This is a genomic window from Mycobacterium sp. NGS66, from assembly GCF_059812225.1.
On the sequence record NZ_JCALCG010000002.1, the window covers coordinates 286134 to 400371 of the forward strand.

A 114238-nucleotide genomic window follows, 5' to 3' on the forward strand; every position below is an offset into this window, starting at 1 on the left:
TCGACCAAGTCATCGCCGTGCACCTGAAAGGGACGTGGAACGGCACTCGGCTGGCCGCGGCCGTCATGCGCGAACAGAAGCGTGGCGCGATCGTGAACATGTCGTCGGTATCGGGCAAGGTCGGCATGGTCGGCCAGACCAACTATTCGGCCGCCAAAGCCGGCATCGTCGGGATGACCAAGGCGGCCGCCAAAGAGCTTGCATACCTGGGCGTACGGGTGAATGCCATTGCGCCCGGCCTCATCCGTTCGGCGATGACCGAAGCGATGCCGCAACGGATTTGGGACTCCAAGGTCGCCGAGGTACCGATGGGCCGTGCCGGTGAGCCCAGCGAAGTCGCAAGCGTCGCTTTGTTTTTGGCGTCCGACCTGTCGTCCTACATGACTGGCACCGTGATGGACGTCACCGGCGGCAGGCACATATGACAGGTAGCGCGAGCAGACGCAAAAGCACCCAATTCGCGCCGATTTGGGGTGCTTTTGCGTCTGCTCGCCAATCAAAACAGGAGCCGACATGCGTGAAGCTGTGATATGTGAGCCGGTGCGAACACCGATCGGACGCTACGGCGGAATGTTCAAGTCGCAGAGCGCCGTCGACCTCGGTGTCGCCGTCTTGCGCGGGCTCTTAGAGCGAACCGGCCTGGCGCCCGACGCGGTGCACGACGTGATTCTCGGCCACTGCTATCCGAGCAGTGAGGCACCGGCGATCGGTCGCGTGGTCGCGCTGGACGCCGGAATGCCGGTGACGGTTCCGGGAATGCAGGTCGACCGCCGGTGCGGGTCGGGTCTGCAGGCGGTGATCCAAGCCTGCCTGCAGGTGGGCAACGGTGATCAGGACCTGGTCATCGCCGGCGGGTGCGAAAGCATGAGCAACGTCGCATTCTATTCCACCGACATGCGTTGGGGCGGTGCACGTTCCGGTGTCCGCGTGCATGACGGGCTGGCGCGCGGGCGAGTCACGGCCGGCGGTCGCAACTACCCCGTGCCCGGCGGAATGCTGGAAACGGCCGAGAACTTGCGGCGCAAATACGGTATTTCACGACAAGAGCAAGACGAACTTGCGGTCCGCTCGCATCAGCGCGCGGTCGCAGCCCAAAAAGACGGCATCCTGGCCCAGGAAATCATTCCGGTCACCGTGCCTACCAAGCAGGGCGAGGAGTTGGTCGACACCGACGAACATCCGCGTGCCGACACCTCGGTGGAGTCGCTGAGCAAGCTCAAACCCGTTCTGTTGGACCAAGATCCGGAAGCGACGGTCACCGCGGGCAATGCCAGCGGGCAGAACGACGCGGCGTCGATGTGCGTGGTGACCACGCCGGAAAAGGCCGGCGAATACGGGCTGCGGCCGCTGGTCCGGCTGGTGTCCTGGGGTTCGGCGGGTGTGGCGCCCAACATCATGGGCATCGGCCCCGTGCCCGCCACCGAGGCTGCGCTGGCCAAGGCGGGATTGCGGCTCAACGACATTGACCTCATCGAGCTCAACGAAGCCTTCGCCGCTCAAGCGCTCGCGGTGATGCGGGTATGGAATTTCGGCGCCGCCGACCACGAACGGACCAACGTGCACGGCTCGGGAATCTCCCTCGGGCATCCGGTGGGTGCGACCGGCGGCAGAATGCTGGCGACGTTGGCGCGTGAGCTCGATCGCCGCCAGGCCCGATACGGGTTGGAAACCATGTGCATCGGCGGCGGTCAGGGTCTCGCCGCGATCTTCGAACGGGTTTCATAGCGATGTACGCGCTGGCGGGCGTCACCGTCGTCGAGGTATCCAGCTTCGTCGCCGCACCCCTGTGCGGCATGACGCTGAGCCAACTCGGCGCAGAGGTGATCCGCATCGACCCGATCGGGGGCGCCTCCGATGTGCAGCGATGGCCGTTGTCGGCAAACGGCACATCGATCTACTGGACCGGCCTGAACAAGGGGAAGCGTTCAGCCACCATCAATCTGCGCGCGCCGGAGGGGCAAGAGCTGGTGCAGCGGCTGATCCTCGAGGGCGACGGCATCGTCGTCACCAATGCCGTCCTGCCGTGGCTGAGCCATGATCTGTTGACCGCCAAGCGATCCGACGTCATCCATGTCCAGTTGCTGGGTCGCGGCGATGGTTCTACCGGCGTGGACTACACCGTCAACGCTGGCATCGGCTATCCGTTGGTCACCGGTCCGGCCACGCACGCCGGTCCGATCAACCATGTCTTGCCGGCGTGGGACGTGTGCTGCGGCTTGTATGCGGCACTGGCCGTGGTCGCCGCCGTCCACCGCCGCGCCCAGACCGGGACCGGTGCCCGCATCAGCCTGGCTCTGGAGGACGTGGCGCTGGCCACGGCGGGAAACCTGGGTCTGCTGACCGAACCTCAAGTGAACGGCACCCAACGCGAACGGCTGGGTAATTCCATCTACGGCCAGTACGGCCAGGACTTCACCAGTCGGGACGGAGTCGCGTTCATGGTTGTCACGTTGACCCGCAGGCACTTTCAAGACCTGGTCGACACGACGGGGACCGGGGAGGCGGTGTCGGCCCTTGCCGCAGCGCTCGGTGCAGACTTCGGTGCCGAAGGTGAGCGCTATCGCTACCGCGACGTGCTCTCCGCGTTATTCGCGACCTGGTTCGCCGAACACACGGCGCAGGAGATCAGCGCGACGTTGTCGAAGACCACGGTGCTTTTCGAGCGGTATCGCACTTTCGCTCAGGTTGTGCAAGACCCGCGGGTCACCGACAACCCACTTTTCTCCCGGCTGGACCAACCCGGCATTGGCGAGTATCTGGCGCCGGGGATGCCGATCGCGTTCGACGGTGTTCACGCCGCCGGTTCGCCCGCACCGGCGTTGGGACAGGACACCGCCGAGGTGCTGACCGAACGCCTGGGGTTGACGGCGGCGGACATTGCGCGCTTGACGAGCGCGGAAACGATCGCCCGCTGAGCCGGAGGAGGGACAGCACATGACCAGACTTGCCCAGACACTCGGCCTGACCGACTTTCAGACCGAGATCATCACCACGGTAAGGCAATTCGTCGACAAGGAGATCATTCCCAACGCGCCGGAACTCGAGCGGAACGACGCCTACCCGCAGGACATCGTGGACCAGATGCGCGAAATGGGCCTGTTCGGGCTGATGATCCCACCAGAGTACGGCGGTCTGGGGGAGTCGCTTTTGACCTATGCGCTGTGCGTCGAAGAGTTGGCGCGCGGGTGGATGAGCATCTCGGGGGTGATCAACACCCATTTCATCGTGGCCTACATGCTGCGTCAGCACGGCACCGACGAGCAGAAGCAGCGCCTGCTGCCGCGGATGTCGACCGGCGAATGCCGCGGGGCATTTTCCATGTCCGAGCCGGAGTTGGGTTCGGACGTCGCAGCGATCCGGACCCGGGCGCAACGGAATCCCGACGGCACGTACACCATCGACGGCCAGAAGATGTGGCTGACCAACGGCGGTAGTTCGACGTTGGTGGCCGTGCTGGTGCGCACCGACGAAGGAGCAGACAAACCGCACCGCAACCTCACCGCATTCCTCGTCGAAAAGCCAACGGGCTTTGGAGAAGTGGCGCCGGGTCTGCTGATCCCCGGCAAGATCGACAAGCTGGGCTACAAGGGGATCGACACCACCGAGCTCATCTTCGATGGCTACCAGGCCAGCGCCGAAGACATCCTGGGTGGCGTTCCGGGTCGGGGCTTTTTCCAGATGATGGACGGCATCGAGGTTGGGCGGGTCAACGTATCGGCCCGCGCCTGTGGTATCGGCATTCGCGCTTTCGAGCTCGCGGTGCGCTACGCCCAGCAGCGGCACACTTTCGGCAAGCCGATCGCCGAGCATCAGGCCATCGCATTCCAGCTGGCCGAAATGGCCACCAAAGTCGAAGCGGCGCATCTGATGATGGTGAACGCGGCGCGGCTGAAGGACTCCGGCGAACGCAATGATTTGGCGGCCGGCATGGCGAAATACCTTGCCAGCGAATACTGTTCCGAAGTCACCCAGCAGAGCTTCCGCATTCACGGAGGCTATGGCTACTCCAAGGAGTACGAGATCGAGCGGCTGATGCGCGACGCGCCTTTCCTGCTCATCGGCGAGGGAACCAGCGAGATCCAGAAGTCCATCATCAGCAAGCGGCTGCTCGCCGAGTATCGGGTGTGACGCGATGACTGTTCCGGATTTCGCTGCGCGGCCCCAACTCTCGGAGGACGTGGCACGGTTTGTCCGCAACCGAGTCTTCGACGGCACCTATGCCGCAGGTCAATACATCCGATTGGACCAACTGGCCGCGGAGCTCGGCATCAGCGTCACACCGGTACGCGAAGCATTGTTCGCGCTGCGGGCCGAAGGCTTGATCGACCAGCAGCCGCACCGGGGCTTTGTCGTATTGCCGGTCACCCAGCAAGATCTCGCCGACGTGGCCAACGTGCAGGCTCATGTCGGCGGCGAGCTCGCCGCGCGGGCCGCCGTCAACATCACCGACCAACAACTGCGCGACCTCAAACAGATCCAGGCACAGCTGGAGGACGCCTATGCCGGCGAGGACGACGAGCGGACGGTTCGGCTCAACCACGAGTTTCACCGGGCTATCAACGTCGCCGCAGATTCGCCCAAACTTGCCCAGCTGATGTCCCAAATCACCCGCTACGCACCCGAATCCGTTTTCCCGGCGATCGAGGGCTGGCCTGACCAGTCAATCAAGGACCATCGGCGGGTGTTGGCCGCGCTGGAAAAACACGACGGCAAGCTGGCGCGGGCCGCGATGTCGGAACATCTTGCCGCCGGAGCGGTTCCGCTGATCGATCACCTCACTGCGCGCGGCGTGGTTTCCGAGTCGAGTAGGGGCACGAACGCCGACGTTTCCAGATAGCCGATCACCGACGCTGGTCGCCGACAAGGTCGCTGACCGTGCCGCCGGCGGCCAACGGGCGGCCTGCGGGCCGTTTGCGTGTTCGTGCGCGCTGGATACGGCCTTCCACACGGAGCTGCTCCAGCTTCGTAGGCCGTTGTACCGGCACAATGCGCGCGATCGGACGTCCATGATCGGTCACCGTCAACGTCCGCCCTTCACGCACCTCCGCCAGGTGACGGCTCAACTGGTCCCGCAGCTCCCGAACGCCCACCTCCATACCGCACTCCGCACCTTGATGGCTGTTTACTTCAGCGAAATTATAGTCACATATGCGTGAAGTCGTGAGGGCCCTCGCTGTGCTAGAGGGCGCCTCGCGGCATAACCCACTGGTGCTGGAAAACCAATACCGTTGCCGCGATGTCGAAGTCAGCATCGTAGTGAACGACGGTGAGGTTGTGCGCTGCGGCAAGGGCCGCAGTAAGCAGGTCGGTGATGCCAACCGACGGGTGCATCCCGATTCGAGCGAGGTCGCGCTGAGCGCCAAGTGCAGTGTGCCAGTGCTCGTCTTCGGTAGGAAGGTATTCGTAGGTATCGCGACGAACAGCCCAGCGTTGTTCGTATTCGACTGGTGTGCGAGCACTGTAGAGCGCCTCGGCATCCAGTCCTGCGGTGGTGCCGACCAGGCCAGCTGCAATGAGCGGCGCGATTCGTTGGGAGACTCCCGGATGCTGCATCCTCGCCGCGGCGCTAGTGTCGACAAGGTAGCTGGCAACTAGCGCCATACACGCTTGCGTTGCTCGGGGTCAGCCAATTCTGCCAACCCGCCCGACCGCAGCCAGTCGATCTCGCGTGCTCGCGCGGCCATAACAGCCGCCTGTTGGAGGGCGGCTCGAACGGTATCCGAAACCCCTGTCGTGTTGAGTTCGCGTTGGGCGGCCGCGAGGAGTTCGTCATCAATGTCAATGAGGCGCTTGGTCATGCCGGTCCCGTCCTATATATATGAGTAGCCATCACAGTATATACGCAAATGTGTTGCCAGGTGTCAACAGCATTCACCCTGTTCAGACGCCAGGAACGGCCGTCTCGTTCCCGATTTCGGTGTGCAAGGAATGAATTCTGTCGTCAGATGTCCAGAGGTCGATATTCGTCTGCCAGCATGTCGCGCAGACGATGAACGTCGACCTTGCCGGTGGCCCCGCGCGGAACGTCGGCGTCGGATTTCAGCAGCAACCAGATTGTCGGAACCTTGAAGGCGCTCAGCAACTTACGGGCGGCAGCACGCAACTGCTCAGCGGTTAACTCGCCGCTGCACACAATCGCCGCACCCACCTGCTCGCCCTTAACGCCGGGCACGTTGGTGACGAAGGCGTTGTCGACGCCGTCGATGGCACGTAATGCCCGTTCGACCTCGGCAGGGTAGACGGTGGCGCCGCTGACCTTGAACATATCGTCGGATCTGCCGTGGTAGAACAGGAATCCGTGCTCGTCGAGGTGGCCGAGGTCGCCGGTGGGGTAGAAGCCGTCGGCGGTGAAGACGTCCTCCCGGCTGCGACGGCAGATGCCGCGTAAGGTGTGCGGTCCCCGAATCTGGATCATGCCAACGGCTTCCGCCGGCACCGGTTCACCATCGTCATCGACAATGCGAACTTCCATGCCGGGGAAAGGTTTACCGCAGCTGCCCCAGGCCGTACGCGGCATGTCGGTGTCGGCGGGGTAGCCGCAGTACGGCCCAAACGCCTCGGTCATCCCAAACAGGTTGGCACGCGCCCCGGGTTGTGAGCGCAGCTCGGGAGGTAGCAGAGCCTCCAGGCTGCCCGGCCGCAGCGATGAGAGATCAGCGCCATCCGCGTATCGCGCAAGGGTTTCGGCCTGGTCGGGCCAGCCGCGAAAGAGCGTGACCCGCTCGGTTTCCAGCAGGCGCAGGGTCGTTTCAGGTCGCGGGATCTCCTCGGTCACCAAGGTGGCGCCCGCCAGCAGCGTGGACAATATTCCGCTGCCGAAGCCGCCGACCCAGAAGAACGGCATCGGCAGGTAGAGCCGAGTATCCGCGGTGATGCAGCGCGCCGCGAGGCCCGATTGCACGGCGCCCAAAGCGTTGCCGTGCGAATGCCAGACCCCTTTGGGCGACCCGCTGCTGCCCGACGTGAACATGATGGCCAGTGGATCGGCACGGGTTACCGCCTGGCTCATGGCGTCGACGATCCCACGAGCGCGCTCGCCCGCGCTGAACCGCGCAACCTGGTCGAGTGACCAAATTTGGCGTAGTGCAGGCAGTTCGGTGCCGTCGAACGGCGCGACGTCGTCCAGATAGCGGTGTCCACGAAACTCTTCGACGCTCACCAAGAACTGCACCGCAGCCGTGCGCAGCTGCGCGATCAGTTCGCCGGTGCGCAGCAGGGTACTCAGCGGAACCAAGACGGCACCGATGCGCGTCAGCGCGATCGCGATCTGCACCCACCGAGAGTTGTTGGGCATGATCAACCCGACCCGGGTACCCTTGCTCACCCCGGATTCTATAAACCCCGCCGCCAAATCTGCTGTGGTCGAGTCGAGTTGGGTGTAGCTGACCCGGCGGCCGGGATCGATGACCATCGGCTTGGAGCCCTGACGGGCGGCTTGCTGTCGCACCAATCCATCGATGGTGTCAAGCATCGAAGAGCTTCTTCAGTTGCCGAGTGTCCACCTTTCCGCTGGGTAACAGCGGGACCTGCGCGCGCGGCACGGCTAGGTAGCGCCGCGGGATCTTGTAGGCCGACAACTCCGCCTTCAGCTGCGCACGCAACACCGCTTCGTCGAAAGTGTCAGCCGCATCGGGCATGACGACCACCGCCGCCACCAGCTCTCCTCGCTCGGCGTCGGGAATGCCCACGACATGCGCCGCCAGCCCGAATTTGGCGATGGCTTGCTCGACCTCGGCCGGCGAGACATTGGCGCCGGCGGTTTTGATCATCGTGCTGAGCCGGCCGGCGAAGTGCATGAACCCGTCGGCGTCGGTGCGCACCAGATCCCCGGTGTGGAACCAGCCGTCGGCGTCGAAACATTCTTCGCGGCTGCGCTTGTAATAACCCTGCATCACGTAGGGGCCGCGGATGCATAGTTCGCCCACTTCGCCGACACCACAAACGCGGCCGGTGTCGGGCTCGACGATCATGGTTTCAAATCCGGGCCCGGGCTTGCCGAATGATCCTCGCCGCTCTTCGGGTTGGTCGGATTCGTCGCCGCTGATCAGTACGACGCTGCCGGCTTCGGTCATCCCCAGCATGTTGTGCCTCAATTCGGCGTCGACCGGCCGAACGTCGGGTGCCATGATCGGGTAGAGGTTCCCCCGCCGCATGGACGACAGATCTCGAGCGGGAAAGCTAGGATGGGCGGCCAGGTGCGCTACGGCAGTTGCGAAACCATTTGTGATAGTCGGCTTTTCGTGCTCGAGCAGATCGAGAGTCGCGGCGGGATCGGCGGCGTTGGAGCAGACCAATGTCGACCCGGCCACCACGGTGGCCAGCAGGCCGAACGCGAATCCGCCGATCCAGAAGAACGGCGAATTGCAGAACAGCTTGTCCGCTGCCGTCAGGCCGCGGATCTCGTTGAGGTTCTTCTGGTGATCCAACAGGGCGGCGTGCGTGTGTACTACGCCCTTGGGAGCACTGGTAGTCCCCGAGGTGTAAATGATGGTCAGCACGTCTGAGCCGTCGACATCGTCTTCCAGCGCCAAAAGCGTCGTGTCGACAGTATCGGCGAGCTGGTAGACCCGCTCGAAGTCTCGGCCGACGGCAACATGACGCAGTTGTGGGACGGTGGCGACGAACAACGCTCGGTCGCAATCGAAGTCGGACTCGGATACCCCCTCGCGAAGCCGCTGCACGTAGTCGTGAGAGCGAAAAGCGGCGGCGGACAACAGGATTCTGACATCGCTGTCGACCAACTGCTCTTTGAGCTCGCGAGCCGTCGCGAACGTGGAGAACGGGACCACCACCGCGCCGATGCGTGCCGCCGCCAGCATCGCTACCACAAAGTCGACGCCGTTCGGGTACAGCAATCCGACATGGGTGCCCTTGCCGGCGCCGAGGGCGATCAGCCCCCGGGCTAGCCGCGCCGACTGATGATCGGCCTGGGCGTAGGTGATGCGCTCGTCGTCGCAAACCAGCAGTGCATGCTCTGGCCGGGCGGCGGCCTGGCGTCGCAAGGTCTTCGCGACCGTGGGGGAATCACCGGCCATGATCGCTGTGGGCGGCGGTATCGCTGAAATAACTGCGGACCGCGGCTAGATCGGCCTTGCCGGACGGCGTCCGCGGAATAGCACCGACGATGGCGATGTCGGTGGGAATCTCGTAGCGGGCCAGGCGTTTTCGCAGGAATTCGACCAGCTCGTCGGGTGAGACCGGCTCGCGCAACTCCACCATGGCGACCGGGGTCTGGCCGAGTCGGTCATCGGGTCGCGCGACGACGGCCGCGCCCGCCACCGCGGGATGGCTTTCCAGCGCCGCGCGCACCTCGTCGGGCATGACCTTGAATCCGCCGCGGACGATGGCTTGGTCGGCACGTCCGACGATCCAGACAAAACCGTCGTCGTCGATGCGCGCCAGGTCGGTGGTCCGGATCCACGGCGCTGCCGGGCCAAGTTGGCCCGGCTTGACCTCCAGCAGACCCACCTGTTCCGAGCCGAGCGGTGTGCCACGGTCGTCGACGACCCGCAGCGCTGAGCCCGGATTGGCCCGTCCCACACTGCCCCGCTTGGCTCGCCAGTGCTGTTGGTAGTCGGCCAACGTCCAACCCGCGACGCCGCCCCCGAATTCGGTTGCGGCATAGGACGTCAGGACGGGGATGCCGTACTTCTCGGTGAAGGCGTCCGCGTCGTCGGCCGCCAGTGGAGCGGTGCCGCAGGTCACGGCGCGGATGCTGGCCAGGTCGGCGCGCGGCAGATCGGAGTGCAACACGGTCCGCAATGCGGCCGGTACCAGAGATACCGTGCGGGGACGGTGTTTTCGCACCGCGGCGGCCCAGGTGTCGAGGTCGAACCGGTCCAGCAGCACAAAGGGCCTCGCCTGCGCCACGCATTGCAGCACGCGGAACACGCCGCCGATATGCACCAGCGGGGAGTTGACGATCGCCACCCCGCGCCGTAACTCGTTGGGTAAGTCCGCACGGTGCGGCTCGGGTCCAAGCACGCTATGCGCCAGCATGTCGTAGCTGAGGTCGACGCGTTTGGGCGGGCCGGTCGTCCCGCTGGTCAGCATTCGCACGGCCACGTCCGGCCGGGCAACGGGCCGAGTGCCGGGGCTTGGCGCTGGTGTGGCGGCGGATGCATCGAGAAGAGCCGGAATCGGGACTGTCGTGGTGTCGGGCGACGCCGTGACGAACGTCGCCAAATCGTCGGGCTCGCCGGCGATGAGCGGCAAGCGCAGTGCGGCGATGTCGGCTCGGGTCCGTTCGACGCCCCGAGATGGGTTGACAGTGACCACGGTTCCGCCGGCCAACAGCACGCCGAGGAATGCGGCGACGTGGCCAGGCCGGTTGCGCAGCAGCATCCCGACCTGCGGGTGAGCCCGATACCCAGTGGTCAAGGCTGCGATGTGCCGTGCCAGGTCACCGACCTGTCGCCATGAGATCCATTGGCCGTCATACTCGATCGCGTTTTCATCCGGCTGTAGGTCCAGCACGTGCGCGATGCGTCGACTGAGCGGGTGATCGGCCGTCACCGGATCTTCGGCTCCGCCCGGACCGCGTCGTCGGTGGAATCCAATTCTGACTTGCCCAGCGGGTTACCCAGCCGGGTGTAGATCAGTCCCTGTTCCATGGCGGCGCGGTAAGGCTTGTCCAACGACTCCCAGATGGCCTTCACCGTACCCTGAGTTGCCGAGGGCGGCTTGGCGGCGATTGTCGCCGCGATCTCGTGAGCGCGCGCCCACAGCTGGTCCGGGGCCACCACCTCGGAAACCAGCCCGATCTGCAACGCGGTGTCGGCGCTGACGCGTTCGTCGTTACCCATCAACGCTATTCGCAGCGTCTCGCCCAGGCCGATGCGGCGCATCAGCCCCACCGGCTCCAGCGCGCAGACCAGACCGGCGGAGACATGCGAGTCGAAAAACGTTGCGTCCGTCGAGCAGATGACCACGTCTGATTCGTTGACGAAATAGAACGCGCCGGCCGTGCAGATGCCTTGAATCGCGCACACCACCGGCTTCCACATCTTCTGCCACTTGGGGCTGAGTGCCTCGCCGGGATCTTCGTGGTTCCACACATTTTCGGGTTGACCGTACGGCGTCTTGATGTCCAATCCGGCGCTGAAAGCCCGGTTGCCGGCGGCCCGCAGCACCACGGCGTGCACCGACTCGTCGCGTTTGACCACTCGCCAGGCCTGCGCCATCTCCTCGCACATGGCGCGGTTGAACGTATTGAGTTGCTCGGGCCGATTGAGCGTAATGGTCGCGACGTGGTCGGTGCTGTCGACGTCGAGCAGAATGGTTTCGAATCCGCTGCCGCTCATCATCTGCACCGCCAGTTCGGCTTCCGTTTTTCGACGAAGGCGCGGGGTCCTTCCTGCGCGTCTTCCGTTCGCAGCACGCGTTCGCGGAATGTCTCGGCGAGTATCTCGGCCTCGTGCAGCGGCACGTTCAGGCCCTTCAGTATGGCTAGCCGTGTTCCCCGAACTGCCAGTGGCGCATTGGAGTTGACGATCCCGGCTATCTCGCGAGCCCGGTCCAGCAGGCGGTCGGGCTCGACGATCTCGCTGATCAACCCGAGCTCGTAGGCGCGTTGTGCGCTCATCCGCTCATGTTTGCCCATCAGGGCCATCCGCAGGGCGATCGAACGGGGCAGCACGCGGGAGACCCGGACCAACTCTCGTCCGGCCACCAGGCCGATGCTCACGTGTGGATCGAAGAACGTCGCCTGCTCAGACGCGATGACGATGTCTGAGGTGGTGACCCAATCCATGCCGGCACCGCAGCACAATCCGTTGACCGCGGTCAGCACCGGCTTGGCCATGGTGCGGAACGGCGGGGTGCCTTCTTGCGGAGCCTCCCACTGCTCGTAGGTGGACAGGTACGGCCGTTCGTAAATCACCTTGCCGTCTTCGGGAATGGCTTTGACGTCCGCTCCGGTGCAGAACGCGCGGCCGGTGCCGGTGACAATGAGCAGCCAGACCTTGTCGTCGTTCTCGGCCTCGTCGTAGGCGGCTCGCAGTTCGCTGATCATGTGCGGGCTCAGCGCGTTCAGGGCGTCCGGACGGTTCAGCGTGATGATGGCGGTGCGCCCGTCGATTTCGTACTTGATCGTTTCGAAGTCAGCAGGCATGGTCATCGACCCTCGAATTTCGGCGCGCGGCGCTGCTTGAAGGCAGCTAGGCCCTCTTTGAAATCGCTTGTCCGACAGGCCAGTTCCAAGCCGTAAAGCTCCTGGGTCATGGCCTGGGCCAAGGTCGCGTGCTGACTGAACCCAAGCGCCTGCTTGGCCAGCCCGATCGCCACCGTCGGGCCCGAGGCCAGGCGGCCCAGCAGGTGCTCGACCGCGTTGTCGAGTTCTGAGGCGCGCACAGTCTGATGAATAAGTCCCCATTTGGCCGCATCCGATGCATTGACTTTCTCACCCAGCAGCAGCATGCGCCTGGCCCGCGCCACACCGATCAGCCGGGGCAGCAGCCAGCTGGCGCCCGAATCGGGGCTGAACCCGCGCTCCACGAAGGGCTCCCAGAACACGGCGTCGTCGGCGGCGACGGTAAAGTCGGCGGCCAATGCGAGATTGCAGCCGATGCCGACGGCTCGCCCTTGCACGGCGCAGACCACCGGCAGCTGGATACTTTGCACAAGTTCGATCACCCGGTGGGCGGCGTGCGGTATCCGCCGGACGAGGTCGCCGGTGCGAGGACGTTGACCACCGCTGTTGGCGGCCAACCAGTCGGCGCCGGCGCAGAAGTCCTCCCCGGCACCGCGGATGCAAATCGCGCGCAATCCGTCGTCGGCGGCGGCATCGGTAAATATGCGAACGAGCGTCTCGATCATCGCGCGCGTCAACGAATTACGCCGTGTCGGCCGATCGAGCGTGATCTGCAAGACCGAACCGTCCCGGCATGCACTCACCGACCCGTCGGCATCGGCCGCGTCGGCCTCGTGACTCACGGTCGAATCCGGCCTTTCCTCGCCGATACGGTTACCCATACAGTAGGCAATACGATTGCTACTCTGTACAAGCTAGCAAGGATACGCTGGCGACGGAACAACCGGGGGAAACCTGCCGAAAGAAGGCGCATGCATGGGCGAAGCCGTACCGGTACCTTCAGGCGACCCCAGATTCGGTGAGGCGCCGCTTGCCCAAACCGTGGCCGCTGCCGCCGCCATGCGCCGGCTCGGGTCGCTGCTGCTTTCGCTGGAACACGACCACCCGACCGTGGACACGATGATCGCGAAGTTCGCCGAGTGGGAAAGCGAGCTGGCCGCGGTGGCCTCACCGGACAGCGCGCCCCGAATCGGTGATCTGCCCGACGATTCCCGACGAATCTACCTCAACCATGCCACCGACATCGGTGCCTACAATCCGTGCTTTCCCGAGTACCGGTTCGAGCGGCTCGATGCCGAGAAAGCCGACGGCCGGGTCATGTTCCCGCTCATCTACGAAGGGCCGCCGGGGCTGGTGCACGGCGGGTTCCTCGGCGTGTTCTTCGACTGCGTGATACAGCACCACAGCTGCGTCACGGGTTTGTCCGGCAAAACTCGTTCACTGGTTGTGACATTTCGCCGCCCCACCCCGCTACTGACCGAGCTGCGTTTCGACATCGCGCGGACGCCGAACGACCGCGGCATCACCTCGACAGCGCGATTGTTGCTCGACGGCGAGGTGCTGTGCACGGGCGAGGTCAGCACCGTGGCTTCACCACCGGAGAAGTTGTCGGCGTTCAAGTTCGCCAGGCGGCGAAAGGAGTCCAGCACATGACCATTCCCGGTGCCTCGGATGATCGGGTGCTGTTCAGCGTCGATCCCGGCAAGCGCATCGCCACGATCACGCTTAACAACGCCAAGCAACGTAACTCCTATGACGCGGCAATGCGCGACGAGGTCGCCCGCTGCCTGGATCGGGTTGCCGACGACGACGACCTCACCGTGGTCCTGCTGCGCGGAGCCGATGGCGTCTTCTCCACCGGCGCCGACATGAACAACGCCTACGGCTGGTACGGCGCGTCGCCCGCCGAGGCCGAAGCCGGCGACCGAAAGCACCGCCCCAGTCAGCGGCGGCGACTTACAGTGGACCGCAAGACATTTGGCTTCTACCACAACTTCATGGGTTTCCCCAAGGTGACCGTGGGGGAGATCGCCGGATACGCCCTCGGCGGCGGATTCGAGATGGCCCTGATGACGGACATCTCGGTCATTGCCCGCGACACCAAAATCGGCATGCCGGCAACCCGGTTCCTCGGACCCGCCCTCGGCAGCTTGCACATGTTCTTTCACCGACTCGGCCCGGTCCTGGCGCGGCGTTTGCTGCTGACCGGCGACGTGATCGAGGCAGGCGAAATCGAGCACCTTGGCATCTTCACCGACACCTGCGATCCGGGCTCGGTTGCGGCGCGCGCCCGGTATTGGGCCGAGAAGGCGGCGAAGATGCCCGCCGACGGAGTCGTCATCGCCAAGGAAGCATTCCGGCTCGTCGAACAGATGCAGGCATACGCGGGTGAGGAAGTCGCCAGCTACCTGTTCCACGCGTTCGGCACCAACCTGCAGTTCGCGCCGGGCGAGTTCAACTTCGTCAAAACCCGTGCCCAGCATGGAACGAAGGAAGCATTTCGGTTGCGGGACGAGCACTTCCACGTTCCGGAGCCGGATTAGGAAGCGATCGTCGGGTGTGAATCGTGGACTTTGGGTGGGTAACCTGGGCGGAAATTCGCGCCGATTCGCCGCAGTGGGCTCACAGCGAAAGCCATGGCTTCACAGCGAAAGCCATGGCTTCACAGGGCCGGAGGATCACCGTCCGGCTTTGGCTCGCGTCCGGGCAGCCGGCGATTTCGTCGCCTTGCGTTGCCGCGATGGCGCCGATTTGGTTGTCTTCGAGGACTTCTGGGACTCTTCGATCAACCGGCCGGCGTGGTCGAGTATGCACTCCAGGCCGTATTCAAAGTTGGTTTCGTCGGGCGCCCCGATGCGGTGACCCTTTCCGGTCACTCGAGCGATGAGCGGGGTCGTTTGTGGGTCGAGGGCCACCGCGTCGTCGATCGAGCGTGGCCCGCTGTCTGGCGTCTGGTTCTTTTCCTGCAGTCGCTGCAATACCACCGATCCGCGGACATGCAGCGAAACCGCGGAGTAGGTGTCGAAGGCGTCCTCGGGCGACAGGCCCGCTTCGACCAGGTTGGCGATCGCGCGCTCCATCTCCTGAGCGCCCAGCCGCGCCGCTTTGGGGCTGAGAGCGGCGCGAATCAAAATCAGATCGCACAGGATCGGATTGCCCATGAACGTCTTGCGCATCAAGCGCGCATGGTTGCGCAACGTCTCCCGCCAGTCGCTGGCTTCGACGTAAGGGGTGGCGAATACATACTTGCTCAGGGCGCGGTCGGTCATCGCGTTGAGCAGATCGTCCTTCTTGCGGAAGTACCAGTAGATGCTGGTGACGCCGACGCCGAGGTGTTTGCCGAGTAGTGGCATGCTCAGATTGTCGATCGAGACCTGTTCTGCGAGTTCGAATGCGCCGCTGATGATGTCATCGGGATTGATGGAGCCGCGTTCACGTCGCTGCCGCTTGTCTGCGGTTGCCTGCCTTGCCACTACGGGCACCTCCAATAAAATCTGTGCTGCGGGGCGGTCCGCGGCTTTGCCGCAGGCAGCGGTTCGAGCGGTTGTCCGTCTGCTACTGTAATACCTATCGTAGGCTTTTTGGTAAATACAGCTGGGCAGGCGAGAATGTCCGGGCTGGCGCCGTCGGGTGAGGCATGGATCTAGGGCTGGCAAATGCCACAGCGGTGGTGGTCGGTGGCAGCAGTGGTATGGGTTTGGCGACCGCCCGTTGCCTCGCTGAGGAAGGTGCGCGGGTAGCGGTGGTCGGCCGCTCAAAGTCCAAGCTCGACAGCGCAGTTAACGAACTGACGGATCGCGGCAGCCCCGATGCGCTGGGGGTGGCTGCCGACATCCGCGATGCCGGGCAGGTCGATAAGGCGTTCACCGAGCTGGGTGAGCGATGGGGCGGCGAACTCAACGTGCTCGTCAATACCGTCGGGCCGGGCGCGCCGGGCAGCTTCGAGAATCTCACCGACGACCAATGGCGCGAGGCCATCGAAGACGGCGTGCTGGGCATGGTGCGCTGCGTCCGCACGGCACTTCCCATGCTGCGCAAGGCGCAATGGGCACGGATCGTCAACTTCTCGGCGCACTCCACGCAACGACAAAGCGTCATGCTGCCCGCCTACACGGCGGCCAAATCCATGCTGACCAGCGTCTCGAAGAACCTATCCCTGTTGCTGGCCAAGGACGAGATCCTGGTCAACGTGGTCTCGCCGGGCAGCATCGCGTCGGAGTCTCTGGTCAACTGGGCCACATCCGTTGGCGTCGACGGGAACGACCTCTACGCCTTGATGGACGCCATCGGCAAGCACTTCGGTCATCCGGCGCAGATGCCGCGAGCCGGCCTGCCGGAGGAAATCGGCCCGGTCGCAGCGTTTCTCGCGTCGCGCCGCAACTCCTACATGACCGGGGCGAATATCAACGTCGACGGCGGTTCGGACTTCACCTGACGCGAGAACCGTTGGCTGGCAAAGGGAATGGATGATGGCGAAAGCCAGTGAAGCGCGTGGTTGGGCACCGGGGGCGCTGCGGGGAATCGGCGACTCGCTGTACACGCCGTTCCGCGGTGACGACGGCGACGACGTCGACTGGGACGCCTACGCGACGCTGGTGCGCTACTGTGTCCGCGACCTCGGACATCCGATGCTGTGGTGCACCAGCGGTATCGCCGAGTTCTGGTCGCTGACCCTGGAGGAGCGAAAGCGCTTGCTGGAGGTGGCAATCGAGGAAGCGCGCAGCGTGAACCCCAACGTCGTCATCCAGGCATGTACCGCGGCCATGACGGCCAAGGACTGCGTGGACTTGACCTTGCACGCCCAGGACGCGGGCGCCGATATCGCCTACATCCAAACGCCGATGATGGAGGTGCACGGCGGCGAAGGTGTATTGAGGTTTTTCAAGTATGTCGCGGCGCGCACGGACATCGCTTTGGGCATGTTCAATTCGCCGTCCTCGGGTTACGTCTTGACGGCGGCGGAGAGCGCGCGGATCTACCAGGAAGTGCCTGCGGTGTGTGCAACCAAGGAGGGCGCCTTCCGTCCGGAAAACAGCCGGCGGCTACACCAGCTGGCGCCAGGTCTGGTGGTGTGGGAATGCGATCGGACGGTGTACCGTGCCGGGTGGCTGCGCGCCGGGATCGTCTGCCCGGCCCAGTTGGGCACCGCGGGATACCTTTTCGAGACGCCGCAGCGCCGATTGTTCTCCGAGTACTGGGACTTGGTGCTGAGCGACAAATTGCTCGAGGCGATGGACTACGGGCGTGACTCGGGGTTGGACCAGTTCGACCTCGACGTCGGATCGTGGTGGACCTGCTACCCGGGACGACCGGATTACTTCACGCACTGGGGCGGTGCGTTCAAGTATGCGGCCTCGTTGCTGGGTCTGCCGATCGGTGAGTATCCGCATTCGCGGCCGCCGCAAGCGGAGTTGCCGGACAAGGCCAAGGTGCAGATCGAGCGCGCCTATCGTCGTCTCGGTCTGATTGACGCCTAGTCGCCGTCCGGCGCCGCAAATTCGTCGATTTGCCCTGCTCCGCGGGGCGCAGCGGCGGTTGTGGAATGCTGTACCGATAGGTATACAGTATGCGTACAAAGTTAGGCGAACCCGGTAGTCGTGCTCGAGGAGGTAGCGCCGCAGATGTCCGGCAACCAACACTCCTCCGAAGATGCGGTGCTCTACGAAGCCACGTCGACCGGTATCGCCATCCTCACGCTCAACCGTCCCGAGCGTCTCAATGCCTGGGGGCCTGACCTTGCCGCCGGGTTCTACGCCGGTATAGACCGCGCCGAACACGACCCGGCGGTCCGGGTGATCGTGCTGACCGGGCGGGGCAAGGGGTTCTGCGCCGGCGCCTATCTCGGCCCGCCGAATTCCGCGCCCGAAGTCGGCGAGAAGCTGGACAACGCGAAGCGGACCGACCTGGCCGATTTGGTCGGCGAACGCCCGCCCTACTTCGTCACCACGTTGCGCAAGCCCGTCATCGCGGCCATCAACGGAGCCTGTGTGGGCATCGGTCTTACCCAGGCGCTGATGTGCGATGTCCGGTTCGCCGCCGCCGGAGCCAAGTTCGCCGCCGTGTTCGCGCGCCGTGGCCTGATCGCCGAGTTCGGCATCTCGTGGATCCTGCCCCGCCTGACCAGCTGCGGCGTCGCGCTCGACCTGCTGCTGAGTGGCCGCACCTTTCTGGCCGAGGAGGCCGCCGAGCTCGGCCTGGTCAAGGAAGTCGTCGCACCTGAGGACCTGATGAACCGGGTGCTGGAGTACGCCGAGGATATCGCGGCGAACTGTTCGCCCGCTTCGATGGCGGTGATCAAACAGCAGGTATACGGCGATACCAATCGCGATGTGGCAGAGGCGACTTCGCGTGCCGAGGTGTTGCTGCACGAGGCCATGCCGCGGCCGGACGTCATCGAGGGAATCACCAGCTTCCTGCAGAAGCGACCGCCGCAATTCCCGTCGCTCGCCCCGTCGGACGCGTAGCGGGCATCAGAAAGGACGATCATGAGGAACTTGAGCTACCGGGCGATCGACGTCGACAACCACTACTACGAACCGCTCGACGCGTTCACTCGTCATCTGGACAAGAAATATCGCAGGCGCGGCGTCCAGATGTTCAGCGACGGCAAGCACACCCAGGCGGTCATCGGTGACCGCGTCAACCGGTTCATTCCCAATCCGACTTTTGACCCGATCATCGTTCCGGGCTGCCTGGACTCGTTGTTCCGCGGCGAGATTCCCGAAGGCGTCGATCCGGCATCCCTGATGCAGGTCGAAAAGCTGGAAATGCGACCGGAATACCAGAACCGGGACGCCCGGGTCGCGGTGATCGAAAGTCAGGGCCTCGAGACGGGCATCATGTTCCCGACCTTCGGTTGCGGGGTGGAGGAGGCGCTCAAGGATGACGTGGAGGCCACCATGGCATCGCTACACGCCTTCAACTTGTGGCTCGACGAAGACTGGGGTTTCGACCGTGACGACCACCGCATTCTGACGGCGCCGATGATCTCCCTTGCCGACCCCGAAAAGGCGGTCGAGGAAATCGATTTCGTGCTGGACCGCGGGGCGCGGCTGGTCCATGTGCGTCCCGCTCCGGTGCCCGGTTCCCCGAAGAACCGCTCGCTGGGCCATCGGTCGCACGATCCGGTGTGGGCTCGGCTCGCCGAGGCCAACGTCCCGGTGGCATTTCATCTGGGCGACAGTGGATATCTGAAGATCGCCGGCATGTGGGGCGGCAAGGACACGTTCGAGGCCTTCGCGGCGCCCGACCCGCTGGACAAGATCGTGGTCGACGACCGTGCCATCCACGACACCATGGCTTCACTGATCGTGCACGGGGTTTTCCATCGCCATCCCAAGCTTCGGGTGGCCAGCATCGAGAACGGCTCGGAATGGGTGGCCCGACTCATCAAACGGTTGAAGAAGACGGCCAATCAGCAGCCGCGCTGGTTCCCCGACGACCCGGTCGAGACATTACGCAACCACGTTTGGGTGTCGCCGTATTACGAAGAGGACTTGATGGCCCTCAGTGAGCGAATAGGCGTCGACCGCATCCTGTTCGGCTCCGACTGGCCGCACGGTGAAGGCCTGGAGTCGCCGTTGTCGTTCACCGACGAATTGCGGGACTTCAGCGACGCCGATGTCCGGAAGATCATGCGCGACAACGCATTGGACTTCCTGGGTGTGACGGTGGACGCGGCCGTCTAGGGCAGCGTAGCTCGATGAGTGAATGGACCGTCGGGGCAGTGCTCGACGCCATCGCCGACGTCGTCCCCGACCGGATGATGACGGTATGCGGAAACCGGCGGAGCACCTTCGCCGACTCCGCGGCGCGAACCAACCGGCTGGCGAACTTCCTGAATTCCAAGGGCTTTGGCGTCCATCGCCCGCGGGAGGCGCTGCAACGCTGGGAGTGCGGTCAGGACCGGGTGGCACTCATCATGTACAACGACCTGTACCCCGACATGGTGATCGGGTGTCTCAAGGCACGCACCGTGCCGGTCAACATCAACCACCACTACGCGGCGCGCGAGATCAGCGACCTACTCGACTATGTCGGGCCACGCGGCATCATTTATCACCGTTCCCTCGGGGCCCGGTTCGCCGACGTGCTGCCGCCCGACGGTACCGAGCTACTGGTGTCGATCGACGACGGCAGCACGGCCGCAGAACTACCGGGCGCAGTCCCGTTGGAGGCCGTCTTGGCGGACGCAAGTGCGGACCGCACCTCGGCAGGTTCACCGGACGACTTGATCATGATGTGTACCGGCGGAACGACGGGCCGTCCCAAGGGAGTCCTGTGGCGGCAGAGCGACATGTACGTGGCGTCGATGGTGGGGGCCGATCACCAGAGCGTCACCGAGATCCACGACAAGGTTCGCCACGGCGGCCCCGCCTGGTTCGCTGTTTCCCCACTGATGCATGCGGCGGGTATGTGGACCGCGTTCGCGGCGCTGTGCGCGGGCCTGCCGGTCGTGTTGTACGACGACCGCAAGAAGCTCGACGTACGGTCGGTATGGGCAACCGCCGAGCGCGAGAAGGTGGGCATGATGACGATGGTCGGCGACGCGTATGCCGGGCCGTTGGTCGCCGAACTGCGGGCACGTTCGTACGACTTGTCCGCGCTGAACGCGATCGGGACCGGCGGAGCTGCCACCAACGCGAAATACAAACGGGCGCTGATGGAATGCCTGCCGCACATCACGATCATCGAAGGGTACGGCTCGTCAGAGACCGGCAACATGGCATTCGGCCATAGCCGTAGCGGACACGCCAGCGAAACCCTCGAACCCAGGGCCGGCGTACGGGTAGTCTCCGCCGACCGCACCCGGTTCCTGCGTCCGGGCGAGCGGGAGATCGGCTGGACCGCCAGAGTGGGCAGGATCCCGCTCGGATACTTCAACGATCCGCAGGCCACCCGGCGAACGTTCCCGGAGATCGACGGCCAGCGGGTGGTGATACCCGGCGACCGCGCTTCGATCGAAGCGGACGGCACCATCCGGCTGTACGGACGCGACTCGCTGGTGGTCAACACCGGCGGCGAAAAGGTGTTCGTCGAAGAGGTCGAGGAAGTGCTGCGCGCGCACCCGAGTGTCGCCGACGCCTTGGTGATCGGGCGCCCGAGCGAACGATGGGGCCAGGAGGTGGTGGCGCTCGTCGCGGCGCAACCAGGATCCGACATCACCGCCGACGAACAGACCCTGTACAACTTGTGCGCCGCCCAACTGGCGCATTTCAAGGCGCCCAAGGCGTTCATCTTCGTCGAGCAGATTCAGCGTCTGGGCAACGGCAAACCGAACTACCGGTGGGCAAGAGAGCAAGTGACACAACATGTTCCGGCCACAGTGCCGGGATTCGATCCGGAAGGAAGTCATGACCGACAAAGCGATTGACTGCCTGGTCAACGTGCACTTCGGCGAAACCGAAGCCCAGCCCGGCTGGATGCTGAAGGTGCGCGACGACTACTTCAAGGGCCCGGAGTCGATGTTCGCGCCGGTCGATTTGTCAGAGTTGCTCGAAGAGATGGACGCGCAGGGTGTGCAGAAGGCGATCCTGATGGACTCGTTGGCGAACCCGTCCACCACTGCACGCAAGTTCGTCGATGCCAAGCCGGACCGGTTCGCCTTGGCGATGGGCGGGTTCAACCTGTTGCGCCCGGTGCGGCCGCTGCGCGAGCTGAGCGCTGTCGTGCATGACCTGCCGGTGGCGTATGCCGCAGTGGGACCGAGCTTTTGGGGTGACGGTCAGTATCCGCCCAGCGACGCCGTCTATTACCCGCTCTACGCCAAGTGCGCCGAATTGGATCTGCCGCTGTGCGTCAACACCGGTATCCCCGGTCCGCCGATCCCGGGTGAGGTGCAGCACCCCATGCATCTCGACAGGGTGTGTGTGCGCTTTCCCGAGTTGCGGCTGTGCATGATCCACGGGGCCGACCCGTGGTGGGATGTCGCGATCCGGTTGCTGCTGAAGTATGCCAACCTGCGCTTGATGACGTCAGCGTGGTCGCCCAAGCGGCTCCCGGAAAGCCTGCTGCACTATATGCGCACGCGCGGCCCGGGCAAGGTGATCTTCGCGTCGGACTGGCCGGTATTGCGGATGCACCGGGTGCTACCCGAAGCACGCGCGCTGGATCTGCCCGCCGAGGTCCTCGAGAACTATCTCTACAACAACGCCCAGGAATTCTTCTTCGGACAGGAGCAATGACATGGACCGCTTCGAGCTGCGCAGGCAGGACTACAGCCTGTCCGAACATCACCTCGATCTGCAGGCCGCTTACCGGCAGTTCTTCAAGACGCACTGCCCGATCGAAACCGTCCGCGCCGCAGAGCCTTCCGGCTTCGACAAGAACCTGTGGGAGCGGTTGTGCGCGATGGGCGCCTCGACGATGGCGCTCCCGGAGTCCTGCGGCGGCGACGGCGCGACCCTGGTCGACCTCACCTTGGTGGCCGAAGAGATCGGGCGTGTGCTGGCGCCCGTCCCGTGGATCGACCATGTCTGCGCCGCACGACTTTTGGCGCGCCTTTCGGCGCTGGGCGCCGACACCGCCGGGGTGGCTGAGGGAGAGCGACTCGCCGCACTCGATGTCCGAATCGACAGTGTGCAGGGACCGAGGCTGATCCCGACGGGCTCGGTTGCCGATCACATCCTGATCCGGGATGGCGATACGATTGTGCGCCTGAGCTTCGGCACTCGGCCCGCGAAGGTGGACAATATCGGTCGGCTACCGATGGCGTGGGTGGATCCCGCCGCCGCCGACAGCCGTAGCGTGGTCGCCCAGGGAGCCGACGCGCTGGCGAGTTATCAACGGGCACTGGATGAGTGGCGGCTGCTGACCGCGGCGGCCCTGGTCGGCCTGGTCGAGGAGACGATGACAATCGCGGCGGAGTTCGCCAAGACCCGCTACACCCTGGGCGTGCCGATCTCCACGCTGCAGGCCATTTCGCATCCCCTGGCGAACATGGCCATCACCGTCCAAGGTGGACGCAACCTGGCGCGTCGGGCCGCCTGGTTTTTGGACAACGAGCCCGACGAACGGCCCGAGCTGGCGCCATCGGCGTTTGTGTTCATGGCCGAGGAGGCCGCCAGGGCGGCGACGATGGCGGTGCACATCCAAGGCGGCCTTGGGGTTTCCTCGGAAGCCGCCGCGACGGCGTATCTGGTGCGAGCCAGGGGCTGGCCTTTGGCGGGCGGCGATCCGGCCGCGACTGCTCAGCGGATCGCCGAAATTGTGGCCGGCCGGGAGCGCCAGGCCGCGCAGGTTTAGGGGGCGGATCATGGATTTTTCTCGCGTCCAGCTGTCCGACGAGGACCGCGCGTTCTACGACGAGGCGCGAAACTTTTTGGCGACACACATGACCGAGGAGGTTAGGCGTCGCGACCGGGAGACGGGCGACAACTTCGACGAGGGCCTGCACTTGGCGTTCGGCGCCGCGGGCTATCTCGCCGGCGAATGGAAGCCGGCGGCTGAAGGCGGCTTCAGCCGGGTACAGCGGCGGATCTGGGAGCTGGAGAAGCGTCGGGCACACGTGCCGTGGGTGACCTGGGGCACCACCGCCATGGTGGCCCGCTCGGTGGTCAAGTTCGGCTCGCCAGAACTGCAGGAAGAGGTGATGCCGGGGGTCTTCAGCGGCCACATCAGGCTCTGCCTCGGTTACACCGAGCCCGAAGGCGGCTCCGACGTGGCGACCTGCAAGACCCGCGCGGTCCGCGACGGTCAGGGGTGGATAATCAATGGCTCCAAGATGTTTACCACCGGCGCGCATAACTGCCAGTACGTTTTCCTGATCACCAATACCGCGCCCGAGGCGCCAAAGCACAAGAGCCTGACCATGTTTCTGGTTCCGCTGGACTCGCCGGGTATCGAAATCCAGGGCATCCGCACGGTAGACGGCGACCGCACGAACATCGTCTACTACAGCGACGTCCGCGTCGACGACAAGTACCGGCTGGGCGAGGTGAACGCGGGCTGGACAGTGCTACGCGAACCACTCAACACCGAGCACGGCGCCGTCGCGGCGTCACCGGATGGCTTGCAGGACAACTCGATCATGATGCACCAGGCGGGTTCGATGTCGACGGCGGTGGACAAGGCGGCGGCACAAGTGACGCGGTCGGATGCCGAGGGCCGTCGCCTGCTGGACGACCAGTCGGTGGGATACCGACTCGGCCGCAGCGTCGCGCGCATGGAGGCGGCGTTGTCGGCGCCCAACATTTTCGGCCGGGTGGCGATCGCCCAGACGATGCGCGACATATCGCCGGACCTGATGGACTTGCTGGGGGCCGCGTCGGCTCTTCCCTACGGTACCGATGGGGCCGCCGACGACGGCAGCGCCGAATACGTCTATCGCTTCGCGCCGTTGGTGGGCATCTACGGCGGAACGCTGGAGGTGTTCCGCAACATGATCGCCCAGTATGTGCTGGGACTGGGCAAGCCCGCGTACGCAGCGCCGGTCAAGTAGCGCGAGCAGACGCAAAATCCCGTCATTTCAAGCATTTTCGGGTGATTTTGCGTCTGCTCGGCGTGGCTAGGTCGTCAGGATCGTCGCGGCGGCGGTGCCCGGCGCGCCGTAAACCTGAGCGAATCCGGCATGCGGATTCCCGGGGACCTGACGTTCACCGGCCTGACCGCGTAACTGGCGCACCAACTCGTGCACCTGGCGCAGCCCGGACGCACCAATCGGTTCGCCGTTGGCGATCAACCCGCCGTCGGTGTTGACCGGCATCGCTCCGGTGATCTCGGTCGCACCGTCGGCCAACAGCTTCTCCTGCTCGCCGTCGGCGCAAAAGCCGGCCTCGGCCATGTGGATCAGCTCCGCCCCGGCGTCGGTGTCCTGTAGCTGAATGACGTCAATGTCTTGCGGTGTGAGACCGGCCTTTTCGAACGCGGCCCTGGCGGCATAGACGGTTGGCGACACGTCCTCCTCGACCGGTGCATAGGTGGTGTTCACCTCGTAGGCGCCGAAGCGGCGGGTCCGGACCTCGACCGCGCGGACGTAGACGGGCTTGTCCGTGAAGCGATGGGCGATGTCGGCGCGGCACATGATGGCCGCGGCGGCTCCTTCGTCCGGAGCGCAGAACATGTACTGGGTCAGCGGATAGTTCAGCACCGGCGAATTGAGGATGGCCTCTTCGGATATCGGCTTACGGCGAAAAGCATTGGGGTTCAACGCTCCATTGCGGAAGTTCTTGGCCGCGACCTTGGCCAACGTGGCGACGGGGACGCCATGGTCGTGCAGGTAGCGGTTGGCCTTCATCCCGAAGAACTTGGTGGTGAGGTATTGCCCGTTCTCGGCGTACCACCTCGGCATCCCGACCAGCGCCGGGTCTTCCGTGAAGGCTCCGCGCGGGTGTTTGTCCATTCCCACGGCAATGCCGATGTCATAGTCTCCCAACCGGATACTGTCGGCACACACCTTCGTCGCGCTGGCCGCCGTCGCGCACGCATTGAACACATCGGTGAACGGGATGCCCGTCAGCCCCACCATGCCGACGATCGCATCCGGGTTCGCCACCGTCCAGCTGCCGCCGACGGCGAACTGGATGTCCCTCCACTGTAGGCCGGCGTCAGACAGTGCGAGCCGGATGGCGTCGGTGGCCATCTCCATCGCTGACTTTCCCTCAAAGCGGCCGAAGGCATGCAGGCCCACGCCGACGATGGCAACGTCATTCATGAGCGCCGCTCCTCCACATCGCTCTCTTGCTCTGCATCGTCGCCGGCGCGGTTCACGATATGGCTCCCGATTCCTTCAGTTCGGCGATGCGATCCCAATCCATGCCGAGCTCCATCAGGACGGTTTCGGTGTGCTCAGCCGCCTGCGGTGCCCGGCTGGTCTGAAGCGGCTCGTGGTTGAACTGTACGGGTCCGCGCACGACGCGGAACGGTGCTCCGCCCGAGGCGAGTTCGACTTCGGCGATCATGTCATTGGCGATGGCTTGTTCGTCGTCGGCGAGGTCCAGCAGGCTCTGGAATGGTGCCCATTGGCCTTTCATCGACTTCAAGTGCTTCTGCCAGTAGTCAAAAGGCTTGCTGGCGAACGCTTTAGCGATCAACTCGGCGGCCGCTTCGGCGTTTTGCAACAACGGCAGCACCTCGGCGAAGCGCGGATCGTCAGCCGCCTCAGGGATGCCGAGGTGCTCGAAGGTGTCGCGGATGCAGCCGGTCGGGCTGATGATGCACAGGTTGATGGTGCCGCCATCGGAGGTTTGGTAGTTACCCATGAAGGGGTTGACAGACGCATCGACGGAGCCCGGCATGCCGACCCGCATGACTTCGCCACACTCCATGCCCTGCGTCACGCTGGCACCCGCCGCCCACCAGGCCGTGCTCAGCAGTGACACGTCCACCTCGAGGGCTTCGCCGGTCCGCTCGCGATGCAGCAGTGCCGCCGCGATGCCGCCGGCGATGTTCATCCCGCCCATGGAGTCGCCGAAGGCGGGGATGCCTTGTGTCAGTGCGCCGCCCAGCTCCTCGGGCGTCAGCGCGTAACCTATGCCGCTGCGCGTCCAGAACGCCGTGCCGTCGTAGCCACCGACATCGCGTTCGATGCCCTTGTCGCCGTACGCCGTACCTCGGGCATAGACGATGTCGGGGTTGACCGACCGGATGTCTTCGACGTCGAACTTGTGCTTCTGGCGCTGCGCGGGCAGGTAGTTCGTCAGGAACACGTCGGAGGTCTCGGCCAGTCCATAGAGCACTTCCTGGCCCCTTGGGTTGGACACGTCGATGCCGACGCTGCGCTTGCCCCGGTTGGGATGCTCCATCAGGGGATGCCGGTCCGGGTCGACACGGATGCCGCCCATGTTCAGGAATCCGCGTTGGGTGTCACCGCGCTGCGGGTGCTCGACTTTGATGACGTCTGCACCCCAATCGGCCAGGATGGCGCCCGCAGCCGGAACGAACGTGAACTGTGCAACCTCGAGAACCCGAAATCCCGCCATTACCTTGATCATTGCGATCGGACCATCATCACGCCGCAGACCCCGACGGCAGGGAAGGGGTCTGTCACGGGCGTCTGCAGGTCTTCCGAGCGGAACATACTGTCCATCCGCAAGATCGTACTGTAAATCTTACAGTTGACAATATGGCCGATGCTGGCGGTGCACGCCGCCGGCGGCAAACGTGGCCGGGGTAGCTAGCCGCTGACCGCCTGCTCGCGTGCCCACCGGTAGTCGGCCTTGCCTGACGGGCTGCGTTCGATGACCGTCCGGAACACGATCGCTTTGGGAAGCTTGTAGCGGGCCAACGACTTTGCCGCGTGCGCGACCAGCTCGTCGGCGTCGACGCGGGCACCTTCGACGAGCGCGACGACGGCGACGACCTCCTGCCCCCAACGTTCGCTGGGCCGGCCCGCGACCACCACGTCGGCCACCGCGGGATGCGACGCGATCGCCGTCTCGACCTCCTCGGCGAAGATCTTCTCGCCACCGGAGTTGATGGTCACCGAGTCGCGGCCGAGTAACTCGATGTGGCCGTCGGCAAGATGGCGTGCCCGGTCGCCGGGAATCGCGTACCGCACGCCGTCGATCGTCGGGAACGTCTTGGCCGTTTTGGCCGCATCGCCCTTGTAGCCGAGCGGGACGTAGCCGCGTTGGGCCAGCCAGCCGATGCCGTCGTGGCCCGGCGGCAAAATCGCCGACAGGTCCTCGGAGGCCACAAAGGTGTCCGGGCCGGCGTTGAAGGTGCCGGTGGACACCGCTCCCGACATGGACATGTGGTGCATCTGCGCCCCGGTCTCCGACGACCCGACCCCGTCGACGACGACAGCGTTCGGCAGTGTCTCGATCAAGCGCTGTTTGACGTACGGAGTCAACAGGGCACCGCCGTTGGCGACCACGGCCAACGACGATACGTCGGCGACGCCCTTCTCGATCGCGGTGACCAACGGTCGCGCAATCGCGTCACCGACCACCGTCACCACTGACACCCGCTCCCGCTCGATGGTGCGAACCACCTCGTCGGCGTCCAAATGATCCACGACAGAAGGAAAGACGACCGATTGCCCGGTCGTGAGTGCCATCATCACACTCCACTGCGCCGCGCCGTGGATCAGCGGTGGCAAGATCATCAGCTTGGTGCCCCCGCCCTCAGCGCTCCCAGGCAGCGCGGCCACGATCTCGTCGACGGAGCCGAATGGCTGGCCCGTCATGAGGTTTCGCCCGCCGAAGGACGTCATGAAGATGTCGTGCTGCCGCCACAGCACGCCCTTCGGCATGCCCGTCGTACCACCGGTGTACAGGACGTACAAATCGTCGGGCGAGTGCTGCACGGGTGGCGGTGCCGGCGAACTGGATGCCAGGGCTTTCTCGTAATCCACTGCGCCGTATATCAAATCGTGGCCGGAGTCGTCGGCGATCTGTATCAGAACCCGAAGCTGGGGAAGGTCGGGCAGGACTTCGGCTACCCGCGGCGCGAATGCCGCATGATAGATCAGCGCGGTGGCCCCGGAATCGGCCAGCAGATACTGCAATTCGTTCTTGACGTAGCGGTAGTTGACGTTGAAGGGCGCCACTCGGGCTTGAAAACTGCCGAGTAAGCCCTCCACGAATTCGTTTCCGTTGTAGGCATAAAGACCGATCAGATCCTGACCCACCTCATGGCCGGCCAGCGCAGCGCGTTCTCGATGGCAGCCCAGGCCCCGCGAGTGCAGGTATGCGGCAAGACGGTTCGACCTTTCCAGGATCTGCGCGTAGCTGAAGCGCCGGTCCCCCTGGATGACCAGTTCGCGGTCCGGTATCGCGGCCGCGATGGCAGCTGCGACGGCGGGAACGGTGAATTCACTCACGGGATCTCTTTCTGTCGAGCAGACACAAAATCGCACCTCGACGGGTCGTGCGGTGCAACTCTATGCATGTTCGCCACACTACGGTTGGTGGGGTAGCAGCTGGATCATCAGCCCGTTGGCCTCGGTGAGCAGTGTGCCGCCGGCCGATGTCATGGTCGCGTCGATGAAGATCTTCCTGCCGTCGACCTCGGTGATGCGCCCGTTGGCGGTCAGCGGCTGATCAATGGGCGTGATGCTGCGGTAATCGACATGCAGGAAACCGGTGCGGGTCGGCGGGCAACCCGCGGTCGAGACCACCATGCCAAAAAGCCAGTCATAGAACAGCGGGATCATGCCGCCGTGTACCGCGTTATTTCCGCCCACGTGGGATCGGGTGAAGTGGCCCTGCATGGTCACGCCGTCCGTGCCGGATCGGGTGACGGTCCAGGGTGGCAGCAGCGGATGGCCCAATCCGGGCAGCTCGAGGACCCGACCGGCCGGCGCGTGGGCTTCAGAAACCTGATGGCCGTCCAGCCTCGCGCAGGCATCCTCGACGTGCCGGGCCGCCGCGGCCCACATCGCGCTGCCCGGATTCGTCGACACGGTCAGATCCTGCAGGCGGCGCATGGCCGCAACGAACCGGCCCAGTTCAGGGGGAGCTTGCTCGACGGGTTCGACGTGTGGAAATCCGCCCTGGGTTTGCGGCGCTGTGTCGGTCATGAGGCCTGCCAAGCCTGAAGCAGGTCGTCGGTGGTGGTGATGGTGGCCAGCAGCGACAGCGTATTGGCGATCACCGCGGCACCGTATTCGGCCGGTACGCCGGCGACGGCGTCCCGCGGCACGACCACCCGGTACGCGGCGTTGACGGCGTCCATCACGACGTTGGGAATCGCGATATTGAGCGAAACACCCACCACGACAACGGTGGACACTCCAAGATTCCGCAGCACCGCATCCAGGTCGGTACCACCCATCGGTCCCACCCCATGGCAGCGGCTGAGGACCAGATCGGTTGGTGCAGGCCCTAATTCGGGCAGCAATGCCGCTCCGATAGAGCCTGGGGCGATGTCGACGGCATCTCCGATCGCGAAAATCTTGGCATTGTGGTTCGACCCCAGCCCATCGGGGCGGCGCTGGACCAAGCAGTGCACAATGCGCACCCCTGCCGACCGTGCCACCGGCAGCAGTCGCACGATGTTGGGCAGGGCGACGCGGCGTGCTTCCTCGGCCAGCAGCGCCAGCCCGGCATGCGGTCCGATGACGGCACCCTGGCATTCCTGGGTGACGATCGCGGTATGCGTGGGCGCCACGAGTTCGCCAAGTTGCGCGCTCATAATGTGGCGGCGGCGGGCGGTACATCGTAGAACTGCGTCGCCCACTTACGCAGGGCCATATACCCTTTCGCGTCGACCCTGGACAGCGGCGGACGTTCCACGTACCTCTGGTAGCGCCAGATTTGCAGGTCATCGAACACGGTGGACAGAAACTGCTTTTCGATCAACTCGCGCAGCTTTCCGTCGGGCACGTCGGCAGTGTCGCCCGGCATCCGCGGCCACCAGATCGAGTAGAACAGGTCCGAGCACTCGTCATCGACGGGTGTGCAGGTGAAAATCAGCCGATGATTCTGGGCGCCCTCGAAAACGCTGATCGCTCCGCCCAGACCGAACAGGTGGCTGTGGAACCGCAACGCGAGATCGTCGGGGTTGTCGCTATGTGCATCGGGCCAGCCCGCGACGAATTGCCATTCGTGGTCGGCGATCTTCCAGTCCAGTACCCTGGGCGTCACCGTGGCGTGATGTACGTATTCGAAATGCGCGCTGTCGGGAGCGTTTTCGGCGACGATCTGTGGATGCACCGGTTCGTGCTCCGCCCGCCGGGAGAATTCCGGGTACGCCCGGTAGTAGGCCGTCGGATCGGTTTCGAACTGCGGGAACTTGCGGAAGATGTCTGGCATATCCCACTGCGGTTCTTTGCCGTGGGGATGGTGCCACACGAATACGCAGTCGTATTGCTCTCGGACCGGAAACACCCGTAGCGTCAGCGCACGGTTGGGCCGGTCCGGCTGATAGGGGATGTAGCGGTTGGTGCCGTCCGGGCCCCAGCGCCACCCGTGGAAGGGGCATTGGACACAGTCGCCGACGACTTTGCCGCCGTGGCCGATGTGCGCGCCCAGGTGTTTGCAGTGTGCTTCCAGTACATGCAGCTCACCGGATTCGTCGCGGTAGGCGACCAGATCTTCGCCGAAGTAGTGCAGCGGCCGGACCTCGCCGACCGGAAATTCGGGTGACCACCCGACCATGAACCACCCGGTGACCTTCCAGGTGAACGGGACTTTCACCGCTCCGCCTCCGTCGTCAGGCTGATACTAAATCCGTTACAGTATAGATTTCAGCTGGGCGTCCACCCTACCGCAAGGAGTTCATGACCATGTCATGGGTGAACAGGGCTCCGGATATCGCGCGTGACCTGGGCCGCGAGATGGTTCGCGTGGTGCCGCGCACGCTCGCCGGTCTCACCGAATCGACCGGGTGGGTTCCGGCGTCGCCGCGCGGGATTCGTCAGTTCGGCGAAGTCATGCTGGATGAGCTTGTGCTGAGCGGCTTTTCGGTGCTGGGCGGACGTCCGGCGGGGTTGCGGCGGCTGAGTGAGTGCGAGGCGGCGGCAGAGCAGCTTTCGGCGCTGGGCATCGACGACGCACATCGCGAGCCGGCACCGCTTCGGGTGCGCTCAGTACATGGGCGCCGCGTTCCGGGTCTGGGTCCCGGGCTGGCATATGAACGGATGACCTTCGAGCATGACCCGGCATTGCCCGAGACGCTGGAAGCCTTCGGCGGACCGGCGCGGGCGGTGGTGCATCTGTGCCGGCATCTGGACGGTCCGCGGCCCTGGCTGATCTGGGTGCACGGCGCCGGTCAGGGCGGTCCCGAAGACCTGCTGCTCAGTCGAATCGGGCGCATACATCACGGCCTGGGGTTCAACGTCGCGTTGCCGATCCAGCCCGGCCACGGTAGCCGCCGTGGCCAGTGGCCGCGGTATCCGGACACCGACCCGCTGGGCAATGTCGCGGGCATGATGCGGGCGGTGTCCGAGGTTCGTGCCGTCGTGCAATGGGTACGGCCGCAGGCGACTGCGTTGGTGATAGCCGGCGTTTCGATGGGCACCCCGGTGGCAGCGCTGGTGTCGCACTTGGAGCGCGAGGTGGACGCCCTCGCACTGTACACGCCGATCCTCGGGCTGAACGCCATGATCGCGCGCCACCTGGGTCGCTGGGGGACATCTCGCGACGGGTACCGGCAGCTCCTCGAGTCCTCCGTGGTCCGGCAACTGACATCGGTGATAGATCCGCTGCGGGTGGACCCGGCGCCGCCGCCGCACAACCGGCTGATCGTCGGAGCCTGGCATGACCGAATGGCGATGCGCGAGCCGGCGATCGCGCTGCACGAACGCATCGGCGGCGAGCTGTACTGGTATGACGGTGGCCATGTCGGTCATGTGTTCTCCCGACGCGTACTGAAGGTCACCGTGCGGTTCTTGCGGCGGGTAGCCCGCGAGGTGCAGGTCCCATGACGGCGACCTGGACGGCGCGCGAGGTGGTCGAACTCTACAACCTGGTGGTCTGGAACGAACGCAACCTGGATCTGGCGCGGGAGTTGTTCGCCGACAACGTCATTCGGCACGAGGTCGGCGAGGCGCACACTTTGACCCAGGCCCAGGCGGTGCAACGGGTCGCGGACGTGTGGGACCTCTTCGATTCGCTGCATTTCGAGCTGAACATCGTGGTTGCGGGTGACGACGGCGAGCACGTCGCCATCGTCTACGACTCCACGATGACCGCCCCCGACGGCACGAAGACCAACGTCGCCAGCATCGAGGTGTTCCGCGTCGTGGACGGCAAGATCACCGAGGTCTGGAACTGCGGCTACCAGCAAGGAGTGTGGAATTGAGCGAGCGCACGCTCGACGAGTTGGGCTACTACCTGTTGGCCGGCGCGGGCGGCGAGGGACCCGCGACATTGATGGACGAGGCTCGTCGTGGCGAGGAGTTGGGCTTCGGCACCGCGTTCATCTCCGAACGGTGGAATGTCAAGGAAGCGTCCTCTCTGGTGGGTGCTGCCTGTGCGGTCACCAGTCGCATGCAAATCGCCACTGCCGCAACCAATCACAAGACCCGTCACCCGCTGATCACCGCGTCCTGGGCGACCACCATGCACCGGCTCTCCGGCGGCCGGTTCACGTTGGGCATCGGCCGCGGCATCGCAGCGGTGTACGGGGCGTTCGGCATACCGGCGGTGACGACCGCCCAGATGGAGGATTGGGCCCAAGTCATGCGCCGGCTGTGGCACGGCGAGGTGATCTTCAATCACGACGGCCCGATGGGCAAATACCCGGTGCTGTTTCTGGATCGCGATTTCAACGAGGACATTCGTCTGGCACTGGTCGCGTTCGGGCCCAACACGCTTAAGCTTGGTGGCCGAGTTTTCGACGACGTGGTACTGCACACCTACTTCACGCCAGACACGTTGCGGCGCTGCGTCGAAACCGTCAAGGCCGCCGCGGAGAATGCCGGCCGCGACCCGGACAGCGTGCGGGTGTGGTCGTGCTTCGCCACCGTCGGCGACCATCTTCCAGAGGAGCTGCGGCTGAAGAAGACGGTCGCGCGGCTGGCCACCTATCTGCAGGGCTACGGCGACCTGATGGTGCAGACCAATGGCTGGGATCCCGCTGTGCTGCAACAGTTTCGGGAGGACCCGGTGGTGACGTCGATCCCCGGTGGGATCGATCACAAGGCCACGCCCGAGCAGATCGAGCACATCGCGACGTTGATTCCCGACGAGTGGCTGGAGCCGTCGGCGACGGGGTCGGCCCAGCAGTGCGTGGACCGGATCCGGCGTGAGTTCGACTACGGCGCCGACGCGGTGATCATGCACGGCGCGACACCCGACGAGCTCGAGCCGATCGTTGCCGCGTACCGGGCCGCGCCCTAGCGCGAGGGTGCGCAAATGCACGCCAAAAGGCCGATTTTCCGTACATTTGCGCGCACTCGCGGAGCAGGGAACAACAAGGAGAGATAGGAGCTGTGATGTCGCAGTATTTGAAGGACAAGGTCATTATCGTGACCGGCGCAGCCAGCGGCTTCGGCAAACTGATTTCGGAAAAGTGTGCGGCCGGCGGGGCAAAGGTGGTCGGCGTGGACGTCCACGCCGAGGGCCTGAACCAAGTCTTCGAGGGCATCCGGGCCGCTGGTTCGGAAGGCACCGCATATGCCGCCGACGTCACGGACATGGCTCAGCTCAAAGGGGCCGCCCAGCACGCGGTGGACAGTTACGGCGCAATCGACGTGATGGTGAACAACGCCGGCGTCATGCCGCTGGCGTTTTTCGCGGATCACGAACGCGCCTGGGAAAAATGGCACAAGGCGATCGACATCAACATCAAAGGCGTAGTGAACGGCATCTCGGCCGTTTACGACACGATGATTCAGCAGGGCCGCGGTCAGGTCGTCAACATTTCGTCCATCTATGGCAACGCCGGAACCGAAGGCTCCGGCGTCTACAGCGCCACCAAGGCGGCCGTCGACGTGCTCTCGGATTCGTTGCGGATCGAGGCGCAGGGCAAGATCAAGGTGACCACGATCAAGCCGACCGGTGTGCTCGGGACCAATCTGGCCAGCGGAGTCGTCAACGAAGCGGCGGCCATCGGCATCGTCGGGCAAAAAGCCGCCCAGTTCTTCGAGAACGTCGGCAACTTGCAGAAGGGGGCCCTTCGACCCGAGCAGATGGACGTCGACTCGGTGCGGTACTGGCTGATCACGCCCGACGACCTGGCCAACGCCGTGGTACACGTCATCAACCAGCCCTGGGGGATCAACATCAGCGACCTGACGGTCCGCGCGAGCGGCGAGGATTACGTCTACTGACCGGTGGCGCGAGCGTGCGCAGATTGCCGGCTTACCTCGGCGTGTCGCGTACAACCACGCACGTTCGCCGGCAAGAGGTCACGGCATGATGACGGTGCGCATCACCGGTTCGGCGGCGGCTTGCCGGCTGGACAGTCCACGGTCCAGGGCGGCCAGCAGGGCGTCGCGGGTTTCCCGAGGGTCGATGAGTTCGTCGAAACCGAGATGCTCGGCCGATCGGTAGGACGCCTGCAGTTCGGCGTTGCGCAGCTTGACGGATAGATCCTCACCGGCGTGCGACGCGCGCGTCAGCGCCGCGGCACTCATGGCTCCCATGGTGGCACCAGGATACGCGAAAGTTGCTGACTGGTGGTCGAATCCGAGCAGCGACATGACCATCGAGCCAAAGCCATAGGCCTTGCGCAACGTCAGGTGCAGCTTGATGGTGGTGGCTGCCGTTTGCGCGGCGAACATCCGGGCGCCGCTGCGCAATACGCCTTCCCGCTCGGAGCGGCTACCGGGCAGCATTCCCGGGTTGTCGGCAAGGAAGACGATCGGAAGGTGAAACGAGTCGGCCACCATGATGAAATGCGCTGCCTTGTCGGCGGCGTCGGCGTCGATGGACCCGGCCAGCACTTGCGGCTGATTAGCCACCACCGCAACCGGATGCCCGCCGAGATGTGCCAGCGCACAGATGATTGCCTTGCCGAATCGCGGCTGCACCTCAAACCAGTCCGGATCGTCGAACACCACGTCGAGCACCCGGCGCATGTCGTAGACCCGCCGATTGTCGCGCGAGACGATCTCCAGCAACTCCGGCGTCGGGCGCGGGCCGGCCGAGTCGGTCCGTGACGGCGGGTACGACCACGCGCTGGGCGGAAAGTACGACAGGTAACGCCGAATGTCGTCGAGCACGGCCTCGTCGTCGTCGGCGAAATTGTGGATCACCCCACTGGGCATCGACACGTCCGGCCCGCCGAGATCCTCTTTCGAAATCTCCTCGCCGGTGGACTCTTTCACCACGGGCGGCCCGGCAGTGAAGATGGCGCCCTGGCTGCTCATGATCCGGAAGTCGCATACCGGGGCCACCAGGGCACCGTGTCCGGCCGATGGTCCCAGCACCGCGGCGACCGTTGGCACCCGGCCCGAGCACTGCGTCTGGGCGAGCAGGTCGGTGGGGGTGCGCCCGTAGTGCCCGCCGGTCGGGCGAAACCCGGCGCCGTCGAGCAGCATGACCAGCGGGATCCGGTCGCGCACCGCGAGCTCGGCCAGGCGGTAGCGCTTGGAGTTCCCACCTGGCCCGATGCTGCCGGCCAGGGTGGTGAAGTCCTCGGCGCCCACCATGACCGGTACGCCGTTGATACGGCCGGATCCGGTGACGATCGCGTCGGCTGCGATATCGCCACCGACGAGCGTGCCGAGTTCACGGAATGTGCCTGGATCAAGCAGTCGTTCGATGCGGGCCCGGGCGTCGAGTTTGCCCTTGCCGCGGTGCTTCTCAAGCCTTTCCGGGCCGCCCATCCCGCGTGCCTGCTGACGGCGGCGGGCGAGGTCGGCCAGCGTCTCCTCCCAGTCCGGGGGTTTGGCCATTGGTTCGGTCCTCACTGGCGCCGTTCTTGCATACTGAATTGCTTACTGTAGCGCCCGCGACAGGTTCGTCGACCACCGGCGCGGACGTTGACCCTACCGAATCGCTTACTGTAACTTTTACCCCATGGTGCATGGGTGCGTAGTGCTGCGCAGGCGCGCCCCCAGATGAGCACCATGTCCGGCCTCAAGATCGACGGGAACATCCCTACCACGCTGGCCCGGGTCACCGAAGCGGCCAAAGCCATGGAAGAACACGGCTACGATGGCGGCTGGACCGCCGAAACCAGTCACGACCCATTCATGCCGTTGCTGCTGGCCGCCGAGCACACGTCGCGATTGGAGCTCGGCACCAACATCGCGGTGGCGTTCGCGCGTAATCCGATGATCGTCGCCAACATCGGCTGGGACCTGCAGGAGTACTCCCAGGGCCGCTTCATCCTGGGCCTGGGAACGCAGATCCAGCCCCATATCGAGAAGCGATTCAGCATGCCGTGGAGCCATCCCGTGCGCCGGATGCGTGAATTCGTCGCTGCGCTGCAGGCGATCTGGTCCGCCTGGCGCGACGGAACCAAGCTGAGGTTCGAGGGCGAGTTCTATACCCACAAGATCATGACGCCGATGTTCACCCCGGAGCCGCAGCCCCATCCGCCCCCGAAGGTGTTCGTCGCCGCGGTCGGTACGGCGATGACCGAGATGTGCGGCGAAGTCGCCGACGGTCACCTCGGCCACCCGATGATCTCGAAGCGGTACCTCGATGAGGTGACCGTGCCGGCGCTGGAACGCGGCCTGGCACGCTCGGGCCGCAGTCGCAACGACTTCGAAATCTCCTGCGAGGTGATGGTGGCCACCGGTGACAACGATGCCGGGCTGGCTTCCGCCATCGCGGCCACCCGCAAGCAGATTGCCTTCTACGGATCGACACCCGCTTATCGGCGGGTGCTCGAGCTGCATGGGTGGGGCGACCTGCAAGACGAATTGCACCGGCTCTCGCTGCAAGGTGAGTGGGACGCCATGGGCGTCCTGATCGACGATGACGTGCTGGACGCGTTCGCCGTGGTAGGCCCGGTCGACACCGTTGCCGCCGGCCTGCGAAGCCGTTGCATCGGTGTGGCCGACCGGGTGCAGCCCATCTTCTATGGCGCGTCGCAGGACTGTATTACCGCTGTGTTGAAGGAGTTTCGCCAGTGAGCGCACCGACGGTGGACGAAACCGCCAAGTTGTTGGCCGATCCGTTGACCTACACCGACGAGTCCCGGTTGCATGCGGCGCTGACTCATCTGCGCGCCAACGCTCCGGTGTCCTGGGTCGACGTGCCGAACTACCGTCCGTTCTGGGCGATCACCAAACACTCCGACATCATGGATATCGAACGCAACAACGTGCTGTTCACCAACTGGCCGCGCCCGGTGCTGACCACAGCCGAGGGCGACGACCAGGCGGCCGCCATCGGGGTACGCACGCTGATCCACCTCGACGACCCACAGCATCGGGTGGTCCGCGCGATTGGCGCCGACTGGTTTCGCCCCAAGGCGATGCGGGCGCTGAAGGTCCGCGTCGACGAACTCGCGAAGATCTACGTCGACAAGATGATGGAAGCCGGCCCCGAATGTGACTTCGCCCAGCAGGTGGCGGTGAATTACCCGCTATACGTGATCCTTTCATTGCTGGGCCTGCCGGAGGACGACTTCCCGCGCATGCTCAAGCTGACGCAGGAGTTGTTCGGCAGCGACGACAGCGAATTCAAACGCGGCGCCACGACGGAAGAACAGCTGCCGGCGTTGCTCGACATGTTCCAGTACTTCAACGCGGTGACCGAATCGCGGCGCGAGCATCCGACCGAGGACCTCGCCTCGGCGATCGCCAACGCGCGGGTGGACGGGGAGCCGCTGTCTGACATCGACACCGTGTCCTACTACCTGATCGTGGCCACCGCCGGCCACGACACCACCAGCGCCACCATCTCCGGTGGACTGCATGCGCTCATCGAGAACCCCGACCAGATGACCCGGCTGCGCGACGATCTGGGCCTCATGCCGCAGGCCACCGAGGAGATGATTCGCTGGGTCACCCCGGTCAAGCAGTTCATGCGCACTGCGGCCGAGGACACCGCGGTGCGCGGAATACCCATCGCCGCAGGCCAATCCGTCCTGCTGTCGTATGTCTCCGCCAACCGCGACGAAGACATCTTCGACGACCCGTTCCGCTTCGACGTCGGGCGCGACCCCAACAAGCATCTGGCGTTCGGCTATGGGGTGCACTTCTGCATGGGCGCCGCCCTGGCCCGCATGGAGGTGAACAGCTTTTTCTCCGAGCTGCTTCCCCGGCTGAAATCGGTTGAGTTGACCGGTGATCCGCAATTCGTCGCGACCACCTTCGTCGGCGGACTCAAACACCTGCCGGTCCGCTACTCGTTCGCGTGAGGACACCGACATGACGGCTAAGACGATTGTCATCACCGGCGCCAGCGACGGCATCGGCGCCGCTGCCGCCAGGCGGTTACACCAGCGCGGCGACAACGTCGTGGTGATCGGCCGGTCGGAAAGTAAGACCGCCGCGGTGGCCGCCGAATTGGACGCCGATTGTTTCGTGGTGGATTTCGCGGATCTGTCCCAGGTGCGGGCGGTGGCACAGAAGCTGGCGTCGCAATATCCGCGCATCGACGTGTTGCTCAACAACGCCGGCGGCATGAGCACCAAGATCCACCTGACGCCCGACGGGTACGAACATACCTACCAGGTCAATTACCTGGCGCCGTTTCTGCTCACCACGCAGTTGTTGGATCTGCTCCTCGAGTCGCGGGCCACCGTCGTCAACACGACCAGCTCGTCGCACCTGCTGGTTTTCCGGGCCCGCGTCCGCGACCTGGAGAACATGGCACGGCGCCGGCCCAGTACCGCCTACGCACTGTCGAAACTGGCTATCGTCTTGTTCACCAAGGAGTTACACCGCCGGTACGGGGATAGGATTTCGGCTGCGACCGTTCATCCCGGCTATGTGGACTCGAACTTCGGCCCGGCCTCGGGATCGCGGTTTCTCGCGTTCATGAGGAAATACACACCGGTGGACCGGTATACCGCAAGCTCTGACGAAGGTGCCGAGCAGCTGGTCTGGCTGGCTTCGAGTAAGCCCGGCGTGGACTGGACACCGGGCGAATACTATTCGCGGCACAAGATCGCCAGGGCCAACCGTCTGGCCAAGAATTCCAGGCTGGCCGCCGAATTGTGGGAGAGCACCCTGGCCAGGGTCGCCCCCTGACCGCATGACATTTCGCCGAATGTGTTCTGAGGGCGAGAATCTGGCGATTTTTCCGCCCTGAAGGCACGCTCGGCGCGGCGACGGCGTGTCAGGCGATCCCGTAATCGATGACGCCCCTAATGATCTCGCCGTTCAACAGATCGGCATAGGCATCGTTGATGTCGTCGAGGCGGTAGCGCCGGGTGATCATCTCGTCGAGCTGAAGTTGTCCGGACTCGTACAGCCTGGCCAGCCGGGCGATGTCGGCCTTGGCGTTGCAGGAGCCAAAGATGGTGCCGGCCAACGTCTTGTTCATCAGGATGAAGTCCTGCAGGTCGATATTGACCGAACGGGTCAGTTGCGACGTCATGCCGGTCAGCACACAGGTGCCGCCCTTGCGGGTGAGCTGCAACGCGTCTCGAACATCGTCGGCGGTGATCAGGGAAGGCGACACCACCACCGCGTCGGCCATCACGCCGTAGGTGAGGCCGCGAACCAGGTCAAGTGCCTCGGAAATTGAAGCTGCGCTGTGCGTCGCGCCGAAGAGGCGTGCCGATTTCTGCTTGAACTCCACCGGATCGACGGCAATGATCTGCGCAGCGCCGTTGATCCGGGCGCCCTGGATGGCGCCGGTCCCGATTCCGCCGGCACCGACGACCACCACGACGTCGCCGCCGCGCACGCCGGCCCGGTTCGCGGCGGATCCGTATCCGGTGGGTATGGCGCAAGACAGCAACGCACCGGGCACCAAGGGTAACTCTCGGTCAATCTTCACCAGCGAATTCGCCGACACCACAGTGTATTCGGCGAAGGCCCCGACTTTGGCCAGATGGCCCAGCGGCCGGCCATCAGCGGTGTGATGACGGAAAGTTCCGTCGGTGGGCATGCCCGGGACCATGGTGCCCATGCCCTGGTCGCACAGGTACTCCATGCCCGTGGCGCACCATCGGCACTGCCCGCACACGGCGACGAACGTCATCACCACATGGTCGCCGACGGCGAAATCGGTTACGCCCGCACCGATTTCACGCACAATGCCCGAGCCTTCGTGTCCGCCGATCATCGGGAACATGGTCGGTAGCCCCATGGACCGCAGCACCTCGTTGGGCGCCGACATGTCGCCCTTGAGGATGTGGTCGTCGGAGTGGCACAGCCCGGCTGCTGCCAGTTGCACCAGGACTTCGCCCGCACGCGGCGCGTCGAGTTCGAACTCCTCGACCGACCACGGGCCGCCGACGTCGTGCAGGATCGCCGCGCGGCTTCTCATGCCGCCGGACTGAACGTAACGGGAAGCTTGTTGGGCGAACGGAAGGTGAGCCCTACGATCCGGGACTCCACGCCGGTTCCGTCGTCGGCGACGAAAGTCAGATCCTCGACCCGGTCGAAAAGGCTGTTGAGCATCACCCTCGTTTCCAGCCGGGCCAGGTGCATGCCCAGGCACATGTGGATGCCGCCGGCGAAGGCGATGTGGGCCTGCCGCGGGCGGCGGATGTCGAACGTGTTCGGGTCGGTCCAGCGGCTTTCGTCGCGGTTCGCCGACCCCATGCACATATCGATCTGCGCATCGGATGGGATTGTCTTGCCGCCCAATTCGACTTCTCGGGTGGTGGTCCGCATGACCATGGTGAGCGGGGTCTCGAAACGAAGGCCCTCTTCGATGGCCATCGGTATCAGCGACCGGTCTCGGTAGACCATCGCGAGTTGCTCGGGATGGGTCAGCAGGAGGTACAGCAGGTTGCCCGACGAGCGGTAGGTGGTCTCCAGCCCGGCCGGCAACAGCAGCCGCAAGAACGCGATGATGGCCTCGTCGGTCAGCTTCTCGCCGTCGATCTCGGCGGCTACCAGGTCGCCGATGATGTCGTCGGTGAGCTTGCGCCGCCGCTGTTCGACCTGGTTGAGGAAGTAGCCGTGCAACTCGTTCGCCGCAGTCAGCCCGGCCATGATGTCAGTCGGGATGGAGATGAGGTCGAGGGACAGCCGGCGGAACAGGTCGAGATCTTCACGCGGCAACCCGAGCAGGGTGGCGATGATCCGGGTCGGGAACTCGAACGTGACCGCCTTGACCAGATCCGCCTCACCGCGATCTTTGATCTCGTCGACCAGCTGATCGCAGACCGGCCCGATGACCGACGGTTCCCAACGTTCCAGCGCGGTGGCCCGGAACGCCTTGGCGACCAGGTTGCGGTGATCGTGGTGCTCTTTGCCGCCCATCGCCAGGATGGTGTGACCCATCACCAACCCGATGGTCTGGTCGTATTTCGCCGACGTGAACGTCTGGTCGTCACGGAAAGCGTGGAACACCTCGTCGTAGCCGAACAGTGTCCATTCGTCATTCGGCCTGAGTTCCTCGGGCATCTGCTCCTGGTCGGAAAGGCCGCCGTGCCATACCGGGTCGGTCCGGCGCATGTATTCGAAAAAGGGGTAGGGACTGGTTTGGCCGGTGGTGTCGAGGGTGACGGGCGCGCCGTCGGGGTCGGTGCTGAGCGTCATCCAGCGCTCCCTCCTGAGCAACCGTCGAATGTCGCTATCATAGTATAAATAGCAACGAAGCCCAATGGCTTGAGAAGGTTACCGTAACGGGCACAGTATCTTGCTTGGTGGTCCGTCTTTCTAGCGCCTGCCGGACCCGCATCTTCCACAATGTCGAGTCCCGGGTCTACCGTGAAAAGGGTTTCCTGGCTGACCCCGACGAACGCTCCGGAAGACAAGAGAACATGACACAACCGAATTCCACGCGGCCGCAGGGCATTAGCCGCATCGACCCGGCATTGCGCGATGCTGCTACCGGTCTGGGCGTAGTCGAATTCCGCACCGAGACGTTGCCCGCCGAGCGCGAGAAGGCCGACCGGGCCGCCGCCGACCGGGCGGCCGCCGTCGACACCACCGGCGTCGAGGTCGAGTCGCGTTCGATCGCCGGCCCGGATGCAGCGCAGTTGAGCCTGCGGCTCTATCGGGGATGCACCGGGTCAGCGGTGCCGGTTGTGCTGTACGCCCACGGCGGCGGATTCGTCACCGGAAACCTGGACACCGATCATGCGGCCTGCGTAGAACTCGCCCGCGCGGCGCAATGTCTGCTCGTGTCGGTTGACTACCGGCTCGCGCCGGAGAATCCATGTCCCGCCGCGCTCGACGACCTGGAAGCCACACTGCGCTATGTGGTTGAGAACAGCACCGAATTGAACGTGGACGCGGGCCGGGTCGCGGTGATGGGTCGCGATGCCGGTGCCGCGCTCGTCGCGTGCCTGGCCCAACGCATGTTCGACAACGAGGGACCGCCGATCTTGATGCAGATTCTGCACCAGCCGATGCTCGACTCAGACGCGACGCCATCGCGTCGCGAATTCCAGCGCACCCCGGGTCTCAACGGTCCCGCGGTGAGCCGGGCGTGGGGACATTACCTCGGGCATACCACGGCGAGCGGTCATCATGTACCTGCGCATCGGACGAATCTCGAGGGCCTGCCGCCGACCTATATCAGCTGCTCGGAGATCGATCCGTGCCGCGACGAGGCCATCGACTATGCGAATCGGTTGCTGCATGCCTACGTGCACACCGAGTTACACGTTGTCGCAGCGACATTCAACGGCTTCGACTCGGCGGTGCCGGACTGGGTCGTCTCTCAAGAGAACCGGGCCTTGCACGCGCAGAGTCTGCGGCGGGCATTCGCCATGTAGCAAGTCCCAGATTTGCTTGCGCAAAAGCGCGTTTCAGCGGGGACGCCGCTATCAGTGGTTGTGACTGTACGGCTTTGGTTGTGAGTGTACGGCTTTCGTGGTGAAGCTATGGCGGGAATCGTCGCGAATCTCCGCCCAGGCTGCACGCGCAAAGCCCACGATTCACACCCAAAGCCCACACCCGAAGGCCGAGGGTCGGCCACTGATTTTTCGACACGATATCGTCGGCGCTATCACCGCGAACCGCAGTGGTCTCCGTGACGAGATTTGCCGCGGTCCGGACGGCGGCGGCATTATCGACTGAACTCCGGTATCTCTTACTGTATTGCCCATTGCTACCATCGGAGTCGCCCCCAAAACCCCCGAAACCAGGACCGATCAGGCGGATGTTCAGCCAGCCATACCTCGTGTCGCCGTCATGACCGCCGTCGACTCGCCGGAAAAAGCCCTTTTCACCTCCACCACGCAGGCATTTCTGCAAAAGGAAGCGCCGCTTCGCTACGTTCGGGAACTCCATGCCGCCGGGGTGTCCTTCGACCCGGCGTGGTGGCGGCGGGCCGCCGACCTCGGGTGGGCCGGCCTGCTGGTGCCCGAAGAACTTGGTGGCGGCAGTGTCTCGGGCAACGGTTTGGCCGATTTGGCGATGGTCGCCGAAGAGCTCGGCAAGACCGTGGCGCCCGGGCCCCTCTATCCGGTGAGCACCGTGCTTGCGGGCCTGGTCAACTCCGGCGAGTCGCAGGCCCACGCCGGCACCATCGAAGCGCTGATGTCCGGTGAAACGGTGGCGTCGTGGGCCGTTTCGGAACCGGGCCGGGGCTGGGCGCCACACGACCCGTCGGTGACGGCCACGCGAACCGACGCCGGCTACCGCATCAGCGGCGCCAAGGACCGCGTCGAGGCTGCCGCCCAGAGTTCCGTTCTGCTCGTGGTGGCGCGTTGTGATGACGAGGTTCGCCAATTCCTGGTCCCGACAGATGCGCCCGGCGTCCGCATCACGCCCCAACAGTCGATCGACCTGGTCAAGCAATACGCCCGGGTCGACTTCGACGGGGTGCTGGTGGAGCCGTCCGCCGTCGTCGGCGCCGCCACCGAAACCGCGGAGCTGATCGACCGGCAGAGCCGGATTGCCCAGCTACTGCAATGCGCCGAAGTGGTCGGCATCCTGCAAACGGTGTTCGACTTCACCGTCCAGTGGGCGCTGGACCGGTATACCTTCGGCCGCCCACTGGCGTCGTATCAAGCGCTCAAACACGGGTTCGCCGATATGAAGATGTGGCTGGAAGCCTGCCGGGCGACTACGTCGGCGGCGGTCGCCGACGTCGCCGCCGACGCGTCGACGGCGGACTTGTCGGCCAGCATTGCCAAGTCCTACGTCGGGGAGATGGCCGGCCAGATCGTGCAGGGTTGTGTACAGATGCACGGCGGTATCGGGGTCACCTGGGAACATGACCTGCATTTGTATCTGAGGCGAGTTACGTTGTACCGCGCCATGTTTGGCACCCCGGAGGAACACAACCGCCGGGTCTATGCATGGCATGCCGAGCAGGGCCGATGAACACCGAGTCCGTTGCCGAATTCGCCGCCCGCGCCCGCGGGTGGCTGGCTGAGAACATGCCGCGCATCGACCCGAAGTCGCCACCGGCCGCGCCACGCGACGACGAACGCAGCTGGCAACGGGCCAGAGAACTGCAAAAGCGGCTTCACGCAGGTGGTTTCGCGGGTATCTGCTTTCCTCGCGAGTACGGCGGCTTAGGGCTGGACTACGAATACCAGCGAGCGTTCGACGAGGAGTCGCTGTATTACGAGATGCCGCTGATCCTCAACACTCCGACGTTCACCATCTGTTGCGCCACCCTGCTCGACACCGCCAGCGAGGAGCAGAAGAAGCGGCACATCGCCGCTGCCCTGCGGGGCGACGAGATATTGGTGCAGCTGCTGTCCGAACCAAGTGGCGGATCGGATCTGGCCGGGGTGATCACTCGCGCCGAACGACAAGGTGAGCGTTGGGTGCTCAACGGCGCAAAAACGTGGAGCACCAGCGCATTCGCGGCCGACTACGGGTTATGCCTGGCGCGCACCAACTGGGAGGTGCCCAAGCACGACGGCCTGACCATGTTCCTGGTGCCCATCGATCATCCGCGGATCACGTTGCGCCGCATCAAGCAGGTCAACGGATCCACCGAGTTCTGCGAGGAATTCCTCGACGGGGTGGACGTCGGAGACGACGCCGTTGTCGGTGAGGTGAACAAGGGCTGGGCGGTGGCTTCGCGGCAGCTGTACCACGAACGCCGGGCGGTTGGTCAGGGCTCCGAATTCGCAAGCGGCAGTGGCAGCGAAGGCGGACACACCACGCCCGTCGACTACGCCGATCTCGCTCGCAAGGCCGGTCAGGCTGACAGCGATCGGGTGCAGGAGCGCGCCGGCCGGGCCTTGGTGCACCGGGCGGTAGCCGAGCAGCTCAACGATCACGTCTATCGCAGCGTCCGGGACGGTATCCTGCCGCCGGCCGGTGGAACGCTGATCAGACTCTTCCACGCCGAAACCGTGAGCGTGGAGATCGACACCGCATTGTCGATCGCGGGCGCAGCGGGTGTCGTCGGTGAACTAGGCGAAGGTCTGCAGACCGGGTTCAGGTACCTGTCCCGGCAGTCGGTCGCCATCGGCGGCGGCACCACTGAGATGGCCCGCAACGTCATAGGGGAGCGGGTGCTGAACTTTCCGCGGGAATACGTCGCCGACCGCGGGGTGCCCTTCAATCAGGTGCGGCACGGTCAGGTCCGCTGACCCGGAAGCCATGCTCTGAACGGTTGAAGTTCGGGATCGGTAGCAGCGAGGTCGGTGCTAGCGTGCGCCAATGGAACTCGTCAATGCCATGGGAATAGTGCCGCAAGTCGGCCACTTGCTGAACCATCCGTACGTCTACGGCCCCTCCCGGTACAGGTTGATCCCACCAACCCGCAACGGGTCCGGATCGAATTCAATCAGCCAATCATGTAGCGCGACAACGGTACCCGACCGTAATCACGCTGTGGCCGGCTCAGAAACCTTGATCAGCTTCATCAGGTTGCCGCCCATGATCTTTGCGACGTCCGCCTCGTCGAAATCGGACAGCTCGTCGACGAAGGAGATGGGGTCTTTCAAGCCCTCGGGATGCGGCCAGTCGGACCCGAACAGCACCCGGTCGGTGCCAACCATTTTGACGATCTCGGTGAACCGGTCCTCCCAGAACGGAGTGATGTAGATGCAGCGCTTGAAGGCTTCGATGGGGTTCTCGCTGAAGGAATTGGGCATCTTCTTGTAGACGCCCTTGAGGCCCTTGAATAGGTCGGGCACCCAGTCGGCACCGTTTTCGATCGACAGGATCCGCAACTCCGGATTGCGCGAGAGCGCACCGTGACACACCAGCGCACCCATCGCGTCCATGATCGGCCGATGCCCCATCGTCAGGCTCCGGAAGGCGGTCGGCTTGAATGGCAAGAACTCGTCGCCGGGCTCCCACACGTTCGCGAACTCGGAGTAGCCACTGTCCGAGGCGTGCATCGATACCGGTAGCTCGGCTTTGATGCACGCCTGCCAGAACGGGTCGAACTCCTCGAGGCCGAACGACCGGCTGCCGCGGTAGCCGGGCACCGGCGCGGGACGCACGAGCACTGTGCGGGCGCCGCGTTCCAGGCACCATTCGAGTTCTTCGAGCGCGCGCTCCACGATGGGCAAGGTGATGACCGGGGTGGCGAAAATGCGCCCTTCGTAGTTGAACGACCAAGTCTCATACATCCATTGGTTGAGCGCGTGGATGACGTCGTGGGTCATGTCCGGGTCGTCCTTCATCCGCTCTTCGACCAGGCTGGCCAGCGTGGGGAACATCAGCGCATAGTCGATGCCCAGCTCGTCCATGACCTCCAGCCGCGGGCCGGGCTCACGGAACGCGGGGATGGCCTTCATCGGCTCGCCCAGGATTTCGCGGTAGCTCTTGCCCTGTGCGCCATGCCGGAAGTACTCCTCTTGCGCACCTGGCCGGGCGACCACCTCGAACGTCGGGTTGGGGATGTATTCGCTGATGTGGCCGCGAACCACGATCTTGGTCCGCCCGCGCACCTGCACGTAGTCGATCACGTGCTTGCGGTTGTCGGGGAGGAACTTGGTGAGGGCTTCCTGCGGCTCGTACATGTGGTTGTCGGCGTCGAACACCGGAAACGGAAGCTCGCGAGACGGCATGGCGATCTCCTTGGAAAAGTCCTGATTCGTGGTGGGTGGTAATGACGTTACCACTTCTGCGCAACGAGGTGTTATCGCAGGCCTGCTGTCGGCGTCGGCCCGCTGATAATGGCGAAATTCACGGTCGCCGTCGCGGCGAGTTCGTCGTCGCTGTCGCCGTAGATGTCGACCTGCATGACCATCGCCCGTCGGCCGGTTCGCAGCATCCGAGGCACCGCGCGTGCCAAACCCTGCCGGATGGGTCGCAGATAACGGACGAAGAGATCGGCCGTCGTCATGGTGGTGCCCGGCTGCAGATGCTCCAGCCCGAACTGGCCACCTGCCACGTCGACGAGCGTGGCGATCAAGCCGCCCTGCAGCGCACCCGAGGTGTTGGTCACCTTCGGGCTGACCGGCATGGTCATCGCGAACTCGCCTTCGTGGGTGCCGGGCCGCATCCCGATTTGCGCGAACAGTTCACCCAACGACGGCGTAGGCGCGTCCTCTTCGGTGTCGCGGATGCCCAGTGCCCGGCTGCAGAAGTCGTACAGCTGGCCGGCGTCTATCGGGGTTCCGTTCAATTCCGTTCCCAGCCAATGCAATCGCTGTGCGCCCACGATCGTCTGCATGACGATCGCAGCTACTGCCCCGACATCCAGGCCGGGGTTGAACACTCCCTCGGTGATGCCCTGGCCCACGATGTCTCCGATGAGCCGATGCAAGGGGGAGAGCACCCGGGCGTATTCGCGCGGACGGGTCTCGGCCAGGTGCTGGTTGTACAGGCTCAGCGCCCGGTTGAGGCTGTCCTGAGTGCTCGATTCGGGCTGTTGGCTGACGCGGTCGATCACCAGCTTCAGCGCGGACGTGCTGTCCAGTCCGGTGGTCTCGTCGCGCCAGATTTGCACCGAATGTGCGATGGTCCTGTCGAACAAGGCCAACAGCAATTCGTCTTTGCTGGTGAAGTGCTGGTAGAAGGCCCGCAGCGAGGTTTTGGAGCGGGCGACCACCTCCTGCACGGTGAAATCGGTCCGCCCGGTTTCGCCCAGTATCGCCACCGCGGTCTTGATGAATCGATCGCCGCGGGTGACGTCAGCTTCCTCGTTGGGGCCGGTCATGGGCGAACTCCTATCGGCGGCATGCGACAACGCGTTGAGAATGAGGTTACCGCGCCCGGCGCTTCCTGTCCGCGGTGTCGGCAGGGCGGTCGGCGGTGGTCCGATATCTTGGGTCGGTGGATCCGGGCGCCGCGGGCGAGGCAGCAAAGCGGGCGGCGCGGCGATCGCGGCGCTGGCCGCAATGGGTATTGGCGGCGATCACACTCGGGTGCCTGGTCTCGGCTGCCGTGGTATTCGCGACGGGCTGGCGGTGGACAGAACCGCCGCGGTTGGGTGTGTTGGGGGTGCCGCCACCGCCGCGTGCACAGAAAGCTTTCGCGGTCGTCACGCAGTGGTACGACGCGGAGAACGACGGCAATGTGGCGCGCATGCGGGAGTTGGTCTGTGCTCATCCTTCGCCATCGGTGACGGGCTGGATCACGACGATCGCCTACTACGGTCAGGATCAGGGCCTGATCTTTACCGATGCGGTGACCAAATTCCGTGACCAGGGCGCGACGGTGTGGCTGCAGGTGGCGGTGCGGATCCGTCCGGTCGACGATCGCATCAGGCGCGAGGTCGAGGAGGCGCAGACGCATGGCGGGTTCTTCTACGAGGCGCTGACGCTGGCCGAAGAAGGCGGCGCTTTCAAGGTGTGTGATGTCGAGCTGCCGCAGCAGGCCGGTGGCTGATGCCCGAAAGCGGGAACGACGACCGGTCGCTGATCGAGGAAGCCATCAAAGTGCTGTTGGCGTCGGCGCCGGCGGGATGGACCCGGTTGCGCGCCGAGTTCGAGCCATCCGCGCGCCCACCTGCGAGTCACGCCGTGCTCGACTCGGAGGTCTTGCCGGTGCCGCCGGAGGCGCTCGGGCTGGTCGCGGAGTATCAGCGCCGCGCCGCGGCCGCGGGTTCGCCGTGGCAACGGGTCGTCGTCGAGTGCGACCACACCGGAGCTCTGAGCATGCGCACTGACCCGTCGCCGGCGCCGGAGCCCAGTGGCCCGCGCTCCGGTCGAATCTCGCTGTGGCTGTGGGGAATTGCGGCACTCCTGTCGATTGTGGTGCTGGTGGTGGCGGTCGTCGGCCGGGACCGCGGCGACCGGCCGACCTTGCGACCGAGGACTGTCAGCGACTCGATGACGACGGCGCAGGCCCGTGAGGCCGCGGACACCACGGTGCGAGCGTGGGTGCGCGAGCGTAACGCCGGACACCTGGCGAACTTGCAGGCGCTGACGTGCCCGGACAGCGAAGGGACGGTCCGGGCCGAGCTGACCTTGGCCCAGAACCACGAACGGCGCCCGGCAATGCAAGTCGTGTCGACTGGCGCTTTCGGACGCCATGACTCGGTGTGGACGTTGAGCACACACTTCGCAAATGACAAAAGCATGCAGTTCGTAATGGTCGTGCGTAACGGCGAGCTGCTGGTCTGTCAAATCGCCTCGGCGCCGGTACCGTGACTGCATCCGAAAGGAGTTGAACGACGTGTCCGCTTCATTGCAGCCCGTCAGCCGTGCCCAGGCCGTGGCGAATCGCCAGTCCGCGGCGTCGCGCGCCTTCTGGCTTTTTCTGCTCGCGGGGCTGGGTGGGATCACCGCCGCGGTGGGCATTTCGTTCGCGGTCGCAGATGTCACGGCGACACCGGCGTGGATCGCGTCGGTGATCGGTGTGGCATTGGCGTTGACGGGGTTCGCCGGCTGCCGCAGTGTCATGCCGAGGGTGCGTTACCGGATTACGCCGATGCTGTCGAGCTTGCGACTGCTTGCCATACTGGGCTGCGCGGTGCTGGCGATCTGGGGTCTTGGCGCTGCGCAGGTGATTTCGGGACGCGTAGCCAAAAGTGTGATCATCGCCGCGCTACTGGGAGCGGTGATGTTTCACCTGTCGACGTCGACGCTGTTCAACGGCGACTGCAACGGCTTGATGTTCCGAAAGACGTTGGTCCACTGGGATGCGGTGTCCCAAGTGGTGTTCACGCAAGGCGCCAAACTCAAGACCACTGAAATCGGATTGCGTCTACGGCCGGGGGCAAAGGTTAATCCCATGCCGGTCACGCCGGGGCAGGTCCTCGTCGACTTGCCGCTGCGAATTGTGGTGCCGCGCAGCAAGTTCGACATCGAAAGGATGCGGTGGGTGCTCAATCAATCTGGGCGCCAGGATATTACGCTCGTCGAACGCAGCCCTGACGGGGAGCGGGTGCTCGCGGCCGCCAACCAGCCGCGTTCGGGTGGGTGCTGATGGTGTCGGGTTGGTCACCGCAGGACGGGTTTCGTTGGGTCGAGCCGGCGTCGCCGGAATCGCCCCCGAAGCGCTCGCGGCGGCGCTGGTGGATCGGGGTGGCCCTGGTCGTGGCGGTCGTTATGGTGGCCGGAGGCGTGGGCGCCGTCGTGTGGGGGCCTTTGCATCACGACAAGCACGGTCCTGCCGCGCCGACCGCTGCGCCGCCTCCCATCGGGACTCCGAAAGACCTGTTGGTTTCTTTCCCGCTGAATCGTCAGCCGGTGCCGCGGTGGCAATTTACCGGGACAGACATCGGATTGCCCCCGGGCGTCAAGGTCGGTGACCTGTTCGCCGGCAACGGCACTAAGGCCTACTTCCTCGCGCTCGAAGGCTGCGACCGCAGCTGTCTGCACCCAACCGGCTGGGTGTACGGGCTCGATATCAACACTGGTGCGCGGCTTTTCCCGCCCCTGGCCATTCCGGAATTCTTTGGCGGAAGTTCAAATTGTCACTTCAACGGACCAGGAGTGGCCGTTTGCATGACTTGGGTCCGACCCATGGAGGAAGGTCATGTCCCGCCCGCGGGAGCATGGGTGATCGACTTGAACCGCGGCGTCGTGACGTATCACGGGCCTAATACCCTCAACCTCACAGTGAACGGCGGTACCCCACTCGAGACGGTGGGCTACGAATACGGGCCGACGTATTTGGTGGTGAGAGTCCCGGGTGAGGGTCTGTACGGTGTCGGCTCGCACGCCGAGAAGACGTGGTTTCTGCCGGGCAGTGGGGAGATGCATGCTGAGGGTAGGTACAACCCGGAAATCCCATCGCTCACCCTCGCGGTGCAAAGACCGCAATCCGTTGACGACAAACGTGGCGACCGAGTGTTTTCGGTCGTCGACGGCAAAGACGTCACGCCCACCCCGCCCGCGGGCGGTCGATTGGACGGGGTGCAGGTTTACAACGGCGGGTTTGCCTTCCGGTTCGAGGCTGGCAGGGCGATCGGCACCCTGATGTACGACACCACGGGGCGCTTTGTCGCCCGCCAGGAAGCTGGCCATATGGAGCAGAACGCGGCGATGCTGACCCTTGGGGTCGGAGGCGCTATCCAAATTTATGATGCCGCAGGAAAACTCGTCGCCACCATACCGTCAGAGGGTTCGGTCGCCGACGTCGTAACGATTGGCACGAAGCTCTACGTCAAGAAGCCAGGCAGCGGGTACGGGAACGACGAGCAGTGGCAGCAATGGGACCTGATCACTGCTCAGCCCGGGCCCACCTGCACTGTGGAGCTCGGGTCTCCCCACGTCGGCTCAGACGGAACCGTGGTCATCACGGACCGGGAATTTGCGGACGGTTCCCACTTCGTCGCTGTCGACCTCACGACCTGCCAAACTCTATGGGAGGTGCCGACGAAGGTCTTACTTCGTCAGGTCGGTTCCGGGCTGGTCGGAGTCGACCATGAACATCAGACGGTCATGTCTCTGACAGCACCGAAATGAAGCACTCAGCCACGCAAATTCCGTAACCTGGCAACATCTTCGGCGATCAGATCGTCGATCCGGTCGGCCAGGCTTTGCCGGGTCATCGGTGTCAGGTACTCGAACTTCGGCGCATAGATGTAGTCGCCGTCGTCCTTGATCGTCACGCAGGCCACGGTGTTCTTAGTTCGGTCGAATCCCCAGTCGCGTGCCGGCAGATACCGACTTTGCACTCGGGTGTAGCGCGCCACCTGTGACCGTGGTACCGAGAGCGGGCCCCGCCAACCGTCGCGTTGCAGGACCGGTGGCTGGAGGCCGTCGTTAACCCTGGCGGTAGCAGTCTCCCGCACCAAACCAGGAATCACGATCTTTGAGTGCATCCCAGGTTGGCTCAAGGCGAGCGAACCGGCGACCGCAGGACCCAGGTCGAAGGGTGGCACCGCGTATACGTCGACGACATGGTCCGCCGAATCCTGCGCGGCGACAAAGCCCAACTGGCCTTGACGGTGCGCCAACAGACGGCCCCTGGGCGAACCGACGATGGAAACGACACATTCCACGCGAATATCGGCTTCGACGTAGGAGGTGATCCATTGCTTCAAGTCGCGTAGATCGCCTTGGGCAAGCCGTTCGGGAATGGCCTCCACATAGGACGAGTACTCCTGTTGGCTGGGAAAGCGGGAGGGCTTAAGTACGACGAAAGGGTGCGGTAGGAAATCGCGGCCAAGGCTGTCGGTGATTGCCTGGAGATCGATCAGATCAATGCGTCCAACTCGTCTCAGCGCTGCTCGTTTCATTTGAGCGGGCCGGCCGTCAGGACGGTGTGGACGGGGTGGTTTCTTTCGCCTCGGCGCCGATCACGGGGACGACGCCCTCGGTCTCGCCGATCACGTCCTCGCCATGTTTGGCGTGACGTAGCGCCTTGCTCGCCTTGTGCTCTTTGCCTGCGCCTGCGGCACCGCGCTGACCGGCGACGGGCGCGCCGGCACCGGACGCTCCGGCGCCGCCCGCCACGCCAGCCCGGGATGCTTGCGCCGCCGTCACTCCCTTGCTGGCCGGCAGCGACTGCGTGGTGGGCTTGCCGGTCGCCGGCGATCGTGAACCGCCGCCGCCCGCGCCGCCACCTCGCGCCCCCGCTCCCGATGCGCCGGTCGGCCGGCCTTTGGGTCCCAACGCCAGCACCCCTTCAGGCAGACCGCTGGCGCCGTTCCGGGCACCTTTGGGTGTTTGGCCGAGTGCTTTGTTGGCGGCGTTGGCGGCTTGGCCTAACGCATTCTGGCCTTGCTGGGCGGCGTTGTTCGCCGCGTCGCCGGCGCCTTTCGCAGCGTCACTGATCCCCTTGAGCGCGTCGGTCGGCGCGGTCGGGGTGGAGGGTTCGGTAGCCGACGGACCAGCCGAACTCAGTCCGACCGGAGACGGCAGCTGGGGTGCGCCCAGGCCACCCGGCTTGAGGCCTCCGGGAGGGCCTGTACCGGATCCCGGGCCGCCCGCAGCGGGCACTCCTCCGATATGTGGTGGAGCGGCAGACATGTCCGGATGCCGTTGACTGATCCATTCGATAGGAGGGTTATAGAACTGGTGAATTGTCCGCTGTGCTTCGCGATTGTAAAGAGATGCGAGTAGGTCGTTTCTGGCTTCGTCTTCCGGTATGTCCATGTACGCGGCCCTGGCTTTGGCGCCGTTGTCCAACTCCGTCTTGGCCGACATGAACCAATCCTTGGTTTCTTTTATGTCCCGTGAGAACGTGTCGACAAGCGGGTCCATGCGCTCGGCCGCATTGGCCAAGGACTCGAGATAGTGCAACGATTCCCTGGCCTTCTGGAACATTGCCGACGCAGTAGCCCCCGACAACGCCCTCTCGGCCGCGGTGATGGCTTGGTCGAGAGTGCCCTGCGCCTTGCTGAGCTCAGCGCTTATGGCGTGCCAAATGGAGTGGTGTCCGACAGCCACATCGTCGGCAGCGTCCTTCAGACCGTTGTAGCCTTCGAAGAAAGTATTGATGTGCTCGAGTGGCGCGCCCTTGATCGTGTTGCCCGCCGATTTCGTACTGTCCACATTGTTCAGGTCGTTGAAAAGCTTGTTTCCGATAAAAGAGTTGTGCAGATCGGGAAGCTTGTAATTGTCCGGGCCGGGGTCGCCGAGATATTGGTCGTCGTGCACCGTCCATTCCAGGCCGGGTGGATCATCTGACATGCGTCACCGAAACCTTCGCTGGCTGTTTATGGTCGGTGCGCGTCCGCATTGAGAATCGCGTTGTATGCTGCGCTGGAGAAATCTCGCAGCGCGGTGGCGAAGGTGACATACTCGCTCAGCCTCTGCCGAATAGCGTCGCCGGAATCGTTCAACTGCCGGGCGGTGACCTTCGCGGACTGGAAATTGCCCACCACCGCTTCATTGATCTTCACGCCGTGGGCAACGGCAACTTGGGCGTTGACCGCATCGACGAAAGTTCCGATGGCAGCAAGCCATTGGTTCAACGCCGGTCGGTCGACTTGCAGAATGTCCTGTGGCACATCCTGGCTCCACTGCTTCAGCTGCTGCGTCGGATTGCCTAGGGACCCCAACGACGGCGGTTTGTCGACAGACATCGCGATTCCCTCCCGTTCAGGTGTACGTCACCGGCGAATCATCGCTGCTCATGGCCGTAAAAGCTGGTGCAGCCCAGGCCAGGCTGCTGCCGGCCGTGGGTCCTGCTGCCAAGGATAAAGGACGCCCGCCAGCATAATGAGCGCGGTTTTTCGCGATCACTCGCCATTGGCTTGGCCCTCGGCGTCAGATTCAGTGCCTGGCTGCTGCTCGCGCTGACGCGCCTTCTCGCGCAATACGTCTTGGACCGTTTTCTCGCCGGAGCGCAGGTGACGCAGCCGCCCGCTCACGCTCTTGAGTACCACGTTCCAGGCGGCAACCCCGCCGAGCAGGGCGACCACCGGATAGTAGAAGGTCAATCCGGAGCTGAGACTGGCCAGCACAATTGCCGCTACAAAAGGCCCGGCCAGCAGCAGCGGCGGGACGACTTCACCCGCGACGCGCAGCGCATTGTCAAGCCGGGACGGTTGGGCGGGTTGCGGCTCGATCTCCATACCGAACCTGATGAGTCCCGCAACACCGAAGCAGACGACGAGAAGGGCGCCGAGGACGAACAGGGCGATGGTGATGGCGGTGTCGAGACTGCTGCTCATCGGGTCATGCCGGCCAGGCTGAGTTGGTCGAACGCGGCATCGAGATCGGGGTCGGCGAACTGGGTGAATACCGCGGCGACGTCGTCCCGGGTGACGGCGCGGTCGGCCGCCACTGTGAGCAGGTGATGACAGGCTTCGTCGAGACCGGGGCCCACAACGGCGGTCATGGCGTCGACGGTTTCCTGAGGTGTCCAGATCGCCGGCAGCGGCTCGTCGAGTTCGTCGAAGGTGTCGACGGCACCGCGCCACCACCGCCCGTTCGCCCACCAGTAGCAGAAGCTGAGCAGGCCGTTCTGGTTGCGGGTGTTGAGCACCGCATCGTTGACCCACGCCGGCGCGCCGCAGTACAGGTCGGGCAGCGGTTCGTGGTGTTGGTAGGCCGTGACCAGCAGGGGGGAATTCCAATGACCGCCGGAGAGCACGGCTCGGTCGCCGGGCAGGACGTACAGGCTCGACCCGCTGCGGGAATCGGATTCGTACCAGGCTATGCCGGCGGAGATCCGCGGGCCCCATTGCGAGCGCGCCCCGATATAGATCGCAGCCAGTACCGCCCAGCGCGCCCAGGTGTCGGGCAGAGGTTCGATGTCGTCGGTTTCAGTGGGCCGGCGCCCGGCGGCTTGGTCGGCCGCGGCGGCTGCCGCGGCCTGCGTCGGGGAGCGGCCCTGTGCGGCGGGCCCCGCCAGGTAGCCGGCCAGCCAAACCGGCAATTGGGAGCGGGGGTAGGCGGCGACGTCGTCGCGGTAGTTTTGTGCGGGTTGCAGCTGGCCCGCCGGGAAAGGCTGGTCGCCGTAGTCGTAGTCGGCGCGCAGCTGACCCTGATTGGTGACGGTCAGCATCAGTCGCCACCATGGTCCGGCTGACATCTGCGCGCTCATCTCCCGTTGCGCGCGCACCAACTCCATAACCGAGCGGGGTACCACGACCGGCTGCCACCCGCTCTCGGTGGCGAATGCGCAGTCAGCGGTACCGGCACGGACAGTCAGTGCGAAGACCGCGTTGAACTCGTGCCAACCGGGCGGGCCCAACGTCGCGAGTTCTTGCGCGATCGGTTCGAGCATTGCCGAAGCTTGCTCGCCGATCTGCTCGTCGCGCAACGATTTTCGCGGATACGCCGGTTCGGCGTCATCGACGAGCGTGAACGAGGCGGCGACCGGTGGGCGGCCTTTGCCGGCGTCGTCGAAGGCGTCGGCGACTTCGGACATGAACGCACGGGATTCTCCAGCGGCGGCCCGACGGGCCAACGCGCGTTCGTGCTCGGCGAAGCGCTGTCGTGCCAATTGCGGTGGTGTCGACGACGATGCCTGCTCGATACGGCCGCTGTCGCCGACCAGAAACACCGCTCGCCCCACCGGCATATCCAAGAATGCGCCCGGATCGTTGGTGTCGACGGGCACCGGCGCATACACGGCCCATCCCGCCTCAAACCGGTCAGCCACCAAACCGGTTGTCGGATAATCGATTCCGACTTCGTGGATGTACTCGGTTACCAAGGCGACCGCCTGCGCGCGGTTGATCGGCTCCAATCTCATGACGTCCCCGCCGAAACCGCCCGAAGCGCGCCCGCGAGCAGCTGACTGTAAGCAAGCCGACCCAGCAACTGATGGCATGCGTCCGTCTCGGTCTGTAGCCGAATAAGGCTGGTTTTGTTTCCGCGCTCGGACCAGTACACCTCCCAGCTGCCATCGGATGCTTGCTCGATGCACCAGGAGTAATCGGCGTGACCGCCAAGGGTGACCATCTCTGAGGCAATGCCGATCGCTGGCAATAGATTGGCCAATTCTGTCAGGTTCACGCAAACTACTCCCACGTACTAGGCGATGCCTTGGCGAACAATGCGCTCGATATCGTCCACCGGTTTCAGGATCAAATGACTAAAAATAGTAGAATAGGGTTCGCCTAAAATCGCGTTGCCGGCAGCTGACTTGATCTCTGTTTTCCATTCATTGTCAGTCGACGCCAGAGTAACGTCGGCGCTATAACCGCGCTTGTACAGTTCCGGCCCTAATGCTTGTAACCCAATTACCGTTCTTGCAGTGGAGCCCCACCTCCAAATCAGAAATTTCTCCGCCAGCCCGAAATTCGACAACCTCGCCGCGTCGTTGAATCGCCGGCCGCGGTCGTTGACCCTGTCAACCACCCACCAATCGCCTTCCTGCCGTAGGTGATACGCTTCCTCGCTAGATCTGAAAACTGCCCGACAATCCGCGCAGTCGGCCGACACCGATATATCGGGCACGCCGGTAATTTCAGCCCATTCATGCCACGCTGAGGCCAATCGGGTAGCGTCATTCATTCAACACCTACCGGTGTCAAATAGCCCGGCTCAATTAACGCTTCTTCATCTGGGGCGATAAATCTGTATTGTATCTCGGTGCCTGGCTGATGGAACCAGGGCGCGGCACGCGATTGCTCGACACGGTAACCGAGGGCAAGTGTCGTGTGGTCATTCAACGCGTATCGAAAATAGGGGTCCAGCGCGCTGCCCCGAAGACGCGCTCGTCCGGCAAATGGCAGGCGGTCGGCGCCGAGGTGAGCGCCGTCGGGCCAGTCGAACCGGTCGACGGTCCGAGTGAGTGAAATAGCGGCGAGGCCAGGCGTGCTGATCATCGGGTAGCCGCTCTATATCGGTGTGCCACGGTCGGTGCCGGGTTGTAAAAACAGTCGGTCGTCCTGTTCATGCCGGCGACATGATTCCACAAATTCCGTCGCTGAAACCGGGTCGTTCATGAACGCTTCATATTCATTATCCGTAATCCGGTAAGCTTCCACGTAATCGACCATTTGATTACTGACAGGAATAGCCGCAAAATGACAACCTGAGTCGGACTCGACGCCAAGCCAATAGCGATTCTGTTCCGAAAAATACGTGTTGACGAACTTCATGCGTACCCTTCTATTGCCTTGAAACCTTTGTCACAGTATAGTCATCGGGCCGGAGGTTTCCTCCATCAATTACAGCCTCTGGCATGCCTTGAGGAAGAAAGCCTCCCGGCAACCATTTGTCGTTGGCACCAGCCTCATTTCCGGACGGCATACGCAATCCATGGCTTTCAGGCTCGGCAATGTCAACCCGAACGATCTCATACGCCTCGAAGTAGCCCTCGGGCAATCCCAGCGATTGTTCTAGAAGACGCAGGTCCCCGCCGGTCCCAGCGGTCAAGGAATTTAATTCATTCGAAGGGAACACAAAGGTGGTGCCATCCCGCTGCCCGACTCCAAAGGCGCGCAGATTGTCTATGGTCGTGTACCGGGTTGCGCCGTCCTTAAACCTGGCAAGGTGCTGTTCTATGTAGTCGGCGGAAAGGTACTGAGCCGGATCGGGGCGCTGCCCCTTGGGGATGCTGAGGATCGCATCGCGCTGTTCTTTTGTCAAAGGGCTGCCATGTGGTGAATCCATTTGTTCACCCGCGACATCGCCCACCGCCTCGGCTGCGTGCAGTTGCCCGGGACGGCCATCGAGCGGCTCGATGGCGTTGCCGTGCCGATCGAGGTAGCCCACCGCGGTCCTGTCGACCGCGTGCTCGCCCCATGACGGAGGCCAGCCCGAGCGCGCGAAGCGGTCACCGACCCGTTCGTAGAGATACACCGTGCCGCCCTCGTTGACGGCAATGTAGGCATGTCCACCCTGCTCGTGGCCACCCGACCAGCGTGAAGCCAACACCGCGGCCGACCCGTCGCCGTACTGCAACAGCGCATTGTGCACGTCCGAGTAACTCGCGAAATGCGACGTCGAGCCGCACGCTTCGAACAGGTCTCGGGCGGGCACCCCGGCCGGCCCCGGTGCGGTCTGCAACGCGACCTCGCGCCCATATCGGCGAGCCAAGAAGTCAGCGACGTCGTGCGCGCAGTCTCCGACGTGGTCCCCGCTGTCCACGAAATGCCAACGCGGATCCAAGAATCGGCGCCCCGCATCAGCGGGATCGCCGGTGCTGGTTTCCAGCGGGCGGCTCTCCGCCGGTTCGACGGTGCGCGGCCAGCCATGCTCGAAGGGCGCCAATTCGAGCCGGTGTTCTTCGGTGTGCACGCGCTCGAACATGCCGGCGCCGATGCGGCCGAAATTGGCCAGCGACTCGGTGCGGACACCGTCCGGGTGCGCGTCGAACCGGTAATAGGCCGAGTGGGTGCCGGCGGTGCCGTCACGGCCGACCAGATGGTCCATATAGCGCGGGAACTCGGCGGTGATCCGGCGGGCCCCGAACACCCCCATCGCCGGATCCACGCCCAGGCCGCGGCCGAAGAACCGCCCGTTCGACAGCGGCGTGCGCCCCCCAAACATGGTGATGGGGTCGCGGGAGGAGGATGCGACGAAAACCCGGTCCTCGACTCTGAATTCGGATGCGTTACGGATTGGCCCGGCGCCAGGCGAACCGGCCAGCGTGATGCTGCGCGCGGTGGTGGCCAGGCGACCGCCGTGGCCCGCGAAGCCGGTGGTGGTCGAACCGTAGGAATGCCCGAAGATGTCGTTGCCGGCGAAACGGCTGCCGTCACCGGCGAACGCGTCGCGGGCGGCGCAGAAGGCCGCCAAGTCGCCGTGCAGGATGTCGCCACCGGCGCGCGCCAACCGGGTGTGCGCGACGTCCCACAGGCCCTTCAACCCTTGCGGCGCGTCGTAACCTATCCACGCGATCGACGCCACCCGCGCCTCGGGATTTTCCATCCGCACCGACTGCAAATGGTTCATCGCATTCGCGAGGTTAATCGAGAGGCTTTCGATCGTCGTCGAGTAGCCGGGCACATGCCACGACACCGCGTCCGCGGAGAACGGGTCGTGGCCAACGCTGACGACCATCCGGCCGTCCCCGTGAAAGACGTGCGGGTCGAAGGCCAAGACGTGCACCTGGCCGCCGAGACGCGCGACCTCGGCCTTCGCATTGTCAAGTGTCCGTTGCAGATCGGCGTAGCGCCGCAATTCCTTGCGTTCGGCGCGGGTCAGGTGCTCGCCGGAGTCCTTGCGGGACTGCAGCTCGTCGTGCAGCCGGGCCAGTTGGTGCTCGTTGGCTTCGGTCCGGGCCCATGGGGGAATACCCTCCGCGTTGCCGATTTCGCGAGGGTAGGAGTCGATCAGCGCGCGCTGTTCCTCGCCGCTGAGCTCGCGCCACCAAGCGGCGTTGTCCCTGGCCCGTTGCTCTCCGAAGAGCTTGTCCGCCAAGTGATGTCGCACCTCGTCCGGCCGAACCGGCGGAATCCGTTTCCACAACGCCTCGTTCGCGATGCCACGCGCGTGCTCTGTGTCAGGGTTCGAGGCGACCTCACGCCCGCGGTCAGTGGGATCGATCTCGTGGTGCCCTGCTTCGGAGTCCGTGGCATGCGTCGAATGGCGTGGGCCCTCAGGCGGTTCTGCGCTGGCTGCGTCGGGTCGATCTGCGCCAGCTGCCGCAGAGCTTGGTTCAGTTGTGCCAGCTAACGCTCGGTGGTCGCTTCTTCCGGCCAGATCCCGTTGTTCTGCCGGCTGAGCCATTCCGCGTGGGACATCGCCACGCTCGACAGGGCGTCCGCCGGCTCGCTCATCAACGTGAGCTTGTTGATGGTCAGTGGGTGATCTCGTCTGGGCGCGGGTGGATCCGTCAACGAGACCGCCGTCATGCGATAGGCGATGGTCTGGGGATCCTCCCGAGTGCGCCGGATCGTGATCCGCCACTGGTGCGGATAGATCTGGTTTCCCGTCTGCCGCCCCGCGCGTTTGGCCGCCGCGTAATCCTCCGCGATCGTCTGTGGCGCCAGGCTCGAATGCGCCGTCACCACCCCGGTTTCCGAGTCGATCACCAACCTCCCCAGGCCCACCGCCTTGCCCGCCGCGATCTCCTCGGGTGACAGGATCGGCGAACAGACCCAGCCCATCTCGAACGGCATCACCCGATAGTCGGTGCCGGGCGAGATCTGGGCCAGGTACGCCAGCGCTTGTTCCTGCGTGTCCAGTTCCACCATGTTGGCCTCCTTGGGCAGGCGGTCCGAAATGATCGGGCGCAATCGGGGTGAACCACAACGAAGCCGAGCGGTCCGCAAGTCGTGTCGGCGGGTGGTCGGACGTCACCGAATGCTGAGGATCCCACCACACCGGACCCGACGCGTCGCGCGGGTACACGACGACGGTCGCATGCGCGCCGTCCACGACGGGCCTTCCATACCTGTCGAAGATCGGGTTGCCGTTGTGGTCGACAGCGTGCCACTCGTTGATGACCAAGGCCGATGCGCCCGGACCCATCGTTTCGATCTTGTTGTGCAGCGCGTCGAATTGTTCGGGCACGGACAACTTGAGGTCCCCTCGTTGGAGACCCTTGCCCAGCCATGCTTTTGCACGCGCATAGCCGTTGGCTTCGCCGCTACGCAAATCGATGGTGCCGTCAGGCAACTTGTCCAAGAATCGCGGCGCGGAGACGGTCGGGTCGCCGTAGAACGACGCCAACGCCGCCAACGAGCAATCCACACAATTGTTGCCGCGGCCGTCGACGTGCGGTCCGCCGTCGTTGATGAGACTGCCGTAGGGGTGGACGCGGGGGTCGGCCCAGTTGGTGTAACCGCCGGCAGGATCAGCGCAGGCCTGCCGCACCGCGGCCTGATACGCCGGATCCTCAACGGCTCTAAGCTCGTTCGGTCCGTAGATGCGGTGGTTCGCCGGGTTGTCGAAGCCCGTCGGGTCGACGGGGCCGGGGCCGGGCGACGGTGGTGGGTCATCGCCGCCAGGTGGGCCATCAGGTCGCCGGGACGGGTCATTGCGCGGATCGTTTCGTGAATCATGTTGTGCTGCAGCGCGATCCGAGCCGTTGCTTCCTAACGTGTCCCCGACCGGCCGGAACGTGTGACGATCGGCGTCGTAGAACAGGGCGGAGCCGACAACGGGCGGCGGCACTTCGGCGTCGTGGGGCGACGTTGTCTCGCCAAGCCGTTCCGAGTCGGATTGTGCGGCATGGTCTTTACCGTGAGCGGCGGAGGCTTCGGCGTGCCCGGCCGGCTCTCGGCGTTGGTTATCGACCAAACGGTTCTCATGGTCCGCGGGATGCGACTGGGTCGCCGGGTCGGCGGCGCCCCCGCGCCCGGCCCCCGGACGGTGTTCGTCGCGGAGTGGCGGGGCGTCCCGCGGTGGCTGTCCGTTACTGGCCGGCTGTGCGTCGCGTGGTGGTGAGGTGTCCCGCTGCGGCACCGAATCGCGTCGTGGCTGCCCGTCCGGCGCGGGCTGGGCCTCGCGGGACGGCTGCGGATCGCGTGGCGAATCGTGCGGTAGTTGCGCGCCTCGGGATAGCTGGCCGTCGCGTGTGGGAGCCGCAGTGTCACGGACCGGATGAGGTGGGGCCTCGGTGCCCGCCGACGCGTGCGCGGTGTCGGGTGTCGTTCTCGGCGACGACGCAGCGGGCGCGACGGCATCGAAGCTGCGGGCGGCGGGCGCGACGGCATGCGCCGCGGGAGCGTCGGATACGCCGGCCTTTGCGGACGGCTGCGGCGAGCCCGCCGGTGTGGAAGCGGCGGCGCCGTGGCCGCTCGGTGGCGCCGTGGACGACGCTGCCGTCGCGGGCGCATCGGCAACGTTGGGATGAGCGCCGCTCGCCGGCCCGGCATGGGTCCCGACGGGTGCATCGGTACCGGCGAGCGCCGTCGTCGGCGGCATGGGCGCGGCGTCATGTCCCGAGTTGAAGGGCACATCCACCTTGCCGGCATTGCCCGGCGCCGGCGGGGACTCCGGGGAGTGGACGTTGCCGGCCGGGGATGACTCGACCGGTGGCGTCCGGGGCTGCTCGGTCACCGGCAGCGGGTCGACCGTCGGCGAGCCGGTACGGTCGCCCCCCAGCGCAGTCTCAGGCGCGCCCGGCGTATGGACCGTCGGGCTGCGCACCCCGTCCACGGCGCCGAACACCGCGCCGGCGCCTGCGGCGTCCGTGAGATTGACGTGACCGGTCAGGGCCTGTTGGGCGGCCAGGGCTCCGCCGGCGTTGCCGACGAACGAGGCGCCGAAGTTCTTCGCGCGGTTACCCAGCGCAGTACCCGCGTCGAAATCGTGCGCTCCCTTGATGACCGGGCCCATCACGGCGCCAGAAATGGCGCCGGATTCCACATCGCTGCGAAACGAGCTCCAATCGAAGTCGTGGCGATTGCCTTGCAATATCTGCTGGCCCTGAATGCCGGCATTCAGAGCGCCGGACATGGCAGCGTTCACCGCCGCGCCCTCGAGCGCCCGCACCACCAGCGCGGTGATGACGCGTGCTATCGCCTCCGAAGCCACTTTGGCGACCGCGGCGCGGATGATCGCCGATATCGCCGCCTCGGCGGCGGCCACCGCCGCGGCGATTTCTGCCGGAGCCGTCCAGTTGATCCACGAGGTCGCAATCAGCGCGGTCACCGTGGCCGCCAATGCAACCAGGTTCGCGATGAACATTTCCTTGGCGAACTCGATCTCGGTTGCGACCTTGTCGACGGCATCGGCCAATTGGCGCAGCTGCCCGGCGGTTTGGTCGATCGCAGGTACGAACGGTTCGAGCCGCTCATTCACCGCGTTGTGAATGTCGCCTGCGGTGAATCCGGAGAGTGTCGTCTGAGTGGCGGAATTCAACTCGCCTTTCAGCCGCTCCAATTCGTCGGCGTAGTGCCGCCACCGATCCGCCTGCCGCCGGCACGCGGTCTCGTCGCCTTCGGGAAACGGCTCGCCGATCATGTCGCCGACCCACCGCAACCAGCCGGGAAGTTGGATGCCCACTGGTCACGCGCTCCGCTCGAGGCCGGTGGCAGAACGGGCCCGGGCACCCGGCGGCCGGCGTGTCACGGTGACCCGGCTCCGTCGACCGAGGCGATGGCTAGCCAGCGACGCCGCCGTCTTGCGCCACGATGCTGTTTGCCGCATCGGTCAGCGTGGGCGCTACGCTTTGCACCGCTTTCGTCAAGTCGCTCACGTGACCGATGACTTGTTGGCGGTCTGGGTCGAACTTTTCGGCGAAACTCGATCCGATCTTGTCGTGCGACCATGGTGAGTCACCGGCAAGTTCCGCGTTCAAGCTGTTCAGCAAAGAGCCGAGGGAATTGCCGAGTTGGTCGAACTGGCTGATCCCGGCCCGTGCTGCGCCGTCGTCGTATTCGAATTGTCCTGCCATGTTCCTCTCCCTGACCTGCTCGACGACTAGATTCACCCGTTGTCGCGGATCTTCAGATGCCACTCCGCAGGGCCGGCTTCGCGGCGATCATCGCCACTTTGCGCTTCCAATTCCGCTGCGACGGCGCGCCGTTCCCGGGAACCCGGCGGGGACAACGGAACCTCCGGTCGCAGCGGCTCGAGCTCGTCGGCCACCGTCGTCGGCTGAACCCCGAATTGGGCGACTTGCTGCCATAAGCCGGCTTGAAACGCGTCGGTTTTCGCGCGCATCTTCGCCGCTGCCGCCTGCGCCGCTTGCACGACGGCAGCTCCCGCTTCGGCGCAGGTCGTCTCGGAGAACAGCGAATCGTCGAACTCGGCCTGCACCACGACGCCCTGGGCGTTCACCCACACGTGCGCCAGACGGTCGTCCGACCAGGCATCCGCGGTCTCGATCGCCAACCGCTGAGCGGATCGCGCGGTCGCGCCCTGGAAATCCTGCAGGTCCGACAGCAGACGGTCCAGATCGTGCCCGCCGGAGTTCGCGTCCCCGAACAGGCCCCCGAGCCGGCCACTGAAACCGCCCACGACTTCCCCCGTAGCAAGTGTTGTGCCGTTGCAACCGTTGTGACTGTGCCGATAGCTTAAGGTGTCGCCGCTGGGCAAATGCGCACCAGCTTTCCGGCTGCTCAGTTCCGCGAACCGCGGGGCCTTCCACGGCGGCGGGGCCGTACCTGATATCCGCCGCGTTCAGCCAGTGAACGCAAGCGGCGCAACGCGAACTCGCGTGACCGGCCTGACTCGGGGACCACCACCCCGGCCCATAGCCCCTCCACGCCCGGTACTTGATACGCCTCACTCGCGCACAGCCAGCGGCGCGGGCACACCAGACACGCTGCTCTGGCATCGTCGTCGGGTTCGGTGGTCGTCCATCGTTCGGGATCAGCCGTACACGCCGGGACGTACTCGTCCAGGGGTACGGACAAGGGGATTATTGCTGCGGTCATCGCTTCCCTCCCACTTCCTGCGCGTGCGCGCCGCCGATGCGACGACATACTTAGGAATCTAGCACGAGCGCTACGATTAAAGCATAGCTGCTACAAGAACGCCACAACTCAAGGGTCGTGTCTTTCGGTGCACCGGTCCGCCTAGTTGGCGGCGGCGGCCTCAGGGCGAGGTGGCGCTGTCGTCGGCGTTCAGACCAACGGGCTCGGGCGCGACGACGTAGCCTCGCCCTGTTCGCTCACACCCTGATCACTGATAGCGCTGGACACGCATGAGCGATCTGGTCGAAATCGGTGTCCTGCGTCACCACAGGAAGACCGTGCTCGATCGCCGTTGCCGCAATGAGCGCGTCGGTCAGCTTCACCGCCCGATGGACGCCTGCGGCTCGGCAGTCGACGACGAGTCGAGCCCACGAAACCATCACCGCTTCGCTAATCGGGATGGGATCTGCAGCGCGCGCCAGCGCGAGTGTGTCCGCTCGTCGTGATCGCGTCACCGGATCGCCAGCAGTCAGCACACCCAGTTGCAGTTCGCCGATGGTTATGACCGAAAGTGCGACGCGTTCAGGAAGTTTCGCGATTGCGCGGCCAACTTCGCGCGCGATGAACACCGACGTGTCCAGTAGTCCGGCTTCGACCTCGACGTCGGTCACAGATCGTCGAGGGTCTGACCGGCAAGGTCGTTGAGTTCGTCGGTCAGGCGTGCGTCAGCCGAACGTTCGATGAGCTCAGTTCGCAGATGATCGCCCGACAGCCATCGGACGCGACGTCGATGCGGCACGATATCGGCGACCGGCTCGCCGTGCACCGTCAGCGTCACCTGCTCGCCAGCCCTGACCGCGTCAATCACCTGACTCGTGCGATTCCGCAGATCTCGAACACCGACTTCCATGTGCGACACCGTAGCACAAAAGCGCTCTGACAATCGGCGGATCTTCCGCCCTGAGCGGTACGAGAAAAACGTAGCAATGCAAAGGGGCCTCGAAACGGCAAGGCCTTCCGGCCGCTATTGCGACGACGTCCGGTACTCGGGTTCGGCCGCCACCTGCTGCGGTTGGGCCGGCGCTGAGGAGTGGCCGACATTGGGCAAGCCCGGCGACGGCTGATCGCTGCGCTGGCGGGAAGCATGACCGTCGGCCTGTGCTGAGGTCGGGTCGCCGACGAAATCCGCATAGCTGGCGTCCGGCGGTGCCGAGGCCCGCTGCGGTGCCGAGACGTGCTGGACCTGCTGGGCCTGCGCGCTAGCGGCCTGCAGCGCTGTTTCCGGCTCGGTTTGCTGCGCGTACTGACCCCAGTACTGCGCCGCGGACTGCGCATACTGCTCGGCGTAGGCGGCATACCAGGCTTGCAGCCCGTCGGGGGTGCTGGGCTGAGTCAGCAAGGCGCCGACCGCGGCGATCGCCTGTAAGGCGTTGAGCACCACGAGGACCCACAATGCCCAACCGGGCTCGGTCCCGTCGGGAACGCTGATCAGCCTCGACAGCGCATCCAGGAAGCCGACCGCAGCCAGCGCGGCGACGACTTTCGTGGCCGGAGTCTGCCCGCGAAACAACCCGAACGCCGCGACCAGAGCCGCGAGCACGGCAAACCGGACATCCCAGTCGATGCCGCCCGTGTTCGGGATCCCGTAGCTGACCAGGTAGCTGCACAGCCCCAACAGCACGACGACCAACGTCAGGTGACGATCCGACAGTCGCGGACCGCCTTCCGGTTCGACGGGCCACTGCGAGTAGCCGTCGTACGCGCTTGGTTCCGCTGAGTAGTAGGCGCCGAAACCAGACGGATTAGCCATGATCACTCCTTGAAAAGCCGGGTTTACGCTAGCGCACCCGAGCAGGGCAAATGAGCATCGATAGGTCAGTCTTCGGCGGCCAACGACGCTTTGAGGTAGCGCATCTCCTCGTCGGTGGCGACCATGGTGACCACCGACGAGCCGGCCCGGGTGCTGACTTTGACGGTGTCGGTGTCGATGTCGAGCAATTCCAGCGCGACGTCGGCGTTGGCGGTCACGGCCGAATCCGGCGGGACCACCACGATCACGGTCACCCCAACTCGCACCGATTCCTCGGCCACGCCGTCGAACATCTCCACCGAGTAGTTGCGATCGGCTCCCGCCTGCATGGACCCACGGTTGAAATCGGTGACCCAGAGCAGGTCGTGATCGTCGACCTCGTCGACCATGGTGCGCCACTTCGCCGGGCGCCGGCTGTGGACCAGAACGTGCGCGCCCAGCGCCAGTGACCGCAGCACCACTTGCTGCGCCAAGTGCAGCGTCCCGGCGATTTCGACCCGGCGGATCTGCGGGCCGAACAGCGACAGCGCTACCGCGCGACCGTGGTCGTCGGCGCCGATCACCTGCCCGCATCCGGAAGCCGGGATGTGCAGCTGCTGGAAGTCCTTCACCTCGGCGGTGCTCGCCGATGTGCTTGAGTAGGCCCACTTTTCGACCTGGCGCGGCGGAGGAGGCACTGGCAGCGTGGCGGCCAACGCGGAGTACTGGTAGCCGCGCAGATGAGTCAGGCCACGCAGATTGATCCGGGCGCGCCCATGGGTGTCAAACCGAGCCAACCCGCGAATCTGGACCGGACCGCGCGGACGATCGCGACGCAACGTCAGGCACATCGTGGTCGAGTAGCTGGGAATGGTCCACAGCAAGCCGAGTCCGGGGGTGGTGAGCATCCGCGGTTTGATGGCGAAGCTGCGCAACCGGAAGCGCCCCTCCCGGCACGTGCGCCAGGTCTCCTCGACCGTGGCCAGATCCACCCCGTCGGCCAATTGGTTGGTGGCCTGGCCGATTTCACTGGCCGTCAACACCCGGGTACGCAGGCCGCCCTCGGTCAGCCGATTGGCGACCCGGCGCGTGGCGGTGGTGGCCGCACGCAGGATTCCGTCACGGCCCCCGCCGCGCCGGCGCACCGCGGCTGCACACCTGGACGGGTCGAACCGGATGGCGACCCACACGCTGCGTTGGGCGATCGCCGGCAGTGGACCCAGGACCGCGTCGTACACCGCGGCCACCTGGCTGTGACCTTGTGACCGAGCGCCCTGACTGATCACATCGATCGAATCCAGCGTGATGTCGAATTGCTGCAGGCAATCGACCAGGGCCTGCACCGGCACGGTCTCACCGGACACCGTCATGCCGGGCTCCATGATCGTCATCGCCTGCGGATTTTCCTCGATCTTCAGCAGCGACATCAAAGTGCTTCCGTCCCAACGAAAACCGATCAGCGCACCCTCGGCCATCGGCACGTCGAAGGGTTCGGCCGGAGTCTTCTTCTTGGCCCGCTTACGACGCTGCAGCCAAAAACCGGTGCGCAGCGCGATCGACCGGGGCAGCGTCGTGCCGCGGAGGCGAACCACCACGATCAGCGCCACGGCGAGCCCGGCCAGGCTGCCCTGCCAACCAGGGAACTCGAGGAGCGGCGCTGCCACCGTCCCCGCCGCAACGAGCAGCTGCAGCACCAACAGGTCGGCCAGCGGCAGCAGGCGCTGGGCGCCGATATCGATCGTCGACCGAAGGGGGTTCGCCTCCGATGGCGTGCCCCGGCTCGGGGGCGTCGTCGGGCGGCGCGGCACAGAGGGATCTTATCGAGTCCGCAGTACGAAAACTTGCGCGCGTTTAGCCATCGGCGTTGTTATACGCTACCGAAGCTCGGTGCTGGACCGACGCTGATGGGAGTGGGTTATGCCCGCGCAAATCACCACGCGCGCGCAAGTAAATGGCTATCGGTTCTTGATTCGGCGACTGGAGCACGCGCTGATTCGCGCCGACTCCCGGATGATCCACGACCCGATGCGCGGGCAGATCCGGTCGCTGCTGGTAGGTCTGGTGATCGCCGTCTTGGTCACCGGCGCGTGCGGCGTGCTGGCGTTTTTCAAACCGTCGCCCAGCATCGGAAATGCGCAGATCTTGCTCAGCGCCTCCAACGGCGGCCTGTACGTGCGCATCGGCGATCGCGTGCACCCGGTGCTCAATTTGGCGTCTGCCCGGCTGATCACGGGAAAACCCGATACGCCCAAATCGGTTGCCGACAAATGGCTCAACCAGCTGCCCCGCGGCCCGATGGTGGGAATCATAGGGGCGCCCAACAGCATTCGCGGTGGCGCTGACATGCGCACGTCGGCGTGGACCGTGTGCGACACCATCGCGACCCCGGATGTGACCAAGAGCACCGGGACGGCCAGCGTGCAGACCACCGTCATCGCCGGCGATCTCACGTTGGGCGACGACATCCGCGGAGCTGCGCCGGCGCAGATGCTGCTGGTCAAGTCCGGCGACGCGGTCTTTTTGATCTACGACGGCGTCCGTGCCCAGATCGATCCCAACGACTCGGCCGTCGTCAACGCCCTGCATCTACAGAATGCGCAAACCCGCCCGATCTCCGGGTCATTGCTCAACGCGTTTCCGCTGGTGCCGCCGATCAGGTCGGTGGTCATTCCCGGCGCCGGCAGCGTGATCGCGGACAACCCTATTTTCGCGGCCTACCCGGTGGGCTCGATCGTCAAGACCGTCGACTCGCGCGGCGAGCAGCTCTATGTGGTGTTGCCCAACGGGCTGCAGCCGGTCTCGTCCGCGGCCGCCGACATCATTCGCTACAGCAACCCCAATGAGGTTGCCGCACAAGGGGCAAGGGAGGTGCCGCCGGCGTTGGTCAGCCGAGTCCCGATCGTCCACACGCTTCCGGTCGACCACTATCCAAGCGGGACACCGCAAGTCGTCAACGCCGAGCCGGACCGGGTGGTGTGCATGGCCTGGGAACGGGCGAACAGCGCCGCGCAAGCCACCGTCCGGCTGCTTGTGGGCCATCGTCTGCCCATTCCCGACGGCGCCCAGCCGGTCGCCCTGGCCACCGCCGACGGCAACGGGCCGGGCGTCGACGAGGTATACCTCAAGCCGGGCACCGGCGAGTACGTCCAGGCCACCGGCGGCGATGCGGACAGCCGGGCGATGGGCCAACTGTTCTACGTCTCCGATGCCGGTGTGCGCTACCACATCAAGGATTTGCCGACCGCCGCCGCGTTGGGAGTCACCGGGGTGCGCGATCCGCGAGTGGACGGCGACGTTCCGCAATTGGCGCCGTGGCCGGTGGTGTCGCTGCTACCGGCCGGTCCGGAACTGTCCCAAGAAGCGGCGCTGATCGCGCACGACGGGATGGGCGCTGACCCGCGCGGGTCGAAGGTCGAACAACCGAAGTCGTAAGCCCTCAGATGCGCAGTTCCCGAAACATCGCGTACAGCCGCACAATCCAGCAACACAGCGGGAACACCAGCGCGATCGCGATGTACTCCAGGATTTCGACCTGGCGGCGCATCACGGGTGAGAACTCCAGCCTCGGCGCGATCACCCCGCACGCGACGACCAACGCCATCAGCACCACCACGGTCAGCGCCGCGTAGAACTCCCAATTGTCAAGGCCCACCGCCATTTTGACGATCGACAGCAGCGCGATCGCCAATCCGCCGCCGATCAGCGTGGCGGACTGCACCAGATCGTGGTGGGTGCGTCCACGCAGGCACAGGACGGTGGCCACCGCGATCGCGAAAACCGTGCCCTGCCAATAGAACCGGCCGCTGACGTCGACCGCCAGGTAGCAGCCGACGGTCGCGGTGATGGCGGCTGCCATCAGTATCCCGGTCAGGTATTGACTGGCCCGCTGAACGCGGACGATCATACCTTCCTCGGTCGGTATCACCTGCTTGCCGACGGCGTTGACGCCTTCGACGGTGGTTCCGCCCTGGGTTTCGATGTCGTCGAGCGGCTCGCCGGCCGTCGGCACCCGCGGGACCGGCAGCTTGGCCAGCAGGATCGTCACCCGCGGAGACAGGTAGACGACGATCACCGCCACCGTTGCCAGCACCGCGCCCACGGCCCGTGGCGGCGGGTTCCACAGCAGGTCAACCACTGCCGCGGCGGCGCCGATCACAGCCAGTGAGATCACCGCGGTATGGAGCGCCCGGCCGCGTCCGGTGATCAGCAACACCAGCAGCGACGCCAGTCCGGTCAGGCCGAAGGCCATCGGCAGCGATTTCGCACCGAAGGCGTCGGGCACGACATACAGCGAGCCGCTGAACAGCAGCGGAATCCCCACCGCTGCCACCCACTCGGAATGCCGGGCACCCCCCGAGCGGTGGGCGAGCAGGCACGCCGCGAGCACAGCGAAGACCCCGACACCCAGGGCGGTGGCGGGAATGTACGGGTGGGCGGCGTAACGCGGCAGCAAAAACGCGGCGGCGACAGTGGCCGCCAGCCCGACCCCGAAGCAGCTGACCAGCCGAGCGTCGCGGGCAAGCCAGCTGAGGATCGGAGTGCCGGCTTGCTCGGTGCTCTCGACGGCATCGTCCACGTCGTCGAACAGCATCGGGCGGGCGGGCTGGTCGATTTCGCGGATCGTCAGTAGCTCACCGTCGTAGACGTTGGCCTCGCTCAGCGACCGGCTGGGGTCGATCGGGTCGTCACCCAGCCGCGCCAGCGTCCACTTGCCCTCGGTGGTGTCGAACACAAATCTTTCTGGTGCTTCAGGTCCTCGGTCCGGTCCGCCATGTGCCGCCAACTGTTCATTGGCGATGCCGATCACCTCGTCGATGAAGGCGGCAATGCTGGTATTGGCCGGCAGCCCGAAGTCCAGCCGCAGGTCGCCGACCACCAGCGTGACCCGGCTGAGCGTGGGTTCGACCTCCGATTCCGCGTCAAGTTCGGACAGCGACGGCGGTAGAGTCATCGCTCGGCCTCCTGGGGAATTTTGGGTCATCGGTTGGTGACAATACCTAGGGACGTCGTTAAATCTTCTTACGAGTTTCGGGGAATGACCTGTTGAGTACGCAGGGTTTTGTGCGCCGACTGCGGGTGTCACCGCCGCGGATGCCGGGGGGTGAAGTCAACCTGCAGGCGCCGCCGGAGGTGCCGCGGGTGATTCCGGGCAACCTGCTGATGAAGCTGCTGCCGTTCGTGCTGATCGTTGCCATCATCGGCATGATCGCGCTGATGGTGACCGTCGGGGGCCGGGACCTGACCAAGAATCCGATGTTCCTGATCTTCCCGATGATGATGGTCATGTCGATGGCGGGCATGTTCATGGGCGGTGGCGCGCGGTCCGGCAAGGCCGCCGCCGAGCTCAACGAAGAGCGCAAGGACTACTTCTCCTACCTGGCCAACCTGCGCGACGACGCCGACATGACCGGCGAGGGACAGCGCACGGCGCTGGAGTGGAGCCACCCCGATCCGCGGGCCTTGGCCGACGTGGTGGGCAGCCGCCGGATGTGGGAACGCCGACCCAGCGACACCGACTTCTGCCACGTCCGGGTCGGGATCGGAACGCATCGGCTGGCCACCCGGCTGCTGGCCCCCGAGACCGGTCCGCCAGAGGATCTCGAACCGGTGTCTACCGTGGCGCTACGCCGCTTCGTCAAGACCCATTCCGTGGTGCACGCGCTGCCCACGGCGGTGTCGCTGCGGGCATTCCCTGCCGTCAGCTTCGAAGGCGACCGAAAACTGGCGCGGCAGCTGGTGCGGTCGATGGTGCTGGAGCTGTGCGCGTTCCACGGTCCCGACCATGTGCAGGTTGCGGTGGTCACCGCCAATCCGGACGGCGAGAACTGGCGCTGGGTCAAGTGGCTGCCGCACGCCCAACACGCCACGGCCCGCGACGGCATGGGCTCGCTGCGCCTGCTTTTCCCCAGCCTGGAACTGCTGGAGCGGTCGCTCGCTGCCGATCTGGGGGAGCGCGGCCGGTTCAGCCGCAACGCCGAGCCGATCAAGGGCCTCAAACAGCTGGTGGTGATCATCGACGACGGGTACATCAGCGGCACCGAGCGGTTGGTCACCGATGCCGGATTGGACAGCGTCACGCTGCTGGACCTGAACGGCGCCGACGCGGCGGCCAACCGGCGCGGGCTGCAGCTGGTCCTAGAAGGCGGCCCGGACGGCGAGCACGTCGGGGCGCGCACCGCGGTCGGCGTGGAACGATTCGCCACCCCGGACACCATCACCATCGCCGAGGCCGAGGCGACGGCCCGTCGCATCGGCCGCTACCGGCTGGCCAGCGCCGCGCACATCGTCAGCCTGGAGGCCGACTCGCGGGCCACCGACCCGGGGCTGATGACGCTGTTGAAGATTCCCGACGCCGCCGAGATCGTCCCCGAGCAGGTGTGGCGCAAGCGCTCACCGCGGGAACGTCTGCGGGTGCCGATCGGCTACACACCCAACGGCCAGCCGCTCGAGCTGGACATCAAGGAGTCCGCCGAGTCCGGTATGGGTCCGCACGGATTGTGCATCGGCGCCACGGGTTCGGGTAAGTCGGAGTTCCTGCGCACGCTGGTGCTGTCGATGGTCACCTCGCACTCGCCCGATGTGCTGAACCTGGTGCTGGTCGACTTCAAGGGCGGCGCAACGTTTTTGGGGCTCGAAGGGGTGCCGCACATCGCGGCGATCATCACCAACCTCGAAGACGAGCTCATCCTGGTCGACCGCATGCGCGACGCGCTGGCCGGTGAGCTGAACCGTCGTCAGGAGCTGCTGCGCGCGGCCGGCAACTTCCCCAACGTCAACGAGTACGAACGCGCCCGGGCCAACGGCGCGGAGCTGGACCCGCTGCCGGCGCTGTTCATCATCGTCGACGAGTTTTCCGAATTGCTCTCGCAGAAGCCGGATTTCGCGGAGCTGTTCGTGATGATCGGCCGCTTGGGCCGGTCGCTGCACGTGCACCTGCTGCTGGCTTCCCAACGCCTCGAAGAAGGCAAGTTGCGCGGGCTGGACTCGCATCTGTCGTATCGGATCGGCCTGAAGACCTTTTCTGCCGGCGAGTCGCGCAGCGTGCTGGGCGTGCCGGACGCCTACCACCTGCCCAGTGTGCCGGGCTCGGCCTTCCTGAAATGCGATGCGTCCGAACCGGTTAGGTTCAACACGTGCTATGTGTCGGGTGAGTATGTCCCGCCGCGCCGCGCCGCAGACGGTGGACGGGGTAGGCAGCTGGGCGCACTGGCGCCGAAGCTATTCACCGCCACGCCGGTCAAGAAGGATGCGGTGCCGGCTGCCGCCGATATCCAGGCGGACACGCCGGATACGCGGGATTCCAGGACGCCCCCGTCTCCCACCAAGACGACATTGCTCGACGTCGTCGTGTCGCGCTTGCGGGGGCATGGCCGGCCCGCCCACGAGGTGTGGTTGCCGCCGCTGGACGAAAGCCCGGCGATCAATCAGCTACTGCCGAACGCGAATTGGTCGGCACACGAGAACCTCGATGGTCGATTGTGGATGCCCGTTGGGGTGGTGGACCGTCCCTACGATCAGCGCCGCGACGTATTGATGGTCGATCTGTCCGGTGCGCAGGGCAACGTCGCGGTGGTCGGCGGCCCACAGTCGGGTAAGTCGACGGCATTGCGCACGCTGATCATGTCGGCGGCGGCCACGCATACCCCGGAGCAGGTGCAGTTCTTCTGCCTGGACTTCGGCGGCGGCACGCTGTCCAGCCTGGCCAATCTGCCGCACGTCGGCGGAGTGGCCGGGCGGATGGATGCCGACGCGATCCGTCGCACCGTGGCCGAGGTTTCGGGGGTGCTGCGTGCCAGGGAAGTACGGTTCCGCGATCTCGGCATCGAATCGATGCGGGACTTCCGGACGCGCAAGGCGCATTTGGCTACCCTGCCGCCCGAGGTGGCAGCCCAGGACCCGTTGAGCCAGGACAAGTTCGGCGACCTGTTTTTGGTGATCGACGGCTGGGCATCGATCAGAAGCGACTTCGAGATGCTCGAGCCTGCCCTGAATTCGCTTGCCGTCCAGGGTCTTTCGTACGGGATACACCTGGTGATCTCCGCGTCACGGTGGATGGAGATGCGCGCCGCCGTCAAGGACATGCTGGGCACCCGCATCGAATTGAAGTTGGGTGATGCGCTGGACAGCGACGTGGGCCGCCGGTTCAACGAGCTGATTCCCGTCGGCCGCCCGGGGCGGGGCATGAGTCACGAACGGCTGCACATCCTGATCGCACTGCCGCGCCTCGATTCCAGTTCGGGCGTGGAGGATCTGCCCGAGGGCGTGGCGGCCGCGGTCGCTGAGATGCGCGCGCACTACGGCAACCGGCAAGCGCCCCGCGTGCGGATGCTGCCCCACAAGGTGGATCGGACCGCCGTGGTCCGGGCGGCGAAATCGGCGGGGATGCTCGGCAAGTCACGCGTGGCCATCGGCATAAACGAGGCCGAATTGATGCCTGTGGTATTGGATTTCGACGCGCAGGCACATCTGGTGGCCTTCGGTGACGCGGAGTGCGGCAAGACCGGTCTGCTCCGCAACATCGCCACCGGCCTGATGGAGAACACTACGCCCGACCAGTGCAAGATCGTCCTCGTCGACTTCCGTCGCTCGATGCTCGGCGTCGTGGCCAACGACTATCTGGGCGGATATGCCACCGCGTCGCAGTCCTGCGCGGAGCTGATGGCCGCGCTTGCCGCGAACCTCAAGGATCGGCTACCGCCCAGTGACATCACCCAGCAACAGCTCAAGGACCGATCGTGGTGGTCGGGCCCGGACATCTACGTGATGATCGACGACTACGACCTGATCGTGAGCGGCTCGATGAGCAGCCCGTTGAGCCCGCTGGTCGAATATCTGCCGCAGGCCCGCGATATCGGCCTGCGAATCGTTGTCGCCCGCCGCATCGGTGGCGCGGCGCGCGCCATGATGGACCAGTTCATCGGGCGGCTCAAGGACTTGTCGTGCAACGGTTTGGTGATGAGCGGGACGAAAGACGAAGGCGCCCTCTTCGGCTATAAGCCAACCGAAATGCCTCCCGGGCGCGGAATGCTGGTTTCGCGCACCATGAAGAGCGGAGTGATCCAGCTGTCCAGGATGCCGGACCTATGACCGGGGTCAGCGAGCTCAGGCGGCTGAAGGTGGTGTCGGCCGCACCTGAGCATGTTCGAGTGTCGGTCTTCGGTGGACGCACGCAGCTGGACATCGCGCTGCCACTGGATGTCCCGGTCTCTGGTTTCGTCCCGGAACTGGCGCGGCTCGTGCGTTCCCGGGGCAGCGAACGCGACGGCGAAACGACGTCGAAAGACGAGCGCCGCACCTTCTGGGTGCTCAGCCGATTCGACGACGGGACAGCGCTACAACCCGACCGGACGCTGCGCGAGGCCGGGGTGCGCAGTGGCGAATTGCTGCGGCTTTCCGCGCAGCGGGCGCTGTCGCCTCCGACACTCTACGACGACGTCGTCGACGCCGTCGGCCGGTTGAACAAGGCGGCTTATGTCGCCTGGAATGCGGCATCGGCGCGTTGGATGGCGTTCGCCGGTGTCCACCTCGCCGCGTTGGCCATGGTGTATTGCCTGCTCGGCCGGCACCCTCGCTACGTGCTCGTCGGCCTGGCCGCCGCGGTGGCGCTGACGCTGGTCGGGGGGGCCGCGCTGGCGCACCGTTCGTACGGACTCGACGACGTCGCCGCGGCGCTTGGCTGGGCGGCGATACCCATCACGGCCGCGATCGCCTGGGCCCTGCTGGCTCGTCACGGCGACTACGGACTGGCCACGGCCTGCGCGGTGGTGGTGGTGATGTGCGCCATCTACGACCGCGCGATCGGCACCGGGCACTGGGCGTATTTGGCTGCCGCGGTGGCGTTCGGCCTGCTCGGCATCGCGCTACTGGGCCGTGCGCTGCACGGGCGAGCCGACATCGTGCTGGTGACGTCGGCGGTCGCGGCGATACTGATGTGTCTCGTGGTGCCGCTGCTGACGGCGCGGCTGGGCCGATTCGAGACACCGACGGTCGCGGTGGAAACCAATCGAGAGGACTGGGACTTCGAGAACCCGTTTCAGCCGCCGGCCAACGATAGGGACCATTCGGGCACGGCCATGCCAACCGCGGAGGCCGTATGGGACAAGGCGAAGTCTGCGGCGGTAACGCGTGCGGCGCTGCTGGCCGGCTTGGCTGCCGCGGTGGCGGTGGACGTGACGCTGCTGTTCGCCGGCGTCGTGCGCTGGCCCGCGTTTGCGTTCGCGTTGGCGTGCGCGGGTGCGCTTGCCTTACGCAGCCGAACGTTCGGTACCTGGTTCGAGCGTGCGGCCTTGGCGGTGCCCGCCGTCGTGATCGTTGTGATCGGTTGCGTGCTCGCCCACGGCGGGGTCGGCGCGATGCCGGTGGCAGCGCTCTGCGTGCTGCTGGCGGTGTCCGTTGGTGCTGCGTTGGCCGGCTTGACCAGATCCGGCGATGGGTTGGACCGTCGGCTGGCAACGGCGCTTGCCTACCTGGAGTACGCGGCCGTCGGATCCCTGATCCCGTTGGCCCTGTGGGTGGTGGGCATTTACCAGCGGCTGGGAATCTGACGTGAGCCCGATGAGCGTCGGCCGACGAATCGCTGCCCTGGTGGCGGCGTTGATGCTGGTGGCGGCCACCAATGCGGCGCAGGCAGGCGCGATTCGGCCGCCGGTGGTGGAACCGGGCCCGCCGCCCGACGGGCCACCCGGGCCGATGGAGCCGACGGATCTCAAAGCGATCTGCGGAATTCCGACCGGTGTCTTGCCACAGACGGATTTCAGCCTGCAGACCAGTGCCGAGGCGATGCTCGGCTACCTGAACGCCTGGCGATTTTCTCGCGGGGCGGGACAAAAGGTCGCGGTGATCGACACCGGGGTGAATCGGCACCCGCGGTTGCCGGCGCTCGAGGGTGGCGGCGACTATGTCTCCAACACCGACGGCCTGCAGGATTGCGATTCCCACGGAACCCTGGTGGCGGGGATCATCGCGGCCGCGCCGAGCCCCGCAGACAGCTTCGCCGGGGTCGCTCCCGAGGCGAGGATCCTGTCGATCCGGCAGAACAGCACCGTTTACGGACTGAAGGAGGGCGGCTCCGGGCAGGCCAACGATCCCAATGCCACCTCGACCGGCTACGGCAACACCTTGACCTTGGCGTATGCGATCACCCGTGCGGTCAACCTGGGTGCCACAGTCATCAATTTGTCGGAGGTGGCCTGCAGCCCTGTCGGCGCCGGGCTTGAGGATGCGCCGCTCGGGCGCGCGGTTCGCTATGCCTACGAACACAACGTGGTCGTGGTGGCCGCGGCGGGGAACTTCAACAGCCAAGGTCTGTGCAAAACCCAAAACGCGATGCCCGACCCCAACATGCCGTTGCGGAGCGGGTGGGATTCGGTGCGGACCATTGCCAGCCCGGCCTGGTTCAGCGAGTACGTGTTGACGGTTGGTGCATTGACCACCTCCGGAGAGCCGGCCGACTTCAGCCTGCGCGGGCCCTGGGTGGGCGTAGCCGCGCCGGGCGAACGGATCGTCTCCTTGGACTCACACGGCCCGGGCCTGGTCAACGCCGTCCTGAGCCCACAGGGGTTGGCCGTGATCAACGGCACGAGCTTCGCGGCGCCGTTCGTGTCCGGAGTGGTGGCGTTGATCCGGTCTCGCTTTCCCGAGCTGAATGCCGCTCAGGTCATGGATCTGATCAAGCGGACCGCCCATACGCCGGATGCCGGACCGAACGAAGCCACCGGATACGGGGTGGTCGACCCGGTCGCGGCGTTGACCTATCGCCTTCCCGCGCCGAACCAGATAGCCAACCCCGATGCGGCCCGACCGATCGCCGGACGGCCCCGCGTCGACCCAGGTAGTAAGCGCGCACGCATCATCGTGTTGTCGGTCACACTGGGCAGCGTGGCGCTGGCGGGGGTAGCTTGGGCGGTCTCGGTGGCCGGCAGGCGCCGAGCGGATTGCGACCTGCGCAGCCAATGAATGCGGCCTGAGCGCGAATTCCGTCGTGGGCCGCGCAGCTGGCTGGCAGCGCCAACTTGAAAATTAAGCATTTTGCGCTACGTACGATTAGAGACGGTGCGCAAATCCTGAACTGACTGAAAGGGGGGACGTTGGCCAAGCACACGCCCGCCGAGGACGAGCGCGGGTCGCTGGCGCGTCCGCCCTGGTTGCCCGACGAGAACAAGCGACGACGCGTCTACTTGGGCCGGGGGAAACGGCAGGACAAAGGCGACGCCGGCAAGCATCGCGCCGACGAGGCCAAGGCGGAGGTCAATGGCCACGGGTCGGTGAAGCCGGAGGGGTCGCCGGAGTCCAAGCCTCGGCTCGAATCCCGACAGCAGCACCCGGTAGCCGCCGAGGCCATCCCGGATTCCGCCCCGGTCAGCACGAGAGAGTCGCAACCCAGGCGGGTTGCGGTGCGGTATGACCCGTCCCGGCGCCCGCAGCCGTTGGATCGGCCCGCGACACCGCGACCGTGCGTCCCCGGGATGGCCGACGAACCACCGCGCACCTCTGAGCCGCCGCGCCGCCCTGCGCATGGGCTTGACGTCGACGATGTTCCGGAGGCCCCCCTTGCTCCGCCGCGTGATGAACAGCCCGTCGCCACGGAGCCAGCGGCGGCGGCGCCGCCCGTAGAAGACGACCAACCACCAGAGCGGGCCGATCGAGAGGCGAGCCAGGGCGCACCGACTGAGCCCGGCGAAGACGTCACCCCCGAAGCTTCCGATGCGACGTCGCATGCCGAGCCGTGGTCGGAGCCCGTAGCAGATTGGGCCGCTGAAGCTCTGAAAGAGCCAGAGCCGCAAGCTTTTTCCTCCGCGCCGGAGGTGGCGGCACAGCCTGAGGACGTAACTGAGGAATTCGGTGAGTTTGCGACGACTGCCGAACCCGAACGTGTGGAGCTCTCGACCGAACTCGAGCCACCCGTGGATGTTCCGGCGCCGCATGAACTGGAATTCGACTTTTCGGTAATCCCCGAACCGGTCCAGCCAGAGCCGGTTCCCGATACCTCGGAAGAGCCTGACGCGTTCTCCGAATTACCGGCGACCGACGAGCCCGCATCCGCTGCAGCCGCACCGGAAGAACCCGATGAGATCGAGTTGCGCGCCGCAGCCCTGCTGGAGCAGATTGCGGCCAGGCGCGCAGAGGCTTCCGCTGCGCCGCATGAGACGGCGCCGGACTGCACGCCCGCCGACGAATCCGACCCGACGGCCCCGGAATCGGCGGCCGCGCAGGTGCCGAGTGATGCTGAGGCGCAGGTGGATTCATCGCAAAACGATATCGGCGAAACGCCGTGGCTGGCGGAAGACGCGGCCGGCGAGGTCGAGGCACCACTGACAGACATGCCCGAAATCGACTCGCCGGATGAACCGTCGGCGGACCCGGTCGCCGAACAGGACGGGCCGGAGACTGCGCCGCCCGCTGAGCAACCGTCGAAGTCGCCCGCTGCACGCCGTCCGGCGTTGCCCCCTTGGCAGATGGCGAGTCCGATCATCCCCGCAGAGTTCGAGCGGATTCCCGACGACGACGCAGGGATGACACCCGAGCAGCCGCCCGCACCAGCACCAGAACCGCCGGCGGCAGCCACGCCACATCGCACGCCGCATCCCTCGCGGCCGCCGGCGCCGCCGGCGAGATTCCGTCCGGGGCCAGGGCCAGGTGCCCCACCTCCATTTCCACCACCACCACCGCTTCCGGGTCCGTTTCCACCACCACCGTGGTGGCCCGGGCCCCCGCCCGGTCAGCATGCCCAGCCGAAGGCGCGCCCGGGACCGCCGCGGCCGCCGGTCCACGGTCCGCCGCCGTATCAAGCTTTCCGGGCGCCGCCGTCAATAGACGAGGCTGAGATCACCAACCCGTATCGCTTTGCGCCGCCGTCGGGTTGGCGCCGGTTGGTGCATCACGTGACTGGCGGTCATGTCAACCCGGGCGCATCGCGCAAGGAACGCACGCAGGAACATCTGCTCGCCGAAATCCGCCAGCCGATCGCCGGCGACTTCCGCATCGCCGTGCTGTCGATCAAAGGTGGCGTCGGAAAAACCACCACCACATTCGGTTTGGGTTCGGCGCTGGCGATGGTGCGCCACGACCGGGTGATCGCCGTCGACGCCAACCCGGACCGCGGCACCTTGGCCGAGCGCGTCGGCGACACCTCGACCACATCGACCGTGCGCGACCTGTTGTCGGACCCGAACATCCACCGCTACGCGGACGTTCGCAACCACACCCTGATGGCGGCTAGCCGGCTGGAAGTGCTTGCCAGCGAACAGGATCCCGCTGTCGCAGAGGTGTTCGGCGCCGAAGACTACCGGCGCACGGTGGAGATCTTGCGGTACTTCTACAACGTCATCCTCACGGATTGCGGCACCGGGATCATGCACTCGGCGATGTCGGCGATCCTGGACTTGGCCCACACCATCGTGCTGGTGAGCTCGCCGGCCATCGACGCCGCGCGCAGCGCGTCGGCAACGTTGGATTGGCTTATGCAGCACGGACATTCGGGCTTGGTTCGGGAAGCTCACGTGGTACTCAGCGCGTCTCGCCCGGGTTCGGCAGCGCTCAAACTGGACAAGGTGTACGAGCATTTCCAGCCCCGTTGCCGCTCCATTCATCTGATCCCGTTCGACCCTCACCTCGCCGAAGGCGCCGACGTCGACTTCGCCCGGCTCAGGCCGTCGACCAGACAGGCCTATCTGGAACTGGCCGGTGCGGTGGCCGAAAACTTTGGACGGCTGCGCGGCCCGCGAGAGCAGACGTAACACCGGCAAAGCCGACCGGCCGAAAGTGAATCTCACGACGCGGCAGCGGCGTGTCGCGTCGCAGGATTCACACTCGCACGACGTTCCCGACGCCCTCAGCGACCGCCGTCGGCGTGCGACGATGTGCGACGTGGAGCGCACCTTCGAAGAGCTGGTCGCCGAGGCCGCCTCGGTATCGGTAGCCGGCTGGGACTTTTCTTGGCTGGACGGCAGAGCCACCGAACAACGCCCCTCCTGGGGATACCAGCGACTGCTGCGTGCCCGCCTGCCACAGGTCAGCTCGGCGCTGGACATTTACACCGGCGGGGGTGAGGTGTTGGCCGGGGCCGGTCCGACCTTTCCCCCGACGATGGCGGCGACCGAGCCGTGGCCACCCAACATCGCCCTGGCCACCCAACTGCTGCACCCGCTCGGCGTCGTCGTGGTCGCCACCACAGGCGATCAGCCGCCGCTACCGTTCGCCGATGCCGCGTTCGAGCTGGTGTGCAGTCGGCATCCCTCGGCGGTGTGGTGGGGCGAGATCGCCCGGGTGCTCAAACCCGGCGGCACGTACTTTGCTCAGCATGTCGGGGTGATCTACCTGCGCACACTGATCGAGCACTTCTTGGGGCCGCAACCGGAACGCCGGATTCGTGGCCAGCTCAACCCCGACACCGTCAGCGTCGAAGTCGCCGCAGCCGGCCTGGAGGTGGTCGACCTCCGACACGAGCGGATCCAGCTGGAATTCTTCGACATCGGCGCGGTCGTCTATTTCCTGCGCAAGCTGGACTGGATCGTTCCGGGGTTCGCGGTCGAAAACTACCGGGATAAGCTGCTAAAACTGCACCACCAGATCGAAGCCGAGGGAAAATTCGTCACCCACACCTCGCGGGTACTGATAGAGGCCCGCAAGCCGGGCTGACGCCGAGGCGATCGTGACCGCTAGGGGGTGCCGTTGGTAGACGAACCGCCACCCGGCCACACCACAGCCGAGTGGTCCAGCGCATCGCGTTTCGGCCACTACGTGCTCACCCAACTGCTGGGCCGCGGCGGGTTCGGCGAAGTGTATGCGGCCGTCGACACCAAGAAGAGCCGGACCGTTGCGCTGAAGCTGTTGCCGCCGTCGTATTCGGGCAACCCGGTTTTTCGTGCGCGGCTGTTTCGGGAAGCCAGCACCGCAGGCCGGCTCAACGAGCCCCACGTTGTGCCGATCCACGACTACGGCGAAATCAACGGCCAGCTCTACATCGACATGCGCTTGATCCCGGGTTCTGACCTGCGAGCCGTCCTGGACGAAAGCGGGGCACTGGATCCGGCGCGGGCGGTTTCGATCGTTACTCAGATCGCCTCGGCGCTGGATGCGGCGCACGCCGAACAGATCATCCACCGCGACGTCAAACCCGCCAACGTCCTGCTGGCTCCGGGCGACTTCGCCTGCCTGGTCGACTTCGGGCTGGCCAACGCTGCCAGCGACGCCAAACTGACCACCGCCGGCAACACCATCGGCACCTTCGCCTACATGGCCCCCGAGCGGCTCGCGGGTGGCGAAGTCGATCACCGCGCCGACGTCTACGCCTTGGCTTGTGTGCTCTACGAGTGCCTTACCGGTACGTCTCCCTATCCGACCGGCGATGTGGCTGCCCTGATCGCAGCACACCTGGTAGCTCCTGTGCCCCGCCCCAGCCAAGAACGCCCAAGCATCCCGGCCGAGTTCGACGAGGTCGTCGCCAAAGGCATGGCCAAAGACCCCGAAGACCGTTATGCGAGTGCCGGCGAACTCGCCGCGGCGGCGAATCGGGTACTGAACAGCTCGGGTGCGTCGTCTCCCGCCGAGGCGGCTACCGCGCGTCGCGGGGGCACGGATGCCGTCGAACCGACCACCCGCCCCCGCAGGAGGGCATTGCTTGTGGGGATCGGCGTCATCGTGCTGGCGGCCGCCGCGGCGATCCCCTACTGGGTTGGCCATTGGCACCGCAAGCCGGTCAACCCGCCGCACAGCACCGTACTGGCCCTCGTCACCGCCACCATTCCGGTCGGCAAGCACCCCGAGGGTGTGGCCGTCGACCCCGCGACCCACACCGCCTACACCGCCAACTATGGCGACAACACCGTGTCGGTCATCGACACCGTCAGCCGCAGCGTCACCGCCACCATCGGAGTGAACAGAGGTCCGCTCGGGGTGGCCGTTGACCCTGTCACGCACACCGTGTACACCGCCGACAACCGGGACGACACGGTGTCGGTGGTCGACACCACCAACCACACCCTGAGCGCCACCATCAAAGTCGGCACCAACCCGTGGGGGATCGCGGTGGACCCCGCCTCCCACACGGCGTATGCGGCCAACAACTGGGATAACACGGTGTCGGTCATTGACACCGCCAGCCGCACCGTCACCGCGACGATCCAAGTCGGCAAACACCCGGAGTGGGTGGCCGTCGACCCCGTCAGCCACACCGCATACGTCACCAACAACAGCGACGGCACCGTTTCGGTGATCGACACCGCCAACCACACGGTCACCAACACCACGATCACCGTCGGAAACGGACCGTTGGGGGTCGCGGTGGACCCCACCGCTCACGCCGCTTACACCGCCAACTACGGCGACAACACCGTGTCGGTGATCGACACCAGCAACCGCACGGTGACCGCCACCATCAAGGTCGGCACCAACCCGTGGGGAATAGCCGTCGACCCCGCGACCCACACCGCGTACACCACCAACAGCACCGACGGCACCGTGTCGGTCATCGACACCACGAGCCACGCCGTCACGGCCACCATCAACGTGGGCGCCCGCTTGTGGGCGGTGGTCGTCGACCCTGCGACACACACGGCCTACACCGCCAACAGCAATAACACCGTTTCGGTCATCGCGCCGACCCACTGAGCGCGGGCCACCGAAACCAGAGGCCCGGACTCACCGCCGATGGCAAGTCCGGGCCTCGTCGAACGACATCAACCCAGGATGTTGGCTGCCTGGCTGTTGTCGAGGTCCTGGACCAACTGGTTCTGGTCGACCGCCCGCACCTGCGTGGCGTGCAGATCCTGGATGATCCCGTCCATCTCCTGCGAGAACCTGACGCGAAGCCCGTTGATCTCCTCAGGTGCATGCCCGGTGTAGGGGCCCGAAGTCAGCGCGTTGAACAGACCGTCGATCTCGGTCCGCATTTGTTCGGCATCCGCAGTGATGCTGCGGATGGCGTCCAGCGTGCTGTAGTTGGCTTCGAAGTTGTACTTAATGCCGTATGTCATGAGTTTGTACCTACTTTCTAGCCGCCGTCGACGTTGCGGTGGGCCTGAATGAATTGCATGGAGCTTTGCGCGAGGCGATCGGTTTGCGCCTGGATCTGACGCATGTGGTCGAGGTGCTCGGCCATCCGGGCGTGGAATGACTGAGCTTGCTGCCCGTGCCAGTTCAGCTGCACCATTTGGTCGACTTCGTCTTCCATTTTGGCCAGCAGCCGATCCGTGGCCTGCAGATGATCGTTGATGTTCTTGACATGAGGATCGGCATCTTCAGTGAGTTCAAATTGCCCTGCCATGGTTTCTCCTTTGTCGTGTGTCCCAAAGAGCTGGACACGGTGGTCTGTTTCTCCCTCGATACCGTGCTAAGCCAATGTCGCCTCCCACCCGTCCGGCGACAATTCGACGAGTTGACTGACGGCCTGCCCGATCGCGTGATCGGTGCCCGGCTTCAGCGTGGTCCACAGTTGTCCGCTCGGTGAGGCGCTGGGCGCCCCGACGATCCGGCCTCGTTTGGTGTAGAAAACCCCGACCGCCGCCGGCCGTCGCGAGATGCGGTCCTGGTCGCTGCACAGGGCGTAGTAGACGATTTCGGCGAACGCCATCCGCGACGACAGAGCCGAACCCAGCATCATCGCCGCTCGCGGCTCGGCACCCAGGGCTCGCACGCGATCGGCCAATTGCGCGCCGTCGTGGGTGCCGATCAGGTTGCGGCTCACCGTTTCGGCCGGCGCGCCTACCGGCGACACCTGCGCGGCCTCGGCCCGCGGCAACTCGGCGAGCAACGCCTGGGTGCCCCAGGCCAGGTCGGCAGGGCCGTCGGCTGCCCGCAGCACGATCTCGTCGCGGACCCGTCGCGCCACCACGCCGTAACCGCCGCAGCGCACGACGCATATCCGCGCGATGCCGTCCGGCGTGACCAGACGCATCGCCAGCTCCCGCTCCGGCCGGCGTAGTGCGCGCAATATCGGCACTAAGTCCGGCTCGATCGCGCCGTCGCTGATCAGGCCGCGGGATACGAGATTGCGGGTGGCCGCGTCGAATGCCGCCTCGAGCGCGTCGACGGTCTGGTACCTGGGACGCACTCCCAGGACGGTGGGGAATCCCTGGATACCGATCCGGGATCCGATCACCTGCAGCTCATCGTCGGACAAGGTGAAACCGGGAATGACTGCGGTGGTCATAGCGTCAACTCCTTGTCGGCGCCGATCACCGCGGGGGAGACCCAGCGATCGGACACCTGCTGCAGCGTGCGCTCCGGCTCTTCGGCAAAGGCCTCCACGGGCTGGGGCTCGGGGGCGGCGAGCTGATCGAAGATCGCGGTGTTGGGCCCCCAGCTGACATGTTCGACGGTGAACGGCGCATCGCTTTGTTGGGCCGCCGGCAGCCAGGAGTGGTCGCCGTCGGACAGGCTCGCGCCCGGTTCGCCGCCGCCTTCCAGCGGCTCCGTCTCCCGGAACGACTCGTATGAGCGGCCGCCTTCATCGCGCCGGTGCCCGGCCATCGGCGCGTAGCCCGCCCCGCCGCGGCCCATCCCACCGTTGCCCGACCCATTGCTGGCGAAGCTGGTCTTCTTCAACGGTTTTGCGTCTGCGCTGCCTTTGACCGGGGTGGCCATCATCGGCGACAGCTGCCGCGGCGCGCCCCCACCACCGCCGCCGCCACCGCCGTGTGAACCACCGCCGGACTTACCGTCCTTCTCGGCTTTGAGCGCGGCGCCATTGACGATCTGCGGCGGCAGCGGCTGATCCCAGGGTTGGGCCAGTTCGGCGACGGCATCCTCGTAGCGGCTCATCACCGCGGCGGCATCGGCCTGCTGCGCGGTCGCGGCCTCGTCGAACTCGGCGAACCTGCCCTGCAAAATCGCGCCGTTGTAGGCCGACAGCGACGCCATCATGTCTTGTGCCGCTTTGGCTTCCACCGCTTCGGCGACGCTGGGCATCGACAGGATGGCGACGGTGTTGGCGACGGCGGCCTCCTCGGCCCGACGCCCATTTGCTGCGGCGCTCAGAGCAGCCGCCTGTATCCATTTTCCGAATGCTTCGAGTTTGCGGACGACGGCTTCTGAAGTGTTGCTCTCCCAGGACGTTCTGATGCCTTCGATGATTCTGTCGTAGTCGGCCGAGATCTTGGCGAACTCATTCGCCACGCGAATCCACGCGGCGCCGGCTTCACCGACCGAGGATGGTCCGGGGCCTTCGGTCAGGTCGCGCGCGAGCTGCTCGGTGCTGCGCGATTCCCACACGACGTTGGTGAATCCCATTCCTTAGCCCCCTTTCCCTGCCTTGTTCGTCAGATGCCTTGAGCGACAGCGTGTTTCGGGTAGTCAGGTGGCGAGGTCCGCGTCGACGATGCGTCCGGCGTGCGAGCGCAGCGTTGCCGACACCTCGTGCATCTCGTTGGCGCCCTGATCGGATGCCTTGGTGAACGAGCCAAGGACCTCGTTGAGGGTGTGGGCGACGCGTTGGGACACCTCGTCGCGGCCCGAGGCGATGGCCGTAAGCGTGGGCGTTTCGGTCTGCACCACACGCTGCATGCGATTCGCGAGTTCGTCGAGCTGCCTGGTTACCTCGGTGACCTCGTCGGGACGGATTGACAGGCGGTTGTTGTCGGTCATCTCACTACTCCTAGATCTGAAGTTTGACGTCGGGGCTGTCGTCGGGATCGGTGGCGGTTTCGCCGATAACCGGTGGGCTGGCGTTTCCGAGGTCGCCGACGATCTCGCCGCCCTGATCCGTCGTGTGCAGGAATGACGCGGACGTATGGCTGCCGCTCGCGCCGGCTTTTCCGCCGTGGGCGCCGTAGCCGGCACCGGGGGCCATCATCCCCGCGCCGCTCATCCCGGCACCGCCGGCTGCCGGCCGGGCGACCACGGAGCGTCCCGGATTCGCGGCATTGTTCTCGTTCTGCACCATCGGCGAGGAAGGGGTCGTCCGCGCCGGCGTGGTGGCGACCGGCCCGCCACCGCCGCCGCCATGTCCACCGCCGCCGGGATGGGTGGCACCCACCATCCGGGCCGGATGAGCGAGACCGGCAGCCGGTGCGGTGGCGCCGGTGCCTGACGCCTGGCCCACGCTCGAGATCAGGCCCGTGCCGGCCTGTAGGCCCGCCTGCAGCGCTTGGGTACCTGCCTGGACGCCCATGGTCAGCGGCATCGCCCCCATGGACAGCGCGGGCCCGATCATGCTCATCCCCACCGACAGCATCGGGCCGACCATCCCCATGGCCATTTGCGGTCCCTGGGCGATCGCGAGTGGGGCGCCGGTCGCCCCGGTCGCCGCTGCTTCGCTGGTCAGTGTGCTTTCGAGTTCGGTGACGCATGCGGTGGCCCGAGCGGTAGCCCGGGATGCCGATTCGACCATGTTGGCTGCGGTCCAGGGCAGCCCGGCAGAAAGGGCCTCGAGCTCGTGTTGGCACTGCGTGAGAATCTCGATCAGTCGCGCGTGAGCCTGCTCGACGTTGGCGGCAGCCGCGGTGTAGTGGCCGGCCAGCGCGGTGCCCTGGCCCGCGACGGCGGCGCCGTTGGCCAGCGTTTCTCCCGTCTTCGCGGCGGCGGCGCCGGCACCGGCACCGGCCCAGCCCTGGCCACCCATGCCGCCGGCCATCTGGCTCAACGCCTGCTGCAGGCCGCCGGCCGCACTCTGGAATGCCTGCGATACGCCGCTGAACATCTGGGTCGGGTTCAGGCCCTGGAAGACGCCGGGTCCCAGGGTGCCGAGCATGTCGGTGATCGGTTTGAGTAGGCCGCCGCTGAACCCGCTGCCCATGCCGCCGGCGCCCGGCGCTCCGGTGAGGTTTGCCGGTATGCCTTCGCCCGGCAAAGCGGAAAAGTCCGGCCCGGGGGGCAGCTGCCCGAGGTTGAATTGGTTCAAGATGTCCTGCACTGGCCGATTCAGCCAGGCTTGCAGGTCGTTTTCCAACTGGTTGACGACCGGCAGATGATCGAAGTCCGGAGGCTCGGCATGACCGGGTAGCCCTGCGTCCGGAGCGGATTCCAGGGAAGCCATCGCGTGAAGTCCTAGACTTCGGTGATCGTGTCGACTGCCTCGTGGGTGCCCTGCACCAGGCCGGTCGCAATGCCCAGGCCGAGGTGGTTCACCGCCGTTTCCATCGCACCGGTGAAATTGTTAGCGCTCGTTTCGTACAGTGCCGGAATCATGTTCGTCACCGCGAGCGGACCGTAGACCAGCGACCACTCGGCCAGCTGGGCGCTGGTGAGCGCGCTGTACGAACCGGTGATCAGCGCATGCGCGCCGGTTTGGGCCCCGGTGAGCCCCTCCATGAACTCGGGTTGCATTGCAAATGGCATGGTTTGCTTCTTTCCCCCAGGTTTCCACTGACCCTGCAGCTTGCGCTGGTGGTTCAACCGTAAGTGCGCCCCCCAGCAATAAACTGCACGAATTTAATCAGAGTCTCGTCGCGCCCGCGATTCAGCCCGCGGTTGTGTCTGGCGTGCTTGCGACCGTTACTCCGGCTCGACGATGGTGCCATCCGAGCGGACCAGCGGAGCCTTCTGCAGTTCGTCCATGCGCTCGGTGAACTCCTTCAGCAGAAAGCTGTACCGCTCGGCGGCCACCCGGGCCGCGGCTTGCGCCGTCTCGACGATCAGCGCAGCCAGGACGTCGGGATCGAGCCGGCTCGCGGGCGGCCCCAGCCACAAACCGGTGAGTTGGCCCAGCCCGTCGACTTCGGCGCTGACGGCGCGATTACGACTGGTGACGCGCGCGGTGATGGTTTTGGACTGCTCGGTCATCGACTGCAGCAGATCGCGTTGCTTGATGGCTCGCGCGATCACCGACTGCGCCAGGCTGGTCATACCGACCTCATCCAGGTCGCCGGTGGTTCGTCGTCCTCGTCTTCGCCGAACAGCTCTTGCTCGGCCCGGGCGAGGTCCTCTTCGGTGGGCAGGCCGAGCTCGCGGATCACCGACGCCGGGTAGCCCTGGTCCGCCAGATCCCGGCGGTAGGCGAACTGGGCGCGCAGTGCCGACAACTGGCAAAGCGCAAGGATCTCGCCGGCCAAATCCTGCGGCGGCCGGCGGAGTTCGCTGCGGTCGATCTTGAGTGCTGTCGGCAATCCACGCTCGGTGGTGACGACCGCGATGGTCCCGGTGCGAGACCGGACGGGTGGGCTTTGTCGTCCCGTCACATGCGTCACCTCCACGTGTCGCCAATGCGTCGGAGCCTTGGGCCCGGATTTGGCCCCGGATTTGGCGACGGAATGAAACTCATCAGCTCGGTACAATACTGTCTACCGCTGAGACGTGGGGAAAGGATGTCGGTGCCGCTTCGCGGTACGGCTGCAAAAGTTCGTTGCCCAAGCCGGCGGCCGTTTCATGTGTGCGGCGCGACTGGCACCGGCGGTGAGGGCACTAGCAGTAAGGACACCGAACAGATGAGTGGCACCAGGGACGCGCAACGGGTGTTCGACGCCGGCGTGTTGTCTCTGGGCATTCCCATCGACGGGGTGGAGACCGACCGCGACGTGCAGTACGCCGCCCTGGCGTTCAAACGCGCCACCGAGCACGACCCGCAGATGAGTGACGCCTGGCTGGGACGTGCTGCCGCAGGCGATGTCAGCAGCGAAGTGATCTACAACCTGTGGCGGACCAGCAAGGAGAACCTGAACCGCGAGCAACGTCGGCTCGGGCTGCCGCGGCACGCGCTTTCCGCCCGATTCCAGACCGGGCTGTACCTGGATTACACGTTGAGCACGCTGACCGAAGTGTGGCTGGCGTACGCGGCCAGCATGATCGCGGGCAAGGATTACGACGAGGCCGAGCGGGTGCTCGACGAGCTGGACACCATGCGTCGGTCGATGCCCGACGGCGACGCCGAGTCCGCGGAAATCTGTGCCTACGTGCGGGCGGTGCTGCACTTCACCACCCAGCGTTGGCCGGATGTGCTTGCCGCCCTTGCTAATTCGAGCTCGTTCCGGGACGAGTACATTGCCGCCGGCGCGCATCTGATGGTGGGTTCGGCGTGCGCCCAAATGGGCCTCTTCGGCGAGGGAATCCGCCGGCTCGATCAGGCGATCGACGGGCCGATCCCGGCCGCCAGCCGGGCAGCGGAATTCTGCAAGGGCCTGACGCTGCGGGAGATGGGCAAAGAGTCCGAGGCCAGGGTGATCTTCGAGCGGATCTACAGCGAAGAGCCCGGATTCGAAGCCAATGCGGCGGCGCTGCACGATCCGAAATATCGCCTCATCATCAGCAGCAAAGAAGACATCGATTCCCGTACCGACAAGTGGGATCCCAGCACGGCGCGCAGCGCGCGGGACATCGAGGCCGAAGGCATGACCGAACGCAGCAACGAGTACCTGCGTGCGGCACAGACCGAGCTGGACCGTCAGATCGGACTGAACGACGTCAAACTTCAGGTGGCCAAGTTGAGGTCAGCGGCCAAGTTGGCCAAGGTCCGCGAAGGCAAGGGGCTGAGCGCCGCCGCGCGCAGCCTGCACCTGGCCTTCACCGGCCCGCCCGGGACCGGCAAGACCACCATTGCCCGGGTCGTCGCCCAGGTTTATTGCGGTCTGGGCCTGTTGAAGACGCCGGCCGTGATCGAGGCCAAGCGCAGTGATTTCGTCGGAGAACACCTGGGCAGCACGGCGATCAAGACCTCGGCTCTGATCGATTCGGCGATGGACGGGGTGTTGTTCATCGACGAGGCCTACACCCTGATCCAGAGCGGCCTGGCCGGTGGCGACGCGTTCGGCCGTGAGGCGGTAGACACCCTGCTGGCCCGCATGGAGAACGACCGCGAGCGTCTGGTGGTGATCATCGCCGGGTACGACGCCGAGATCGACCGGTTTTTGGCGGCCAACGAAGGCTTGGCTTCGCGGTTCTCCAAACGGATCCGGTTTGCTTCGTATACCCCGACGGAGTTGGGCGACATCGGCCGACTGATCGCTAAGACGCGGGACTCCGAGTTGTCCGAAGGGGCATACGACGAACTGGTGGCTGCGTGCCGGCTCCTGTACGACGGCGAGTCGATCGACGACTCCGGCCAGTTGCGCCGCGATATCGACCTGGTCGGCAACGGACGGTTCGTCCGCAACGTGATCGAGGCGGCCGAAGAGGAGCGGGAGTATCGGCTGAGCGAGCGCCAGGACATCAGCGTCGACGATCTCGACGAAACGGAGTTGATGCGCATCGAAATCGGCGACATGCGCGCCGCTTTGGAAAACGTGCTCGGTATGTCCACCCGGCCGCTGACTTCGAGAACTCGATAGTGAGCCAGTCCGACGCTCCCAAAACCGGATCGGTGTTCAAGCCGAGCACCGAAGCCGACACCATTCCGATTCCGGTGGCACGCATCCAGGCCGAGCTTGCGGAAGAGGGTCTGGAATCGGGTGCTGTCGCCGATGACGTGACGGTGGCCGTCGACGAAGCGGTTGTCGACGAAGCGGTTGTCGACGAGGCGGCTGCCGAGCCGGTGGCGCGGAGCCCGATGTCGGACGTCACCCGGGTCATGGAGGTGCCGCCGCCCCCATCGCCGCCCGCAGAAGCCACGCCGGTCCCTGCCGCTTCGGTTGCCGACGCCATGCCGATCGCTGAGGTCACGGCCGTCGTGCCATCCCCGCCGCCACCGCCGCAGACACCGCCACTGACACCGCAACCGCCGGTGCGGCCGGCTCCACGCCCCGAGCGTCCCGTCGCCGCTGTACCGCCTCACCCGCCGCCTCCGCCGGTGCGGCCGGCGCCACCTCCGCCGCGGCCGGATCCGCGGCTGCGACCGCACGCATCCCCGCCGGTGGCCACGCCGTTCACCACCGCCCGGCCGAGCACCCCACCCGCAATGCCCGGCGGCCCGGACCCGCGCATGCCGTCGCACACCGACCTCGGCCTGGTGCGTCGCGCCAGGCCGCTGCCGCAGAGCGGTTGGCGCAAGGTCGTACATCGCGTCACCGGCATCAATCCCGGCGAATCCGAAGAGGAGAACACCCGCCAACGATTAGTGGCGCGGGTAACTCAGCCGGTGCGCGGCGATTACAGCATCGCCGTGTTGTCGATGAAGGGCGGCGTCGGCAAGACCACGACCACCGTCGGTTTGGGATCGACCTTCGCGGCGGTGCGCGGTGACCGGGTCATCGCGGTCGACGCGAACCCCGACTTCGGCACGTTAGCCCAGCGGGGGCCTGATCAAAGCCGATCCACGGTGCGGGATCTGTTGTTGGACGACAACATCTTTCGCTACTCCGACATCCGCAGACATACCTCGCAGAGTTCGAGCCGGCTGGAAATCCTTGCGTCTGAACGTGATCCGGCAACCTCGGAGGCGTTCTCCGATGCCGACTATCGGGTGGTGATTCGGCTGCTGCAGCGCTTCTACAACCTGATCCTCACCGATTGCGGCACCGGCCTGGTGCACTCGGCGATGGAAAGCGTGCTCGACGAGGCAGACGCGATCGTGCTGGTCGCCTCGCCTGCGATTGACGCCGCCCGCAGTGCTCTGGCGACGCTGGACTGGCTGGAACACCACGGTCGTGGCCATCTGGTGCCCAATGCGACCGTCGTGATCAGCGCCTCCCGGCCCGGGAAGTCTTCGGTGGATCTCGACAGGCTGGCCGCCCAGTTCAAGACCCGGATCCGCGCCGTCCACGTCATCCCGTTCGACGACCATCTGGCCCAGGGGTCGGAGATCGTGCTGGACCTGATGGCCAGTCGAACCCGGCAGGCGTTCCTCGAGCTGGCCGCATCGATCGCGGACGGATTCGCCAATACCAAACGCGCAGAACGTACCTCGCGCGGCTAAGGCTCCGAATTCAGCAGAGGCACTAATCGACTCACGAATTCGATATCGCGGGCGCTATTAGACTCATCCCTCCCGCGCTGCGATCATCGCCGAGCGATTGACCTTCGTCGCGGCGGTACGCGGAATACTGTCGACGAACTCCACCGTCTTGGGCACCTTATACGGGGCGAGCCGGCCCTTGGCGTACTCGATCACCTCTTGCTCGGTGAGCCGGCCGGCCGGTTGCACGACGGCATGCACCCGGCGGCCCCATCGCGGATCGGACAGGCCGATGACGACGACGTCGGCGATCGCCGGGTGTCCGGATAGCGCGGATTCCACTTCTGCGGGAAAGACATTCGCGCCGCCGGTGATGATCATGTCGGCCCGCCGGTCGGTGATGTAAAGGTAGCCGTCCTCGTCCAGGTGGCCGATGTCTCCAGCAGAACGAAAGCCGTCCTCGGTCGACGGCAATGGTGGCGCGCCACCCAGATAGCGGTAACCGGCACTCATCGGCGCACGCAGGTAGACGTCGCCGTCCACGCCGGGGCCGACTGGATTCTTGTCGGCGTCGAGGATCCGGATCTCGGTGTCGCGGAAGCCGCGGCCGACGCTGCCGGGATGGGTCAGCCACTCGTCGCCGCGCAACGCGGTGAGCCCCAGATTCTCGGTCATGCCGTAGGCCGTGACGATCTGTTCGGGACTGAGCAGCTCAAACCAGGTGCGCAGCAGCGACGGCGGCATCACCGCGGCGCCCTGCAGGATGAACACGATGCTGGACAGGTCGCGTTGTCGGATGTCGGGCAGGGCGGCCACGCGCGCAAGCATCGTCGGTGTGGCGGTGAAGTTGGTGATCCGGAAGCGCTCGATGGTGTCCACAAACAATGCCGCATCGAACTTTTCGAGGATCACCAGGTGGTCGCCGCCCAACAGCATGAGGAAGGTGGCGAAGCCGTTGGTGTGATACATCGGCGCGGGCACCATGATGGTCTGCGGTTTGGCCACCGGGGTCCAGTTCGACAGGAAGGGCTCACCCTGCTGAGGTGTCCACAACGACGGCGCCAGGTTGAGTATCACTTTCGGAACGCCGGTGGAACCGCTACTGCAGATGCCATTTGCGGTCGGGGAAATCGCTGCGGGCAGCGGGTTTTCCGGTTCAGCAGAAGCCAGCGCGGCCAGCTCCCACCGGCTCTGGTCGTCGACCACCACGGCCGGGTCGATCACCGCACGTACCCGGTTGCGCTCCCACTCGGGCAGATCCCAGTGCATGGGTATGGGAACCGCGCCGATCTTCCAGCAGCCCAGGGTGGCCAGCACCAGGTGTACCGAGTTCGGAATCGCAATGGCTACAAGCGAACCCGTCTCCGCGCCGCGGGCAGCCAGCGCCCGGCCCCATTGATTGGCCTGGGCGTCGAGTTCGGCGAAAGTCAGCGCCTGCGCGCTGCCGTCCAACGCGACGACGGTCACCGCGGGCGCGTCGCCTTGCCGCTCGCCGAGTTCCTGCAACTTGATGCCGAACGGGATTCCCTCTTCCAGTGGGTTCGGTGCCGGCGAAGCCGCGACGGGTTGGGTGCTCATACCGGTACCGGTCCGCTGAAGAGCGTCTCCAGATACCCGTCGCGGACGTCGGATATCAGCCGCAGGCTGAGTGCTTCGGCGCTCAGCGGGAGCCGGATCAGCGGCTGGGTGTGCCGGTCGAGCACGCTGATGTCGGACTCGTCGCAGAATCCCAGGGCTCCCAGCAGTTGGTGGGCTGTGCGCAGGACTTGGCGTGCGGTGTCGGCCGCCTTGAGCCGAAGCACCAGCGCGTCGGCCACCTGGACTTGCTCCGCCGTTGAATCCGCCCGGCTGACAGTGTATTTGGCGAGCTCGTAGAGCCCCCGCACCGCGACGGAAGCGTCCGCTACGGCAAACCTCACCGCCTGAAAGTCCGCCAGCGGTTTACCGAACTGCACCCTCGCTCGCACGTGTTCGGTCGCGATGTCCAGCGACCGCTGCGCTGCTCCCAACATTCGCCATGACCCCAGCACCAGATGAAGATTAACGTCGGCGACGGGAACGCAGCCGTCGGGTCCGCTCAGAGTTGCCGGCACCAGGAACGGTCCGAGTTTTGCGTTGGTCCGCGATCCGGGATGTGGTCGATACCGGTTGCCGTCGAGGTCGGCGGCGACCCATTCACCTGACAGGTCGCCGTGGTCGATGCGGGGTGCCTCGGGATGCACCAGGGCCAGTCGAGCGCCGTCAATGCTCAACAACTCCTCGACCAGCGGATAGGGCAGGGCAGTCGCGCCGGCCGCCTGGCAGAGCACGGCCGCGGCCAGCAGGTCGTCAGACCCCGACCGGACATCGAGTTCGAACGCGCCGAGCTCGCTCAGAGCCTGGCGTGCCGCGCGTCGAACGTCGTCATCGGTCTCGGCACGGAGCGCTGCCTGCGGTCCGCCCAACCGGGTCAGCCGCTTGGCGGCGACGGCGGCGAAGTCGGCAATATCTTGTGGCAGTTCGGTTTTCAACGATGTTCCCCCAACACGTCGCGGGCCACCAGCATGCGCTGCACCTCGATGGTGCCCGAGGCCACGGTGGCCGCCTGCGCATAGCGCCAGTGGTCGTCGACCGCGCCGTGCAGCGCCGCGGAGCTCCCGCTGTCCAACGCGGACGGGCCCAGCACGTCGAACAGCAACTCGGCCACCTGCTGATCGCAGGTGGTGGTCGCGATGCGGGCGGCGCTGGCGGCCGCACCCGCCGCCGGGTCGTCCTGCAGCGACACCGCTCGATAGGCCATCAGCCGGGCCACCCGCAAGTCGACCAGCGACCGAACCCACCGGCTGCGAATGGTTTCCGGCAGCTTGTCCCAGTCATCGCCGAGCAGGGCCTGCATGCGATGCAGCAGCGACTCGCATCGTGCGTAGCGTGCGATGCCGACCCGTTCGAAAGCCAGCGCTTCACGCATCACCCGCCAGCCGTCGCCCGGCTCGCCCAGCACATCGCCGGGAAATGCCGGCACCCCATCCAGGAACATCTCGTTGAGGTGGTGCGGACCCAGCATCGACGGGATACCGCGGACGGTGAAACCCGGGCGGTCCATCGGAATCAGAAACAGGCTGAGCCGCTTGGACTTCGGTGCGTCGGGATGGGTGCAGGCGGCCAGCACACACCACGATGCCATCCGCGCATACGACGTCCATACCTTTTGGCCGGTGATACGCCAAGCCGTGCCGTCGGGCCCGTCCGGAACGGCGCGAGTGCGCAACGAAGCCAGATCGGTGCCGGCTTCGGGTTCGGAGAATCCTTGGCACCAGATGACTTCGCCGGACGCGATGCCCGACAGGTGCTTGGCCTTCTGCTCGGCCGTTCCATAGCGCATGATCGCCGGGCCGACCCAGTTGATGCCCATGTACTGCGGCCCGCGGGGTTCGAAGTTGGCCCACATCTCTTCGCGCAGCACGGTCTGCTGCCAGACCGAACCGCCTCCGCCGCCATGCTCTTTGGGCCAGGCCAGCGCCAGCAGGCCTTCGGCGGCCAGCAGCTTGCAAAACGACTCGGTGGTGGCCAGGTCGTCCGGATCGTCGGTGCAGGCACCCAGGAAATCGGCCGGAATATGGTCGGCGATCAACTGCCGCAAGTGCTTTCGCAATCCGGCCGCGTCGTCGCCAAGGTCGTAATCCATCGTCGTCACCCCTTCGGCAGCCCGAGCAGCCGCTCGGCGATGATGTTGCGCTGGACTTCGGACGTGCCGCCGTAGATGGTCGCGGCCAGCGCATCCTGACGTTCGAAGAGCAAGTCCGGGTCAGCCGCCGAATGCGGCCCGCTGGCCACCGCGCTCAGTTCCCAAACCCGTTGCAAGGTAACCGATCCGAGAAGCTTCAAAATATCGGCTTCCGGGCTGGGCCGTCCGGCGAGCTCGTTGCCCAAAGCACGGTAGCCGGTGGCCCGCAGCGCCTCCGCGTCGGCGAGCAGCCGGCCCAGTTCGGCGTGGAGGTCGGAGCTCCCGGCGCCGCAAGCGCCGCGGATCGATTCCAGGCCGCGGTTGATCTCGACCCAGTTCATGATCCAAATCATCTGGCGCTCATGCTGCAACGACGACAGCGCGACGTGCCAGCCGTCGTTGCACGCGCCCAGCAGGTTGGTCACCGGGACTTCGACGTCGTCGAGGAAGACCTCGCAGAACGTCTCGTCGGAGATCGACGCCATCCGGATCGGTTCGATACGTACCCCGGGCGATTGCAGGTCGAGGATCAGACAAGAGATGCCACGGTGTTTCGGCGCGTAGGGATCGGTACGGGCGTAGAGGGTGCACCACCGCGACAGGTGGGCTTGGGTGGTCCAGATCTTGTGACCGTTGACCAGGAACATGTCACCGTGGCGTTCGGCGCGGGTGCGCAGCCCGGCGAAGTCGGACCCGGCTTCCGGTTCGGACATGCCCAGCGCCCACCATTCGTCGCCGCGCAGCAATGGGACCAGCAGGCGGTCGATCTGCTCGGGAGTCCCGAACTGGCGAATGCCCGGGGCGGCGACGTTGGGCCCGGCGATGTTGGGCAGCTTGGGCGCTGACCGCGTGGCCGCCGCGAGCCGGATTTCCATGGCATCGCGCAAGCCCAGTGATCGCCCGCCGTGCTCGCGGGGCCAGGTGGGCTGGATCCAGCCGGCTTCGAATGCGGCCCGCTGATAGTCACGGCGCAGCGCGAGATCCCATCGGTACTTCGGATATTGCTGGTAGTAGTCATGCGGCAGAAACTCCGCCAACCAGGTGACGAATTCCTCGACCACCGCTGACGTCATGCCGCGCCTCCAGCGAAGCGTTGCCCCACCGCGTGGTAGAGCGCGCGACTGTCGCCCAGCATCGCCGCCCCCTGCCAGGCGTGCCGGACGAACAAGTGGCTGTCGTGTTCCCAGGTCTGTCCCAGTGCCCCGTGTACCTGCACCGCGGTCCGCGCACAGCCGGTTGCGGCCTCGCCGGCCGCGGCCTTCGCCAGTGCCGCGGCGGTCCATGCGCCGGCCTCGTCCATACCGAGGCGGGCGGCGGCCGCGTAGGTGAGGCTGCGGGCGCGTTCCACGGCGACGTAGTTGTCGGCCAGGGCATGTTTGATCGCCTGGAATGCGCCGATCGGCTTACCGAACTGCCGTCGGGACTTCGCGTGTTCGACGGAGCGGTGCAGCGCCGCAGTTGCCACCCCGAGCAAGTCGGAGGCCGCGGCGACCAGCGGTGCGGCGAGCACCGAGGCGACATCGGCGATCGTCGCTGTGGTCAGCGGTGTGGTGTCGACATCGACGTCCGCCAGCGGTTGGGTGGGGTCGGTGGACTCGCCCGCGTGGACGGTGATGCCGTCACCGCAGCGGGCCACCGCAACCACCGGCCCGGCATCGGAACTGGCCGGCGTGACGATGAGCTCGGCGCGCGAGAGGTTCGGGACAGCGACGGCACGTCCGCTCAGCCGGTTGTGGCGCAGCGTCATCGGCATACCCGGCAGCCGATCGCCAGGGGCATGGACAGCCAGGGTTGCGACCACCCCGCTCGCGATTTCGGCGAGCACGTCGTCAAAGGCGCCGCCGCAGGCCCGCAACACCCCTGCGGCCATGCCCACGCTGGTCAGCAAAGGGATGGGCGCGATCGCGGCACCGCATTCCTCGAGCAGGACGGTGAGCTCGACGGGTCCGAACTCCGCGTCGGCGTCGGGCGCCGCCAGCTCCGTCCAGCCGAGGTCGACGACCGTCTTCCACAACGCGCGCCAGCGTTCCGGGTCGGTGATCGCCTGGCGGGCGACGCTGGTCGGACACTCGGCACGCAGGACGTCGCGCACGGTGTCACGCAGCGCCAGCTGCTGCGAAGTCAGTGCGACGTCCATAAGACCCCTAACATAATAAAAATAGTAAACTAGCGACTCGGGTGCAATCGGACCATCGGGCAAGACGTAGGTGACACACATGGTCGAGTGGTATCTCTTCCTCCCGCAGGTGCGGTTGCCCGTGGCCGAGTTCGTGCTGCGAGCGCGCCAGGCCGAAGCCTGCGGTTTCGACGGGTTGGCGTTCATCGACCACCTCGAGGCGCCCGGTCAGCCCGATGAAAGCATTTGGGAGGCAATGGGTATCGCGACATGGGTAGCAGCCAAGACGGACCGGCTGAGGATCGGCCATCTGGTGCTCTGTGACGCGTTCCGGCATCCGGCAGTGCTGGCCAAGCAGGCCGTCACGCTTTCGGAAGCCTCGGGCGGCAGATTCGAGCTCGGGCTGGGAGCCGGATCCTGGCCTGCCGAATTCTCCAAATTCGATGTGGCGCAACAGGATTTGGCAACCCGGGTGGCGCAACTGGACCGCAGCCTGGGATTGATCAGGCAGTATTGGGCGGACGGCGCCTCGGGCCGCGGTCAATCTCCCCGGCCTACGCATCCGATACCGCTGGTGCTGGGGGGTAGCGGACGCCGAATGATGGAACTGGTTCGCAAATACGCGGATTGGTGGAACCTGCAAGCGAATCATCTGGACCGGCTGCCCCGGTTGGCCGCGTCCGCGGATCCGGCGCGGATCTCGGTTCAGCAAGCGGTGGGCTTCGCCCGCTCCGGCAGCGATCCAGACGCTGTGCGCGAGGTGAGCACCCGCCGATTCGGCCAGCTGGGGCCGGGGCTGGTCTGCGGCACCGCTGCAGAGTTGATCGAGCACTTCAGCAGCCTGGCGGCCCAGCGGGTCGAGCGCTTCTACGTGTGGTTCGCCGACTTCGCCGCCCCGGAGTCGCTGGCCGAATTCGGTGAATCGGTGATCAAAGAGTTTCCGGTTTCCGCGGCGAATTGAGCGCCGCGCGCCGGCGCGCCTCGGTGGGCACGATCGGTGGACGTGCGAAGGGACCGCGCCGCACGGCGTTCAGCCGTATCTCCGGCAGATCGACCGAGGGGTCGACGGTGTCCAGCCAGGCGACCGCCTCGGCGACGTCGGATACCTGGATCGCGTACATCTCGAAGGGGACGTCCTGCAGCATTTCGGTTTCCACCGGTCCCGGAGTCACGATGTGGACGCTGATGCCGTCTCGGTCGACCTCGAGCGCCAACGCGCGGGCAAAGGCATTCATGCCGGCCTTCGTCGCGGAGTAGGCGGTGCGCGCCATCATCGGTTCGTGCGCCGCGGACGACGAGATAAACACCAACCGGCCGCCCGGGCGCATCCGCGGCAGCACCGCGGAGGTCACCACGAAGCAGGAGTCCAGATTGGCCGCCATGATCGTGCGCCACTGCTCGAACGTCTGCTTACGTGCGTAGGTTCCGCCCAGCACACCGGCGGCGTGAACGACGAGATCGATTGTCTCCAAAGCGCTTATCGCATTCTGGAAGTCAGCCGGGTCGGACGCGTCGGCGACGATATGGCGCGCGCCGAGCTGTTCGGCGGTGGTGCGCAACGGTCCCTCGCGTCGCGCCACCAGCACCACGTCATAGCCGAGCTCAGAAAGCTTGCGACCGCATGCTTTTCCAATCCCACCGCTGCCGCCGGTCACCAGTGCGGTTCGCATGCTCAAGGGCGGTTATGGCCGCCGGACATCCCGCGGGCGGGACCCCGAACGTGAAAGAGCCTGCGGCGACAGCGCATAAATACGTTGGTCAGCGCTTCCCGACAACACATAGGTCTGAGCGTCGGCGAGGTGCCGGCCCGCGATCCGGCGGGCCCGGTCGACGTCGCCCTCCGCAATCGTCTCGGTGAGCTTGATGTGGGTGTTGAGCACCGCGCGCCGCTTGGCCAGCGACGGATAGGTGCCACGGGCCGAACTCTCGTCGGCCCAGCGTTGCTCGTGGCTGGTCCACAGCGACTCCAGGCTGCCGACGACCGCGATGATGGTGTGGTTCCCGCAGCCGCGGACGATGAGATCGTGGAATTTTCGGCCGATTTCGGTGAAGTGGCGACCGTCTTCCAGATTCTCGGCCATGGAGTCGTTGATCTGCTTGAGTTCGGGTATCAACGTGTCCGCGCGGTCCGGCCGCTGGGCGGCCAGCGCGGCGCATGCCGGCTCGAGCTCCTGCAACGCCGCACCGAGGTCCGCGACCGCCACCGACTCGCTCTGCAACAGCAAACCGAGCATGTAGGCGGCGCTGGTCTTGGCCGGCGCATGTACCACGGCACCGCCACGGTTGCCGCGCCGGACCGAGACCAAGCCCTCGGTCTCCAAGATCCGCAACGCTTCCCGCAACGAGACCAGGCTGACGTTGAACTGCTCGACCAGCACTTCCTGACGCGGCAGCAGATCGCCGTCGGCGAGCTCGCCGTCGATGATCTGACGACGCAGCTCGTCGGCTACGATCTCAGCGATCCTGGGCGCCGACAATCGGCGACGGGCGTCAGGGCCAATTCCCAGAGCGGTCATCCGATCCTCGCAGGCTCGATTGATGGGTGCCGACCTGCCACGCAGGTTTGAGTGCGGCGTGGCGACCCGCTGCGCCCGGCTTCGCCGCGCTTGCGATCGCCACTACGTACTCGACAGGCTTAGCTATCTTAGCAGTAATGATATAAATAGCCGGGTGAGTCGCGGTTCCGGCAATCCGCCGCTTGACCAATTGCGCGTCATCGAGATCAGCGACCGTATCGCCGGAGGTTACTGCGGGAAACTGTTGGTCGACGCCGGCGCTGACGTACGCAAAATCGAACCGCCGCAAGGAGATTCGCTGCGCCGGTGGTCAGCTGACGGGGTGCCGGTGCCGTCCGGCGCCGACTCGCCGCTCTTCAACTACCTCAACGCGGGCAAACGCAGCCTCACCTGCGCTCCGGGTTCGGATCGGTTCCGCGCCGAACTGTCCGCGGCCGATGTCGTGGTGGTCACCGCGGGGCCGTCGCAGGCGGCGGAGCTCGGCATCGATCCACAGTGTCTGCTGGCCGACAGCCCGCACGCCGTCGTCGTGACAATCTCGGACTTCGGCTGGACGGGCCCGTACGTCGACCGCGCCGCGACTGAGTTCACCCTGCAAGCCTGGGCGGGCTCGCCGGGATTTCGGGGTGACCCCGCCGGGCCGCCGATCGCGATCGGCGGCGACCTGGGGGAGTACATGGGTGGCGTGTTCGCCGCATTCGGCGCATTGGCGGTGCGCCGCCGCGTCGAGCGCCGCGGTCCGGGTGAGCATCTCGACCTGTCCATGCTCGAGGCGATCACCCTGATGCAGAGCAGCGAATGGCTGCATTCCCAGCTGCTTCAGGTGCCGCCGATCCGCCGCACCCTCGAAGTCCCCTCGATCGAGCGGGCCAAGGACGGCTATGTCGGGATCACGATGGTCACCGGTCAACAGTGGCTGGACTTCGCCGCGATGGTCGAATGCCCGCAGCTCGCGGAGATCGAACAGCTGCAATTCCAGATCGGCCGCTGGGCCTACCGCGATTTCATCCGTGAGCAAATCGGCCCCTGGATGGCCGAACGGACCGTCGAGGAGATCGTCGAACTCGGTCAGCTGTTTCGGCTGCCCATCGCGGCGCTGGGCAACGGCTCCACGATCCGCCACATGGACTACGTGACCGAACGTGGCGTGTTCGTCGGCAACCCCGCCGGCTTCCACCAGCCCCGCCCACCATGGCTGATGTCGCACTGCGCGCCCGCGCCGGTGCGCAGTACCCCGGCCGTCGGCTTGGATAACGACGAAACACCTTTGCCTGCAACGGAACACAAGGCAGCCCAAGTGCCGCGCGGGCTGCCGCTCGAGGGTGTTCGCATTGTCGACTTGACGGCGTTTTGGGCCGGACCGGCCGCCACCCATGTGCTGGCCGCATTCGGTGCCGACGTCGTCAAGGTGGAGTCGATTCAGCGGCCGGACGGCATCCGCTACTCGGGCGGCATGCGCAAGGACGTCGACGACTGGTGGGAGTACGGCTGGGTGTTCCATGCGATGAACACCAACAAGCGTTCCGTGACACTGGATTTGAACTCCGACGACGGTCGCCGTCTGTTCAAGACGCTGGCCGCCGACGCCGACGTGGTGATCGAAAACTTCTCCCCGCGCGTAATGGACAACTTCGGGCTCACCGCCGATGTGCTGCTGCAGGTGAACCCCAAGCTCGTCGTCGCCCGGATGCCGGCGTTCGGGCTGGAAGGTCCGTGGCGTGACCGAGTTGGCTTCGCCCCCACCATGGAACAGCTGGCCGGCCTGGCCTGGGTGACCGGATTGCCGGAGAACCCCCCGGTGACGCCGCGCGGTGCGTGCGATCCACTGGCCGGGGTGCATGCCGCGTTCGCGGTGCTGGCCGCGCTGCACTTCGCCGACCGCACGGGCAGCGGCCAGCAGGTCGAGTTGCCGATGATCGAAACGGTACTCAACGTCACCGCGCTCCAGCCGATCGCACACGAGGTGTTCGGTGTGACGCTGAGTCGGCGGGGCAACCGCGGCCACGGCCCGGCCATCCAGAACATCTACCGGTGCGCCGGCCCACAGGATGACTGGATTGCCATCACCGTGCAAGACGACGAACAATGGCGCGCGCTGGTCGAATTGATGGGCCGGCCGTCCTGGTGCGATGCGGGGATGTCCACCGTGGCCGAACGGCACGAGCGGGCCGACGAGATCGATGCACGGCTCGGCGACTGGTTCGCCGGGCAGCCGCTGGAGTCGACCGTCGAGCGTCTGGCTGCCGCGGGAATTCCCGCCGCTCCGGTGGTGTCACCGTCGTTGGTGACGCGGAACCCGCAACTGCGCGCTAGGGGATTCTTCGAGCAACTTGTCCATCCGAGCACCGGGGCTGGCCTTTATCCCTGTCCGCCGTTCGCCCGGCTGGCCGGCCAGGACCGGTGGCTGGCCCGGCCGCCGCCACTGCTCGGTCAGCACAACGCAGAAGTGCTGCGCGATCGGTGTGCAGTCAGCGAGGAAGAGCTGGCGCGGCTGGCCGCCGATGAGGTGATCGGGACACGGCCGGCGGGGGCGTAGGAAGCGGCGTGTGAACTACGTTGCACAGCAAGGCATTTCACCGTTGCTCCCCAATTGGTGTGCACCGGCGGGAAACCCACCGGTCACATCAGCCACGCCAGTCCCTACGGTGCTGGGCGAGTCATTTTGCAACGTGGTATCGCCCGCGATATCGCATTGGCGAGCGCGACATGGCCGCTTTCTCTGGTACACGAGTGGCAGGTGTGGCCGGATCGCCGACTTCATCCGCAAGATCCGAAATGGCGGTCATGGAAGCCGACGCCAGAGAGAGGTATACCGTACAGCGGATGGAGGGAGTATCTGATGCGTGTGATCGTCGACCCGGATTTGTGTGAGGCGAACGGTTTCTGCGAATCGATCGCCCCGGACATCTTTGAACTCGGCGACGAGGACGTAGTGCAGATCGCCGAGGGCGAGGTGCCGGCAGACCGCGAGATCGACGTGCGCGCCGCCGTCGAGCAGTGCCCGAAGGCCGCGCTGAAGCTACGCGACTGACGCCCGACGACGGCGAGCGCTCGGACGGCGCGAGTGAGGAGTCGGGCAATCAGACTCAGCGTGCGGTAAGCGATATCGCCATCTCGTCGTAGATCGACATGTTGGTGGTCAGATTCGGGTAAGCCACCTTGGCCGGGCCCACCGCGATGTCATCGCAGCGCAGCAGCAGCTCGTCGAACACCGCGCGCAGTTCGGCCCGCGCCAGCATCGCGCCCAGGCAGTGGTGGGGACCGCCGCCGCCGAATGCCACGTGCGGGTTGGGCTGTCGTCCGATGTCGAAGGTGAACGGCGACTCGAAGACCTCCTCGTCGCGGTTGGCCGACCGCAGCATCGACACCACCCGCGCACCGGCGGGGATAGCCACCCCGTCCATCTCGATGTCGACCTTCGCGGTACGCGTCCAGTACGCCACCGGTGACGCCCAGCGCAGCACCTCCTCGACAGCACTGGGCCGCAGCGCTTCCTGCTCGCGATAGCGGTCGATCTGGTCGGGATTGGCGACAAACGCCTGCAGCCCGATGGCCAGCGCGTTCTTGGTGGTGTCGCTGCCGGCGAAGGCCAGCACGAAGAAGAAGAACTCGAGTTCGTTGGCCGGCAGCCGGAACTCCTCGCCGTCGTCACCGGTGACGACGGCGCTGGCCAGCGTGCTCCAGATGTCGTCGGCGGGATTGCGCCGTTTTTCCCCGGTGAGCTCCATCGCGTACCCGAAGATGTCGGCGTAGAGATCGGTGTAGTCCTCCCAGTTCGGCCGCGCGTCCGGCGAGTTGGCCTTCAGGATGCGGTCCAGGCAATCGAAGATGCGGGGCCGGTCGGATTCCGGTATGCCGATGATGTCGCCGATGACCGTCATCGGCAGCGCGTCGGCCACGCCCTCGATCCAGTCGCCGCCGCCGTTTGCCAGCAAGGCGTCGATCATCCCGGCGGCGCGCGCCCGAATTCCGGCCTCCAGCTTGGCGATTGCCCGCGGATTGAAAGCGTGCGAGATGAGCTTGCGGCGCTTGTTCAGGCCGGGCGGGTCCATATTGATGATCGTCGGGTACGACGAGAACATGCCGACCGGTTGGATGAGTGGTCCGTCGACCGCGGTGAACGAATCGACGTCCCGGTGCAGGCGTACCGCGTGGCGATGCTTGGTCGTCACCCAGAACTCACGCCCGACGGTCTTGGCGACGCCGGGGGTGAGGTCATGCCGGAAAAGCGGCCTGCTGCGCCGCAGCTCGGCGAACAGCTCATCGGGAAAACCGTTGCGCCACAAGGCAAAGTCGGAAAGATCTGTGGTGACACTCGTCATGGCCAACCTCGCTCCGGGTCGGACCCCGGCAAGGGGAGCCCGCGTTGACGTTCAATGCTTAAGATAGTAAAAATAGAGCTAGTCGTCGAACCGCGGGTCATGTTGCGTTCGGCCCCGGAAAGTTCGGCCCTGTCGGAAACGGAGTGCTGGTGACGCATACGATGTCGGACTCGGCTTCCGAAGCAGCGAAAGACCCGTCGGAACAGGAGTTCGGCTCGGCCGGGATCGCCCTGTCGAAGTACCGCTTCCCGACGGGATGGTTCATCGTCGCCTTCGCCTCCGACTTGGCCCCGGGTGACGTCAAGCGCGCGCACTACTTCGGTGAGGAGCTCGTGCTGTTCCGCACCGCCTCCGGCCAGGTACACGTGCTCGACGCCTACTGTCAGCACCTAGGGGCCAACCTCGGGGTGGGCGGCACCGTGGAGGGCGAGAACATCGTCTGCCCGTGGCATGGCTGGCGCTGGCGCGGCGACGGCACCAACGCGTTGATCCCGTACAGCAAGATCGGCTGCAAGAACAACGTCCGCATCCGGACCTACCCGGCGGTGGAGTGGTACGGCTTCATCCTGGTGTGGCACGAACGGCACGGCAGGGCGCCCTATTGGCAACCGCCGGTGCTGCCCGAGCTGGAAACCGACGAGTATTACCCGCTGCACCCGCACACCCGGATGCTCAACCGGGTCAAGGTGCACGCGCAGATGATCATCGAGAACGCCGCCGACCCCTACCACGTCCAGTACGTGCACAAGGCCGCCAACCCGGCCACCACCGCCTCGTTCGAAGTGTCGGGGTATCACCTGCACGCCACCGTCAACGCGCACTTCGGCGGCGGCCGCGCGCAGACCTGGTTGACGCCCAACGGGCCGGTCGACGCCAAGATCATCTACGACAACTACTCGCTGGGGCTGGGCGTTGTTCGCTTCCCGAGTGAGCTGGTGGCCACCGTCCAGGTCACCGGGCAGACACCGGTCGACGAGGACTACACCGACTACTTCTACACCCAGGCTTCCGTTCGCGAGCCGGGCGACACCGGCGACGTGCCGACCGGCCGCGCCGCCAAATTCCTGGCGCTGCAGCAAGAGGTGATCAAGCAAGACTTTTTCACCTGGGAGAACATGAAGTATTTGGAGAAGCCGAACCTGGCACCTGAAGAGGCGCATGACTATGCCGCCCTTCGCCGTTGGGCGCACCGCTTCTACCCGGGTAAGCAACCCTCGCCGGATGACTTCGGCTATACCGCCGAAGGCGAGCCTGACCCGGCGGCCGCCGAGGCGTGAAAGTTGTTCGAGCCCTCCGATTTCGGCGTCGAGCGTTTCACAGTGCCTGCGGTGTTGGATCGGCGGGCTGAGCAGTATCCCGACCGCGTGATGATGTCGATCGACGGGACCGACGTGACCTTCGAGCAGATGCGGCGGCGGTCCTGCGCGGCGGCGAACCTGCTCATTGATCTGGGTGTGCGCCAGGGTGATTCCGTGGCGCTGTTCACCAACACCTGCCCGGCGTGGGTCTACTTCTGGCTGGGCGCGGCCCGCATCGGCGCGGTGACCGCGGCGGTGAACGCCGCCAACAAAGGTGACTTCCTGCTGCACACCCTGCGCTTGTCCAACGCCAAGGTGATTCTCACCGACGCCGATCGCCGGTCCCGTGTCGACGAAGTCTCCGACCGGCTGGACACGGTGACCGACGTTGTAGTGCAAGGTGATTCGCTCGACCGAACCCTGGATCGGCTGATCGATCGCCCGTTGCCGGAGTACACCGGAGAGATCGGTGAGGTCGGGGCACTGTTCTTCACGTCGGGCACTACCGGGCCGTCGAAAGCCGTTGCCACCACGTGGCACTACCTCTTCTCGGTGGCGGCGACCGTCGCTGAGGCATGGCAATTCGGTGCCGGCGAGGTGCTGTGGACCGCGATGCCGTTGTTTCATCTCAGTGCGGCGCCCAGCGTGCTGGCTCCCATGCTGGTCGGCGGAACGACGGTGCTGGCCGGGGCTTTTCACCCCACGGCCGTCTGGGACGACGTGCGGGCCCACGGTGCCATCGGCTTCGCCGGGGCCGGTGCGATGGTTTCGATGCTGCAGAATCTGCCCCCCGATCCGCGTGACCGGCAGCTGCCGTTGCGGTTCATCTCTGCGGCGCCCATCCAGGCGCACTCTTACCGCGACATCGAAACCCGCTACGGCTGTCGCATCGTTACCATGTACGGGATGACGGAGGCCTTTCCGATAGCAGTCAAAAGCGTTGCTGAACAAGGTGTTCCGGGAACTTCGGGTCGCCCGAACCCGAATTACGAGGTACGCATCGTCGACGCGGACGGCAACCCGCAGCCCGCTGGAACCGTCGGGGAGATCGCTTGCCGGGCCCGATACCCGCACGTGATGAGTGAGGGGTACGTGCATGCCGGTGACACGCCGCAATTGCACGTGGATCCGCATCCCGAGTGGTTCCGCACCGGCGACCTCGGCAAGCTGGACGATGAACTAAACCTGACATATGTAGACCGCGTCAAAGATTCGATCCGACGGCGCGGTGAGAATATTTCCTCGGTCGAAGTGGAAACCGTCGTGATGTGCCACCCGTCGGTGGCCGAAGCAGCAGCGGTCGCAGTACCCAGCGAGTTGGGTGAGGACGACATCCTGCTGGCGGTGACGCTTCGTCCCGGCGCCGAGTTGGATTACGCGGAGCTGCTCGACTTCTGCGCGGCCCGCATGCCCTACTTCTGTGTGCCGAGATTCGTCGAAATCCTTGATGAACTTCCAAAGAACGGGATCGGACGGATACGTAAAGACTTATTGCGGAAAAGAGGTGTAACGCGGGATGCCTGGGATCGGGAAAATGAGGGATATATCGTCAGCCGGTAGGTCAAGTTTCTAAGGTCTGGAGAGCAAAGATGTCCATGAGCTATCAGGAACAGCAGATGCTCCAGGCCGCCACCGGCCGCGCTGCGATCCTGGATCTCGACGCCCGGCACAATCGGGCCTACTCCGACGGGAACCGCGAACGTTGGATCGCCACGTTTCGTCACTCCGGCGCCAGCTACACGCGCGACGGCGAACTGTTCCAGGATCTGCGCTTGGCGTTCGACGGCGGCGACGGACAGCGCTTGATCACTGTCGATCACGAGATCCAGGTCGACGGTGTAAACGCAAGCCAACGTTGTGTCGCCGTGCTTTTCGCCGTGGCCTACGGCGACACCACACTGCGGGCCACCGGGACGTTCCGGGACGAACTGATTTACGAGCGCGGCGGCTGGTATTTCACGTCCCGGGTCCTCGCCTGGGATTCGGTGCCCAGCCGCCATCCGCTCGTCATGTGAAGCGCCACGTGGACCAGGACTCACCCGACCAAGCCGGCTATCAGCTCGCCTTCGGCACGTATGACGACGCGCTGCGAATGGTCGGCGCGGCGAGCGAACCGCGCACCGCCCGAACGGCGGTCAGCGGCGCGCGGATTCAGCTGTTCGCCGCGATGGTCCGCGACGGCAATCGGTCCTACTGGGATACCGAATACGCGCGGCAAAAATGGGGCGGCTTGCTGGCGCCGCCGGCGTTGTTGATGGGATGGCTGATACCTCCGCCCTGGGAGCCGGAAGGCCGGCCACCGGCGGCCTCCCTGGTGCTGCGAGTGCCCTTGCCCGGTACGACGTTCATCAACGCGGCCAACGACGTCGAATTCTTGGATCCCATCCTAGAGGGCGACGTACTTACCGTCGTCGAGGAGTTGGTGTCGGTATCGCCGGAAAAGCGAACCCGGCTGGGGGTCGGTCATTTCGTCGAGACGCTGGAGACCTACCGCCGCCAGGACGGCGTCGTGGTGGCCAAGTGCCGAAACACCTTGTTCCGCTTCACCCCGGAAGCAACCTCGTGACGGGCGTCGACCTGGACTGGAATGTGGTCGAGGTTCCCGTCGAATTGCCAGAGGTGATCGAGGAGATCAGTTACCAGCGGGTGGTGGAGAACGCCGGAGCGACGTGGGATTATTTCCCAGGCCATTTCGATCCGGTGTATGCCCGTAGCCAGGGAAACCCGACGATCTATGTCAACACCATGCATCTCGCCGGATTCGCCGACCGCATCGCGACCGATTGGGCCGGGCCGGGCAGTCGCGTGGTTCGCCGCTCTATGCGCTTGGCCGTTTCGGTCTACGCCGGGGATACCATGATCGGCCGCGGCCGGGCGGTGGCCAAGCGGCTCGACAGCTCGGTGGAGCCGCCGCGCCGACTCGTGGACATCCAGATCACCGTGACCAATCAGCATGGCGCACTGTGCTGTCCGGTGGAGCTCACTCTTCAGCTACCCCAGCGGCCGACATGAATGACGATTGGCGTAGCTACCCGTTTCGGCTGGTTCCCGGGGACGCCCTGTTGGACTTTCCCGCCGCCGAAGGCGAACACCCCGACCACGAGTCCGATACCTGGTTCATCGCAGGCCAACTCGATGCGGCTACGACGGGCCGGTCGTTTGCGTTCCTGACCATCTTCAACAAGAACCGGCCCGGCGGGGCCGTGATCGCGGATTTCTACACGCTGGCCCTGTTCGACCTGGACACCGGCGAGTATGGGACGTATACGGATTACGACATGCCGCCGGCCAACATGAAACCGGGAGCCGTGTCCAAGCTGTCCATGGCCACTGGTTACCTCGACCTCGAATACCGAAGTGGCGCAGGCATCGCGTCGTGGATCACCCGCCGAACCGACGATGACGAATTGGTGCCCTACACCTACCAAATCAGCCTGACGGGTGCAGACCAGACCGGGAAGCCGATGCGGCTGGAGCTGGCCGTGACACCGACCCGCGCGCCCACACCCGTTGGTGCATCGACGTACAACGGAAAGATCATGTGTTTCGGGCAGTCCGACACATACTCGTACTTCCAGACCGGGATGGCCATGACCGGAACGCTGAGCTGGGGCGAGCTGAGCGAGGAGGTGTCCGGCAGCGCCGGTCACGTCGACCGGCAATGGTTTCCGAAGTATGCGGGTGGAGTGCCGCGAGCCAGGTCGCACGAATGGCGAACGATCAACTTCGACAACGGTGTCGACTTGAGCATCTGGCGGCAGTTCGACCGGATGAATGGCAATGCGCTGCAACCGTTTACCGGCGTGACGACGAGTTCGCCCGATCCCACGGTGGCGCCGCAGTGCGCCGAAGACGTCGACGTCGTGGTGACCAGCTATGTGAAGTGGCCCAATTCCGTGCGGACCCTGCTACGTCCGCCGGCCCAAGCCCGGTACCTGCCGGATCGTCATCGGATCATTTGTCCCACACTCGAATTGGACATCGTGGGGGAACCGCTGGTGGCCGCGCCCGCACACGCTCTTCCGATCGAATACATGGAAGGGCCCTACCGATATCGCGGGACCATGTGGGGGGAGCCGGTGAGCGGCTTCGCCTTCAACGAGCGCTCGCTGGCGCTGTACCGAGACTGGGAGTTGGTCGAGGTGCTGGCAACGACCGTGATGAATGTCGATCCGCCCGCCCCGGGGCTACAGGCGCTGGTGGATCAGCTGGTGCCGTTGGTGGCGGCCGGGCGGCGTCACGAGGCTGCTGCGCTGTTGACCACGCAGCATCTCCAAAACGGCGCGCTGGCAACGATTCTGGAGGATCTCAAAACCGCGCTGTCGGAACCTTCCACCGACGAGATTGCGGCCAGTCCCGGCGACGGTGTCTAGTTCAGCGGCGTGGACCGTACGCTGTCACATCAGCCACTTCAGCCCCCGTCGGGGCTCCACCCGGTGAATCCGTAACGTGATGTCACCGGCGATATCGCATTTCAGATCGCGACATGACTTCGCTTTTGGTGCCCGAGGGACCGGTGTGATTTCAACGTCTCGGCCGCGGTCAGCCGACGGCCGTCTGGGCAATCGCCTGCTCCCAGGTGATGTGACGATGCTGCAGACCAGGCTCGTTGCGCCCGAACACAAGTCGGTCCCGGGCACCCGACTCGAGGTTGGCTTGCAGCGATTCGACCAGCCGGTAATCCTCGTCGCGCACGGTGGAGTGCGCGTATTCGAAGACGGCCGCGGCGCCGGCGGCCACGGATTCGTCGGACAGGTCAAGCGGTGTGGAGTTCTGGTGGACGGTGATCGACCGACCGGGCCGGTCGGCGGGGTAGACGCGAAACAGCTCGCCGTTGGCGATCGTCACCGACAGCACGATGTTGGGGAACAGCGCGTAGATCACGACCATGTTCCGGAACGGATCCCACTGATCTTCAGGCACATTGTCCAGTTCGAGGATGCCATTGAGCGGGAAGATCAACCGGTGATGCGGCCCGTACGAGTCGAAGACCGTGCAGTTGCTGCGAGCGATGGTGGCAAACGTCTGCCGGTGCACGGTGGCGAAATGATAGTTCTCCGCGAAGGTGTCGACGGCAAGTTTCCAGTTGATGGGGCAGTCCAGCACCTTCTCGCCCAGCGGAGACCACCGTCCGATTCCCCACGAGTCCAGCTCGTCAGCCAACGGACCCAGGTGTGTGGCGATATCCAGCGTCGTGCCGGGATCCAATCCCACCCAAAGAAATCCGGCGAACTCTGCGGCTGGCAGCTCGGTCAGCCCGTCGGACTTCAGCCTCACGTCGGGGAAGCCCTCGCGGCCCGGCAGCCCGACCAATCGCCCGTTGTTGTCGTAGGTCCACGCGTGGTACGGGCAGCTGAACCGCTTCGCGGTGCCGCACCCGGTGACCACCTGCGACTGGCGGTGCAGGCAGACGTTGTCGAATGCCTTGACCGATCCCTCTGACGTCCTGGTCAGCAAGATCGACCGGCCCATCACCGTCTTGGTGCAATAACTGCCCGGCCCCGGCAGCTCCGAGACATAGCCGACCAGTTGCGGACTGGCCAGCAGCATGGCCCGGTCGCGGTCGTGCCGCTCGAGTGAGGTGTACTCCCGCGCGTCGACCGAGTGTTGCGTCGGCGCCAGGTCGGTCGTCTTGTCGCGCGCCAGCTTCAGGGCGCGTCGGGTCAGGTCGATGAGTTGGTCGTGATCCATCGGAAGTCCCTATTGCAGTCGTTTCAGCAGCGCCCGCCCTAACTTTATTAACTTTATAGTGTTAGCCGAACGCAGCCAAGAATGGTCGGCCGAGCAGACGCAGATGCCCCCAAACTCGTTGACTTCGGGGGCTTTTGCTCACCGCCCTCAGTCGCGTTGCCGCGTATTGATGTAGCCGAGCAGCTGTGGTTGTCGATCGGCCAGGGCGCTCAGGCGGGTGTCGTCGAGGCGGTGCAGGTAGTCCGCGGTGGCGGTGTCGGCGGGAAAGAACGACTCTATGGCCAGGCTTTCTACGCCGACATCGAGTGGGCTGCCGAACGTCGCGATGGTGTTGACGAAGTGCAGTTCGACACCGTCGACCGTGGTCATCCGGAACGGCACATACAGCTCGGCGGCCGCGGCGAGTGTCGACTCGGCCGGGCGAGGCGCCGGATAACCGGCGAGCTCTTGATACAAACGTTGGACCTCGGGCGATGCCGTGACGTTGGCGGTCCGACGCACCCGACGCAGGATGCTGGAGTGCACCTCGGCACGATTGAGCAACCGCTGTGAGAGTCCCTGCGGATGTAGGCACAACCTCATCACATTGAGCGGTGGTCGAAGCAGCTCCGCGGCCGCCGCTTGGTCCAGCCCTTCTACCAGCACAACGCAGCCCGCGTTTGCGGCAATGAGATTCCAGCA

At 65.4% G+C, this 114238-nt stretch carries 105 protein-coding genes and 2 pseudogenes (2 of these 107 only partly in view); 47 read left to right on the top strand and 60 right to left on the bottom strand.

The window, feature by feature from the left end; translation table 11 throughout:
- The 5 genes from fabG to AC5Y2L_RS05865 all read left to right on the top strand — a co-directional run.
- Positions 1-425: the 3' portion of a 3-oxoacyl-ACP reductase FabG gene (fabG, locus tag AC5Y2L_RS05845; protein WP_499933184.1), read on the top strand. The gene continues 316 nt to the left of window position 1, outside the view; only the last 425 of its 741 coding nucleotides appear in the window; its start codon lies off the left edge, out of view; it ends in the stop codon at positions 423-425.
- An 88-nt stretch (positions 426-513) separates the two neighbouring features.
- Positions 514-1725 carry an acetyl-CoA C-acetyltransferase gene (locus AC5Y2L_RS05850; RefSeq protein ID WP_499932602.1) on the top strand — a complete coding sequence of 404 codons (1212 nt, stop codon included), beginning with the start codon at positions 514-516 and terminating at the stop codon, positions 1723-1725.
- A gap of 2 nt (positions 1726-1727) precedes the next feature.
- Complete coding sequence (locus AC5Y2L_RS05855; RefSeq protein ID WP_499932600.1) at positions 1728-2915, top strand: CoA transferase; 1188 nt, start codon at positions 1728-1730, stop codon at positions 2913-2915.
- Positions 2916-2934: 19 nt separating this feature from the next.
- Positions 2935-4128, top strand: a complete 1194-nt coding sequence (locus AC5Y2L_RS05860; RefSeq protein WP_499932598.1) for an acyl-CoA dehydrogenase family protein — start codon at positions 2935-2937, stop codon at positions 4126-4128.
- 4 nt (positions 4129-4132) lie between these two features.
- Positions 4133-4837 carry a GntR family transcriptional regulator gene (locus tag AC5Y2L_RS05865; protein ID WP_499932596.1) on the top strand — a complete coding sequence of 235 codons (705 nt, stop codon included), beginning with the start codon at positions 4133-4135 and terminating at the stop codon, positions 4835-4837.
- A 4-nt stretch (positions 4838-4841) separates the two neighbouring features.
- Here the strand turns inward: AC5Y2L_RS05865 and AC5Y2L_RS05870 are convergent, their stop codons facing one another.
- From AC5Y2L_RS05870 to AC5Y2L_RS05910, 9 genes are all read right to left on the bottom strand, one after another.
- Positions 4842-5096 (bottom strand): type II toxin-antitoxin system Phd/YefM family antitoxin, encoded by a 255-nt coding sequence (locus AC5Y2L_RS05870; RefSeq protein WP_499932594.1) that lies wholly within the window; start codon positions 5094-5096, stop codon positions 4842-4844.
- 82 nt (positions 5097-5178) lie between these two features.
- Positions 5179-5601 (bottom strand): PIN domain-containing protein, encoded by a 423-nt coding sequence (locus AC5Y2L_RS05875; RefSeq protein WP_499932593.1) that lies wholly within the window; start codon positions 5599-5601, stop codon positions 5179-5181.
- Complete coding sequence (locus AC5Y2L_RS05880; protein ID WP_499932591.1) at positions 5592-5798, bottom strand: DUF2191 domain-containing protein; 207 nt, start codon at positions 5796-5798, stop codon at positions 5592-5594. Before AC5Y2L_RS05880 ends, AC5Y2L_RS05875 begins: the two co-directional genes overlap by 10 nt.
- 143 nt (positions 5799-5941) lie before the next feature.
- Positions 5942-7471 (bottom strand): class I adenylate-forming enzyme family protein, encoded by a 1530-nt coding sequence (locus AC5Y2L_RS05885; RefSeq protein ID WP_499932589.1) that lies wholly within the window; start codon positions 7469-7471, stop codon positions 5942-5944.
- Positions 7464-9035, bottom strand: a complete 1572-nt coding sequence (locus AC5Y2L_RS05890) for a class I adenylate-forming enzyme family protein (protein WP_499932587.1) — start codon at positions 9033-9035, stop codon at positions 7464-7466. Before AC5Y2L_RS05890 ends, AC5Y2L_RS05885 begins: the two co-directional genes overlap by 8 nt.
- Positions 9025-10515 carry a class I adenylate-forming enzyme family protein gene (locus AC5Y2L_RS05895; protein ID WP_499932585.1) on the bottom strand — a complete coding sequence of 497 codons (1491 nt, stop codon included), beginning with the start codon at positions 10513-10515 and terminating at the stop codon, positions 9025-9027. The genes AC5Y2L_RS05890 and AC5Y2L_RS05895 overlap by 11 nt, the downstream gene beginning before the upstream one ends.
- A complete protein-coding gene (locus AC5Y2L_RS05900; RefSeq protein WP_499932583.1) occupies positions 10512-11306 on the bottom strand; it encodes an enoyl-CoA hydratase/isomerase family protein in 795 nt (264 codons plus the stop codon). The genes AC5Y2L_RS05895 and AC5Y2L_RS05900 overlap by 4 nt, the downstream gene beginning before the upstream one ends.
- Positions 11303-12112, bottom strand: coding sequence for an enoyl-CoA hydratase/isomerase family protein (locus AC5Y2L_RS05905; RefSeq protein WP_499932581.1), 810 nt, complete (start codon positions 12110-12112; stop codon positions 11303-11305). The genes AC5Y2L_RS05900 and AC5Y2L_RS05905 overlap by 4 nt, the downstream gene beginning before the upstream one ends.
- 2 nt (positions 12113-12114) lie before the next feature.
- Complete coding sequence (locus tag AC5Y2L_RS05910) at positions 12115-12933, bottom strand: enoyl-CoA hydratase-related protein (RefSeq protein ID WP_499932579.1); 819 nt, start codon at positions 12931-12933, stop codon at positions 12115-12117.
- A gap of 133 nt (positions 12934-13066) precedes the next feature.
- Here AC5Y2L_RS05910 and AC5Y2L_RS05915 point away from each other — a divergent pair, with 133 nt between their 5' ends.
- Positions 13067-13744 carry a hotdog family protein gene (locus tag AC5Y2L_RS05915; protein WP_499932578.1) on the top strand — a complete coding sequence of 226 codons (678 nt, stop codon included), beginning with the start codon at positions 13067-13069 and terminating at the stop codon, positions 13742-13744.
- Entirely contained in the window at positions 13741-14634 is an 894-nt protein-coding gene (locus AC5Y2L_RS05920) for an enoyl-CoA hydratase/isomerase family protein (protein ID WP_499932576.1), read from the top strand. The genes AC5Y2L_RS05915 and AC5Y2L_RS05920 overlap by 4 nt, the downstream gene beginning before the upstream one ends.
- Before the next feature lie 135 nt (positions 14635-14769).
- Here the strand turns inward: AC5Y2L_RS05920 and AC5Y2L_RS05925 are convergent, their stop codons facing one another.
- Positions 14770-15564, bottom strand: coding sequence for a TetR/AcrR family transcriptional regulator (locus tag AC5Y2L_RS05925; protein ID WP_499932574.1), 795 nt, complete (start codon positions 15562-15564; stop codon positions 14770-14772).
- 164 nt (positions 15565-15728) lie between these two features.
- On the opposite strand from AC5Y2L_RS05925, the gene AC5Y2L_RS05930 reads away from it, so the two are divergent.
- From AC5Y2L_RS05930 to AC5Y2L_RS05965, 8 genes are all read left to right on the top strand, one after another.
- The gene (locus AC5Y2L_RS05930; protein ID WP_499932572.1) at positions 15729-16526 is read left to right on the top strand and encodes an SDR family NAD(P)-dependent oxidoreductase; all 798 of its coding nucleotides are present in this window, start codon (positions 15729-15731) and stop codon (positions 16524-16526) included.
- 34 nt (positions 16527-16560) lie between these two features.
- Positions 16561-17568, top strand: a complete 1008-nt coding sequence (locus tag AC5Y2L_RS05935; protein ID WP_499932570.1) for a dihydrodipicolinate synthase family protein — start codon at positions 16561-16563, stop codon at positions 17566-17568.
- Between the two features lie 144 nt (positions 17569-17712).
- A complete protein-coding gene (locus tag AC5Y2L_RS05940; protein WP_499932568.1) occupies positions 17713-18555 on the top strand; it encodes an enoyl-CoA hydratase in 843 nt (280 codons plus the stop codon).
- 21 nt (positions 18556-18576) lie between these two features.
- Positions 18577-19779: an amidohydrolase family protein gene (locus AC5Y2L_RS05945; protein ID WP_499932566.1), complete on the top strand. Its 1203-nt coding sequence runs from the start codon at positions 18577-18579 to the stop codon at positions 19777-19779.
- 14 nt (positions 19780-19793) lie between these two features.
- The gene (locus AC5Y2L_RS05950; protein ID WP_499932564.1) at positions 19794-21464 is read left to right on the top strand and encodes an acyl-CoA synthetase; all 1671 of its coding nucleotides are present in this window, start codon (positions 19794-19796) and stop codon (positions 21462-21464) included.
- Positions 21445-22275 carry an amidohydrolase family protein gene (locus tag AC5Y2L_RS05955; RefSeq protein WP_499932562.1) on the top strand — a complete coding sequence of 277 codons (831 nt, stop codon included), beginning with the start codon at positions 21445-21447 and terminating at the stop codon, positions 22273-22275. The genes AC5Y2L_RS05950 and AC5Y2L_RS05955 overlap by 20 nt, the downstream gene beginning before the upstream one ends.
- Position 22276: 1 nt before the next feature.
- Positions 22277-23335: an acyl-CoA dehydrogenase family protein gene (locus AC5Y2L_RS05960; protein WP_499932560.1), complete on the top strand. Its 1059-nt coding sequence runs from the start codon at positions 22277-22279 to the stop codon at positions 23333-23335.
- Positions 23336-23345: 10 nt separating this feature from the next.
- Positions 23346-24530, top strand: coding sequence for an acyl-CoA dehydrogenase family protein (locus AC5Y2L_RS05965; protein ID WP_499932558.1), 1185 nt, complete (start codon positions 23346-23348; stop codon positions 24528-24530).
- 66 nt (positions 24531-24596) lie between these two features.
- On the opposite strand, the gene AC5Y2L_RS05970 is transcribed toward AC5Y2L_RS05965, so the two are convergent.
- The 6 genes from AC5Y2L_RS05970 to AC5Y2L_RS05995 form a co-directional block, all read right to left on the bottom strand.
- On the bottom strand, positions 24597-25742 hold the full coding sequence (locus AC5Y2L_RS05970) for a thiolase family protein (protein WP_499932556.1): 1146 nt from the start codon (positions 25740-25742) through the stop codon (positions 24597-24599).
- Positions 25743-25794: 52 nt separating this feature from the next.
- The gene (locus tag AC5Y2L_RS05975) at positions 25795-27009 is read right to left on the bottom strand and encodes a CaiB/BaiF CoA transferase family protein (protein WP_499932555.1); all 1215 of its coding nucleotides are present in this window, start codon (positions 27007-27009) and stop codon (positions 25795-25797) included.
- A 194-nt stretch (positions 27010-27203) separates the two neighbouring features.
- Positions 27204-28889: an acyl-CoA synthetase gene (locus tag AC5Y2L_RS05980; protein ID WP_499932554.1), complete on the bottom strand. Its 1686-nt coding sequence runs from the start codon at positions 28887-28889 to the stop codon at positions 27204-27206.
- 42 nt (positions 28890-28931) lie between these two features.
- Complete coding sequence (locus AC5Y2L_RS05985) at positions 28932-29552, bottom strand: PaaI family thioesterase (protein WP_499932553.1); 621 nt, start codon at positions 29550-29552, stop codon at positions 28932-28934.
- Positions 29549-30166, bottom strand: a complete 618-nt coding sequence (locus tag AC5Y2L_RS05990) for an isochorismatase family protein (RefSeq protein WP_499932551.1) — start codon at positions 30164-30166, stop codon at positions 29549-29551. The genes AC5Y2L_RS05985 and AC5Y2L_RS05990 overlap by 4 nt, the downstream gene beginning before the upstream one ends.
- Positions 30163-31170, bottom strand: a complete 1008-nt coding sequence (locus AC5Y2L_RS05995) for a Rieske 2Fe-2S domain-containing protein (RefSeq protein WP_499932550.1) — start codon at positions 31168-31170, stop codon at positions 30163-30165. Before AC5Y2L_RS05995 ends, AC5Y2L_RS05990 begins: the two co-directional genes overlap by 4 nt.
- 89 nt (positions 31171-31259) lie before the next feature.
- On the opposite strand from AC5Y2L_RS05995, the gene AC5Y2L_RS06000 reads away from it, so the two are divergent.
- The 4 genes from AC5Y2L_RS06000 to AC5Y2L_RS06015 all read left to right on the top strand — a co-directional run bounded on the left by AC5Y2L_RS06000 (position 31260) and on the right by AC5Y2L_RS06015 (position 34748).
- Positions 31260-32399, top strand: coding sequence for an alpha/beta hydrolase (locus AC5Y2L_RS06000; protein WP_499933182.1), 1140 nt, complete (start codon positions 31260-31262; stop codon positions 32397-32399).
- A complete protein-coding gene (locus tag AC5Y2L_RS06005; protein ID WP_499932549.1) occupies positions 32396-32776 on the top strand; it encodes an ester cyclase in 381 nt (126 codons plus the stop codon). Before AC5Y2L_RS06000 ends, AC5Y2L_RS06005 begins: the two co-directional genes overlap by 4 nt.
- Positions 32773-33816 (top strand): TIGR03857 family LLM class F420-dependent oxidoreductase, encoded by a 1044-nt coding sequence (locus AC5Y2L_RS06010; protein ID WP_499932547.1) that lies wholly within the window; start codon positions 32773-32775, stop codon positions 33814-33816. The genes AC5Y2L_RS06005 and AC5Y2L_RS06010 overlap by 4 nt, the downstream gene beginning before the upstream one ends.
- A 95-nt stretch (positions 33817-33911) precedes the next feature.
- Positions 33912-34748: an SDR family oxidoreductase gene (locus AC5Y2L_RS06015; protein WP_499932545.1), complete on the top strand. Its 837-nt coding sequence runs from the start codon at positions 33912-33914 to the stop codon at positions 34746-34748.
- 78 nt (positions 34749-34826) lie between these two features.
- Here AC5Y2L_RS06015 and AC5Y2L_RS06020 read toward each other — a convergent pair whose 3' ends face one another.
- The gene (locus AC5Y2L_RS06020) at positions 34827-36317 is read right to left on the bottom strand and encodes an acyl-CoA carboxylase subunit beta (protein WP_499932544.1); all 1491 of its coding nucleotides are present in this window, start codon (positions 36315-36317) and stop codon (positions 34827-34829) included.
- A gap of 165 nt (positions 36318-36482) precedes the next feature.
- Between AC5Y2L_RS06020 and AC5Y2L_RS06025 the strand changes: the two genes are divergently transcribed.
- The 3 genes from AC5Y2L_RS06025 to AC5Y2L_RS06035 are packed head-to-tail and all read left to right on the top strand — an operon-like array spanning position 36483 to position 39572.
- Positions 36483-37505, top strand: a complete 1023-nt coding sequence (locus AC5Y2L_RS06025; RefSeq protein WP_499932542.1) for an LLM class F420-dependent oxidoreductase — start codon at positions 36483-36485, stop codon at positions 37503-37505.
- An 11-nt stretch (positions 37506-37516) separates the two neighbouring features.
- Positions 37517-38737 carry a cytochrome P450 gene (locus tag AC5Y2L_RS06030; protein WP_499933181.1) on the top strand — a complete coding sequence of 407 codons (1221 nt, stop codon included), beginning with the start codon at positions 37517-37519 and terminating at the stop codon, positions 38735-38737.
- Positions 38738-38747: 10 nt separating this feature from the next.
- On the top strand, positions 38748-39572 hold the full coding sequence (locus tag AC5Y2L_RS06035) for an SDR family NAD(P)-dependent oxidoreductase (RefSeq protein ID WP_499932541.1): 825 nt from the start codon (positions 38748-38750) through the stop codon (positions 39570-39572).
- 88 nt (positions 39573-39660) lie between these two features.
- Here AC5Y2L_RS06035 and AC5Y2L_RS06040 read toward each other — a convergent pair whose 3' ends face one another.
- On the bottom strand, positions 39661-40818 hold the full coding sequence (locus AC5Y2L_RS06040) for a Zn-dependent alcohol dehydrogenase (RefSeq protein WP_499932540.1): 1158 nt from the start codon (positions 40816-40818) through the stop codon (positions 39661-39663).
- Positions 40815-42041: a cytochrome P450 gene (locus AC5Y2L_RS06045; RefSeq protein WP_499932539.1), complete on the bottom strand. Its 1227-nt coding sequence runs from the start codon at positions 42039-42041 to the stop codon at positions 40815-40817. Before AC5Y2L_RS06045 ends, AC5Y2L_RS06040 begins: the two co-directional genes overlap by 4 nt.
- A gap of 224 nt (positions 42042-42265) precedes the next feature.
- Between AC5Y2L_RS06045 and AC5Y2L_RS06050 the strand changes: the two genes are divergently transcribed.
- The 3 genes from AC5Y2L_RS06050 to AC5Y2L_RS06060 all read left to right on the top strand — a co-directional run bounded on the left by AC5Y2L_RS06050 (position 42266) and on the right by AC5Y2L_RS06060 (position 46009).
- On the top strand, positions 42266-43225 hold the full coding sequence (locus tag AC5Y2L_RS06050; protein WP_499933179.1) for an alpha/beta hydrolase: 960 nt from the start codon (positions 42266-42268) through the stop codon (positions 43223-43225).
- 418 nt (positions 43226-43643) lie between these two features.
- On the top strand, positions 43644-44780 hold the full coding sequence (locus AC5Y2L_RS06055) for an acyl-CoA dehydrogenase family protein (protein ID WP_499932537.1): 1137 nt from the start codon (positions 43644-43646) through the stop codon (positions 44778-44780).
- The gene (locus AC5Y2L_RS06060; RefSeq protein ID WP_499932536.1) at positions 44777-46009 is read left to right on the top strand and encodes an acyl-CoA dehydrogenase family protein; all 1233 of its coding nucleotides are present in this window, start codon (positions 44777-44779) and stop codon (positions 46007-46009) included. The genes AC5Y2L_RS06055 and AC5Y2L_RS06060 overlap by 4 nt, the downstream gene beginning before the upstream one ends.
- A 237-nt stretch (positions 46010-46246) precedes the next feature.
- Here AC5Y2L_RS06060 and AC5Y2L_RS06065 read toward each other — a convergent pair whose 3' ends face one another.
- Both AC5Y2L_RS06065 and AC5Y2L_RS06070 read right to left on the bottom strand, forming a co-directional pair.
- The gene (locus AC5Y2L_RS06065; protein ID WP_499932534.1) at positions 46247-47440 is read right to left on the bottom strand and encodes an amidohydrolase family protein; all 1194 of its coding nucleotides are present in this window, start codon (positions 47438-47440) and stop codon (positions 46247-46249) included.
- Positions 47441-47511: 71 nt separating this feature from the next.
- On the bottom strand, positions 47512-48534 hold the full coding sequence (locus tag AC5Y2L_RS06070) for a hotdog fold thioesterase (protein ID WP_499932532.1): 1023 nt from the start codon (positions 48532-48534) through the stop codon (positions 47512-47514).
- A 116-nt stretch (positions 48535-48650) separates the two neighbouring features.
- Here AC5Y2L_RS06070 and AC5Y2L_RS06075 point away from each other — a divergent pair, with 116 nt between their 5' ends.
- The 4 genes from AC5Y2L_RS06075 (at position 48651) to AC5Y2L_RS06090 (ending at position 52231) form a co-directional block, all read left to right on the top strand.
- Positions 48651-49205: a hypothetical protein gene (locus AC5Y2L_RS06075; protein ID WP_499932530.1), complete on the top strand. Its 555-nt coding sequence runs from the start codon at positions 48651-48653 to the stop codon at positions 49203-49205.
- The gene (locus AC5Y2L_RS06080) at positions 49205-49969 is read left to right on the top strand and encodes a hypothetical protein (RefSeq protein WP_499932528.1); all 765 of its coding nucleotides are present in this window, start codon (positions 49205-49207) and stop codon (positions 49967-49969) included. The genes AC5Y2L_RS06075 and AC5Y2L_RS06080 overlap by 1 nt, the downstream gene beginning before the upstream one ends.
- Before the next feature lie 25 nt (positions 49970-49994).
- Positions 49995-50747, top strand: coding sequence for a hypothetical protein (locus tag AC5Y2L_RS06085; protein ID WP_499932526.1), 753 nt, complete (start codon positions 49995-49997; stop codon positions 50745-50747).
- A 98-nt stretch (positions 50748-50845) separates the two neighbouring features.
- The gene (locus AC5Y2L_RS06090) at positions 50846-52231 is read left to right on the top strand and encodes a 9-bladed beta-propeller domain-containing protein (protein WP_499932525.1); all 1386 of its coding nucleotides are present in this window, start codon (positions 50846-50848) and stop codon (positions 52229-52231) included.
- A gap of 5 nt (positions 52232-52236) precedes the next feature.
- On the opposite strand, the gene AC5Y2L_RS06095 is transcribed toward AC5Y2L_RS06090, so the two are convergent.
- From AC5Y2L_RS06095 to eccE, 19 genes and pseudogenes are all read right to left on the bottom strand, one after another.
- On the bottom strand, positions 52237-52857 hold the full coding sequence (locus AC5Y2L_RS06095) for a hypothetical protein (protein ID WP_499943679.1): 621 nt from the start codon (positions 52855-52857) through the stop codon (positions 52237-52239).
- A gap of 166 nt (positions 52858-53023) precedes the next feature.
- Positions 53024-54403: a hypothetical protein gene (locus AC5Y2L_RS06100; protein ID WP_499932521.1), complete on the bottom strand. Its 1380-nt coding sequence runs from the start codon at positions 54401-54403 to the stop codon at positions 53024-53026.
- Between the two features lie 26 nt (positions 54404-54429).
- Entirely contained in the window at positions 54430-54798 is a 369-nt protein-coding gene (locus AC5Y2L_RS06105; protein WP_499932519.1) for a hypothetical protein, read from the bottom strand.
- 156 nt (positions 54799-54954) lie between these two features.
- Positions 54955-55389, bottom strand: a complete 435-nt coding sequence (locus AC5Y2L_RS06110) for a hypothetical protein (protein WP_499932518.1) — start codon at positions 55387-55389, stop codon at positions 54955-54957.
- Positions 55386-56918, bottom strand: coding sequence for a hypothetical protein (locus AC5Y2L_RS06115; RefSeq protein WP_499932516.1), 1533 nt, complete (start codon positions 56916-56918; stop codon positions 55386-55388). The genes AC5Y2L_RS06110 and AC5Y2L_RS06115 overlap by 4 nt, the downstream gene beginning before the upstream one ends.
- A complete protein-coding gene (locus AC5Y2L_RS06120) occupies positions 56915-57181 on the bottom strand; it encodes a hypothetical protein (protein ID WP_499932514.1) in 267 nt (88 codons plus the stop codon). The genes AC5Y2L_RS06115 and AC5Y2L_RS06120 overlap by 4 nt, the downstream gene beginning before the upstream one ends.
- Positions 57182-57199: 18 nt before the next feature.
- On the bottom strand, positions 57200-57682 hold the full coding sequence (locus AC5Y2L_RS06125; protein ID WP_499932512.1) for an Imm61 family immunity protein: 483 nt from the start codon (positions 57680-57682) through the stop codon (positions 57200-57202).
- Positions 57679-57996, bottom strand: a complete 318-nt coding sequence (locus AC5Y2L_RS06130) for a TNT domain-containing protein (protein WP_499932511.1) — start codon at positions 57994-57996, stop codon at positions 57679-57681. The genes AC5Y2L_RS06125 and AC5Y2L_RS06130 overlap by 4 nt, the downstream gene beginning before the upstream one ends.
- Positions 57997-58008: 12 nt before the next feature.
- Entirely contained in the window at positions 58009-58272 is a 264-nt protein-coding gene (locus AC5Y2L_RS06135; RefSeq protein ID WP_499932509.1) for a hypothetical protein, read from the bottom strand.
- 10 nt (positions 58273-58282) lie between these two features.
- Positions 58283-60847 carry an alpha/beta hydrolase gene (locus AC5Y2L_RS06140; protein WP_499943729.1) on the bottom strand — a complete coding sequence of 855 codons (2565 nt, stop codon included), beginning with the start codon at positions 60845-60847 and terminating at the stop codon, positions 58283-58285.
- Positions 60790-61314, bottom strand: coding sequence for an SUKH-4 family immunity protein (locus tag AC5Y2L_RS06145; RefSeq protein WP_499943730.1), 525 nt, complete (start codon positions 61312-61314; stop codon positions 60790-60792). Before AC5Y2L_RS06145 ends, AC5Y2L_RS06140 begins: the two co-directional genes overlap by 58 nt.
- A 121-nt stretch (positions 61315-61435) precedes the next feature.
- Positions 61436-64072, bottom strand: a pseudogene (locus AC5Y2L_RS06150) (toxin glutamine deamidase domain-containing protein); the annotation flags it as partial.
- 97 nt (positions 64073-64169) lie between these two features.
- Positions 64170-64463 (bottom strand): hypothetical protein, encoded by a 294-nt coding sequence (locus tag AC5Y2L_RS06155; protein ID WP_499932507.1) that lies wholly within the window; start codon positions 64461-64463, stop codon positions 64170-64172.
- A gap of 32 nt (positions 64464-64495) precedes the next feature.
- A complete protein-coding gene (locus AC5Y2L_RS06160) occupies positions 64496-65029 on the bottom strand; it encodes a YbaB/EbfC family nucleoid-associated protein (RefSeq protein ID WP_499932505.1) in 534 nt (177 codons plus the stop codon).
- Positions 65030-65130: 101 nt separating this feature from the next.
- Positions 65131-65448 (bottom strand): WhiB family transcriptional regulator, encoded by a 318-nt coding sequence (locus AC5Y2L_RS06165; RefSeq protein ID WP_499932503.1) that lies wholly within the window; start codon positions 65446-65448, stop codon positions 65131-65133.
- 326 nt (positions 65449-65774) lie between these two features.
- Positions 65775-66098 (bottom strand): annotated as a pseudogene (locus AC5Y2L_RS06170) (PIN domain-containing protein); the annotation flags it as partial.
- The gene (locus tag AC5Y2L_RS06175) at positions 66095-66337 is read right to left on the bottom strand and encodes a type II toxin-antitoxin system Phd/YefM family antitoxin (protein ID WP_499932501.1); all 243 of its coding nucleotides are present in this window, start codon (positions 66335-66337) and stop codon (positions 66095-66097) included. The gene AC5Y2L_RS06175 and the pseudogene AC5Y2L_RS06170, both read right to left, overlap by 4 nt.
- 114 nt (positions 66338-66451) lie before the next feature.
- Positions 66452-67237 carry a DUF5336 domain-containing protein gene (locus AC5Y2L_RS06180; protein ID WP_499932500.1) on the bottom strand — a complete coding sequence of 262 codons (786 nt, stop codon included), beginning with the start codon at positions 67235-67237 and terminating at the stop codon, positions 66452-66454.
- Positions 67238-67302: 65 nt separating this feature from the next.
- Positions 67303-69024 carry a type VII secretion protein EccE gene (gene eccE, locus AC5Y2L_RS06185; RefSeq protein WP_499932499.1) on the bottom strand — a complete coding sequence of 574 codons (1722 nt, stop codon included), beginning with the start codon at positions 69022-69024 and terminating at the stop codon, positions 67303-67305.
- A gap of 109 nt (positions 69025-69133) precedes the next feature.
- Here eccE and eccB point away from each other — a divergent pair, with 109 nt between their 5' ends.
- Entirely contained in the window at positions 69134-70648 is a 1515-nt protein-coding gene (eccB, locus tag AC5Y2L_RS06190) for a type VII secretion protein EccB (RefSeq protein ID WP_499932498.1), read from the top strand.
- 4 nt (positions 70649-70652) lie between these two features.
- Here the strand turns inward: eccB and eccD (AC5Y2L_RS06195) are convergent, their stop codons facing one another.
- Positions 70653-72167, bottom strand: a complete 1515-nt coding sequence (gene eccD, locus AC5Y2L_RS06195) for a type VII secretion integral membrane protein EccD (protein WP_499932497.1) — start codon at positions 72165-72167, stop codon at positions 70653-70655.
- Positions 72168-72259: 92 nt separating this feature from the next.
- Between eccD (AC5Y2L_RS06195) and eccCa the strand changes: the two genes are divergently transcribed.
- The 6 genes from eccCa to AC5Y2L_RS06225 all read left to right on the top strand — a co-directional run bounded on the left by eccCa (position 72260) and on the right by AC5Y2L_RS06225 (position 84823).
- The gene (gene eccCa / locus AC5Y2L_RS06200; RefSeq protein ID WP_499932495.1) at positions 72260-76303 is read left to right on the top strand and encodes a type VII secretion protein EccCa; all 4044 of its coding nucleotides are present in this window, start codon (positions 72260-72262) and stop codon (positions 76301-76303) included.
- Positions 76300-77760, top strand: coding sequence for a type VII secretion integral membrane protein EccD (gene eccD / locus AC5Y2L_RS06205; protein WP_499932494.1), 1461 nt, complete (start codon positions 76300-76302; stop codon positions 77758-77760). The genes eccCa and eccD (AC5Y2L_RS06205) overlap by 4 nt, the downstream gene beginning before the upstream one ends.
- A gap of 10 nt (positions 77761-77770) precedes the next feature.
- Entirely contained in the window at positions 77771-79171 is a 1401-nt protein-coding gene (gene mycP / locus AC5Y2L_RS06210; protein ID WP_499932492.1) for a type VII secretion-associated serine protease mycosin, read from the top strand.
- Positions 79172-79302: 131 nt separating this feature from the next.
- Complete coding sequence (locus AC5Y2L_RS06215; RefSeq protein ID WP_499932490.1) at positions 79303-81951, top strand: MinD/ParA family ATP-binding protein; 2649 nt, start codon at positions 79303-79305, stop codon at positions 81949-81951.
- A gap of 130 nt (positions 81952-82081) precedes the next feature.
- Positions 82082-82852, top strand: a complete 771-nt coding sequence (locus AC5Y2L_RS06220; protein ID WP_499932488.1) for a methyltransferase domain-containing protein — start codon at positions 82082-82084, stop codon at positions 82850-82852.
- A 33-nt stretch (positions 82853-82885) separates the two neighbouring features.
- Positions 82886-84823: a protein kinase domain-containing protein gene (locus AC5Y2L_RS06225; protein ID WP_499943683.1), complete on the top strand. Its 1938-nt coding sequence runs from the start codon at positions 82886-82888 to the stop codon at positions 84821-84823.
- A 68-nt stretch (positions 84824-84891) separates the two neighbouring features.
- Here AC5Y2L_RS06225 and AC5Y2L_RS06230 read toward each other — a convergent pair whose 3' ends face one another.
- From AC5Y2L_RS06230 to AC5Y2L_RS06270, 9 genes are all read right to left on the bottom strand, one after another.
- The gene (locus tag AC5Y2L_RS06230) at positions 84892-85188 is read right to left on the bottom strand and encodes a hypothetical protein (RefSeq protein WP_499932484.1); all 297 of its coding nucleotides are present in this window, start codon (positions 85186-85188) and stop codon (positions 84892-84894) included.
- Between the two features lie 17 nt (positions 85189-85205).
- Complete coding sequence (locus AC5Y2L_RS06235) at positions 85206-85478, bottom strand: hypothetical protein (RefSeq protein WP_499932482.1); 273 nt, start codon at positions 85476-85478, stop codon at positions 85206-85208.
- Between the two features lie 66 nt (positions 85479-85544).
- Positions 85545-86363: an ESX secretion-associated protein EspG gene (locus tag AC5Y2L_RS06240; protein WP_499932480.1), complete on the bottom strand. Its 819-nt coding sequence runs from the start codon at positions 86361-86363 to the stop codon at positions 85545-85547.
- On the bottom strand, positions 86360-87442 hold the full coding sequence (locus tag AC5Y2L_RS06245) for a PPE domain-containing protein (protein WP_499932478.1): 1083 nt from the start codon (positions 87440-87442) through the stop codon (positions 86360-86362). Before AC5Y2L_RS06245 ends, AC5Y2L_RS06240 begins: the two co-directional genes overlap by 4 nt.
- Before the next feature lie 63 nt (positions 87443-87505).
- Positions 87506-87796: a PE family protein gene (locus AC5Y2L_RS06250; protein WP_499932476.1), complete on the bottom strand. Its 291-nt coding sequence runs from the start codon at positions 87794-87796 to the stop codon at positions 87506-87508.
- A gap of 10 nt (positions 87797-87806) precedes the next feature.
- Entirely contained in the window at positions 87807-89186 is a 1380-nt protein-coding gene (locus tag AC5Y2L_RS06255) for a hypothetical protein (RefSeq protein ID WP_499932474.1), read from the bottom strand.
- Positions 89187-89197: 11 nt separating this feature from the next.
- Complete coding sequence (locus AC5Y2L_RS06260) at positions 89198-89488, bottom strand: hypothetical protein (protein WP_499932472.1); 291 nt, start codon at positions 89486-89488, stop codon at positions 89198-89200.
- Positions 89489-89644: 156 nt separating this feature from the next.
- Positions 89645-89995, bottom strand: coding sequence for a YbaB/EbfC family nucleoid-associated protein (locus tag AC5Y2L_RS06265; RefSeq protein WP_499932470.1), 351 nt, complete (start codon positions 89993-89995; stop codon positions 89645-89647).
- Positions 89992-90327, bottom strand: coding sequence for a hypothetical protein (locus tag AC5Y2L_RS06270; protein WP_499932468.1), 336 nt, complete (start codon positions 90325-90327; stop codon positions 89992-89994). Before AC5Y2L_RS06270 ends, AC5Y2L_RS06265 begins: the two co-directional genes overlap by 4 nt.
- Positions 90328-90573: 246 nt before the next feature.
- Between AC5Y2L_RS06270 and eccA the strand changes: the two genes are divergently transcribed.
- Entirely contained in the window at positions 90574-92409 is a 1836-nt protein-coding gene (gene eccA, locus AC5Y2L_RS06275) for a type VII secretion AAA-ATPase EccA (RefSeq protein ID WP_499932467.1), read from the top strand.
- A 137-nt stretch (positions 92410-92546) separates the two neighbouring features.
- The gene (locus AC5Y2L_RS06280; protein WP_499933174.1) at positions 92547-93932 is read left to right on the top strand and encodes a MinD/ParA family ATP-binding protein; all 1386 of its coding nucleotides are present in this window, start codon (positions 92547-92549) and stop codon (positions 93930-93932) included.
- A 63-nt stretch (positions 93933-93995) separates the two neighbouring features.
- Here AC5Y2L_RS06280 and AC5Y2L_RS06285 read toward each other — a convergent pair whose 3' ends face one another.
- The 5 genes from AC5Y2L_RS06285 to AC5Y2L_RS06305 are packed head-to-tail and all read right to left on the bottom strand — an operon-like array spanning position 93996 to position 99751.
- On the bottom strand, positions 93996-95489 hold the full coding sequence (locus tag AC5Y2L_RS06285) for a class I adenylate-forming enzyme family protein (protein ID WP_499932465.1): 1494 nt from the start codon (positions 95487-95489) through the stop codon (positions 93996-93998).
- Entirely contained in the window at positions 95486-96421 is a 936-nt protein-coding gene (locus AC5Y2L_RS06290) for an acyl-CoA dehydrogenase family protein (RefSeq protein WP_499932463.1), read from the bottom strand. The genes AC5Y2L_RS06285 and AC5Y2L_RS06290 overlap by 4 nt, the downstream gene beginning before the upstream one ends.
- Positions 96418-97575, bottom strand: a complete 1158-nt coding sequence (locus AC5Y2L_RS06295; protein WP_499932461.1) for an acyl-CoA dehydrogenase family protein — start codon at positions 97573-97575, stop codon at positions 96418-96420. Before AC5Y2L_RS06295 ends, AC5Y2L_RS06290 begins: the two co-directional genes overlap by 4 nt.
- 5 nt (positions 97576-97580) lie before the next feature.
- Complete coding sequence (locus AC5Y2L_RS06300; protein ID WP_499932459.1) at positions 97581-98687, bottom strand: acyl-CoA dehydrogenase family protein; 1107 nt, start codon at positions 98685-98687, stop codon at positions 97581-97583.
- Entirely contained in the window at positions 98684-99751 is a 1068-nt protein-coding gene (locus tag AC5Y2L_RS06305; protein WP_499932457.1) for an acyl-CoA dehydrogenase family protein, read from the bottom strand. Before AC5Y2L_RS06305 ends, AC5Y2L_RS06300 begins: the two co-directional genes overlap by 4 nt.
- Before the next feature lie 79 nt (positions 99752-99830).
- On the opposite strand from AC5Y2L_RS06305, the gene AC5Y2L_RS06310 reads away from it, so the two are divergent.
- On the top strand, positions 99831-100691 hold the full coding sequence (locus tag AC5Y2L_RS06310) for an LLM class flavin-dependent oxidoreductase (protein ID WP_499932455.1): 861 nt from the start codon (positions 99831-99833) through the stop codon (positions 100689-100691).
- On the opposite strand, the gene AC5Y2L_RS06315 is transcribed toward AC5Y2L_RS06310, so the two are convergent.
- Together AC5Y2L_RS06315 and AC5Y2L_RS06320 are read right to left on the bottom strand one after the other, a co-directional pair.
- The gene (locus AC5Y2L_RS06315) at positions 100660-101400 is read right to left on the bottom strand and encodes an SDR family oxidoreductase (protein ID WP_499943687.1); all 741 of its coding nucleotides are present in this window, start codon (positions 101398-101400) and stop codon (positions 100660-100662) included. The two genes, AC5Y2L_RS06310 and AC5Y2L_RS06315, sit on opposite strands and share 32 nt — an antisense overlap.
- A 12-nt stretch (positions 101401-101412) precedes the next feature.
- The gene (locus AC5Y2L_RS06320; protein WP_499932451.1) at positions 101413-102246 is read right to left on the bottom strand and encodes a FadR/GntR family transcriptional regulator; all 834 of its coding nucleotides are present in this window, start codon (positions 102244-102246) and stop codon (positions 101413-101415) included.
- 154 nt (positions 102247-102400) lie between these two features.
- Here AC5Y2L_RS06320 and AC5Y2L_RS06325 point away from each other — a divergent pair, with 154 nt between their 5' ends.
- Together AC5Y2L_RS06325 and AC5Y2L_RS06330 are read left to right on the top strand one after the other, a co-directional pair.
- The gene (locus AC5Y2L_RS06325; RefSeq protein ID WP_499943688.1) at positions 102401-104782 is read left to right on the top strand and encodes a CaiB/BaiF CoA-transferase family protein; all 2382 of its coding nucleotides are present in this window, start codon (positions 102401-102403) and stop codon (positions 104780-104782) included.
- A 303-nt stretch (positions 104783-105085) separates the two neighbouring features.
- Positions 105086-105277 carry a ferredoxin gene (locus AC5Y2L_RS06330; protein ID WP_499933923.1) on the top strand — a complete coding sequence of 64 codons (192 nt, stop codon included), beginning with the start codon at positions 105086-105088 and terminating at the stop codon, positions 105275-105277.
- 55 nt (positions 105278-105332) lie between these two features.
- On the opposite strand, the gene AC5Y2L_RS06335 is transcribed toward AC5Y2L_RS06330, so the two are convergent.
- Entirely contained in the window at positions 105333-106568 is a 1236-nt protein-coding gene (locus tag AC5Y2L_RS06335) for a cytochrome P450 (RefSeq protein WP_499933924.1), read from the bottom strand.
- 149 nt (positions 106569-106717) lie between these two features.
- Between AC5Y2L_RS06335 and AC5Y2L_RS06340 the strand changes: the two genes are divergently transcribed.
- The 6 genes from AC5Y2L_RS06340 to AC5Y2L_RS06365 all read left to right on the top strand — a co-directional run bounded on the left by AC5Y2L_RS06340 (position 106718) and on the right by AC5Y2L_RS06365 (position 112239).
- Positions 106718-107845 carry an aromatic ring-hydroxylating oxygenase subunit alpha gene (locus AC5Y2L_RS06340; protein WP_499933926.1) on the top strand — a complete coding sequence of 376 codons (1128 nt, stop codon included), beginning with the start codon at positions 106718-106720 and terminating at the stop codon, positions 107843-107845.
- A 3-nt stretch (positions 107846-107848) separates the two neighbouring features.
- On the top strand, positions 107849-109426 hold the full coding sequence (locus AC5Y2L_RS06345) for an AMP-binding protein (protein WP_499933927.1): 1578 nt from the start codon (positions 107849-107851) through the stop codon (positions 109424-109426).
- 29 nt (positions 109427-109455) lie between these two features.
- The gene (locus tag AC5Y2L_RS06350) at positions 109456-109881 is read left to right on the top strand and encodes a nuclear transport factor 2 family protein (protein ID WP_499933928.1); all 426 of its coding nucleotides are present in this window, start codon (positions 109456-109458) and stop codon (positions 109879-109881) included.
- A gap of 77 nt (positions 109882-109958) precedes the next feature.
- A complete protein-coding gene (locus AC5Y2L_RS06355; RefSeq protein ID WP_499934275.1) occupies positions 109959-110432 on the top strand; it encodes an FAS1-like dehydratase domain-containing protein in 474 nt (157 codons plus the stop codon).
- Positions 110429-110878 carry a MaoC family dehydratase gene (locus AC5Y2L_RS06360; RefSeq protein WP_499933930.1) on the top strand — a complete coding sequence of 150 codons (450 nt, stop codon included), beginning with the start codon at positions 110429-110431 and terminating at the stop codon, positions 110876-110878. The genes AC5Y2L_RS06355 and AC5Y2L_RS06360 overlap by 4 nt, the downstream gene beginning before the upstream one ends.
- The gene (locus tag AC5Y2L_RS06365) at positions 110875-112239 is read left to right on the top strand and encodes a lipocalin-like domain-containing protein (protein ID WP_499933931.1); all 1365 of its coding nucleotides are present in this window, start codon (positions 110875-110877) and stop codon (positions 112237-112239) included. The genes AC5Y2L_RS06360 and AC5Y2L_RS06365 overlap by 4 nt, the downstream gene beginning before the upstream one ends.
- Before the next feature lie 169 nt (positions 112240-112408).
- On the opposite strand, the gene AC5Y2L_RS06370 is transcribed toward AC5Y2L_RS06365, so the two are convergent.
- Both AC5Y2L_RS06370 and AC5Y2L_RS06375 read right to left on the bottom strand, forming a co-directional pair.
- A complete protein-coding gene (locus AC5Y2L_RS06370) occupies positions 112409-113557 on the bottom strand; it encodes an aromatic ring-hydroxylating oxygenase subunit alpha (RefSeq protein WP_499933933.1) in 1149 nt (382 codons plus the stop codon).
- A 147-nt stretch (positions 113558-113704) separates the two neighbouring features.
- A protein-coding gene (locus AC5Y2L_RS06375) for an MmyB family transcriptional regulator (RefSeq protein WP_499933934.1) crosses the window boundary here: on the bottom strand, positions 113705-114238 show its 3' portion. Its footprint extends 324 nt past the window's final position; 534 of the gene's 858 nt are visible here — the last part of the coding sequence; its start codon lies beyond the right edge, outside the window — the gene reads right to left on this strand; the stop codon is at positions 113705-113707.

Bases quoted from the DNA above. Each gene is read 5' to 3' on its own strand.
- AC5Y2L_RS05850 (WP_499932602.1), top strand. From the start codon at position 514: ATGCGTGAAGCTGTGATATGTGAGCCGGTGCGAACACCGATCGGACGC.
- AC5Y2L_RS05855 (WP_499932600.1), top strand. From the start codon at position 1,728: ATGTACGCGCTGGCGGGCGTCACCGTCGTCGAGGTATCCAGCTTCGTC.
- AC5Y2L_RS05860 (WP_499932598.1), top strand. From the start codon at position 2,935: ATGACCAGACTTGCCCAGACACTCGGCCTGACCGACTTTCAGACCGAG.
- AC5Y2L_RS05865 (WP_499932596.1), top strand. From the start codon at position 4,133: ATGACTGTTCCGGATTTCGCTGCGCGGCCCCAACTCTCGGAGGACGTG.
- AC5Y2L_RS05870 (WP_499932594.1), bottom strand. From the start codon at position 5,096: ATGGAGGTGGGCGTTCGGGAGCTGCGGGACCAGTTGAGCCGTCACCTG.
- AC5Y2L_RS05875 (WP_499932593.1), bottom strand. From the start codon at position 5,601: ATGGCGCTAGTTGCCAGCTACCTTGTCGACACTAGCGCCGCGGCGAGG.
- AC5Y2L_RS05880 (WP_499932591.1), bottom strand. From the start codon at position 5,798: ATGACCAAGCGCCTCATTGACATTGATGACGAACTCCTCGCGGCCGCC.
- AC5Y2L_RS05885 (WP_499932589.1), bottom strand. From the start codon at position 7,471: ATGCTTGACACCATCGATGGATTGGTGCGACAGCAAGCCGCCCGTCAG.
- AC5Y2L_RS05890 (WP_499932587.1), bottom strand. From the start codon at position 9,035: ATGGCCGGTGATTCCCCCACGGTCGCGAAGACCTTGCGACGCCAGGCC.
- AC5Y2L_RS05900 (WP_499932583.1), bottom strand. From the start codon at position 11,306: ATGATGAGCGGCAGCGGATTCGAAACCATTCTGCTCGACGTCGACAGC.
- AC5Y2L_RS05905 (WP_499932581.1), bottom strand. From the start codon at position 12,112: ATGCCTGCTGACTTCGAAACGATCAAGTACGAAATCGACGGGCGCACC.
- AC5Y2L_RS05915 (WP_499932578.1), top strand. From the start codon at position 13,067: ATGGGCGAAGCCGTACCGGTACCTTCAGGCGACCCCAGATTCGGTGAG.
- AC5Y2L_RS05920 (WP_499932576.1), top strand. From the start codon at position 13,741: ATGACCATTCCCGGTGCCTCGGATGATCGGGTGCTGTTCAGCGTCGAT.
- AC5Y2L_RS05930 (WP_499932572.1), top strand. From the start codon at position 15,729: ATGGATCTAGGGCTGGCAAATGCCACAGCGGTGGTGGTCGGTGGCAGC.
- AC5Y2L_RS05935 (WP_499932570.1), top strand. From the start codon at position 16,561: ATGGCGAAAGCCAGTGAAGCGCGTGGTTGGGCACCGGGGGCGCTGCGG.
- AC5Y2L_RS05940 (WP_499932568.1), top strand. From the start codon at position 17,713: ATGTCCGGCAACCAACACTCCTCCGAAGATGCGGTGCTCTACGAAGCC.
- AC5Y2L_RS05945 (WP_499932566.1), top strand. From the start codon at position 18,577: ATGAGGAACTTGAGCTACCGGGCGATCGACGTCGACAACCACTACTAC.
- AC5Y2L_RS05950 (WP_499932564.1), top strand. From the start codon at position 19,794: ATGAGTGAATGGACCGTCGGGGCAGTGCTCGACGCCATCGCCGACGTC.
- AC5Y2L_RS05955 (WP_499932562.1), top strand. From the start codon at position 21,445: ATGACCGACAAAGCGATTGACTGCCTGGTCAACGTGCACTTCGGCGAA.
- AC5Y2L_RS05960 (WP_499932560.1), top strand. From the start codon at position 22,277: ATGGACCGCTTCGAGCTGCGCAGGCAGGACTACAGCCTGTCCGAACAT.
- AC5Y2L_RS05965 (WP_499932558.1), top strand. From the start codon at position 23,346: ATGGATTTTTCTCGCGTCCAGCTGTCCGACGAGGACCGCGCGTTCTAC.
- AC5Y2L_RS05970 (WP_499932556.1), bottom strand. From the start codon at position 25,742: ATGAATGACGTTGCCATCGTCGGCGTGGGCCTGCATGCCTTCGGCCGC.
- AC5Y2L_RS05975 (WP_499932555.1), bottom strand. From the start codon at position 27,009: ATGGCGGGATTTCGGGTTCTCGAGGTTGCACAGTTCACGTTCGTTCCG.
- AC5Y2L_RS05985 (WP_499932553.1), bottom strand. From the start codon at position 29,552: ATGACCGACACAGCGCCGCAAACCCAGGGCGGATTTCCACACGTCGAA.
- AC5Y2L_RS05990 (WP_499932551.1), bottom strand. From the start codon at position 30,166: ATGAGCGCGCAACTTGGCGAACTCGTGGCGCCCACGCATACCGCGATC.
- AC5Y2L_RS06000 (WP_499933182.1), top strand. From the start codon at position 31,260: ATGTCATGGGTGAACAGGGCTCCGGATATCGCGCGTGACCTGGGCCGC.
- AC5Y2L_RS06005 (WP_499932549.1), top strand. From the start codon at position 32,396: ATGACGGCGACCTGGACGGCGCGCGAGGTGGTCGAACTCTACAACCTG.
- AC5Y2L_RS06015 (WP_499932545.1), top strand. From the start codon at position 33,912: ATGTCGCAGTATTTGAAGGACAAGGTCATTATCGTGACCGGCGCAGCC.
- AC5Y2L_RS06020 (WP_499932544.1), bottom strand. From the start codon at position 36,317: ATGGCCAAACCCCCGGACTGGGAGGAGACGCTGGCCGACCTCGCCCGC.
- AC5Y2L_RS06025 (WP_499932542.1), top strand. From the start codon at position 36,483: ATGAGCACCATGTCCGGCCTCAAGATCGACGGGAACATCCCTACCACG.
- AC5Y2L_RS06035 (WP_499932541.1), top strand. From the start codon at position 38,748: ATGACGGCTAAGACGATTGTCATCACCGGCGCCAGCGACGGCATCGGC.
- AC5Y2L_RS06040 (WP_499932540.1), bottom strand. From the start codon at position 40,818: ATGAGAAGCCGCGCGGCGATCCTGCACGACGTCGGCGGCCCGTGGTCG.
- AC5Y2L_RS06045 (WP_499932539.1), bottom strand. From the start codon at position 42,041: ATGACGCTCAGCACCGACCCCGACGGCGCGCCCGTCACCCTCGACACC.
- AC5Y2L_RS06050 (WP_499933179.1), top strand. From the start codon at position 42,266: ATGACACAACCGAATTCCACGCGGCCGCAGGGCATTAGCCGCATCGAC.
- AC5Y2L_RS06055 (WP_499932537.1), top strand. From the start codon at position 43,644: ATGACCGCCGTCGACTCGCCGGAAAAAGCCCTTTTCACCTCCACCACG.
- AC5Y2L_RS06060 (WP_499932536.1), top strand. From the start codon at position 44,777: ATGAACACCGAGTCCGTTGCCGAATTCGCCGCCCGCGCCCGCGGGTGG.
- AC5Y2L_RS06065 (WP_499932534.1), bottom strand. From the start codon at position 47,440: ATGCCGTCTCGCGAGCTTCCGTTTCCGGTGTTCGACGCCGACAACCAC.
- AC5Y2L_RS06070 (WP_499932532.1), bottom strand. From the start codon at position 48,534: ATGACCGGCCCCAACGAGGAAGCTGACGTCACCCGCGGCGATCGATTC.
- AC5Y2L_RS06080 (WP_499932528.1), top strand. From the start codon at position 49,205: ATGCCCGAAAGCGGGAACGACGACCGGTCGCTGATCGAGGAAGCCATC.
- AC5Y2L_RS06100 (WP_499932521.1), bottom strand. From the start codon at position 54,403: ATGTCAGATGATCCACCCGGCCTGGAATGGACGGTGCACGACGACCAA.
- AC5Y2L_RS06105 (WP_499932519.1), bottom strand. From the start codon at position 54,798: ATGTCTGTCGACAAACCGCCGTCGTTGGGGTCCCTAGGCAATCCGACG.
- AC5Y2L_RS06110 (WP_499932518.1), bottom strand. From the start codon at position 55,389: ATGAGCAGCAGTCTCGACACCGCCATCACCATCGCCCTGTTCGTCCTC.
- AC5Y2L_RS06115 (WP_499932516.1), bottom strand. From the start codon at position 56,918: ATGAGATTGGAGCCGATCAACCGCGCGCAGGCGGTCGCCTTGGTAACC.
- AC5Y2L_RS06125 (WP_499932512.1), bottom strand. From the start codon at position 57,682: ATGAATGACGCTACCCGATTGGCCTCAGCGTGGCATGAATGGGCTGAA.
- AC5Y2L_RS06130 (WP_499932511.1), bottom strand. From the start codon at position 57,996: ATGATCAGCACGCCTGGCCTCGCCGCTATTTCACTCACTCGGACCGTC.
- AC5Y2L_RS06135 (WP_499932509.1), bottom strand. From the start codon at position 58,272: ATGAAGTTCGTCAACACGTATTTTTCGGAACAGAATCGCTATTGGCTT.
- AC5Y2L_RS06140 (WP_499943729.1), bottom strand. From the start codon at position 60,847: ATGGCTCAGCCGGCAGAACAACGGGATCTGGCCGGAAGAAGCGACCAC.
- AC5Y2L_RS06145 (WP_499943730.1), bottom strand. From the start codon at position 61,314: ATGGTGGAACTGGACACGCAGGAACAAGCGCTGGCGTACCTGGCCCAG.
- AC5Y2L_RS06155 (WP_499932507.1), bottom strand. From the start codon at position 64,463: ATGGCAGGACAATTCGAATACGACGACGGCGCAGCACGGGCCGGGATC.
- AC5Y2L_RS06165 (WP_499932503.1), bottom strand. From the start codon at position 65,448: ATGACCGCAGCAATAATCCCCTTGTCCGTACCCCTGGACGAGTACGTC.
- AC5Y2L_RS06175 (WP_499932501.1), bottom strand. From the start codon at position 66,337: ATGGAAGTCGGTGTTCGAGATCTGCGGAATCGCACGAGTCAGGTGATT.
- AC5Y2L_RS06180 (WP_499932500.1), bottom strand. From the start codon at position 67,237: ATGGCTAATCCGTCTGGTTTCGGCGCCTACTACTCAGCGGAACCAAGC.
- eccB (WP_499932498.1), top strand. From the start codon at position 69,134: ATGCCCGCGCAAATCACCACGCGCGCGCAAGTAAATGGCTATCGGTTC.
- eccD (WP_499932497.1), bottom strand. From the start codon at position 72,167: ATGACTCTACCGCCGTCGCTGTCCGAACTTGACGCGGAATCGGAGGTC.
- eccD (WP_499932494.1), top strand. From the start codon at position 76,300: ATGACCGGGGTCAGCGAGCTCAGGCGGCTGAAGGTGGTGTCGGCCGCA.
- mycP (WP_499932492.1), top strand. From the start codon at position 77,771: ATGAGCGTCGGCCGACGAATCGCTGCCCTGGTGGCGGCGTTGATGCTG.
- AC5Y2L_RS06230 (WP_499932484.1), bottom strand. From the start codon at position 85,188: ATGACATACGGCATTAAGTACAACTTCGAAGCCAACTACAGCACGCTG.
- AC5Y2L_RS06235 (WP_499932482.1), bottom strand. From the start codon at position 85,478: ATGGCAGGGCAATTTGAACTCACTGAAGATGCCGATCCTCATGTCAAG.
- AC5Y2L_RS06240 (WP_499932480.1), bottom strand. From the start codon at position 86,363: ATGACCACCGCAGTCATTCCCGGTTTCACCTTGTCCGACGATGAGCTG.
- AC5Y2L_RS06245 (WP_499932478.1), bottom strand. From the start codon at position 87,442: ATGGGATTCACCAACGTCGTGTGGGAATCGCGCAGCACCGAGCAGCTC.
- AC5Y2L_RS06250 (WP_499932476.1), bottom strand. From the start codon at position 87,796: ATGACCGACAACAACCGCCTGTCAATCCGTCCCGACGAGGTCACCGAG.
- AC5Y2L_RS06255 (WP_499932474.1), bottom strand. From the start codon at position 89,186: ATGGCTTCCCTGGAATCCGCTCCGGACGCAGGGCTACCCGGTCATGCC.
- AC5Y2L_RS06260 (WP_499932472.1), bottom strand. From the start codon at position 89,488: ATGCCATTTGCAATGCAACCCGAGTTCATGGAGGGGCTCACCGGGGCC.
- AC5Y2L_RS06265 (WP_499932470.1), bottom strand. From the start codon at position 89,995: ATGACCAGCCTGGCGCAGTCGGTGATCGCGCGAGCCATCAAGCAACGC.
- eccA (WP_499932467.1), top strand. From the start codon at position 90,574: ATGAGTGGCACCAGGGACGCGCAACGGGTGTTCGACGCCGGCGTGTTG.
- AC5Y2L_RS06285 (WP_499932465.1), bottom strand. From the start codon at position 95,489: ATGAGCACCCAACCCGTCGCGGCTTCGCCGGCACCGAACCCACTGGAA.
- AC5Y2L_RS06295 (WP_499932461.1), bottom strand. From the start codon at position 97,575: ATGGATTACGACCTTGGCGACGACGCGGCCGGATTGCGAAAGCACTTG.
- AC5Y2L_RS06300 (WP_499932459.1), bottom strand. From the start codon at position 98,687: ATGACGTCAGCGGTGGTCGAGGAATTCGTCACCTGGTTGGCGGAGTTT.
- AC5Y2L_RS06305 (WP_499932457.1), bottom strand. From the start codon at position 99,751: ATGGACGTCGCACTGACTTCGCAGCAGCTGGCGCTGCGTGACACCGTG.
- AC5Y2L_RS06310 (WP_499932455.1), top strand. From the start codon at position 99,831: ATGGTCGAGTGGTATCTCTTCCTCCCGCAGGTGCGGTTGCCCGTGGCC.
- AC5Y2L_RS06315 (WP_499943687.1), bottom strand. From the start codon at position 101,400: ATGCGAACCGCACTGGTGACCGGCGGCAGCGGTGGGATTGGAAAAGCA.
- AC5Y2L_RS06320 (WP_499932451.1), bottom strand. From the start codon at position 102,246: ATGACCGCTCTGGGAATTGGCCCTGACGCCCGTCGCCGATTGTCGGCG.
- AC5Y2L_RS06330 (WP_499933923.1), top strand. From the start codon at position 105,086: ATGCGTGTGATCGTCGACCCGGATTTGTGTGAGGCGAACGGTTTCTGC.
- AC5Y2L_RS06335 (WP_499933924.1), bottom strand. From the start codon at position 106,568: ATGACGAGTGTCACCACAGATCTTTCCGACTTTGCCTTGTGGCGCAAC.
- AC5Y2L_RS06350 (WP_499933928.1), top strand. From the start codon at position 109,456: ATGTCCATGAGCTATCAGGAACAGCAGATGCTCCAGGCCGCCACCGGC.
- AC5Y2L_RS06355 (WP_499934275.1), top strand. From the start codon at position 109,959: ATGGTCGGCGCGGCGAGCGAACCGCGCACCGCCCGAACGGCGGTCAGC.
- AC5Y2L_RS06365 (WP_499933931.1), top strand. From the start codon at position 110,875: ATGAATGACGATTGGCGTAGCTACCCGTTTCGGCTGGTTCCCGGGGAC.
- AC5Y2L_RS06370 (WP_499933933.1), bottom strand. From the start codon at position 113,557: ATGGATCACGACCAACTCATCGACCTGACCCGACGCGCCCTGAAGCTG.